General features: G+C 70.9%; 106 protein-coding genes, 1 tRNA gene and 1 other RNA gene (2 of these 108 running past the window's edge). 50 read left to right on the top strand and 58 right to left on the bottom strand.

Going from position 1 to position 111,397, the window contains the following annotated elements:
- Both ABD999_RS00785 and ABD999_RS00780 read right to left on the bottom strand, forming a co-directional pair.
- A protein-coding gene (locus tag ABD999_RS00785) for an SNIPE associated domain-containing protein (protein ID WP_271275927.1) crosses the window boundary here: on the bottom strand, positions 1 to 1,178 show its 5' portion. Its footprint begins 61 nt before the window's first position; 1,178 of the gene's 1,239 nt are visible here — the first part of the coding sequence; the start codon lies at positions 1,176 to 1,178; its stop codon lies off the left edge, out of view.
- Positions 1,179 to 1,839: 661 nt separating this feature from the next.
- Complete coding sequence (locus ABD999_RS00780; protein ID WP_271275928.1) at positions 1,840 to 2,292, bottom strand: ATP-binding protein; 453 nt, start codon at positions 2,290 to 2,292, stop codon at positions 1,840 to 1,842.
- A gap of 159 nt (positions 2,293 to 2,451) precedes the next feature.
- Here ABD999_RS00780 and ABD999_RS00775 point away from each other — a divergent pair, with 159 nt between their 5' ends.
- From ABD999_RS00775 to ABD999_RS00765, 3 genes are all read left to right on the top strand, one after another.
- A complete protein-coding gene (locus tag ABD999_RS00775; RefSeq protein ID WP_271275929.1) occupies positions 2,452 to 2,994 on the top strand; it encodes a GntR family transcriptional regulator in 543 nt (180 codons plus the stop codon).
- Positions 2,995 to 3,011: 17 nt separating this feature from the next.
- Positions 3,012 to 3,731, top strand: a complete 720-nt coding sequence (locus ABD999_RS00770) for a GntR family transcriptional regulator (RefSeq protein ID WP_271275930.1) — start codon at positions 3,012 to 3,014, stop codon at positions 3,729 to 3,731.
- Positions 3,732 to 4,251: 520 nt separating this feature from the next.
- Positions 4,252 to 4,491 carry a hypothetical protein gene (locus tag ABD999_RS00765; protein WP_271275931.1) on the top strand — a complete coding sequence of 80 codons (240 nt, stop codon included), beginning with the start codon at positions 4,252 to 4,254 and terminating at the stop codon, positions 4,489 to 4,491.
- Between the two features lie 21 nt (positions 4,492 to 4,512).
- On the opposite strand, the gene rnpB is transcribed toward ABD999_RS00765, so the two are convergent.
- From rnpB to ABD999_RS00745, 4 genes are all read right to left on the bottom strand, one after another.
- An RNA gene (gene rnpB / locus ABD999_RS00760) (RNase P RNA component class A) lies at positions 4,513 to 4,914 on the bottom strand.
- A gap of 172 nt (positions 4,915 to 5,086) precedes the next feature.
- Entirely contained in the window at positions 5,087 to 6,301 is a 1,215-nt protein-coding gene (locus ABD999_RS00755; protein WP_271275932.1) for a bifunctional RNase H/acid phosphatase, read from the bottom strand.
- Between the two features lie 28 nt (positions 6,302 to 6,329).
- Entirely contained in the window at positions 6,330 to 7,070 is a 741-nt protein-coding gene (locus ABD999_RS00750; RefSeq protein WP_271275933.1) for a zinc ribbon domain-containing protein, read from the bottom strand.
- A 2-nt stretch (positions 7,071 to 7,072) separates the two neighbouring features.
- Positions 7,073 to 7,882: a Nif3-like dinuclear metal center hexameric protein gene (locus ABD999_RS00745; RefSeq protein WP_271275934.1), complete on the bottom strand. Its 810-nt coding sequence runs from the start codon at positions 7,880 to 7,882 to the stop codon at positions 7,073 to 7,075.
- Between the two features lie 120 nt (positions 7,883 to 8,002).
- Here ABD999_RS00745 and ABD999_RS00740 point away from each other — a divergent pair, with 120 nt between their 5' ends.
- The 6 genes from ABD999_RS00740 (at position 8,003) to ABD999_RS00715 (ending at position 14,926) form a co-directional block, all read left to right on the top strand.
- The gene (locus ABD999_RS00740; protein ID WP_345482508.1) at positions 8,003 to 9,433 is read left to right on the top strand and encodes a flavin-containing monooxygenase; all 1,431 of its coding nucleotides are present in this window, start codon (positions 8,003 to 8,005) and stop codon (positions 9,431 to 9,433) included.
- A gap of 80 nt (positions 9,434 to 9,513) precedes the next feature.
- Positions 9,514 to 10,536, top strand: coding sequence for a dipeptidase (locus tag ABD999_RS00735; protein WP_345482507.1), 1,023 nt, complete (start codon positions 9,514 to 9,516; stop codon positions 10,534 to 10,536).
- A gap of 9 nt (positions 10,537 to 10,545) precedes the next feature.
- Entirely contained in the window at positions 10,546 to 11,277 is a 732-nt protein-coding gene (locus ABD999_RS00730; protein ID WP_345482506.1) for a GNAT family N-acetyltransferase, read from the top strand.
- Between the two features lie 48 nt (positions 11,278 to 11,325).
- A complete protein-coding gene (locus ABD999_RS00725; RefSeq protein WP_345482505.1) occupies positions 11,326 to 12,759 on the top strand; it encodes an Nramp family divalent metal transporter in 1,434 nt (477 codons plus the stop codon).
- 50 nt (positions 12,760 to 12,809) lie between these two features.
- On the top strand, positions 12,810 to 13,772 hold the full coding sequence (locus ABD999_RS00720) for a helix-turn-helix transcriptional regulator (protein ID WP_345482504.1): 963 nt from the start codon (positions 12,810 to 12,812) through the stop codon (positions 13,770 to 13,772).
- A 35-nt stretch (positions 13,773 to 13,807) separates the two neighbouring features.
- Positions 13,808 to 14,926 carry a C45 family autoproteolytic acyltransferase/hydrolase gene (locus ABD999_RS00715; protein ID WP_148030273.1) on the top strand — a complete coding sequence of 373 codons (1,119 nt, stop codon included), beginning with the start codon at positions 13,808 to 13,810 and terminating at the stop codon, positions 14,924 to 14,926.
- On the opposite strand, the gene ABD999_RS00710 is transcribed toward ABD999_RS00715, so the two are convergent.
- The 3 genes from ABD999_RS00710 to ABD999_RS00700 are packed head-to-tail and all read right to left on the bottom strand — an operon-like array spanning position 14,898 to position 18,459.
- Positions 14,898 to 16,385, bottom strand: a complete 1,488-nt coding sequence (locus ABD999_RS00710) for an AMP-binding protein (RefSeq protein WP_345482503.1) — start codon at positions 16,383 to 16,385, stop codon at positions 14,898 to 14,900. The two genes, ABD999_RS00715 and ABD999_RS00710, sit on opposite strands and share 29 nt — an antisense overlap.
- On the bottom strand, positions 16,385 to 17,401 hold the full coding sequence (locus tag ABD999_RS00705; protein WP_345482502.1) for an acyl-CoA dehydrogenase family protein: 1,017 nt from the start codon (positions 17,399 to 17,401) through the stop codon (positions 16,385 to 16,387). The genes ABD999_RS00710 and ABD999_RS00705 overlap by 1 nt, the downstream gene beginning before the upstream one ends.
- Complete coding sequence (locus ABD999_RS00700) at positions 17,398 to 18,459, bottom strand: acyl-CoA dehydrogenase family protein (RefSeq protein WP_345482501.1); 1,062 nt, start codon at positions 18,457 to 18,459, stop codon at positions 17,398 to 17,400. Before ABD999_RS00700 ends, ABD999_RS00705 begins: the two co-directional genes overlap by 4 nt.
- A 119-nt stretch (positions 18,460 to 18,578) precedes the next feature.
- Here ABD999_RS00700 and ABD999_RS00695 point away from each other — a divergent pair, with 119 nt between their 5' ends.
- Positions 18,579 to 19,844, top strand: coding sequence for an ATP-binding protein (locus ABD999_RS00695; RefSeq protein WP_345482500.1), 1,266 nt, complete (start codon positions 18,579 to 18,581; stop codon positions 19,842 to 19,844).
- Between the two features lie 47 nt (positions 19,845 to 19,891).
- Here the strand turns inward: ABD999_RS00695 and ABD999_RS00690 are convergent, their stop codons facing one another.
- Positions 19,892 to 20,893, bottom strand: coding sequence for a terpene synthase family protein (locus ABD999_RS00690; RefSeq protein WP_148030264.1), 1,002 nt, complete (start codon positions 20,891 to 20,893; stop codon positions 19,892 to 19,894).
- A 273-nt stretch (positions 20,894 to 21,166) separates the two neighbouring features.
- Between ABD999_RS00690 and ABD999_RS00685 the strand changes: the two genes are divergently transcribed.
- Together ABD999_RS00685 and ABD999_RS00680 are read left to right on the top strand one after the other, a co-directional pair.
- Positions 21,167 to 22,066, top strand: a complete 900-nt coding sequence (locus tag ABD999_RS00685) for a proteasome assembly chaperone family protein (protein WP_148030263.1) — start codon at positions 21,167 to 21,169, stop codon at positions 22,064 to 22,066.
- A 22-nt stretch (positions 22,067 to 22,088) separates the two neighbouring features.
- Positions 22,089 to 23,129, top strand: a complete 1,041-nt coding sequence (locus ABD999_RS00680; RefSeq protein WP_219543095.1) for a Gfo/Idh/MocA family protein — start codon at positions 22,089 to 22,091, stop codon at positions 23,127 to 23,129.
- On the opposite strand, the gene ABD999_RS00675 is transcribed toward ABD999_RS00680, so the two are convergent.
- A complete protein-coding gene (locus ABD999_RS00675; RefSeq protein ID WP_271275935.1) occupies positions 23,126 to 23,908 on the bottom strand; it encodes a tyrosine-protein phosphatase in 783 nt (260 codons plus the stop codon). The two genes, ABD999_RS00680 and ABD999_RS00675, sit on opposite strands and share 4 nt — an antisense overlap.
- A 73-nt stretch (positions 23,909 to 23,981) precedes the next feature.
- On the opposite strand from ABD999_RS00675, the gene ABD999_RS00670 reads away from it, so the two are divergent.
- Positions 23,982 to 24,851 (top strand): hypothetical protein, encoded by an 870-nt coding sequence (locus tag ABD999_RS00670; protein ID WP_148030260.1) that lies wholly within the window; start codon positions 23,982 to 23,984, stop codon positions 24,849 to 24,851.
- Here ABD999_RS00670 and ABD999_RS00665 read toward each other — a convergent pair.
- The 3 genes from ABD999_RS00665 to ABD999_RS00655 are packed head-to-tail and all read right to left on the bottom strand — an operon-like array spanning position 24,832 to position 29,403.
- Positions 24,832 to 26,673, bottom strand: coding sequence for a tetratricopeptide repeat protein (locus tag ABD999_RS00665; protein ID WP_271275936.1), 1,842 nt, complete (start codon positions 26,671 to 26,673; stop codon positions 24,832 to 24,834). The two genes, ABD999_RS00670 and ABD999_RS00665, sit on opposite strands and share 20 nt — an antisense overlap.
- A 23-nt stretch (positions 26,674 to 26,696) precedes the next feature.
- Positions 26,697 to 27,236 (bottom strand): hypothetical protein, encoded by a 540-nt coding sequence (locus ABD999_RS00660; protein WP_271275937.1) that lies wholly within the window; start codon positions 27,234 to 27,236, stop codon positions 26,697 to 26,699.
- 55 nt (positions 27,237 to 27,291) lie between these two features.
- Entirely contained in the window at positions 27,292 to 29,403 is a 2,112-nt protein-coding gene (locus ABD999_RS00655) for a M6 family metalloprotease domain-containing protein (RefSeq protein ID WP_271275938.1), read from the bottom strand.
- A 106-nt stretch (positions 29,404 to 29,509) separates the two neighbouring features.
- Between ABD999_RS00655 and ABD999_RS00650 the strand changes: the two genes are divergently transcribed.
- From ABD999_RS00650 to ABD999_RS00630, 5 genes are all read left to right on the top strand, one after another.
- The gene (locus ABD999_RS00650; RefSeq protein ID WP_271275939.1) at positions 29,510 to 30,661 is read left to right on the top strand and encodes a PucR family transcriptional regulator; all 1,152 of its coding nucleotides are present in this window, start codon (positions 29,510 to 29,512) and stop codon (positions 30,659 to 30,661) included.
- A 104-nt stretch (positions 30,662 to 30,765) separates the two neighbouring features.
- Entirely contained in the window at positions 30,766 to 31,728 is a 963-nt protein-coding gene (locus ABD999_RS00645; protein ID WP_271275940.1) for an imidazolonepropionase-like domain-containing protein, read from the top strand.
- Between the two features lie 149 nt (positions 31,729 to 31,877).
- Complete coding sequence (locus ABD999_RS00640; protein ID WP_271275941.1) at positions 31,878 to 33,215, top strand: MFS transporter; 1,338 nt, start codon at positions 31,878 to 31,880, stop codon at positions 33,213 to 33,215.
- A gap of 9 nt (positions 33,216 to 33,224) precedes the next feature.
- The gene (locus tag ABD999_RS00635; RefSeq protein WP_271275942.1) at positions 33,225 to 35,024 is read left to right on the top strand and encodes a gamma-glutamyltransferase; all 1,800 of its coding nucleotides are present in this window, start codon (positions 33,225 to 33,227) and stop codon (positions 35,022 to 35,024) included.
- 23 nt (positions 35,025 to 35,047) lie between these two features.
- Complete coding sequence (locus ABD999_RS00630; RefSeq protein ID WP_148030255.1) at positions 35,048 to 35,578, top strand: hemerythrin domain-containing protein; 531 nt, start codon at positions 35,048 to 35,050, stop codon at positions 35,576 to 35,578.
- Between the two features lie 104 nt (positions 35,579 to 35,682).
- Here ABD999_RS00630 and ABD999_RS00625 read toward each other — a convergent pair whose 3' ends face one another.
- The gene (locus ABD999_RS00625) at positions 35,683 to 36,339 is read right to left on the bottom strand and encodes an HAD family hydrolase (protein WP_271275943.1); all 657 of its coding nucleotides are present in this window, start codon (positions 36,337 to 36,339) and stop codon (positions 35,683 to 35,685) included.
- A 108-nt stretch (positions 36,340 to 36,447) separates the two neighbouring features.
- Here ABD999_RS00625 and ABD999_RS00620 point away from each other — a divergent pair, with 108 nt between their 5' ends.
- On the top strand, positions 36,448 to 37,059 hold the full coding sequence (locus tag ABD999_RS00620) for a Uma2 family endonuclease (protein WP_345482499.1): 612 nt from the start codon (positions 36,448 to 36,450) through the stop codon (positions 37,057 to 37,059).
- Here ABD999_RS00620 and hrpA read toward each other — a convergent pair.
- Positions 37,049 to 40,942, bottom strand: a complete 3,894-nt coding sequence (gene hrpA, locus ABD999_RS00615) for an ATP-dependent RNA helicase HrpA (protein ID WP_271275945.1) — start codon at positions 40,940 to 40,942, stop codon at positions 37,049 to 37,051. The genes ABD999_RS00620 and hrpA overlap by 11 nt on opposite strands.
- A gap of 227 nt (positions 40,943 to 41,169) precedes the next feature.
- Positions 41,170 to 41,904 carry a polyphosphate--glucose phosphotransferase gene (gene ppgK, locus ABD999_RS00610; protein ID WP_271275946.1) on the bottom strand — a complete coding sequence of 245 codons (735 nt, stop codon included), beginning with the start codon at positions 41,902 to 41,904 and terminating at the stop codon, positions 41,170 to 41,172.
- Between the two features lie 109 nt (positions 41,905 to 42,013).
- On the opposite strand from ppgK, the gene ABD999_RS00605 reads away from it, so the two are divergent.
- Positions 42,014 to 43,120 (top strand): TIGR03118 family protein, encoded by a 1,107-nt coding sequence (locus tag ABD999_RS00605; RefSeq protein WP_187281035.1) that lies wholly within the window; start codon positions 42,014 to 42,016, stop codon positions 43,118 to 43,120.
- 47 nt (positions 43,121 to 43,167) lie between these two features.
- On the opposite strand, the gene ABD999_RS00600 is transcribed toward ABD999_RS00605, so the two are convergent.
- Positions 43,168 to 43,752, bottom strand: a complete 585-nt coding sequence (locus ABD999_RS00600; protein WP_222708871.1) for an HAD-IA family hydrolase — start codon at positions 43,750 to 43,752, stop codon at positions 43,168 to 43,170.
- Positions 43,753 to 43,897: 145 nt separating this feature from the next.
- On the opposite strand from ABD999_RS00600, the gene ABD999_RS00595 reads away from it, so the two are divergent.
- Positions 43,898 to 44,716 (top strand): DUF4253 domain-containing protein, encoded by an 819-nt coding sequence (locus ABD999_RS00595; RefSeq protein ID WP_148030248.1) that lies wholly within the window; start codon positions 43,898 to 43,900, stop codon positions 44,714 to 44,716.
- 64 nt (positions 44,717 to 44,780) lie between these two features.
- Here ABD999_RS00595 and ABD999_RS00590 read toward each other — a convergent pair whose 3' ends face one another.
- Together ABD999_RS00590 and ABD999_RS00585 are read right to left on the bottom strand one after the other, a co-directional pair.
- Positions 44,781 to 45,614: an SAM-dependent methyltransferase gene (locus tag ABD999_RS00590; protein ID WP_148030247.1), complete on the bottom strand. Its 834-nt coding sequence runs from the start codon at positions 45,612 to 45,614 to the stop codon at positions 44,781 to 44,783.
- A 168-nt stretch (positions 45,615 to 45,782) separates the two neighbouring features.
- Positions 45,783 to 47,039 carry a helix-turn-helix domain-containing protein gene (locus tag ABD999_RS00585; protein ID WP_148030246.1) on the bottom strand — a complete coding sequence of 419 codons (1,257 nt, stop codon included), beginning with the start codon at positions 47,037 to 47,039 and terminating at the stop codon, positions 45,783 to 45,785.
- A 225-nt stretch (positions 47,040 to 47,264) separates the two neighbouring features.
- On the opposite strand from ABD999_RS00585, the gene ABD999_RS00580 reads away from it, so the two are divergent.
- The 5 genes from ABD999_RS00580 to ABD999_RS00560 all read left to right on the top strand — a co-directional run bounded on the left by ABD999_RS00580 (position 47,265) and on the right by ABD999_RS00560 (position 54,189).
- Entirely contained in the window at positions 47,265 to 48,008 is a 744-nt protein-coding gene (locus ABD999_RS00580; RefSeq protein ID WP_148030245.1) for a hypothetical protein, read from the top strand.
- A gap of 314 nt (positions 48,009 to 48,322) precedes the next feature.
- Entirely contained in the window at positions 48,323 to 50,158 is a 1,836-nt protein-coding gene (locus ABD999_RS00575; RefSeq protein ID WP_271275947.1) for an MFS transporter, read from the top strand.
- A gap of 2 nt (positions 50,159 to 50,160) precedes the next feature.
- Positions 50,161 to 50,364 (top strand): hypothetical protein, encoded by a 204-nt coding sequence (locus tag ABD999_RS00570; RefSeq protein WP_148030243.1) that lies wholly within the window; start codon positions 50,161 to 50,163, stop codon positions 50,362 to 50,364.
- The gene (locus ABD999_RS00565; RefSeq protein ID WP_148030242.1) at positions 50,361 to 51,089 is read left to right on the top strand and encodes a maleate cis-trans isomerase family protein; all 729 of its coding nucleotides are present in this window, start codon (positions 50,361 to 50,363) and stop codon (positions 51,087 to 51,089) included. The genes ABD999_RS00570 and ABD999_RS00565 overlap by 4 nt, the downstream gene beginning before the upstream one ends.
- A gap of 178 nt (positions 51,090 to 51,267) precedes the next feature.
- The gene (locus ABD999_RS00560; RefSeq protein ID WP_345482498.1) at positions 51,268 to 54,189 is read left to right on the top strand and encodes a hypothetical protein; all 2,922 of its coding nucleotides are present in this window, start codon (positions 51,268 to 51,270) and stop codon (positions 54,187 to 54,189) included.
- Positions 54,190 to 54,268: 79 nt separating this feature from the next.
- Here the strand turns inward: ABD999_RS00560 and ABD999_RS00555 are convergent, their stop codons facing one another.
- Together ABD999_RS00555 and ABD999_RS00550 are read right to left on the bottom strand one after the other, a co-directional pair.
- Positions 54,269 to 56,188, bottom strand: a complete 1,920-nt coding sequence (locus tag ABD999_RS00555; RefSeq protein WP_271277880.1) for a Xaa-Pro dipeptidyl-peptidase — start codon at positions 56,186 to 56,188, stop codon at positions 54,269 to 54,271.
- 337 nt (positions 56,189 to 56,525) lie between these two features.
- Positions 56,526 to 57,245 (bottom strand): hypothetical protein, encoded by a 720-nt coding sequence (locus ABD999_RS00550; protein ID WP_271277879.1) that lies wholly within the window; start codon positions 57,243 to 57,245, stop codon positions 56,526 to 56,528.
- A 129-nt stretch (positions 57,246 to 57,374) separates the two neighbouring features.
- Between ABD999_RS00550 and ABD999_RS00545 the strand changes: the two genes are divergently transcribed.
- A complete protein-coding gene (locus ABD999_RS00545) occupies positions 57,375 to 57,611 on the top strand; it encodes a hypothetical protein (RefSeq protein WP_148030238.1) in 237 nt (78 codons plus the stop codon).
- On the opposite strand, the gene ABD999_RS00540 is transcribed toward ABD999_RS00545, so the two are convergent.
- The 8 genes from ABD999_RS00540 to ABD999_RS00505 form a co-directional block, all read right to left on the bottom strand.
- Positions 57,612 to 58,244 (bottom strand): class I SAM-dependent methyltransferase, encoded by a 633-nt coding sequence (locus ABD999_RS00540; protein WP_271277878.1) that lies wholly within the window; start codon positions 58,242 to 58,244, stop codon positions 57,612 to 57,614.
- Positions 58,245 to 58,308: 64 nt separating this feature from the next.
- Positions 58,309 to 58,842 (bottom strand): Cif family virulence factor, encoded by a 534-nt coding sequence (locus ABD999_RS00535; RefSeq protein ID WP_271277877.1) that lies wholly within the window; start codon positions 58,840 to 58,842, stop codon positions 58,309 to 58,311.
- A gap of 313 nt (positions 58,843 to 59,155) precedes the next feature.
- Positions 59,156 to 59,533 (bottom strand): nitrite reductase small subunit NirD, encoded by a 378-nt coding sequence (gene nirD, locus ABD999_RS00530; RefSeq protein WP_148030235.1) that lies wholly within the window; start codon positions 59,531 to 59,533, stop codon positions 59,156 to 59,158.
- Positions 59,530 to 61,959, bottom strand: a complete 2,430-nt coding sequence (gene nirB / locus ABD999_RS00525) for a nitrite reductase large subunit NirB (RefSeq protein ID WP_271277876.1) — start codon at positions 61,957 to 61,959, stop codon at positions 59,530 to 59,532. Before nirB ends, nirD begins: the two co-directional genes overlap by 4 nt.
- Positions 61,956 to 63,350, bottom strand: a complete 1,395-nt coding sequence (locus ABD999_RS00520) for an FAD-dependent oxidoreductase (RefSeq protein ID WP_271277875.1) — start codon at positions 63,348 to 63,350, stop codon at positions 61,956 to 61,958. The genes nirB and ABD999_RS00520 overlap by 4 nt, the downstream gene beginning before the upstream one ends.
- Positions 63,347 to 65,593: a molybdopterin oxidoreductase family protein gene (locus ABD999_RS00515; protein WP_345482497.1), complete on the bottom strand. Its 2,247-nt coding sequence runs from the start codon at positions 65,591 to 65,593 to the stop codon at positions 63,347 to 63,349. Before ABD999_RS00515 ends, ABD999_RS00520 begins: the two co-directional genes overlap by 4 nt.
- Positions 65,594 to 65,597: 4 nt before the next feature.
- Entirely contained in the window at positions 65,598 to 66,911 is a 1,314-nt protein-coding gene (locus ABD999_RS00510) for an MFS transporter (RefSeq protein ID WP_271277873.1), read from the bottom strand.
- Between the two features lie 135 nt (positions 66,912 to 67,046).
- Positions 67,047 to 68,159, bottom strand: a complete 1,113-nt coding sequence (locus ABD999_RS00505) for an epoxide hydrolase family protein (protein WP_271277872.1) — start codon at positions 68,157 to 68,159, stop codon at positions 67,047 to 67,049.
- Between the two features lie 61 nt (positions 68,160 to 68,220).
- On the opposite strand from ABD999_RS00505, the gene ABD999_RS00500 reads away from it, so the two are divergent.
- A complete protein-coding gene (locus tag ABD999_RS00500) occupies positions 68,221 to 69,195 on the top strand; it encodes a helix-turn-helix transcriptional regulator (RefSeq protein ID WP_271277871.1) in 975 nt (324 codons plus the stop codon).
- Between the two features lie 38 nt (positions 69,196 to 69,233).
- Complete coding sequence (locus ABD999_RS00495) at positions 69,234 to 69,485, top strand: hypothetical protein (RefSeq protein WP_345482496.1); 252 nt, start codon at positions 69,234 to 69,236, stop codon at positions 69,483 to 69,485.
- Positions 69,486 to 69,558: 73 nt separating this feature from the next.
- Here the strand turns inward: ABD999_RS00495 and ABD999_RS00490 are convergent, their stop codons facing one another.
- The gene (locus ABD999_RS00490) at positions 69,559 to 70,536 is read right to left on the bottom strand and encodes an NAD(P)-dependent alcohol dehydrogenase (RefSeq protein ID WP_271277881.1); all 978 of its coding nucleotides are present in this window, start codon (positions 70,534 to 70,536) and stop codon (positions 69,559 to 69,561) included.
- Positions 70,537 to 70,622: 86 nt separating this feature from the next.
- Here ABD999_RS00490 and ABD999_RS00485 point away from each other — a divergent pair, with 86 nt between their 5' ends.
- Positions 70,623 to 71,270 (top strand): TetR/AcrR family transcriptional regulator, encoded by a 648-nt coding sequence (locus ABD999_RS00485; RefSeq protein WP_271277869.1) that lies wholly within the window; start codon positions 70,623 to 70,625, stop codon positions 71,268 to 71,270.
- Here the strand turns inward: ABD999_RS00485 and ABD999_RS00480 are convergent, their stop codons facing one another.
- Positions 71,271 to 71,744, bottom strand: coding sequence for a GNAT family N-acetyltransferase (locus ABD999_RS00480; RefSeq protein WP_271277868.1), 474 nt, complete (start codon positions 71,742 to 71,744; stop codon positions 71,271 to 71,273). It lies immediately after the preceding gene.
- Positions 71,745 to 71,767: 23 nt separating this feature from the next.
- Positions 71,768 to 71,911: a hypothetical protein gene (locus tag ABD999_RS00475; RefSeq protein WP_271277867.1), complete on the bottom strand. Its 144-nt coding sequence runs from the start codon at positions 71,909 to 71,911 to the stop codon at positions 71,768 to 71,770.
- A 64-nt stretch (positions 71,912 to 71,975) separates the two neighbouring features.
- Here ABD999_RS00475 and ABD999_RS00470 point away from each other — a divergent pair, with 64 nt between their 5' ends.
- On the top strand, positions 71,976 to 73,124 hold the full coding sequence (locus ABD999_RS00470) for a DUF418 domain-containing protein (RefSeq protein WP_148030227.1): 1,149 nt from the start codon (positions 71,976 to 71,978) through the stop codon (positions 73,122 to 73,124).
- On the opposite strand, the gene ABD999_RS00465 is transcribed toward ABD999_RS00470, so the two are convergent.
- Together ABD999_RS00465 and ABD999_RS00460 are read right to left on the bottom strand one after the other, a co-directional pair.
- Positions 73,121 to 75,238, bottom strand: coding sequence for an elongation factor G (locus ABD999_RS00465; protein WP_271277866.1), 2,118 nt, complete (start codon positions 75,236 to 75,238; stop codon positions 73,121 to 73,123). The two genes, ABD999_RS00470 and ABD999_RS00465, sit on opposite strands and share 4 nt — an antisense overlap.
- Positions 75,239 to 75,520: 282 nt before the next feature.
- A complete protein-coding gene (locus ABD999_RS00460) occupies positions 75,521 to 76,096 on the bottom strand; it encodes an HD domain-containing protein (RefSeq protein ID WP_148030226.1) in 576 nt (191 codons plus the stop codon).
- A 191-nt stretch (positions 76,097 to 76,287) separates the two neighbouring features.
- Between ABD999_RS00460 and ABD999_RS00455 the strand changes: the two genes are divergently transcribed.
- Together ABD999_RS00455 and ABD999_RS00450 are read left to right on the top strand one after the other, a co-directional pair.
- Positions 76,288 to 76,884, top strand: coding sequence for a hypothetical protein (locus ABD999_RS00455; protein ID WP_345482495.1), 597 nt, complete (start codon positions 76,288 to 76,290; stop codon positions 76,882 to 76,884).
- A 57-nt stretch (positions 76,885 to 76,941) separates the two neighbouring features.
- Positions 76,942 to 77,265: a putative quinol monooxygenase gene (locus ABD999_RS00450; protein WP_148030224.1), complete on the top strand. Its 324-nt coding sequence runs from the start codon at positions 76,942 to 76,944 to the stop codon at positions 77,263 to 77,265.
- Between the two features lie 42 nt (positions 77,266 to 77,307).
- Here ABD999_RS00450 and ABD999_RS00445 read toward each other — a convergent pair whose 3' ends face one another.
- The 3 genes from ABD999_RS00445 to ABD999_RS00435 form a co-directional block, all read right to left on the bottom strand.
- Entirely contained in the window at positions 77,308 to 77,760 is a 453-nt protein-coding gene (locus tag ABD999_RS00445) for a VOC family protein (RefSeq protein WP_148030223.1), read from the bottom strand.
- A gap of 101 nt (positions 77,761 to 77,861) precedes the next feature.
- A complete protein-coding gene (locus tag ABD999_RS00440) occupies positions 77,862 to 78,986 on the bottom strand; it encodes a sensor histidine kinase (protein ID WP_271277864.1) in 1,125 nt (374 codons plus the stop codon).
- A gap of 220 nt (positions 78,987 to 79,206) precedes the next feature.
- Entirely contained in the window at positions 79,207 to 81,285 is a 2,079-nt protein-coding gene (locus ABD999_RS00435; RefSeq protein WP_345482494.1) for a putative sodium/potassium/calcium exchanger, read from the bottom strand.
- Positions 81,286 to 81,806: 521 nt separating this feature from the next.
- Between ABD999_RS00435 and ABD999_RS00430 the strand changes: the two genes are divergently transcribed.
- A complete protein-coding gene (locus tag ABD999_RS00430) occupies positions 81,807 to 82,358 on the top strand; it encodes a hypothetical protein (protein WP_222708869.1) in 552 nt (183 codons plus the stop codon).
- 82 nt (positions 82,359 to 82,440) lie between these two features.
- Here the strand turns inward: ABD999_RS00430 and ABD999_RS00425 are convergent, their stop codons facing one another.
- A complete protein-coding gene (locus tag ABD999_RS00425; protein WP_271277862.1) occupies positions 82,441 to 83,631 on the bottom strand; it encodes a macrolide family glycosyltransferase in 1,191 nt (396 codons plus the stop codon).
- 43 nt (positions 83,632 to 83,674) lie between these two features.
- Here ABD999_RS00425 and ABD999_RS00420 point away from each other — a divergent pair, with 43 nt between their 5' ends.
- A complete protein-coding gene (locus tag ABD999_RS00420) occupies positions 83,675 to 84,265 on the top strand; it encodes a TetR/AcrR family transcriptional regulator (RefSeq protein WP_271277861.1) in 591 nt (196 codons plus the stop codon).
- A 3-nt stretch (positions 84,266 to 84,268) separates the two neighbouring features.
- On the opposite strand, the gene ABD999_RS00415 is transcribed toward ABD999_RS00420, so the two are convergent.
- From ABD999_RS00415 to ABD999_RS00400, 4 genes are all read right to left on the bottom strand, one after another.
- Positions 84,269 to 84,733: a GbsR/MarR family transcriptional regulator gene (locus ABD999_RS00415; RefSeq protein WP_148030219.1), complete on the bottom strand. Its 465-nt coding sequence runs from the start codon at positions 84,731 to 84,733 to the stop codon at positions 84,269 to 84,271.
- Positions 84,730 to 85,626 (bottom strand): alpha/beta fold hydrolase, encoded by an 897-nt coding sequence (locus ABD999_RS00410; protein WP_271277860.1) that lies wholly within the window; start codon positions 85,624 to 85,626, stop codon positions 84,730 to 84,732. The genes ABD999_RS00415 and ABD999_RS00410 overlap by 4 nt, the downstream gene beginning before the upstream one ends.
- Before the next feature lie 80 nt (positions 85,627 to 85,706).
- A complete protein-coding gene (locus tag ABD999_RS00405; RefSeq protein WP_271277859.1) occupies positions 85,707 to 86,252 on the bottom strand; it encodes a GNAT family N-acetyltransferase in 546 nt (181 codons plus the stop codon).
- Positions 86,253 to 86,330: 78 nt separating this feature from the next.
- Complete coding sequence (locus ABD999_RS00400; RefSeq protein ID WP_271277858.1) at positions 86,331 to 87,002, bottom strand: winged helix-turn-helix transcriptional regulator; 672 nt, start codon at positions 87,000 to 87,002, stop codon at positions 86,331 to 86,333.
- An 82-nt stretch (positions 87,003 to 87,084) separates the two neighbouring features.
- On the opposite strand from ABD999_RS00400, the gene ABD999_RS00395 reads away from it, so the two are divergent.
- Complete coding sequence (locus ABD999_RS00395; protein WP_271277857.1) at positions 87,085 to 87,651, top strand: dihydrofolate reductase family protein; 567 nt, start codon at positions 87,085 to 87,087, stop codon at positions 87,649 to 87,651.
- 3 nt (positions 87,652 to 87,654) lie between these two features.
- Here the strand turns inward: ABD999_RS00395 and ABD999_RS00390 are convergent, their stop codons facing one another.
- Positions 87,655 to 88,113 (bottom strand): MarR family winged helix-turn-helix transcriptional regulator, encoded by a 459-nt coding sequence (locus ABD999_RS00390; protein WP_271277856.1) that lies wholly within the window; start codon positions 88,111 to 88,113, stop codon positions 87,655 to 87,657.
- Positions 88,114 to 88,180: 67 nt separating this feature from the next.
- On the opposite strand from ABD999_RS00390, the gene ABD999_RS00385 reads away from it, so the two are divergent.
- Entirely contained in the window at positions 88,181 to 88,672 is a 492-nt protein-coding gene (locus ABD999_RS00385; protein WP_271277855.1) for an SgcJ/EcaC family oxidoreductase, read from the top strand.
- Between the two features lie 3 nt (positions 88,673 to 88,675).
- On the opposite strand, the gene ABD999_RS00380 is transcribed toward ABD999_RS00385, so the two are convergent.
- The 5 genes from ABD999_RS00380 to ABD999_RS00360 all read right to left on the bottom strand — a co-directional run bounded on the left by ABD999_RS00380 (position 88,676) and on the right by ABD999_RS00360 (position 92,740).
- Positions 88,676 to 89,308, bottom strand: a complete 633-nt coding sequence (locus tag ABD999_RS00380) for a TetR/AcrR family transcriptional regulator (RefSeq protein WP_271277854.1) — start codon at positions 89,306 to 89,308, stop codon at positions 88,676 to 88,678.
- Between the two features lie 87 nt (positions 89,309 to 89,395).
- Entirely contained in the window at positions 89,396 to 90,079 is a 684-nt protein-coding gene (locus ABD999_RS00375) for an alpha/beta fold hydrolase (protein ID WP_271277853.1), read from the bottom strand.
- Positions 90,076 to 90,552, bottom strand: a complete 477-nt coding sequence (locus tag ABD999_RS00370) for an ester cyclase (protein WP_271277852.1) — start codon at positions 90,550 to 90,552, stop codon at positions 90,076 to 90,078. The genes ABD999_RS00375 and ABD999_RS00370 overlap by 4 nt, the downstream gene beginning before the upstream one ends.
- A 9-nt stretch (positions 90,553 to 90,561) precedes the next feature.
- On the bottom strand, positions 90,562 to 91,494 hold the full coding sequence (locus ABD999_RS00365) for an NADP-dependent oxidoreductase (protein WP_271277851.1): 933 nt from the start codon (positions 91,492 to 91,494) through the stop codon (positions 90,562 to 90,564).
- Positions 91,495 to 92,359: 865 nt separating this feature from the next.
- A complete protein-coding gene (locus tag ABD999_RS00360) occupies positions 92,360 to 92,740 on the bottom strand; it encodes a hypothetical protein (RefSeq protein WP_345482493.1) in 381 nt (126 codons plus the stop codon).
- 436 nt (positions 92,741 to 93,176) lie between these two features.
- Here ABD999_RS00360 and ABD999_RS00355 point away from each other — a divergent pair, with 436 nt between their 5' ends.
- Positions 93,177 to 94,298, top strand: coding sequence for an AlbA family DNA-binding domain-containing protein (locus tag ABD999_RS00355; RefSeq protein ID WP_345482492.1), 1,122 nt, complete (start codon positions 93,177 to 93,179; stop codon positions 94,296 to 94,298).
- 28 nt (positions 94,299 to 94,326) lie between these two features.
- Here ABD999_RS00355 and ABD999_RS00350 read toward each other — a convergent pair whose 3' ends face one another.
- Positions 94,327 to 95,292, bottom strand: a complete 966-nt coding sequence (locus tag ABD999_RS00350; protein ID WP_271278409.1) for an NsdA family TPR-like regulatory protein — start codon at positions 95,290 to 95,292, stop codon at positions 94,327 to 94,329.
- A gap of 672 nt (positions 95,293 to 95,964) precedes the next feature.
- On the opposite strand from ABD999_RS00350, the gene ABD999_RS00345 reads away from it, so the two are divergent.
- Positions 95,965 to 96,246 carry a hypothetical protein gene (locus ABD999_RS00345; RefSeq protein WP_271278410.1) on the top strand — a complete coding sequence of 94 codons (282 nt, stop codon included), beginning with the start codon at positions 95,965 to 95,967 and terminating at the stop codon, positions 96,244 to 96,246.
- 292 nt (positions 96,247 to 96,538) lie between these two features.
- Entirely contained in the window at positions 96,539 to 97,231 is a 693-nt protein-coding gene (locus ABD999_RS00340) for a GntR family transcriptional regulator (protein ID WP_271278411.1), read from the top strand.
- Here ABD999_RS00340 and ABD999_RS00335 read toward each other — a convergent pair.
- Complete coding sequence (locus tag ABD999_RS00335) at positions 97,228 to 97,623, bottom strand: hypothetical protein (protein ID WP_271278412.1); 396 nt, start codon at positions 97,621 to 97,623, stop codon at positions 97,228 to 97,230. The genes ABD999_RS00340 and ABD999_RS00335 overlap by 4 nt on opposite strands.
- 150 nt (positions 97,624 to 97,773) lie before the next feature.
- On the opposite strand from ABD999_RS00335, the gene ABD999_RS00330 reads away from it, so the two are divergent.
- The 7 genes from ABD999_RS00330 to ABD999_RS00300 all read left to right on the top strand — a co-directional run bounded on the left by ABD999_RS00330 (position 97,774) and on the right by ABD999_RS00300 (position 103,177).
- Positions 97,774 to 98,193 (top strand): plasmid replication, integration and excision activator, encoded by a 420-nt coding sequence (locus ABD999_RS00330; protein WP_271278413.1) that lies wholly within the window; start codon positions 97,774 to 97,776, stop codon positions 98,191 to 98,193.
- A complete protein-coding gene (locus ABD999_RS00325; protein WP_271278414.1) occupies positions 98,193 to 98,459 on the top strand; it encodes a hypothetical protein in 267 nt (88 codons plus the stop codon). Before ABD999_RS00330 ends, ABD999_RS00325 begins: the two co-directional genes overlap by 1 nt.
- Positions 98,456 to 98,770 carry a hypothetical protein gene (locus ABD999_RS00320; RefSeq protein ID WP_271278415.1) on the top strand — a complete coding sequence of 105 codons (315 nt, stop codon included), beginning with the start codon at positions 98,456 to 98,458 and terminating at the stop codon, positions 98,768 to 98,770. The genes ABD999_RS00325 and ABD999_RS00320 overlap by 4 nt, the downstream gene beginning before the upstream one ends.
- Positions 98,771 to 98,857: 87 nt before the next feature.
- Complete coding sequence (locus ABD999_RS00315) at positions 98,858 to 100,285, top strand: FtsK/SpoIIIE domain-containing protein (protein WP_271278416.1); 1,428 nt, start codon at positions 98,858 to 98,860, stop codon at positions 100,283 to 100,285.
- Positions 100,282 to 100,437: a hypothetical protein gene (locus ABD999_RS00310; RefSeq protein WP_271278417.1), complete on the top strand. Its 156-nt coding sequence runs from the start codon at positions 100,282 to 100,284 to the stop codon at positions 100,435 to 100,437. Before ABD999_RS00315 ends, ABD999_RS00310 begins: the two co-directional genes overlap by 4 nt.
- Positions 100,434 to 102,041 carry a replication initiator gene (locus ABD999_RS00305; RefSeq protein ID WP_271278418.1) on the top strand — a complete coding sequence of 536 codons (1,608 nt, stop codon included), beginning with the start codon at positions 100,434 to 100,436 and terminating at the stop codon, positions 102,039 to 102,041. Before ABD999_RS00310 ends, ABD999_RS00305 begins: the two co-directional genes overlap by 4 nt.
- Complete coding sequence (locus tag ABD999_RS00300) at positions 102,041 to 103,177, top strand: tyrosine-type recombinase/integrase (RefSeq protein ID WP_271278419.1); 1,137 nt, start codon at positions 102,041 to 102,043, stop codon at positions 103,175 to 103,177. The genes ABD999_RS00305 and ABD999_RS00300 overlap by 1 nt, the downstream gene beginning before the upstream one ends.
- An 83-nt stretch (positions 103,178 to 103,260) precedes the next feature.
- On the opposite strand, the gene ABD999_RS00295 is transcribed toward ABD999_RS00300, so the two are convergent.
- The 7 genes from ABD999_RS00295 to ABD999_RS00265 all read right to left on the bottom strand — a co-directional run bounded on the left by ABD999_RS00295 (position 103,261) and on the right by ABD999_RS00265 (position 106,329).
- Positions 103,261 to 103,332 (bottom strand) — tRNA-Val (locus ABD999_RS00295).
- Positions 103,333 to 103,349: 17 nt separating this feature from the next.
- Positions 103,350 to 104,300, bottom strand: a complete 951-nt coding sequence (locus ABD999_RS00290) for an ROK family protein (protein WP_271278420.1) — start codon at positions 104,298 to 104,300, stop codon at positions 103,350 to 103,352.
- A gap of 52 nt (positions 104,301 to 104,352) precedes the next feature.
- On the bottom strand, positions 104,353 to 104,679 hold the full coding sequence (locus tag ABD999_RS00285) for a hypothetical protein (RefSeq protein WP_148030201.1): 327 nt from the start codon (positions 104,677 to 104,679) through the stop codon (positions 104,353 to 104,355).
- Positions 104,680 to 104,691: 12 nt separating this feature from the next.
- Positions 104,692 to 105,144, bottom strand: a complete 453-nt coding sequence (locus ABD999_RS00280; RefSeq protein ID WP_261808390.1) for a peroxiredoxin — start codon at positions 105,142 to 105,144, stop codon at positions 104,692 to 104,694.
- Positions 105,145 to 105,183: 39 nt separating this feature from the next.
- On the bottom strand, positions 105,184 to 105,612 hold the full coding sequence (locus tag ABD999_RS00275) for a DUF3052 domain-containing protein (protein WP_148030199.1): 429 nt from the start codon (positions 105,610 to 105,612) through the stop codon (positions 105,184 to 105,186).
- 117 nt (positions 105,613 to 105,729) lie between these two features.
- On the bottom strand, positions 105,730 to 106,137 hold the full coding sequence (locus ABD999_RS00270; RefSeq protein WP_271278421.1) for a secondary thiamine-phosphate synthase enzyme YjbQ: 408 nt from the start codon (positions 106,135 to 106,137) through the stop codon (positions 105,730 to 105,732).
- Between the two features lie 9 nt (positions 106,138 to 106,146).
- Positions 106,147 to 106,329, bottom strand: coding sequence for a DUF1918 domain-containing protein (locus ABD999_RS00265; protein ID WP_148030197.1), 183 nt, complete (start codon positions 106,327 to 106,329; stop codon positions 106,147 to 106,149).
- A gap of 497 nt (positions 106,330 to 106,826) precedes the next feature.
- Between ABD999_RS00265 and aceE the strand changes: the two genes are divergently transcribed.
- The 3 genes from aceE to ABD999_RS00250 form a co-directional block, all read left to right on the top strand.
- The gene (aceE, locus tag ABD999_RS00260) at positions 106,827 to 109,574 is read left to right on the top strand and encodes a pyruvate dehydrogenase (acetyl-transferring), homodimeric type (RefSeq protein WP_148030196.1); all 2,748 of its coding nucleotides are present in this window, start codon (positions 106,827 to 106,829) and stop codon (positions 109,572 to 109,574) included.
- Between the two features lie 178 nt (positions 109,575 to 109,752).
- Positions 109,753 to 111,267, top strand: a complete 1,515-nt coding sequence (locus tag ABD999_RS00255) for an alpha/beta hydrolase (RefSeq protein WP_219550386.1) — start codon at positions 109,753 to 109,755, stop codon at positions 111,265 to 111,267.
- A 10-nt stretch (positions 111,268 to 111,277) separates the two neighbouring features.
- Positions 111,278 to 111,397 carry the 5' end (the start) of a maleylpyruvate isomerase family mycothiol-dependent enzyme gene (locus tag ABD999_RS00250; protein ID WP_271278422.1) on the top strand. The gene runs 621 nt beyond the window's last position, so the window shows 120 of its 741 coding nt (coding positions 1-120); the start codon lies at positions 111,278 to 111,280; its stop codon lies off the right edge, out of view.

Here is a 111,397-nt window from a genome sequence, read left to right as displayed (position 1 = left end):
TACTCAAGAAGATGCTGGCCCGCGATTTTCTGCAACAGGTCCCTGACATCGGCGGGAGTGGCGTAGAAGAACTCACGGCGCAGGTTGACCTTGTTGACGCGCCGGTCGTTCAACGCGGCATGCAGCCGTCCCTCAAGCCCGACCGCGTCGTCGCTGAAGATCAGCGCGTGCGTGTCGAACTTGAACGGCACCGAGGCATCGCCCAGTTCCCGGACGCGATCCTCTGGCTGCAGGCGGCGGGTCATACCAATCTTGACGACGTCCTGGCCGAACGCGCCGACGTTGGAAATCACGTACACGTAGCCGGCCCGGACGTTGGCTTCGCGTGCCTCGACGTCGCTGACCGCCGCGCCAATCTCCTCCAGCTTCGCCTTGAGTTCCTCCGCACCGGCCTCATCCCCCTTGGCCAGCAGCTTCGACAGCGCGGAGCGGTAGTGGAGCTCCTCCTTACGGAGCCTGGCCTTCTCCCGCTCGAACTCCCGTCGCGCGGCCTCCTCCTCGCGCTGCTGCTCCCGCTGGGCACGGGTGCGCTCCTTCTCCTCCTCCTGCTTGGCCAGGTAGTCGGCGGTCAGCTCCAGCTCGTAGACCCGCAGCCGGTGGTAGTCACCGCTGACATGGATGCTCATCGTCTTGCCAAGCTTGACGATCATCTCCACCGCCTTCTCCAGGCGGTCGACAGCCGACTGCAGCTTGTACGGGCGCATCGTACGCACGCAGTTGTCGGCCTCGGCGTTGTAGGCACGCAGCATCAACTTGGAGAAGTCCCGCACCATCCGGCGCCCCTCCGCCACCGACCCGTTGACCTGCCAGTTGGTGGAGCCCAGCACCGCCTTGCCATCCTTGGACAACGTCTTGATGCGAGCCTTGACCTGTGTCAGCCGCTCCTTGTAGGCCACCGCGTCGGTCAGTGGGTGCCGGTACTCATAGACACCGGCCTCCTGCAACAGCACCGTCTCCTCTGTCTGCACGATCAGCCGCTCGACCTCACGCAGCCGCCGCGTGGAATCCGCGATGGCCGTCTGCAGTCCTTGATGCTCGACATGCAACGCCTCGGTCATGGCGGAGACGCGCATGGCGTCCATGCCGCCCAGCCTCTCGACCCACGCGCGCAACTCGGCGTTCTCCGCCTCCAGCCTCTTCTTTCCGCCGAACAACCCTCCGCCGCTGCGCTCCGGCATCGCGGGAGTGGCCTGCGGCAGAACGGGAGATGCAGGAGGCTGAGGCGATGGCTCTACAGGAACCCAGAATTCCCAACCGGGCGGCGCTGGAGGCCACGACGGATCCGGCTGCCATCCCTGCGGAGGCCGCCAGCCCACAGGAGGAACCGGCCATCCGGGAGGCGAGTTGAACCGGTGCTCCATCGTCGCGTCCTCCTCGATCATGAGCCCATCGCGACACATGCCACAAGAGGACAGCCGTCCAAGCTCTCAGGTTTACAGCAGCCTCAGGATTCGATGAGATGCTCACGGTGGGGATCTGGGTGATCTCGGGTCCCGGCTGCGCGAAGCGGGTGTGAGCGAGTGGGGCTGAGGAGCCCTTGCCGTGCAGCATCAACTCAACGGGCGGCACCCATGAGCAGCGCCCACCAGACCCGCTCTGCCTCAGCCGCCAACGTCCAAGCTGTCTCATGCATCCCGCTATGAGTGGAACGTCGGATGAACGCGAGCCCGGCCGCGACACAGAACTCATAGCAGGGCAGGCAACGGCTACAGGTGTGCCGACGCACCCGCACACGCCCGCACCGAACAGCCGGGCTCACCCATGCGAGCCGCTCGTGATCCTTCCAGGCGGAGGCTACGTGGAGGCCGTGATACTCCTCCAACAGATCCCGCGTCATGTTCATGTCCGACCCCCCGCGAGGGGTAGCGCGAACCAGGTCGCCTTTCCCTCCATCCCAGGGCAGGTGGCGAACGTCTGCGGGATGCAGCCGAAGAGCCCGGCCGACAGTTCCGCCACGATCAGCAGCCCACGGCCGTTCTCGGTTTGAGCATCCGTACCCCGGCGCACCGGGAGAACGGCTCCCGCGTCGACCACCATGCAGACCACTTCGGCCGGCTCGACCCGTACCACCAGTTCGTACGGCGCGTCACCGTGCAGAACCACGTTGGTCACCAGCTCACTGACCATCAGAACCGCGTCGTCCACGAGATCCCTTCGCAGGCCGACCAGCAGGAGCGCGCGCCGGATGAGGTTGCGGGCATCACCCACCGCCCGCGCGTCATCGCGAAGCCGCCAGACCAAGCTCCGTCCAAGAGAGTGTGGGTGATCCGCCAGCACCGTCGTCTCCGTCATATCCATTCCTCGCTTCGCCCTCGGCCCGGACGGGTCAACTATGAGGACTGTACTAGATTTTCGATAAGGCAGCAAGGATGCGTGTGATGTGATCTCCTTGCTGCCTGCCCGGTAGGGTGGAGAGGTGGAAGCCCTTGTGCAGGCCATGAGAGGGAAGCCATGACGGAACTGAACCCGTGGATGAGCGTTTCGACGCCCTACGTGAAGCCCCGTGGGCGGAATTCGGAAGATCCCTGGTCATTGGAAGCAGCACAGCGCGGCGCGCTCGGCACTCATGTGCTCCGGGAGGTGGCCGAAGTGCCGGCCCCACCCGACGTGACTGCGGCCCTGGCACTTCCACCAGACGCCACAGTGATCGTCCGAAAGAGGATCGTCCTGCTCGATGACACTCCGGTAGAACTGGCCGACTCGTACTATCCAATGCCTATTGCAGCAGGCACTCGCCTGGCTGAGCATCGCAAGATTCGCGGAGGTGCCGTGACCCTCCTCGCGGAGCTAGGACGCCGCCTCGTGGATATCGAGGAAGACGTAACCGCCAGACAGGCCACCGAGGACGAGCGCCTCCACCTCCAGCTCCCCGATGACGATTGGGTGTTGGTCCTCTCCCGGCTATCGAGAGCCGCGGATGGCGCTCCAATCGAGTTCATGCGTATGGTCATGGTTGCGCGCGGACGGCACCTTCGATACCAGCTGAAAGCCTGATAAGAAAGTAGTCATCCTTGCCGAAATATGTGGACCGCCGCCCGAGGCATCAGCAGATCGCTGCTGACCTGCGGGACCAGATCATGAGGGGCGAACTCAAGCCGAGTGAGCAGCTTCCCTCAACTCAGCAGCTGATCGAGCAGTACAAGACTGCCAATGCCACGGTGCAAAGGGCACTTACGATTTTGAAGCACGAGGGCTTTGTTCGGGGTGTACCGGGCAAGGGCGTGTACGTACGCGACAAGCAACCCTTCGTGGTCGATGTAGCCGCCTACTTCGAGCCGTCTCCACCAGGCTTCGACTACAAGCTCATCGAGGTGGAGCAGGTACGCCCTCCCCTTGAGGTCGTCGACGCGCTGGAGCTGGGCAGGGACGAGACCGCCATCCTCAGACGTCGACTGACAACGCATGCCGGCGAACCAGTCGAACTGTCATGGTCGTACTACCCGGCGCGCATTGCCCAGGGGACTCCGCTGGACAAGAAACGAAGGATCATCGGTGGAGCACCGCAGGCCCTCTCTGACCTCGGCTACCCTCAGCGTGATTTCGTTGACAGGCTCTCTACCCGACCGCCCACTTCCGAGGAGATCGAAGGCTTGGAATTGCCCGAGGAAGTTCCGGTGATTCGGCAGTTCAGGGTGATCTACTCGGATAACGCTGTGCCCGTTGAAGTCTCGATAATTGTGAAGGGCGGGCATCTGTACGAGCTCAAGTACAAGCAGGTTATCTCCTCCTGATCTGCGCCGTTTCCTCTCTGAGGGCGGGCTCGCGAAACTATGTGCATTAGGGAAGTCCCGTGATGCCACGCGTACGGTCGCCAAAGCTCTCACTGAGCTGCGGACAGAGGGGTACGTCCGGTCATCCACAGTCTCTCTCGCCCCCTCTGGTCACCGAGAGCGAACGGACCATCCGGCGCCAAGCCGAAGCCCTCTCGGCCATCATGAACGGTCAAGCCTGGTGATCGTATGAAACGGTCAACGAAGCGGCGAAGCGGGGTTTGAGTGGGGGTCTGGGGGGCCGCGCCCCCCAGGAAGCACAATCTGAGCTGTTGGGCGCGGAGCGCCTGATGGGCGAAGACCTCGGCTTTGGGCAGCCGGTGCGATGGGGCCACTGCCGCTTGATGTGTATCGGTACGGTTCGGCAAGATGATCCGGAGAGGATTCATCCCGTGTAATCGTGAGGTGGCTCAGCGTGTGGGCATTGACACTATTAGTATTTGGACTCGGATGTATCTTCTCAGCCGCATGCGGAATATATATGATCGCGACCAATCGACCCCATCGCCTCATGGGCCAGATGCGCTGGGTACACAAGCCTCGCCACTACGGCGTAGGGCAACTGATCATGAGCTTTTTCTTCTTTTTGGTAGCACTGCTGCTCATGACAAGCGGCTGGTCACTTGTGTTGTCTCGCACGCTGAGCATTCTGATGTTCGGATGCGTCGTGGCCGGTCCGGTATTCATGTTCTCGGCGGGCATCCCCCGCCGCACGCCTTAAAGACGTCACCGAAACTCCAAGTGGACGAGCCGGCCTGTAGGCCGGGTTCTGTCCTTCGCCGAGGCGAAGGGGCGACCATCCATCTAGGGCCGTCGTTGCCGGCGGCCTCGAGCGGTCTACCCGTGCGCCTCGGGCGGGCAGCCCTCAAGCGGCGCACGCGGGACGGTCCCCGAGGGGAACGTCCCTTCTTGACCTTGCTCCGGGTGGGGTTTACCGAGCCGCCCACGTCACCGTGGGCGCTGGTGGTCTCTTACACCACCCTTTCACCCTTACCTCCCGGAAATCCGGAAGGCGGTTTGCTTTCTGTGGCACTTTCCCGCGGGTCGCCCCGGGTCGGCGTTACCGACCACCCTGCCCTGTGGAGCCCGGACCTTCCTCGGCGGGCCTCGTGAAGAGGCCCGACGCGGTCGCCCGGCCGGCTCGTCCGGTGTCGAGGTTAGCGCATGCAAGCGGTCCGCAACCAAATGACAAGATCCGCACGATGAGATGACGGGGTGTCATCGCCTGAGGGGGGCGGTGGCGCCAGGGGTCGTGCCGGGTGTTCTGGCGGCGCCCGGCACGACCGGCTCCTGGACTTGTACGAGAGCGCGAACCGTCAGCGGAGGTGGGCGGTGTCGTTGAAGGACTTCACCACCGGGTTGCCGTCGGCGTAGTGCTCGATGAGCGACAGGCAGGCCAGGTCCAGGTGCATGCGGTAGAGGGCGGCCGGGGGCGCGTCCAGGGCCAGGCGCAGCAGGGTCTTGATGGGCGTCACGTGGGAGACCAGCAGGACGGTGCGGCCCTCGTACCTGTCGATGAGGCGGCGCTGGGCGCGGGTGACGCGGTCGGCGACGGCGGTGAAGCTCTCGCCGCCCGGCGGGGCGACGTCGGGGTCGGCGAGCCAGGCGGCCAGCTCGGCGGGCCATCGGCGCTGGATCTCGGTGAACGTGTGGCCTTCCCACGCGCCGAAGTCCGTCTCCCTGAGGTCCTCGTCGGTCTCCACGTCCAGGCCGGCGCGCTCGGCGACGGTCTCGGCCGTCTGCCTGGCGCGGGTGAGCGGGGAGGTGACGACGGCGTCGAGCTTGTACGGGTCGCGCGTGAGCCTGTCGGCGGCCGCGGCGGCCTGGGCGAGGCCATTGGCGGTGAGCTCGGGGTCGCCGAGGCCGGAGAAGCGGCGTTCGACGGAGAGCGGGGTCTCGCCGTGGCGCAGGAGGACGAGCGAGGTGGCGACCCGGGTGGGCGGGGCCCAGCCGGTGCCCTTGGCGGTGCGCTGCTGGGCGGTGGCGACGGAGGCGGTGGGGCCCGACAGGTCGAGGAGGTCGGTCTGCTCCACCAGTCGGGCCTTCGGGGGTGAGGGCGCTTCTTCGGCGGGGCTTTCCGCGGCTGATCTCGCGCCGCCGGACTTCCAGGAGAGGCCCTGGGCGGCGGCGTCCATCGCTTCGTTGGCCAGGCGGTCGGCGTGCTCGTTGCGGGCGCGCGGGATCCAGGTCCACTCCGTCACCCGCAGCCGCCTGGCCAGCTTGCCCGCTTCGAGGGCGAGCGGGCGCAGGCCCTCGTGCTTGACCTTCCAGCGGCCCGCCATCTGCTCGACGACGAGCTTGGAGTCCATCCGCACGGCCACCCGCGCGCCCTCGCCGCCGACGTCGAGCGCCAGGCGGAGGCCGGCGATGAGGCCGCGGTACTCGGCGACGTTGTTGGTGGCGACGCCGATGGCCTCGGCCGACTCGGCGAGGGCCCGGCCGTCGGCCGCGTCGCGGAGGACGGCGCCGTAGCCGGCCGGGCCGGGGTTGCCGCGGGAGCCACCGTCGGCCTCGACGATGTAGGCGGTCACTCTTTCCTCTCAGCGCGGGGGGACGGGGTCACAGGCCCGACTCCGCCGTGCGGACGAGGATGCGGCGGCACTCGTCGCAGCGCACCACCTCGTCGGCGGCGGCGGCCTTGATCTGGTTCATCTCGGCGATGGACAGCGCCACCTTGCAGCCCTGGCAGCGGCCGCCCTGCAGCATGGCGGCGCCGACCCCGTACTGCTCGCGCAGCTTGTCGTACAGCTTGAGCAGGTCGGCGGGGATGTCGCCGACGGCGGCGGCGCGGCGGGACCGGACCTCGCCCGTCTCCTTGTCGATCTCGGCGAGGGCGGCGTCGCGGCGGGACTCGGCGTCGGCCAGGGTCGCCCTGGCCTCGTCGCGCCGGGTCTTGAGGTCGGCGGCGCGGGCGTCGGCGGCCTCGCGGCGCTCCATGATCTCCAGCACCACCTCTTCGAGGTCGCTCTGCCGCTTGTTCAGGGAGACGATCTCGGACTGGAGGCCGGCCAGGTCGCGCGCGGAGGACACGGCGCCGGAGTCGAGACGCTGCTGGTCGCGCTCGATGCGGGTGCGGACGGTGTCGACGTCGCTCTCGGCCTTGGTCTGCTCCCGCGCCAGGTCACCGGCCTCGGTCTCGGCCTCGATGACCTCGGTGGCGTGCTTGGCGTAGCGTTTGGACTGGTCGTCGATCTCCGCCAGCTCGGGCAGGCTGCGGCGGCGGTGGGCCAGCCGGTCGAGCGCGGAGTCGAGCTCGGCGAGGTCGAGGAGCCTCTTCTGGACCTCGGGGGCTGCTTTCATGATCAATATCCTCTTGTCCAAGCATCGGTGACCGTGGCGGAGACACGTGTCTCAACGTTAACGCCCCTGGCGGTGAGGATGGACGCGGCGGTGTCGAGCCAGGGCCATTCGGTGGCCCAGTGGGCGGCGTCGATCAGCGCGGGCCCGCCCGCCTCGACGAACTCGCTGGCCGGGTGGTGGCGCAGGTCGGCGGTGAGGAACACGTCCACGCCCGCCGCGCGCGCGGTGGCCAGGAGCGAGTCGCCGGCGCCGCCGCTGACCGCGACGCGCGAGACGCGGCGGGACAGCGAGCCGGCGACGCGGATGCCCCAGGCGGTGGCGGGCAGCCCGGCGGCGGCCTGGGCGGCGAACTCGCCGAGCGTCAGCTCCTCCGGCAGGTCGCCGACGCGGCCCAGGCCGCGCCACGGGTCGTCGGCGAACGGCTGCAGCGGCACCAGGTCGCCGGTCAGCCCGACGGCGCGGGCCAAGGCGTCGGAAACGCCTGGGTTGGCCACGTCGGCGTTGGTGTGGGCGGTGAACAGGGCGATGTCGTTCTTGATGAGCCGGTGGACGAGCCTGCCCTTGGGCGTGGTGGCGGCGACGGTGGTCGTGCCGCGCAGGTAGAGGGGGTGGTGGGTGACGATCAGGTCGGCGCCCCACTCCACGGCCTCGTCGGCGACGGCGGCGACCGGGTCGACCGCGAACAGCACCTTCTCCACTCCCTGGGCGGGGTCGCCGCAGACCAGGCCCACGGCGTCCCAGGATTCGGCCCGGCCGGGCGGGTAAGCCGCCTCCAGCACGTCGATCACGTCGGTCAGGTTCCATGCAGCCACCAGGGCAGACTATCGGCCGGCGCGATCTCCGTCGGTCATGGCGGCGAGTGTGGGCGAGGGGTGGGCACCGAACCTGGTTCGGCGTAATGTAAGTGGATCCTGACTCGGTGGAGGGGTGGCATGACACCTAGGGTCGCGATCATCGGCGCGGGCTTCGGCGGATTATGCATGGCGATCCGGCTCGAACGCGCCGGGATCGGCTCGTACACGATCTTCGAGAAGGCGGGCGGGCTGGGCGGCACGTGGCGGGACAACAGCTACCCCGGCGCGGGCTGCGACATCCCGTCGCATCTGTATTCGTACTCGTTCGAGAAGTACGCGAGCTGGACCCGGAGATATCCGGAACAGCCGGAAATCTTGGGCTATTTAGAACACTGCGCCGACAAATACGACGTCAGGCGAAAAATCAGGTTCAGCACCGAGGTCACCGACGCCACCTTCGACGGCTCACGGTGGCAGCTGACCGCCTCGGGCACCACCGAGGCCTTCGACGTCCTGGTCATGGCGGTCGGCCAGCTCAACCGCCCCCGCCTGCCCGACATCCCCGGCATGGACGACTTCGCCGGCACGTCCTTCCACTCCTCCCGCTGGGACCACTCGCAGGATCTCACCGGCCGCAGGGTCGCGGTGATCGGCAGCGGCTCGTCGGCGGCCCAGCTCATCCCGCCCGTCGCCCGGCAGGCGGAGCGCCTGGAGGTGTTCCAGCGCACCCCGAACTGGGTGATCCCCAAGCCCGACGCCACCTTCAACGCCGCGGTCAGGCTGGCGTTCCGGTTCGTGCCCGGCCTGCAGCGCGCCTACCGCGAGTACATCTACCGGTACGCGGAAGCCACGCTCTACCCGGCGCTGGCCCGCGGCTGGAGCGAGGACCTGCTGCGCAGGCGCGCCCTGAACCACCTGCGCGACCAGGTGAAGGACCCCGAACTGCGGGCCAGGCTCACCCCCGACTACCCGCCGGGCTGCAAGCGGGTGGTCATCGACAGCCGCTTCTACCCGGCCCTGACCAGGCCCAACGTGGACGTGGTGACCGACAAGATCGTGCGCATCACGGAGAAGGGCGTGCAGACGACCGAGTCGGTGCACGAGGCCGACACGATCGTGTACGCGACCGGATTCCGCAGCACCGAGTTCCTCGCCCCGATGCGGGTCACGGGCCGCGACGGCGTGGACCTCGCCACCCGGTGGGCCGGCGGCGCGGAGGCCTACCTGGGCATCGCGGCGCCGGGCTTCCCGAACATGTTCCTGCTGTACGGTCCCAACACCAACCTCGGGCACAACTCGATCATCTACATGATCGAATGCCAGGTGAACCACATCATGAACTGCCTGCCGCACCTGTCGGACGGCCGCCGGCTGGAGGTGCGGCCGGAGGTCATGGACGCCTGGCGCCGGCGGCTGGACGAGGCGATGGGGCGCATGGTGTGGGGCGACGGCTGCCGGAGCTGGTACAAGACCGCCGACGGCCGGGTCACCAACAACTGGCCGGGCACCACGATGCTCTACCGCAGGCTGACTGCCAAGCCCCCGCGCGCCGCCTACAGGGAGGTTTGAATCCGCCGACCAAGAAGGGGGCCGGAGCTCGTGCGGACCGACATGGCGGCGGCGCGGGCCCGCGCGGTAGCGTCCGCCTCATGACGTCTTCCCTGCACCGTCGCTCCGTCGTCGCCGACACCCACAACGACCTGCTGATGGCGGTCTCGGCCAGGCCGCCCGAGCGCTGGGCGGCGTTCTTCCGCGAGCGCTGGCTGCCCCAGCTCAAGGAGGGCGGGGTGCGGCTGCAGGTGCTGCCGGTCTTCATCGACGACCCGTACCGTCCCGAGGGCGCGCTGCGGCGGACGCTGCGCATGATCGAGTGCGCGCACGTGATCGCCGAGGGGAACGCGGGCGACGTGCGGCTCTGCACGGACGCGGCGGGCGTCGACGCGGCGCTGGACGACGGGCTGATCGCCCTGGTGCTGGCCATGGAGAGCATGCCGGGGCTGGACGCCAGCGTCGAGCTGATCCCCACCCTGCACCGGCTGGGCGTGCGGATCGCCTCGATCGCCCACTGGGGCCGCACCCCGCTGGCCGACGGCAGCGGCGAGGACGCCACCGGCAGCGGGCTGACCTCGCACGGCGTGGCCGCGCTGCGCGAGATGGAACGGCTCGGCATGATCTTCGACGTGTCCCACCTGGGCGCGTCGGGCGTGGCGCACGTGCTGGAGCTGGCCACCCGGCCGGTCATGGCGACCCACTCCTCCGCGCGGGCGCTGCGCGACCACCACCGCAACCTCACCGACGAGCAGCTGCGCGGGGTGGCCGCCACCGGCGGGGTGATCTGCGTGAACTTCTTCGCCGGGTTCCTCACCGAGCACGAGCACGAGGCGACGCTCGACCACCTGCTCGACCACATCGAGCACGTCGCGGGCGTGGCCGGGATCGACCACGTCGGCCTGGGCCCGGACTTCATCCGCGAGGTGATGGCCGACGTGATGCCGCCGTGCGAGGAGGTGAGCTACGGCGTCGACGTGCTGGCCGCCATCCCCGGCCTGGAGGGCCCGTCGGGGCTGCCCATGGTGACCGAGGGCCTGCTCGGGCGCGGCCTGCCGGAGAAGGACGTGCAGAAGATCATCGGCGGCAACGTGCACCGCTTCCTCACCGGCACGCTCGGGTAGACCCACCAGGTGGAGATACACGAGCTGCGCCGGTTGGAGGAGTTCCACGCGGCGTACCGGCTCTTCGACGACATCTGGCACCCCGACCCGCGCAACCCGCCCGTCCCGGTCGAGCTGATGATCGCCTTCGCGCACGCGGGCGGCTACGTCGCGGGCGCCTTCGAGAGTGGCCGGCTCGTGGGCGCGTCCGTCGGGTTCCTGGCGGCGGACCGGGCCCTGCACTCGCACGTGACCGGCGCGCTGCCGGGGCGGGGCGCCGGGTCCGCGCTCAAGCTGCACCAGCGGGAGTGGTGCCTGCGGCGCGGGCTGGAGCGGATCACCTGGACGTTCGACCCGCTGGTCCGCAGGAACGCCTGGTTCAACCTGGTCAAGCTGGGGGCCAGGCCGGAGGCGTACCTGGAGCGGTTCTACGGGGTGATGGCCGACGAGATCAACGAGGGCGACGAGTCCGACCGGCTGCTGGCCGTGTGGCGGCTGGACCGGCCGCCGGGCACGGCGGTGGAGGCCCGCTACCCCGCCGTGCTCGCCGACGCGGGCGGGCGGCCGCTGGTCAAGCCGGCCGAGGGGCGCACAGTGCTGGTGGCGACGCCGCCCGACATCGAGACGCTGCGGGGGCAGGACCCCGGCGCGGCCCGGGAGTGGCGGCTGGCGACCCGCGAGACGCTGGGCGGGCTCATGGCGGCGGGCGCGCGCGTAACCGGTTTCACCCGTCACGGGGAATATGTCGTGGAGCGGAATTAACCGGGTAGTTCCACTTCCGTTACGGATGCCTGTCATAAGGAGATCCGCATGACGGAGTTCACCCCCACGGTCCCCTCCCGCGTCCTGCCGCCCGTCACCGTCCGCGACCTTCCCCCGCCGCCCCGGTCGGCGTGGCCCATCATCGGCCCCGGCCTGGTCGGCGCCGGCGTCGGGCTCGCCTCGGGCGAGTTCATCCTGTGGCCGTACATCGCCTCCCAGGTCGGTCTCATCTTCGTCTGGGGCGCGCTGATCGGCATCATCACGCAGTGGTTCATCAACATGGAGATCGAGCGCTACACGCTGGCCACCGGCGAGACCGCGCTCACCGGGTTCAGCCGGTTATGGCGCCACTGGGGCCTGGTCTTCGTCCTCATGACGCTCTGCTCGAACCTCTGGCCCGGCTGGGTCACCACCTCGGCCACCATGGTCACCTACCTGACCGGCACCGGTGAGGGCAGCGTGCGGTGGATCGCCATCGGCATGCTCGTCGTCATCGCGCTCGGGCTGACGCTGGCGCCGGTGATCTACACGGTGCTGGAGCGGGTGATCTTCATCAAGATCGCCCTGGTGCTCACGCTGATCGTCGTGGCGATCGTGTTCGCGATCAACGCCGACGCCTGGGCCGGCCTCGGCCGCGGTCTCACGGTCGACGCGAGCCTCCCCGTACCGCCGCTGGAGTTCGCGCTGCTCATGGGCGCCATCGCGTACGCGGGCGCAGGCGGCGGGCAGAACCTGTGCCAGAGCAACTGGATCCGCGACAAGGGCTTCGGGATGGGTCTGAACGTGCCGCGCCTGGTCAGCCCGGTGACCGGGCAGGAGGAGGCGGCGCCGTCGACCGGTTTCCAGTTCGCGCCCACCAAGGAGAACCTCGCCCGCTGGCGGCAGTGGTGGCGGGTGGCCAACATCGAGCAGGCGTCCACGTTCGCGCTGGTGTCGTTCGTGACGATCGCGCTGATGTCGATGCTGGCGTACTCCACCGTGTTCGGGCGGCCGGGGCTGGAGAACAGCATCGACTTCCTCGGCGTCGAGGGGCAGGTGCTGCAGCAGACGGTCGCGCCGTGGTTCGGCGTCCTGTTCTGGGTGATCGGCGCGCTGGCGCTGTTCGCCTCGGCGATGGGGATCGTGGACTACACCTCGCGGCTGGTCGCCGACACGATCAAGACCGTGTATCTCCGGGGGAAGCAGGTCACGGAGAACCGGGTCTACTTCGCCGTGGTGTGGGCGCTGGCGCTGACCGGCATCGTGATCCTGCTGCTTGGCTTCGACCAGCCGCTGGTGCTGCTGGTGCTGTCGGCGAGCTTCGCCGCGGTGATGATGTTCGTGTACTCGATCCTGCTCATCTGGCTCAACCGGAAGGCGCTGCCCGCGCCGATCAGGATCCGCTCGTACCGGCTGGGGGCGATGGTGTGGTCGATCGCGTTCTTCGGGACGCTGACCGTGCTCACGCTGATCCAGCAGGCGCAGCGGATATTCGGCGGCTGACCGCTGAACGAGGAACCGCGCTTTCCGCGATAGGGGGCAGACTGGCGGGCATGCTGGAGACCTCCGCCCGCCTGCTCAAGCTGCTCTCTCTGCTCCAGGCGCACCGGGAGTGGACCGGCCCCGAGCTGTCGGCGCGGCTCGGGGTCACCACCAGGACGATACGCAACGACGTCGAGCGGCTGCGCAGCCTCGGTTATCCGGTGCACGCCACGCCGGGCGTGGCCGGCGGCTACCGCCTGGGCGCGGGGGCGGCGCTGCCGCCGCTGCTGCTGGACGACGAGGAGGCGGTGGCCGTCGCCGTCGGGCTCGGCCGGGCCGCCGGGGGCGGCGTGGAGGGCATCGAGGAGTCGTCGGTGCGCGCGCTGGCCAAGCTGGAGCAGGTGCTGCCGTCCCGGCTGCGGGCGCGGGTGGGCGCGCTGAACGCGTACACGGTGCAGATCCCCGGCGAGGCCCCGTCGGTGCCGCCCGCGCTGCTGACCACGATCGCCAACGCCGCCCGCGACCGGGAGCGGCTGCGCTTCGACTACACCGGGCACGACGGGTCGGCGACCGTCCGCGACGTGGAACCGTACCGGCTGGTGCACCGGCGCGGCCGCTGGTATCTGGTGGGCTACGACGTGACCCGGCAGGACTGGCGGACGTTCCGGGTCGACCGTCTCAGGCCGCGCGTCCCGTCGGGCCCCCGGTTCACCGCGCGGGAGCTGCCGGAGGACGGCGACGTGGCCGCGTACGTGGAGCGCGGCGTGAACACGGCCAGGTGGCGTCACCGCGGCACCGTGCTGCTGCACGCCCCGGCCGAGCGGGTGCGGGAGCTGGGGCTGGGCGACCGGATGGAGATCGAGCCGGACGGGCCGGACACCTGCGTGCTCAAGCTGGGCAGCGACGACCTCGACGGCATGGCCGTCTGGATCGGCTTCCTGGGCCTGGACTTCGAGGTGCTGGACCCGCCCGAGCTGGCGGAGGCGGTGCGGCGGCTGGCGGAGCGTTACGGGCGGGCGGTCAGCGAGCGGTAAGGGCGCGGTCAGCGGCGGGCGGCAGCCTCGGCGGCATGAACATCACCCAAGTCGCGGGCGGCAGGGACGACTTCCAGCTCGTCCGCCACATGACCGTGGAGGGCGGCCAGACCGAGATCGGCCGCCGCCTCACCGAGGAGGCGCTGCGGCTCGGCTGGCGGCCGCAGCCGTCGCACCCCACCGTGAACCGGGCCAGGAGGGCCTGGTTCGAGCGGCACTGGCCGCAGCAGCACGCCCGGATGGACGGCGCGGCCGAGGCGCTCGGCCTGGACCCGGACCAGGACGAGCTGGCCCTCGACGGGCTCGGGTACGTCCCTGCGGGCTCCGCCTGCTCGGCCCTGTGGGTGCCGCCGTCGGCGTCGGCGGACGGGCACGGCAGGATCGGCCGCAACTACGACTTCTTCACGCTGACCACCAGTGAGGTCATGGGCGGCGATCCGGCGCCGGGCGAGCCGCCGATGGCGTCGCGCCCGTACGTGATCACCACGGTCCCGGACGACGGCCTGGCCTCCACCGTGATCACGATGTCCGACCTGGACGGGTGCATGGACGGGATCAACGAGGCGGGGCTGGCGGTGACGCTGCTCATCGCCGACATCGACCAGGCGTCCCCGCCGGAGAACGTCTCCCCCCAGGTGGGGCTGAGCAGCGTGCAGCTGCCCCGGTTCCTGGTGGAGACCTGCGAGACCGCCGAGCAGGCCAAGCAGGCGCTGCTCTGCGCCAAGCAGTACGACCACGGCACGCCGCTGCACTACCTGGTGGCCGACGCGCACGGCGGGGCGTTCGTGTGGGAGCGTGGCAGGGACGGCTCGGAGCACGTCGTGGAGTTCGGCGGCGGGCCGCTGTGCGTCACCAACCACCTGCTGCACCGCAACCCGGACCCGATGGCGCTGCCCGCCGACACCGAGAACACGCTCGGCACGTACGGGCGGCTGCGCGCGCTGTACGAGCGCAGCAAGGGCGTCACGCTGTCGGGCCGCGACCTGCGTGACAGCCTGGAGGCGGTGCGGCAGCCCGAGTTCGGGCCGTTCCGCACGCTCTGGAGCACCGTCTTCGACACCGCCGAGCGGACCCTGTCGACCTCCTTCTACCTGGGTGCGGAGCGCTACACCGAGGAGCTGGTGTTCAGCCCGCGTCGAGGTACTCCTGCCTGACCTTGGACCGCGACAGCTTGCCCGTCGGGGTGCGGGGCAGCCGCTCCCGGTACTCGATCACCCTCGGGTGCTTGAACCTGGCGATGCGCGGGCCGCAGTGGGCGAGCAGCTCCGCGGTCAGCTCCGGGCCGGCGGCGACGCCCTCGGCCGGCTCGACGAGGGCGACCACCTTGTGGCCCCACTCCTCGTCGGGCACCCCGATGACGGCGACGTCGGCGACCGAGGGGTGTTCCAGCAGCGCGGCCTCGATCTCGGCGGGGTAGATGTTGACCCCGCCGGAGATGATGAGGTCGGTGCGCCGGTCGCACAGGAACAGGAAGCCGTCCTCGTCCAGGTAGCCGATGTCGCCGGGGGCGTACCACTCGCCGCGCATGCTGGCCGCGGTCTTGGCCGGGTCCTTGCGGTACTCGAACTTGCCGAGGCTGGACTTGACGTAGACGAGGCCGGGCTCTCCCGGGGGCAGCTCGGTCCCGTCCTCGGCGAGGATCCTGGCTTCGAAGGTGGGCGCGGGCCGCCCGACGGTGCCGGGCCTGGCCAGCCAGTCGTGCGGCTTGACGGAGAAGGCGATGGTGGACTCGGTGGAGCCGTAGTACTCGTAGAGCACCGGCCCCCACCAGTCCATGATCCCTTGCTTGACGGCGACCGGGCAGGCGGCGGCGGTGTGGATGACCTGCTGGAGGCTGGAGAGGTCGTGGCGCCGCCTGACCTCGGCCGGCAGTTGCAGCATCCGGTGGAACATGGTCGGCACCATCATCGCGTTCGTCACCCGGTGGCGCTCGATCAGCTCCAGCACGGTCTCCGGCTCGAACCGGGGCGCGATCACCACGGTGTGGCCGAAGTGCAGCGCGAACTGGGTGTGGGCGCACGGCGATGAGTGGTACATGGGCGAGGTCACCAGGTGGATCCCGTCGCCCGGCTTCAGGTCGACGACCTCGCCCAGGAACCAGGTGTACATCGGCACGATCGCCTCGGGCTCGGCGCCGGGCAGCGGCCGCTGCACCCCCTTGGGACGGCCGGTGGTGCCGGAGGTGTACCACATGACGGCCCCGGCGGTGCGGTCGCCGGGCGCGGTGGCGGGCTGCCCGTCCGCGAGCCCCGCGGTGCCGATCTCGGCGCCGGGGACCGCGTACTCCTGGCTGGTGACGACGAGCTTGGCCTCGGAGTCCTTGACGATGTAGTCGATCTCGGGCGCGGCGAGGTGCCAGTTGATCGGCACGTAGTACAGGCCGATCTGGCCGGTGGCCATGAGCATGATGACCTGGTCGAGCCCGTTGGGCAGCACGCCGGCCACCACGTCCCCGGTGCCGAGGCCGCGCCCGCGCAGCCCGTGGGACACCTGGTTGACCAGCGCGTGCAGCTCGCCGTACGTGGTGCGCGAGCCGTCGGTGTCGATGACGGCGACCCGGTCGGGGTCGGCCTGGGCGATGGCGTAGAAGCCGGGCGACTGGCTGATGTCCATCACAGCTCCAGCAGGTCGGCGATCCTGGCACGGTGGATGCGGGGCGGGCCGAGCAGCACCTCGTCGGTCTTGGCCCGCTTGAAGTAGAGGTGGGCGTCGTGTTCCCAGGTGTAGCCGATGCCGCCGTGCAGCAACAGGCTGTCGCGGGCCACCTCGAAGCAGGCGCGGCCCACGTACGCCTGGGCGAGAGCGGCGGCGCCCGGCAGCTCGTCCGGGGCCTCGTCGGCGGCCCAGGCGGCGTAGCGGACGATCGACTCGGCCTGCTCCAGCTTGCCGTGCATGTCGGCGAGCTTGTGCTTGACGCCCTGGTACGAGCCGATGTAGCGGCCGAACGCGACCCGGATCTTGGCGTAGCCGACGATGGCGTCGAGCGCGGCCCGCAGCACGCCCAGCTGCTCGGCGGCGAGCGCCACGGCGAGCCGGTCGGCGATCCCGTCGGCGGGCTCGCCGAGCGTCCGGGCGGGCGCGCCGTCCAGGACGACCCGGGCCTGGCCGCGGGTGATGTCGAGGGTTTCCAGCGGGGTCCTGGTGACGCCCTCGGCGGTGAGGTCGACGGCGTGCAGCGCGGATCCGGCGGTCACGAGCAGCACGTCCGCCTCCATGCCGGACAGCACCTGCGGGAGCGTGCCGCTGAGGCGGCCCGTGTCGTCGGCCGTGACGTCCGCTCCCGGCAGGGCGAGGGTGGCGGCGACACGGCCCTCGGCGATGCCGGACAGCAGCTCCTTGTCGGGCGCCCGGGTCAGCGCGACCGCGGCGAACACGGTGGCCAGGAAGGGCCCGGGGAGCAGCACCGCCCCGGTCTCCTCCAGCGCGACCGCCAGCTCGGCGAAGCCCGCGCCCGCTCCCCCGTACTCCTCGGGGACGATCAGCCCCGACAGGCCGAGCTCGCCGTTGAGCCGCGCGTACACCTCGGGGTCGTGGCCCTGGCGGGCCTTGGTCGGCGGCGAGGCGGCGGCGAGGAAGTCGCGGACGGCGGCGCGCAGCTCCCGCTGCTCCTGGCTGGGTACGAGTTTCACGCCTGCGTCCCCACCTTCAGGTCCTTGAACGGCACGGTCTTGTCCACCCGGGGTTCGGGCGGCAGGTTGAGCACCCGGTCGCCGACGATGTTGCGCATGATCTCGTTGGTGCCGCCGCCGAGCGCCAGCCCCGGCGCGGTGGAGAGCACGGTGCCGAGCGGGTGGCCGCCGACGACCGACTCGGGCCCGGCCAGCCGGGTGGCGAGGTCGGCCTGGTACAGGGTCAGCTCGGCCAGCAGCAGCTTGGCGGCGCTGCCGCGGGCGCCGGGGAACACCCCCGCCTCGGTCTCCTGGGCCAGCCGCTGGTTGAACAGGGCCAGGGCGCGCGAGCGGATGTGCAGCTCGACGAGCTCGTCGCGGACCAGCGGGTCGCTCGTGTCGACGGTGCGGCGCAGCGCCTCCAGCGAGGCGGGGTTGTCCTTCTGGCCGCCCATGCCGACCCCGGCGGAGATCGACAGCCGCTCGTGCAGCAGTGTCGTGACGGCGACGCTCCAGCCGTCGTCGACGTCGCCGACCCGGTGCTCGTCGGGGATGTGCACGTCGTCGAAGAAGATCTCGTTGAAGTTGGACCGGCCGCTCATGTCCTTCAGCGGCCTGACGGTGACGCCGGGATGGTGCATGTCGACCACGAACATGGTCAGGCCCTTGTGCTTGGGCACGTCCACGTTCGTCCGGGCGAGCAGCAGCCCCCAGTCGGCGTGCTGGGCGACCGACGTCCACACCTTCTGGCCGTTGACGATCCAGTCGTCGCCGTCGCGCTCGGCCCTGGTCTGCAGGCTGGCCACGTCACTGCCGGCCCCGGGCTCGGAGAAGAGCTGGCACCAGATCTCCTCGCCGCGCAGCAGCGGCCGGACGAACCGCTCGCGCTGGGCGTCGGTCCCCCGGTCGACCAGCGTCGGGCCGGTCATGCCCAGGCCGATGGAGAACACGTAGATGGGCAGGGTGAAGTCGCGGGCCGCGGCGGCGAACGCGCGCTCCTCCTCCTGGGTCAGGCCCTGGCCTCCCCACCGCTCCGGCCAGGTGATGCCGGAGTATCCGGCGTCGTAGAACCGGGCCATGAAGTCTGGCCGGGGCCAGCCGCACGGCCCTGCCGCGTCACCAGACGCTGCGGGCGGCCATCGGGTGGAGCCACGAGCTGTGCGAGCCCGCCGAGCGGCTGCTGTGGGCGCGGCTGTCGGTGTTCGCCGGCGACTTCGAGCTCGACGCGGCCCGGTTCGTGTGCTCCGACGAGCGGCTGCCGTCGGAGGACATCACCGACCTGGTGACCGGGCTGGTGGAGAAGTCGATCCTGCTCATCCGCAGCAACCACGCCGGGGTCCGCTACAAGCTGATCGACACGCTGGCGGAGTACGGCGAGGAGTGGCTGGACAAGCTCGGCCAGACCCAGGTCATGCGCCACAAGCATCTGCAGTACTACCTGTCGCTGGCCACCCGCAGCGAGGACGCCTGGTCGGGGCCGCGGCAGATCTACTGGTTCATCCGGATGCGGCAGGAGCACGACAACGTACGGCTCGCGCTGGAGCACGCGCTGCGCACCCCCGGCGAGACGCTCATGGCGCTGACCCTGCTGTCGTCGCTCTGGTTCATGTGGGTGTGCTGCGGCTTCGTCCGTGAGGGCCGGCTCTACCTGGAGCGGGCGCTGGAGGCCAACCCCGGCGTGAGCAAGGAGCGCTGCAAGGCGCTGTGGGTGCTGTCGTACGTGCGCAGCGCCCAGGGCGACAGCGTGGGCGCGCTGGAGGCGGCCGAGGCGTGCAGCACCGAGGCGGTCCGGGTGGGCGACTCGCGGGCGGTCATCCTGGCCTCCAAGATGCAGGGCACGGCCGCGCTGCTCCAGGGCGACCTGCAGAAGGCGAGCGCGCTGCTGGGCGTGGCGATCGAGTTCAACACCGACAACAAGGAGCTGAACCCGGGCCTGCTGCCCGCCATCGTCGAGCTGTCGCTGGTGCTGTCGGCCCAGGGCGAGGTCTACGAGGCCGAGTCGCTGCTGCAGGACTGCCTGCAGGTGTGCCGTGAGCGGGGCGAGCTGTGGGTCGGCTCGTACGCGCAGTGGGCGATGTCGCTGACCAAGCTGGCCACCGGCCGTCCCGACGAGGCGCTGCACAGCGCCCGGGAAGGGCTGCGGGTCAAGCGCCACTTCCACGACACGCTCGGCACCCTCCTGGCGCTGGAGACCACGGCGCGCATCTGCGTGGCGCGCGACCAGGACCGGGTGGCCGCGGTGCTGCTCGGCGCGCTCCATCAGAACTGGAAGACGGCCGGGCTGCCCATGCTGGGCGCCCCGTTCCTCACCACCGACCACGACCAGTGCGTCAAGGAGTGCCAGAAGTCGCTGGGCGAGAAGGCCTACTGGGCGGCGTTCGAGGAGGGCGGCAGGCTGGACCTCGACGAGGCGTCCGCGCTCGCGCTCGGCGACCTGGACGCCCCGGAGGACTCCACCGGCTGAGACGGTGAACGCCGTGCCCGGGACCGGCACGGCGTGGGGGGACCGGATCAGACGGCCTGCGGCCAGCGGGTGCCGGTCGGCCAGGCGTGCACGTAGCGCGCGCTGCCCAGCGAGAACTCGATGTGGCCGCGTACCCAGTGTTCGAGGCCCAGCACGTACTTGCGGACCGGCAGCGGCGCCCAGGTGTCGAGGCGGGCGCGCCGCTCGACGAAGGCGTCGATGGCGGCGTTGTGCATCCTGGAGACCTCGTGCAGCGCCTCCTGGAGGGTCAGCGCCCGGTGGGTGGCCAGCACGGTGACCAGGTTGTGCCGGGCCTTGTCGTTGCCGCGTTCCTTGGCGTACGAGAGCAGGTCGTTGTCCCAGCCGATGAGGTCGCAGGCGAGGTCGGACAGGGCGCGCACGTCGGGGTGGTGCCACTCCTCGGCTTCGAGGCGGTAGCCGCCGCCGACGTCGATGAGGGCGAAGCAGGTGAACGTGGCGCCGGTGATGCGCCGCATGAGGACGTAGTCCTCGGGGGTGGGGATGAGGTCGGCCTCGCGGTTGGCGGCCTCCCAGATCTGGGCGAAGAGATACTCCTTCACGGTCGTCCGCCACCGGTCGACCTGGGCGGGGGTGCCCAGCTCGGCGATGCGGTCGAGCAGCTCGCGCAGGGTGACGCCGAAGGGGTCGCCGGGGGCCGGTTCCCTGCGTCTGTCGAGGACGTCGAACAGGGGCGGCAGGGCGCGGGCCAAGGCGGAGGGCCGGTGGCCCATCAGCTCCCCTTCGCAGAACGCGTCGTCGAAGGCGAACAGCCAGTTGTACCAATCGTTGATCAGTCTGAGGCTCTCGCGGGGCACGGGCGGGTTCGTCCGCGCCGCGAGCATGCCGATTTTGGAGCGGCGGAAGTGCTCGATCGCGCCGGTTCCGTCGAGCATGGACGAGGCGGCCAGCCACAGATGGCTCTCGGCGTCGACCTCGGCCGCGTGCTCGTTGATCTCGTTGGGGAAGGGGCACGGGAGCGGAGGGATGCGGAGTGGTCGCCTACCAAAGGAGTGCGCAGAAGTAGCCACCCACCCAGCATGACGAGAGAGTGTCCGAAAGGCCACACTCGGCTACCATCATGCATTTGCAGGTTATTTCATACTGTGAACCATTCGCCCCCTCCGTTGCTCAGGCCCTCCATGCCACCGGAACTGGCGGGGTCGAACAGCCTGGTGACGGACTCTTCGGGCTCCGGGTCCCCGTCCCTGTATCCCGTTGTGTCTCGATAGGGTGCCCTGCACGGAATCGTTCCGGCTCGCCGTGGGTTCTGGATGTGAGTACCTAGGGAAAGGCTGTCCAACGTGTTCGACCCGACGGATCTATACAGGCTCGCCGAGGACCTCCCCGAGCTGACCGATCCGGTGTTGCTGTATCACTTCGACGGCTTCGTCGACGCCGGGGCCGCCGGACGGCTCGCGCTGCGCCACGTGCTGGACGAACTGGAGCACCGGGTCGTCGCGACGTTCGACGTTGACCGGCTGCTCGACTACCGGTCCAGGCGGCCGATCATGGTGTTCGACACCGACAGGTGGGTGGAGGTCGAGACGCCGGAGCTGGTCGTCTACAGCGTGAAGGACGCGACGGGCACCCCCTTCCTGCTGATGACCGGCCCCGAGCCGGACCGCGCGTGGGAGCTGTTCATCCGGGCCGTCGGCACGCTCGCCGGCCGGTTCGGCGTGAGCAAGATGGTGACCATGCACGGCATCCCGATGGCCGTGCCGCACACCCGCCCGCTGGGCCTCACCATGCACGCCAGCCGGCCGGAGCTGATGAGCGGCAAGCCGAGCACGTTCGGCCGGGTGCAGGTGCCGGGCAGCGTGGCGGCCCTGATGGAGTTCCGGCTCGGCGCGGAGGGGCGGGACGCGATCGGCTTCGCCGTGCACGTGCCCCACTACCTGTCGCAGGCCGAGTACCCGACGGCCGCGGTCGCCGCGCTGGAGGCGGTCACCAGGAACACGGGGCTGATGTTCCCGCTCGACGCGCTGCGCGAGGCCGCGGAGCGCACGACCGTGGAGATCGAGGAGCAGATCAGCTCCTCGGCGGAGCTGTCCAGCGCGATCAGCGGGCTGGAGCAGCAGTACGACGCGTTCGCGGCCGGCGAGGAGCGCGAGAACCTGATCGCCGAGTCCATCCCGATGCCGACCGGCGACGAGCTGGCGGCGCAGTTCGAGCGGTTCCTGGCGGAGCGCGACGACGATTGATCACCCCGGGTAGCCTGGGGCGATGGACGAGATCCGGGTCGGGCTGATCGGTTACGGCACGGCGGGGGCGGTCTTCCACGCGCCGCTGATCGAGGCCACGCCCGGGCTGCGGCTGACGGCCGTGGTGACGCGCGATCCGGCCCGTCGCGACGAGGTGTCCGCCCGCTACGGCGCCGAGCCCGTCTCCGAGGCCGCGGCGCTGTGGGGCCGGTGCGACCTGGTGGTGGTCGCCTCGCCCAACCGGACGCACGCGAGCCTGGCGGCCGAGGCCCTCGACCATGGCAGGGCGGTGGTGGTCGACAAGCCGTTCGCGCGCACCGCGGAGGAGGCCCGCGCCGTCACCCGGCTGGCCGCCGCGAAGGGCCTGATGCTGACCGTCTTCCAGAACCGGCGCTGGGACGGCGACTTCCGCACCGTACGCCGGCTGGTCGCGGAGGGCGCGCTGGGCGAGGTGCGGCGGCTGGAGTCGCGCTTCGAGCGCTGGCGGCCGGCGCCCAAGGGCGGCTGGCGCGAGACCGGCGGCCCCGGCGACGCCGCCGGGCTCCTCTACGACCTGGGCAGCCACCTGGTCGACCAGGCGCTCCAGCTGCTCGGCCCGGTCACCCACGTCTACTGCGAGAGCGACGTGCGGCGCGCGGGGGTGGCGGCCGACGACGACACGTTCGTCGCGCTGACGCACGCGGGCGGGGCGCGCTCCCACCTGTGGGTCAGCGCGGTGACCCCGAGCCTGGGGCCGCGCTTCCGCGTGCTCGGCTCGTCGGGCGCCTATCTGAAGTACGGGCTCGACGTGCAGGAGGAACGGCTGCGCGAGGGACGGTCGCCGGCCGCGGCGGGGTTCGGCGAGGAGGACGCGGACCGCTGGGGCGTGGCGGGAGCCGGCGACGACCTGCGCGAGGTGCCCACCGAACCGGGCGCCTACCTCGACTTCTACCGCGAGGTGGAGTCCGCGCTGCGCACCGGCGGGCCGCCTCCGGTGACTCCCGAGAGCGCCGTGGAGGCGCTGGCCGTGATCGAGGCGGCCCGCCGGTCGGCCGGCGAGCGGACCGTGGTGCGGGTGGGCTAGCCGCGCAGGCGGTCGTACATCGCCTGGCTGTCGTCGTCGGTCCAGCCCTGCCGCGCCAGCCAGCCGAGCGGGCCGCCGAACCTCTCGTCCAGCACGCCCAGGAACTGCTCGATGTAGCGCGGGCGCGGCATGTGGTCGTCGGCCGGGCGCGAGTCGAGGTCGTCGCGGTAGGTGGAGCTGCCGCGCAGGCGGCGCAGGATCAGCTCCAGCCGCTCCCCCGTGGCCGCGTAGTCGGCCACGATGGCCTCGCGGGTGGCGCCGGCCACCTCCAGCGCGAGCGCGCACAGCACGCCGGTGCGGTCCTTGCCCGCGGCGCAGTGCACCACGGCCGCGCCGTCGTCGCGCGCCATCGTGCGCAGCGCCCGCACCACCGCGTCGGGCCGGTCGCGCAGGTAGCCGTAGTAGAAGCCGGTGACGCGCAGCTCCACGTCGCCCTGGCGCTCGTGCCAGGGCAGCACCCGGTCGGCCTCGATGGTGTCGGCCTCGACGTCGGTGCGCCGCCCGCCCTCGGGGAAGAGCGTCAGGTGGTGATGGGTCACCTCGGGCACCTCGGCCAGCGGCCCCGGGCCCTCCAGCGTCACTTCGGGGGTCGAGCGCAGGTCGACCACGTGCCGCAGCTTGAGTTCACCGACCAGCCGGGAGACGTCGGCGGGGGTCAGTCCCTGGAGGTTGTCCGACCGCAGGATGCGGCCGAACTGTGTGACGCCGCCGTCACGCGTCGGAATCCCGCCCAGGTCACGGACGTTGACGGCGCCGTCGAGATCGATCCATCTGCTCATCACGTTCACCCCGCCGACCCTATATGTCCCGCAAACATGAGCGGATTCGCGGTTCATAACGCAGCATGAACGTATGGATCCACGTGCTCTGCCCCCTCGGCTGGTGATCGATCCATCGCTGCCCCCGGACGTCTCCGTCGAGCTCCGGTCGAGCCCGCACGTGCTCAGACTGGCCAGGTCCGGCTGGCGGATGGCACCTCGCAACCTCACCTGGTTGTTCGTCCTGCCCGGTTTCCTGTTGCTGCTGTGGATGGTGACGGGGACCGGCGCGGTCATCACGGCGGCCGTCGGCGCCGGCCTCTTCGGACTGATCCGCTGGCTCTCCGTCGGGTCGTACAACAGGGCGACCCGACGCAGGCTCGCCCTGGCCTACGAGTACGCCAACTACTACATCCTCCCCGAGGACCTCGACTACCCCTGCCAGGTGCTGCTGCGGCGCGCCCAGCGGGCGGCCGAGGCGATCCTCGGGTCGCAGGTGCACAGGGAAGGGCTGATCGACACCATCGACAACCGGGTGACGCTGCCGGAGGAGGTCTGGCAGATCGCGCAACGGCTGCGCAAGCTGTCGGCCATGCACGCCGAGCACGGCAAGCTGGTCCCCCGCGAGCTGCCCACGGGGCTGAAGGACGCGTTCAAGCCGTACAGCACCGCGCTGGACGCGGCCTGGACGTCGTTGTCGAAGCGGGTGCGCAACCTGGAGCAGTACGCCAAGCAGGTGGTGAAGGCCGACCGGGTGTTCCACGCGCACCGGCGGCTGGAGGCGCTGGCCGCGCGCACGCCCGACTACCAGGAGCTGATCGCCGACACGGTGCGCGACGACATGGCGCGCGCGCACCTGCGGGAGCTGACCGACCAGGCCGCGCACGCGCGCAAGCTGTTCGAGGAGAGCATCCACCAGGCCAGGCAGGCGGCTGGCGAGCTGCTCAGGCCTCCGCGGCCTTGAGCAGCTCCAGCGTGCGGCGCACGCCGGCCTCGTTGCCCAGGCTGCGGTAGATGTCCCTGGCCTGGCGCAGCGGCGGCCCGGCGGCGCTCCCGGCGCCCGCGTCCAGGTGCGCCTCGCCGATGTACTGCAGGCCGCGCGCCATCCACCAGCGGTCGCCCAGCCCTTCGAAGGCGTCGACGGCGCGGCGCAGCTCGCGCTCGGCCTCCGCCACGCGGCGCAGCCTGCCGAGCACCCGGCCGACCGACAGGGCCGAGCGGGCGACGCCCCAGGAGTCGCCGAGCGCCTCCAGGATCTCCCCCGCCCGGCGGGCCACCTCCAGCTCGCGCAGGCCGCTGGACGGGTCGCCGACCTCGCCGGCGGCGCGCAGGCAGCGGGCCTCCTCCCACAGCTCGCCGCGCCGCCGGAACATCTCGGCCGCCCGGTCCAGGCTGTAGCCGGCCTTGGTGAAGGTCTCGACGGCCGCCCGCTGGTCCCCCGCCCGGTGCAGGCCGCGGGCCTGGGCGGCGAGCACCTCGCCGTACACGCGCAGCGTCTGCGCCTCGGAGTAGCGGTTGCCCTCGCGCTCGAACACCTCCAGCGCGTCCTCCAGCAGCTCCCTGGCCTCCTCGGGGCGCCGTTCCGCCAGCCGCATCTCGGCGAGGTTGCGTTGCGTACGCGCCATCCACCAGAAGTCCTCGACGCCCTTGAACGCGGTGATGGCGGCGACCAGGAACTCCTGGGCCCGGTCGAGGTGGCCGTCGCTGAACAGCGTCATGCCGATGGTGCGCAGCGCCCTGGCCGCCCACCACGTCTCGCCGAGTTCGGTGAACGCCTCCAGCGCCTGCTCGGCGTCCGCCCGGCCGCGCTCCTGGCCGCCCTGCCCGCCCCAGACGGCGGCGCGGTCCAGCGCGGCGATGGCCCGCGCGCGCCGGTCGCCGGCCCGTTCGGCGGCCTCGCAGCCGATGTCGGCGGCCTCCGCCCAGTCGGCCCAGTAGGCGCGCAGCGAGTGGCACAGCGAGCAGAACGCCCGCGACAGCCCCCACGTCAGCTCCCACAGCTCCAGCCGCCTGGCGATGCCGATCATCGCCATGAACGTGAGCCGCTCGGCGTTCAGCCAGTCGCCCGCGTGGATCTGGCCTTCGGCGGTGGAGCGGCGGCCGCCCTTGCTCCAGTCCTGCGGCCAGCGGTTCTGCGCCGCCTCCTCGGCGCGGCGGCGGTAGCCGTGCAGGACGCGCTCGACGGCGTCGCCGCGCCTGGCCGGGTCGTCGTCGCCCGCCAGCTCGGCGGCGAACAGGGCGACCAGGTCGTGCAGCCGGTAACGCATCGTGCCGGTCAGGTCGGTGCCCGAGCACTCGGCGAGCTGGGCGTCGATCAGCGCCTCCAGCTGGTCGGCGCCGTCCAGGGTGGAGATGTCGAGCAGCTCGCCCGCCACCCAGCCGGGCACGTCGGGCGCCGAGCTGAGGGCGCTGAGCAGCCGCAGCAGCCGCCGCTGCATGCCGGTGCAGTCGTCGTAGCTGAGCTGCACCGAGGCCCGCACGCTCTTGTCCACGGTGGGCGCCAGCTCCAGCTGGTCCAGGCGGCGGCGCTCGTCGGCCAGCCGGTCGGCCATCTGCCGCAGCGTCCACTGCTCGCGGGTGGCCAGGCGGCCGCCGCAGATGCCGATGGCCAGCGGCAGGTAGTCGCAGAGCCGCACGATCTCCTTGGCGGACTCCAGGTCCTCGAAGACCCGCTCGCCGCCGGCCAGCCTGGCCAGCAGTTCGACGCCGTGCGCCTCGCTGAACGGGCCGAGCCGGGTGTCGTGGGTGCCGCCGAGGAACAGCGGCTGGCGGGAGGTGACCAGCACGGCGCAGCCGCGTTCGGCCGGGATCAGCGCCTTGACCGCAGGAATCCGATCAGCACCTCCTCGGGTCGTACCGGGGAGTCGACGCCGCCGCGCAGGTCGGCGTAGAGGCGGCCGTCGGGGAACGATCCGGCGACCTCCTGGCCGAACCGGGTGATCAGGGATGACTTGCCGACGCCGCCCCTGCCGTACACGGAGACCACCAGCGCCGGTGCGGGGGCCGCGGCCTTCCTGCGGGCGGCGAACACCTCGCGCAGCTCGGCCAGCGCGTCGGCGCGGCCGGTGAAGTGCTCCGGCACGGGCGGCCACTGCTCGGGTGCCCTGGAGGCGGGCTCGGCCGGTGTCACGCGGCGGGGCCGCACCTCGGTGGTGGCCCAGGTGGCCACGCCCACCAGGAGGGCGGCCGCCGCCGTGACGCCCACCTTGGCCACCGGCGGGATCTCCCACTCCAGGGCGGCCGCGAAGATGCTGGCCGCGGCGGCGGCGAAGCCCGCGGCGACCGGCGCGGCCACCCCGATCTTCCTCAGCCGCCGCGGTCGCGGTTTGTCAGGCAGGTCACCTGTCATGATCGGATTCAAACCGATGGGGCACGGCTCGCGCCAGCCGTACCCCATCGTTCATTCAGACGCCCACCACGAGACACGTGGCGGTCGCGGACTTGGCCGGGTCGCTCTCCGAGGTGGCGGTGAGCTTGACCCGGGCCAGCCGGTCGCCGCCGGAGCCGCGGACGGCGTTGACGGTCACGGTGTCGTGCCCGCCGAACTCGACGGTGGCCAGCGCGTTGGGCGTCTGAGCGGTCCAGCCCTTGCCCGAGACCTCCGCGGTGAGGCGGTAGACGTCGGACTTCAGGTAGGCACTGACGTCCTCGGGGTGCTGCCCCTGGGCGGGGGCCGACCTGCCGGTGTTGAACAGCGGGAATCTGCAGGTGGACAGGTTCTTGCCGGACGGGACGCCGGCGCCGGGCAGCAGCCGCACGCCGCGCCGCTGCGGGCCCGCGCCGTCGAGGGAGCGGATCGCCACGGTGTAGGACAGGATGCCCTTGCGGTCGCGGTGCACGTCGGTGATGTAGAAGTGCAGCCGGTTGGCCTCGTCGACGTACTCGTACTCGCTGCCGGAGTCCGTGCCGGCGTGGAAGAGCGCGTCGGACAGCTGCCGGTAGTCGCCGATCGTGATCGGCACCTCGGTGCCGTCGGGCATCACGTAGTCGGTCATGCCGATGTCCTGCGGGTTGGCGTCGATCACCCACTCGAACGGGGCCCGGTCGGCGTTCTTGGTCTTGGCCAGGAGCACGCCGGAGTCGGGGGTGAACGAGTCGCTGCCCATCCGGTCGACGACCTCGACCGTGTAGTTGTCGTAGCCGCCGCCGTCGCACATCGGGTCGGTGCCGGGGTCGCAGGCGGGGCTCTTGTCACCGGTGTCGAAGGCGATGTTGATCCCGGACAGGCCCTTGTCGCCCGGCTGCACGGCGCGGGCGGTCACCTTGGCCGTGACGAGGCCGGACTCGTCCAGCGCCTCACGGGACAGGCGCAGCACGTTCCGCTCGTCCACCATCTCCAGCTTGATCTTGTTGCGGAGCATGTGCTGGGCGCCCATGGACGCGCCCGCGGTGGGCGGGATCAGCCAGCGGGAGTGCGGGCCGCCGGGCCCGTTGAAGCTGCCCCGGCTGAGCATCTCCCAGATGCCGGTGTACGCGCGCCGCGGCGGCACCCCGTACGGGTTGTTGTAGTTGTCGGCGATGCCCATGATGTGGCTCAGCTCGTGGGCGTAGACCGCCATGCCGGAGCTCTCGGCCTGCACCGAGTCGATGCCGAAGCGGGCGTTGGGCCAGAACGTGGAGCCGGCCTGCCAGGAGGTCCACTCGACGTAGCGGGTCCTGGACCAGTTGGGCAGGGCGGGGTCGTTCTCGGGGCCCCACGCGTCGGGCACGTCCTCCTTCGTGGGGAACTTCATCATGCCGAACTCCTGCCAGGTGGACGACTCGTCCTGGCCGGCGCTCACGTAGAAGACGAAGTCGAACTGGTCGGCCACCTCCTGGCCGACGTCGGCGAGCCAGGCGGCGTTGCCGTCGGCGCGCAGGTTGCGGTTGCAGGTGTCGCCGGCGGGGCAGGCGTCCCGCTGGTACTCCAGCGCGTACTCGTGGTCCTTGCCGGGCATCGTGTACGGGCCGAACCCGGTCAGATCGACGCCGTAACGCCCGCCGGAGTCCTCCATCCAGTACTCGTGGATGGTGTGGCCCTTGTTGAGGTCGTTCGGGGTGTTGAGGAAGTCCTGGTAGAACTTGGCGACCTGGTCGCGGGGCACGTCGTGGGCCTGGGCGCTGGGGTTGCCGAAGATGGTCGAGCCCTGGGGCTGGGTGACCACGAACGGCTGGTTGGGGTAGTCCAGCAGCACCAGCGCGCCCTTGAAGGTGCGCACGGAACCCTCGGCGGAGGGGTCGTTCCAGGTGGTGCCGGGGATCTTCTTGTAGTCGGCCCACGTCATGTGGTCCGGGTTCTCCCAGTTCTGCGGGTCGATCGGCTCGAAGCCTGCCGAAGGCCGGCCGCGCAGGGCGCTGGGGTTCTCCGCGGGCGCGTCACGCTGCCAGGGCTGGGTCTGGGGCCAGTGGTCGAGCCGCCAGGGATGCTCGGGGTCGTCTGCGGGGGGTGCTGCGGAAGCGGGAGTCGCCATCAGGCTCACCGGGATCAGCACGATGGCCGACAGCACGGCTCCCAGCAGTTTCTTCGGGACAATCACGGCTCGACGGTATAGAGCATATTGACCGAGATCACCGTTCAGTTGTAGGGAAGACCTGTAGCAGCGCTTCCAACAAATGATGAAAAGTCCTGATCAAGGGGCGCCCGTGGCGGATCTTCAGCGGATCGTCGACGACCTCGCGGCCCGGCTCGGCCGCCCGCTCCTGCTGGAGGACCGGTTGCAGCGGGTCATCGCCTACAGCGAGCAGAACGGCGCCATGGACGACATCCGCCGCGACTCCATCCTGCGCCGCCGCACCACGCCGGAGGTCCGGCAGTTCCTGCGCGCCGCGGGGGTGCACGACGCGCAGGACCCGCTGCGCACGCCGGGCGCGCCGCAGCTCGGGCTGCTGCCGCGGTGGTGCGTCCCGGTACGGCACGAGGCGGCGCTGCTGGGATTCCTGTGGTTCATCGACACGGCGCCGGCCATGTCGGGCCCCCAGGTGGCCGAGGCCGCCGCGGCCGCTCCGGCGCTGGCCCTGGCGCTGTTCCACGAGAGCCTGGCCACCGGCCTGGCCTCGCACCGGGAACTGGAGGCGGTCAGCGGGCTGCTCATGGGCGAGCGGGAGGCGGCGCTCCAGCTCATCGAGGCGGGCGCCTTCCCGCAGGCGCAGCCGGTGACCGTGCTGGTGGCCAGGCCGCCGGCGGGCGAGCCGGACGACGCGCTGCGCCTGGCGCTGGAGCAGGGGCTGCTGGCGCTGCGGCGGCGGCTGAGCGGGCACCACCCGCTGCATCTGGTCCGCTACGACCACGCGGCGCTGCTCGTGGCCGGCCCGCCGATCGCCGCCGACGAGGTGCACGCCGCCATGTCGGTGCCGGTCGTGGTCGGCATCGGCCGCCCGAGGCCGGCGCTGGCCGAGGCGGCCGGGTCCTACGCCGAGGCGCGGCACGCGGCGGACGTGGCCGCGCGGGTGCCGGGCCTCGGCCGTTCAGCGGTGTGGGAGCGGCTGGGCGTCTACCGGATGCTCACCCGGCTGCCCGACTCCGAGCTGCATCCCGGGCTGGAGCCCCTGCTGGGCGACACGCAGCACCTGCCGCTGCTGGAGACGCTGGAGACCTATCTGGACCTGGCGGGCAGCGCCGTCGCCACCTCGCGTGCGCTGCGGCTGCACCGGACCTCGCTGTACTACCGGCTGCGGCGCGTCGAGGAGCTGGCCCGTACCGACCTGAAGGACGGCGGGGAGCGGCTGGCGCTGCACCTGAGCCTCAAGCTGGCCCGCCTGTCAGGCCGCTACCGGCCGCGTGACGGGATCGGATGATTGCGGTGTGCACGCGCGCTCACGTTTAATGCATAAAAGGGATATTTGCCACGGGAGTATCGATGGGGGTCGTGAAGCGCGCGCGTCCGGCTCTGAACCCCCGTGTGTCCAGACCCGTGGTCCTCCATTCCGCGACGCTGGTGCTGCCCATCGCCACCGAGCCGATCAGGAACGGCGCCGTCGCCGTGCGTGGCGAGCGGGTGCTGCGCGTCGGGCCGCGCGACGAGCTGCTGGGCCGCTACCGCGTCACCGAGGAGCACCACTGGCGCGGGACGATCGTCGCCGGGCTGGTGGACGCGTACGCGTCGGGCGGCGCCCCCGGGCCGGGGGTGGTGGCCCGCGCGGCCGAGCTGGGCGACCCCGCCGCCGCGCCGGGGCCGGCCGCGGGCGTCGCGTACGTGCCCGTGACCTGCGAGTCGGAGCGGGAGTGGGAGGAGAGCCGGCGGGACGCGCTCATCACGGCCATCCACGAGATGGACCGGCCCGTCGGTATCGCCCCGCACACGCGCGACCCGCACGTGCTGGAGGACGTGGCCCTGCTGGCCAGGACGTTCGGCCTGCGGCTGCTGGTGGACCTGGACCGCCATTCCCTCGCCGGGCTGGACGAGGCGGGCGTGCTCGGGCCGCACTGCCACGCGGCGTGCGCCCGGCCGCTGGACCCGGGCGAGCGCAAGCTGCTCAAGCTGCGGGGCACGACGGTGGCACTGCGCCCCGGGCCCGGCGTCGACGAGTGGCCGGCGCTGGTCGAGGAGGGCATCCCGCTCGCCATCGGCACCGCGCCGGCGCACGGGGACGTGCTGGCGTGCGCGGCGGCCGTCCGGGCGCGGGTGCGGGAGCTGGGGCTGCGCCCGCGCGGGCTGGACCGCGCGCTGGTGGAGGCCGCCACGCTCGGCGGCGCCAGGGCCCTCGGCATGGCGGGCGGGCCCGGCGGCCTCGGCACCCTGCATCACGGCGGCCGGGCCAGCTTCGCGGTGTTCGAGGCCCGCGGGCGCTATCCGTACTCCGCCCTGATGCACGGCCCCGCCTGCCTGGCCACGATCATCAGCGGCCGCGTGCACCCCGCCTGACCAGCCAGGCCACGGACTCGGGTGGTCGCACTTTCCTCCACTACCTGCCGTACCCGGAGCGCAGGCGGCTGCTCGGGCTCGGCGCCGAGAAGCGGTTCCCCGCCGGGCAGGTCCTGATGCGGCAGGGCTAAACCTTCCCACGGGGTGAAATGGCGCACATTTCGGTCATTCCGGAATCCAGCTTTCGGAGCGGCGTGTTCCCCCCCTCGGCCGCACCGTCAAATCCGGGACAAGTCTTGTCGCTCACCGCCTCTACTTTCCGTGCCCTGCGTCATCACAACTACAGGTTGTGGGCAGGGGCGGACCTCGTCTCCATCACCGGCACCTGGATGCAGGTGCTGGGCGTGAACTGGCTCGTCCTCACGATCACCGGCTCGGCCACCAGCGTGGGGCTCAGCCTGGTCATGCAGGCGCTGCCCACGCTGCTGCTCGGCATGTGGGGAGGGGCGCTGGCGGACCGGCTGCCGACCCGCCCCGTCGTGGTGGCCGCCCAGCTCGCGCAGGCCGCGCTCGCCGCTGTGCTGGCCGTGATCGCGCTGACCGGGGTGCGGTCGCCGCTGCCGATCTACGCGGTGGCGCTGGCCGGCGGGGTGGTGTCGGCCCTGGGCGGACCGGCGCTCGGCCGGTTCGGGGCGGAGGTGGTGCCCCGGGAGGACCTGCCGAACGCGATGGCGCTCGGCTCGATCATCAACTCGGCCGGGCGCATCCTCGGCATGTCGGTGGCCGGGATGATGCTGCCCCTCACCGGGAACGCCGTGCTGTTCGCGGCGAACGCGCTCACCTTCTTCGCGGTGATCGTCGCGGTGATGCGCATGCGGTCGTCGGAGTTCCACGAACTGGCCGCCGAGAAGCACCGGCCAGGGGCGGTGCTCGCGGGGCTGCGGTACGTGGCGCGTACCCCGTGGCTGCTCGTCCTGCTCGCGCTGTCGATCGTGCTGGGCAGCCTTGGCCGCAACTACCAGGTGACCATGGCGGCGATGAGCGCGGGCCCGCTGGCGGCGGGCGCGGGCGGGTACGGGCTGCTGTCCACGGTGTTCGCCGCCGGGACCGTCGTGGGCGGGTTCCTCGCCGCCTCGCGGCCGCGGCTGACGATCCGGCTGCTGCTGATCTCCGCGTTCGCCATCAGCGTGCTGCAGGCGCTGAGCGGCCTGATGCCGTCGCTGGCCGCCTTCGCCGCCTTCATGCTGCCCATCGCGGCCGGCGCCATCCTGGTCGACACCACGGTCTCGGCGCGGGCGCAGCTCGACAGCCCGGACGCCATGCGCGGGCGGGTGCTGGCCGCGCTGGGCATGGCCGGCGCCGCGTCGGGCGCGCTGGGCGGGCCGGTACTGGGCTGGCTGAGCGACTCCTTCGGCCCCCGGCTCGCACTGCAGGTGGGCGGCGTCTCCTGCGTCGTCGCGACGCTGCTGGCGGCGGCCGCGCTGGCGCGGTTCAGGAAGACCGCCACCGGCCCGGCCCCGGCGCGTGTGGCGATGGAGAACGCCTAGTCTCGACGGGTGCGAAACACCCGATACGCCCCCTCTGGGATGGTATGCAGCATCGACCATCTCGCGTCCGCCGCCGGGGTGACGGCGCTCGACCGCGGCGGTTCCGCCGCCGACGCCGCCATCGCCGCCAACGCCGTGCTCGCCGTCACCTCCCCGCACATGTGCGGGCTCGGCGGCGACCTCTTCGCCCTCGTCCACGACGGCCCCGCGCAGTCCGGTTCCCACGGTCCCGTACGAGACGGCCACCCGACGGACGGCGGGCCGGGCCACGCGCCCAACGCGTCCGGCAGATCCGGGGGCGGTGCGGACGGCGGGCCGGGCCACGCGCCCAACCTGTCCGGCAGGGCCGGGACCGGTGCGGGCGGCGGGCCGGTTCACGCGCTCAACGCGTCCGGCAGGGCCGGGACCGGTGCGGGCGGCGGGCCGGTTCACGCGCTCAACGCGTCCGGCAGGGCCGGGACCGGTGCGGACGGCGGGCCGGTTCACGCGCTCAACGCGTCCGGCAGGGCCGGGAGCGGTGCGGACGCCGGGCGGTTGCGTGCCGAGGGGCACCGGCGGATGCCGCACCGGCTGGACGTCAGGTCCGTGCCGGTGCCCGGCTGCGTGGACGGCTGGCTCGCGCTGCACGCCCGGTACGGCCGGCTCCCGCTGGCCGACGTGTTCGCGCCCGCCGTACGGCTGGCCCGCGACGGTTTCCCGGCCTCGCCGCTGCTGGCGCCGATGGCGCGGGAGATCGCGGACCGGCCGGGCGCCGGCGACCTCGCCGGGATCCGGACCGCCGGGGACCGGGTCCGCAGGCCGGGCGTGGCCCGCGCGCTGGAGGCGGTGGCCGAAGGCGGGCGCGCCGGGTTCTATCTGGGCGAGTTCGGCGAGGGCCTGCTGGAGCTGGGGTCCGGCGAGTACACGCGGGCCGACCTGGAGCGGGACAACGCCGACTGGGTGGAACCCCTGCGGGTGCGCGCGTTCGGCCACGACGTGTGGTCCGCACCGCCCAACTCCCAGGGTTACCTGCTGCTGCTCTCGCTGGGCATCCTGGACGGGCTGGAGCTGCCGCCCTCGACCGCGCACCCCGCCTGGGCGCACGCGCTGGCCCGGTCCGCCCGCGCCGCCGCGCACGACCGCGACGCGCTGCTGCACGAGCACGCCACCGGCCTGCTCTCCCCCGCCGAGATCGAGCGCCGCCGGGCGCTGACCGGTCGCGGCGACCTCACGGTGCCCGCCGCCGACGGCGACACCACGTACCTCTGCGCGGTGGACGGCGACGGGCTCGCCGTCTCCCTCATCCAGTCGAACGCCTCCGGTTTCGGCAGCTTCCTGTTCGAACCCCGTACCGGCATCAACCTGCACAACCGCGGCATCGGCTTCTCGCTGGAGCCGGGCCACCCCGCCGAGTACGGCCCCGGGCGGCGGCCGCCGCACACGCTCACGCCCGCGCTCATCACCCGCCCCGACGGCTCGCTCCGCTCGGTCGCGGGCACGATGGGCGGCGACGCGCAGCCGCAGATCCTGCTCCAGATCATCACCAGGCTGCTGCGGTACGGGCAGAGCCCGGGAGAGGCGATAGCAGCGCCGCGCTGGCGGTTCGGCAGCGGCACCGGCTTCGACACCTGGCGCCGCGCCGAGGGGGCGGTGGTGGAGCTGGAGGACGGCACCGGCTGGCGCGACGGGCTGGCCGCGCTCGGCCATCGGGTGTCCGCGGTGCCCGGCGGCGCGTTCGGCCACGCGCACCTCATCGACGTCCTGCCGGACGGGATGCTGGCCGGTGCGACGGACCCGCGCGCGCTGACCGGCGCGGCGATTGGGCGGTGAGGGAAGGGGTAGCCACGGACGTCATGGCAACCGACGTCATCACCCTGATCACGAATGACCACCGCAAGGTCGAGGCGCTCTTCGAGCGGCTCAAGAAGGAGGAGGGCGACCCCAAGGCGGCCGTGACCGAGTTGCACGCCCTGCTCATCGCGCACGCCCGCGCCGAGGAGGACCGGGTCTACCCGGACCTCGACGCGCACCACGGCCTGGAGGAGCACAAGGAGGCCGAGGTGCTCCTCGACGAGCTGGTGCGGTCCCGGCCCGGCACCCCCGAGTTCCGCCGGACGCTGGACAAGCTCGTCGAGTCCGTCAACCACCACGTCGAGGAGGAAGAGGGCGAACTGCTCCCGCAGCTGGCCGAGCAGGCCGGCGAGAAGCGGCTGCGGGAGCTCGGCAAGGCCTTCGAGGAGCGCCGGGACGAGGAGCTGCGGGCCCTGACGGCCGGCGGCGCCACCAAGGCCGAACTGTACGAGCAGGCCCAGAAGGCGGACATTCCCGGCCGCTCCCAGATGGACAAGGAAGAACTGCAGGAAGCCGTACGCAAGACCACCTAGCCCGCCCGGCGGGGGGGCAGGCCGGGCGGACCACGTCCTGAGCTTGGCCGGCGGAGCGGGTCAGGTCAGGCGGACCACGTCCTGAGCCCGACCGGCGGGGCGGGTCAGGCCAGGCGGCGCAGCGCCGGGAGCAGCGCGTGCAGGTCGTCGGCGATCACGTCGGCGGCCTCGCGCGCCTCCGGCCGCGCCGCGTGCAGGTAGCCCCACGGGCCACGGCGCAGCAGGGCGGTCCGCATCCCGGCCGCGGCGGCGGGGCGCACGTCGTTGTCGAGCCGGTCCCCCACGTAGAGGATCTCCCCCGGCTCGCGCCCGGCGACCGCGGCCACCTTGGCGAAGAACCCGGGCGCCGGCTTGGACACCCCCCACCCGTCGGAAGTGTGCACCGAGTCGACGGGCAGCTCCATCGCGACCAGCGCGTCATAGGCCCGCACCGGCTGGTTGCCCGCCAGGATCACCTGGTAGCCCGCCTCCCTCAGCCCGCCGAGCGCCTCGCGCACGTCGGGGTAGAGGTCGTCGGCGTCGAAGTGGTTGCGCAGGCTGTCAGGCTCGTCGCGCTCCCAGGCCGCGATCTCGGCCTCGACGTCGAACCCGGGCCGCACCAGCTCGAACCCCTCGCTGAAGGACTGGTCCAGCGCGGCCATCCCGCCGAGGACGCCCATCAGCACGAACCTCGGCACCCCGAGCCGGTCGGCCCACCGCGACCAGATCCGCGTCTCGTCGATCACGGTCTCGCCGACGTCCAGCACCACAGCCTTGATCATCAAACCCATCCGTCGTCTGGAATTTTTCCTCCACTGTACGAGTCGCGCCCAGAGCTCGGATTCGTGGAATACTGAGCGTGCCCGTTCGAGTACGGAGGGACAGATCTGATGGTTGCCATGGCGATCCGGCACGACGAGTACGCGAAGCTCGCCCCCACCAGCAAGAAGCGGATGCCGGAGACCGCGCGAGAGCTGTTCGACGCACTCCCCGAACTCCCCGGTTTCCGGGCCGACGTCATCGAAGGAAACCTCATAGTGAGCCCTGTAGGGACCCCCGAGCATGCTGACTGCGCCATGGAGCTCTACCGCGCCCTCTGGCCGGTGATGGACGAACATGGCTGGAAAGGGCGCGCCGGCAATGTCGACGTGTGCATCGAAGGGCCACGCGAGCCTGTGGAGCCCGATTTCGTACTCGCACCGCACGACTGTCCACGTTGGGGCGAGCGCGAGCTGCGGTCGTCCGGGCTGATCATGGTTGCCGAGGTCGTCTCGACCGGTAGCGCGATCAGGGACCGTGAGGAGAAGCCGCCCCTCTACGCCACCGGCGGCATCCCGATCTACCTGCTGATCGACCTCGTCGCCAAGACTCCCTCCGTCACCGTCTACAGCGAGATCGGCGACAGCGGGTATCTCGCCCGCGCCACCGTCCCCATCGGCACGCCCTTGCGACTGCCCGCGCCGATCGACTTGGAGCTCGACACGTCGATCTTCAAGGCCTGAGGCGGTCCATCGCCTTGGCGATGCGCTTCTCCGACACCGGGGTCGGGGTGCCGAGTGTCTGGGCGAAGAAGCTGACCCGCAGTTCCTCGATCATCCAGCGGATCTCCGCCACGTCCGGGTCCGCGCGCCGGCCAGGGGGCAGGCGTTCCAGCAGGTCGTGGTAGTCGTCCTCGACCTTGTGGACGCGGTCCATCCACTCCTCGTCACGCCACGGGTCCTCCGGCAGCTTGGTGAGCCGGCGGTCGACGGCGCGCAGGTAGCGCAGCACGTCGGGCAGGCGGGCGTGGCCGGTGGCGGTGACGAAGCCCGGGTAGACGAGCCTGCCGAGCTGGTCGCGGACGTCGTCGGCGGAGGCGCTGGAGCGCATGGCGTCGAGCTGGATCCCGGCGGCGTGCCACACCGTCAGGATCTGCTCCACCCGGCCCAGGATGCCGGCCGCCGTGTCGTACAACTCGGCGCGGACGTGCTGGTAGAGGCGGTCGTAGGCGGCGGGGTCCCAGACGGGGCCGCCGAGGTCGCGCATGAGCTTGTCGGCCGCGGCGTCGACCACGTCCTCGAAGAGGGCCACGGCGCCGCCGTGCGGGCTGCGTGACAGGGCCAGCTTGGCTTGGTTCGACAGCCCCGACAGCAGCGGCTTGGCGGGGTTGGCGACGTTCAGCAGGAGCAGACGGCGGGTGCCGGCCCAGTGGGAGCGGCGCTGCTCCGCCTCCGTCTCGAAGATCTTGATCGAGACCGAGTCGCCGGCGTCGGCCAGCGCCGGGTAGCCCTTCATCCGGCCCTGCTCGAACACCTTGGGCAGGGTGCCGAAGCTCCACGTGCGCAGCCCGGTGCGTTCGAGGCCGTCGCCGGCCTCCGAGAGGGTCTTGCGCAGGCGCGGGGCGAGGCGGCGCTTGAGCGCCGCGAGGTCCTTGTCCTCGGCGATGGCGCGCCGGCGCTCGTCGATCACCCGGTACGTGATGCGCAGGTGGTCGGGAACCTGGTCGAGCTGCCAGGCGTCGCGCGGCACCCGCACGCCGGTCAGCCTCATCAGCTCGCGCTCGACGGCCTCCAGCATCGGCTCGGCGCCCGGCTCGGCGTTGGCCAGCACCTGCCTGGCGTAGTCGGGGGCGGGCACGAAGTTGCGGCGCAGCTGCTTGGGCAGCGACCTGATCAGCGCGGTGACGAGCTCCTCGCGCAGGCCGGGGATCTGCCAGTCGAAGCCGTCGGAGGTCACCTGGTTGAGCAGGTGCAGCGGCACGTGGACGGTGACGCCGTCGGCGCCCTGCTGATCGTCCGGGTCGGGCGCGAACCGGTAGGTCAGCTTCATCCGCTGGCCGAGCTGCCGCCAGGTGTCGGGATAGTCGCGGGCGCTGACGTCGGCGCCCTCGTTGACCAGCATCTCCGGCGAGAAGGTGAGCAGGTCGGGCTGGTCGGCGCGGGCCTTCTTCCACCAGGAGTCGAAGTGGCGGGCGGAGACCACGTCGGCGGGCAGGCGCTGGTCGTAGAAGTCGAACAGGGCCTCGTCGCCGACGAGGATGTCGCGGCGGCGGGCGCGGTTCTCCAGCTCCTCGACCTCGCCGAGCAGCCGCCGGTTGTCCTTGAGGAACTTGTGGTGGCTGTCCCAGTCGCCCTCGACGAGCGCGTGGCGGATGAACAGCTCGCGTGACAGCTCGGGATCGATGCGCCCGTAGTTGACCTTGCGCCCGACGACGAGCGGCACCCCGTACAGCGTGACCTTCTCGTACGCGATCACCGCCCCCTGGTTCTTCTCCCAGTGGGGCTCCGAGTAAGTGCGCTTGACGAGGTGCTGCGCGAGCGGCTCCACCCAGTCGGGCTCGATCTTGGCGTTGACCCTGGCCCACAGCCGGGAGGTCTCCACGAGCTCGGCGGACATCACCCACTGGGGCTGCTTCTTGGCCAGCGCGGAGCCGGGGAAGACGGCGAAGCGGGCGTTGCGGGCGCCGAGGTACTCCTGGATGGGGCGGCGGCCGTCGGAGGCGCGCTGGCGGTCCATCACGTCCTTGACGCCGACGTGCGACAGCAGGCCGACCAGGAGCGACTTGTGGACCAGCTCGGGGTCGGCCGGGTTGCTGTTGGGGTGCGCGCCGAGCGACTGGCGGATCTGGCTGTAGATGTCCTGCCACTCGCGTACGCGCAGGTAGTTGAGGAACTCGGACTTGCACAGGCGGCGGAAGGCGCTGGAGGAGAGCTCCTGCTGCTTGTCGCGCAGGTGGTTCCACAGGTTGAGGTAGGTGAGGAAGTCGGACTCGGGGTCGGCGAAGCGGCGGTGCTTCTCGTCGGCCTGCTGCTGCTTGTCGGCGGGGCGCTCGCGCGGGTCCTGGATGGACAGCGCGGCGGCGATCACCATGACCTCGCGCACGCAGCCGTTCTTCTCCGCCTCCAGCACCATGCGGCCGAGCCGGGGGTCGACGGGCAGGGTGGCGAGCTTGCGGCCGATCGGGGTGAGCTTGCCGTGGGCGTCGAACGCGCCGAGCTCGTGGAGCAGGTTGACGCCGTCCTTGACCTGGCGGCGGTCGGGCGGCTCGACGAACGGGAACGCCTCGATGTCGCCCAGCCCGATCGAGGTCATCTGGAGGATGACCGAGGCCAGGTTGGTGCGCAGGATCTCCGGGTCGGTGAACTCCGGCCTGGCGAGGAAGTCGTCCTCCTCGTAGAGGCGGACGCAGACGCCGTCGGAGGTCCGGCCGCAGCGGCCCTTGCGCTGGTTGGCGCTGGCCTGCGAGATCGCCTCGATGGGCAGGCGCTGCACCTTGGTGCGGTGGCTGTAGCGGGAGAGGCGGGCGTAGCCGGGGTCGACGACGTACTTGATGCCGGGCACGGTCAGCGACGTCTCGGCCACGTTGGTGGCCAGGACGACGCGGCGGCCGGTGTGGCGCTGGAAGACGCGGTGCTGCTCGGCGGCGCTGAGCCGGGAGTAGAGCGGCAGGATCTCGGTGTTGCGGAAGTCGGCCTTGGCCAGGGCGTCGGCGGCGTCGCGGATCTCGCGCTCGCCGCTGAGGAAGACGAGGATGTCGCCGGGCCCCTCGCCGGTCAGCTCGCGGCAGGCCTCGACGATGCCCTGGGTCTGGTCGTCGTCCTCGCCCAGCGGGCGGTAGCGGACCTCTACGGGGTAGGTGCGGCCGGACACCTCGATGATCGGCGCGTCGCCGAAGTGGCGCGAGAACCGCTCGGGGTCGATGGTCGCGCTGGTGATGATGACCTTGAGGTCGGGGCGTTTGGGCAGCAGCTGCTTCAGGTAGCCGAGGATGAAGTCGATGTTGAGGCTGCGCTCGTGGGCCTCGTCGATGATGAGCGTGTCGTACTGCTCCAGCATGCGGTCGTGCTGGAGCTCGGCGAGGAGGATGCCGTCGGTCATCAGCTTGACGAGGGTGCGGTCGCTCGCCTGGTCGGTGAAGCGGACCTTGTAGCCGACGACCTCGCCCAGCTCGGTGTGGAGCTCCTCGGCGACGCGCTCGGCGACGGTGCGGGCGGCGATGCGGCGCGGCTGGGTGTGGCCGATGAGGCCGCGCACGCCCCGGCCCAGCTCCAGGCAGATCTTGGGGATCTGGGTGGTCTTGCCGGACCCGGTCTCACCGGCGATGATGACGACCTGGTTGTCGCGGATGGCTTCGAGGATGTCGTCCCTGCGCTGGGAGACGGGCAGCGCCTCCGGATAGCCGATCTCCGGCACGCTCTCGCGGCGGCGCTGAAGGCGCCGCTCGGCACGTTCCACGTCGGCGAGGATCTCCGCGGCGATCTTCTCCCGCGCTTCGCGGGAGCGCACCCGGCGCACGCCGTCGAGCCTGCGCCGCAGCCGCCGCTGGTCGCGCGGCATCAGGTCGGGCAGGCGGGCCTGAAGCTCTGTGAGAGAGGAGGACGGAGAGGACAACGCAGGAGTTCCCATACTGCTTTCAGGATATTCGGGCCCCGCGTGCCGGGAGCCAACGGCCCATCGTGCCCGACGGGCGCGTCGCGCGCATCTCGAATTCCGTTGACCGTGATCGCCCGCGACCGGCCCACTCTCCCCAGAGTTGCATCGTGGGCGACCACGGTCATAGATGAGACTCCCCTAAGCGGAGATCGGTTGCCATGAGTCATGGTCACGTTTTGGCCCGTGGTGTGGGCGGTCCGTCACCCAGCGTGCGCGCCGGCCTGGGCCGCCGCCCGGGCGGCGCCGATGATGCCCGCCTGGTTCAGCAGGGCGGCCGGGACGACGGGCGTGTCGAGGCTGATGTGCGGCAGGAACTTGCCGGCCTTCTTGCTCACGCCGCCGCCGATGACGATCAGGGAGGGGGTGAACAGCATCTCGACGTGCCTGAGGTACTCCTCCACCCGCTCGGCCCACTTGTGCCAGCCCAGGCCGTGCTCCTCGCGCGCCCGGTCGGAGGCCCGGTGCTCGGCGTCCGTGCCGTGCAACTGCAGGTGACCCAGCTCGGTGTTGGGCACGAGCACGCCGTCCGCGAACAACGCGCTGCCGATCCCGGTGCCGAACGTCAGCATGAGCACGACGCCGGGCTGCCCCTGCCCCTTGCCGTACGTCATCTCGGCCATGCCGGCGGCGTCGGCGTCGTTGAGCACGGTCGCGCCCCCGAACAGGTCGCCCGCGTGCACGCCCGCCCACGAGCCTTTCAGGTTGACCGCGGTCCTCACCACGCCGTCCACGACCACCCCGGGGAACGTCACGCCGACCGGGCCCGTCCAGTCGAAGTGCCGGACGATCCGCGCCACCGCGTCCGCGACGGCACCCGGCTCGGCGGGGTGCGGGGTGGGGATGCGCAGCCGCTCCGCGGTCAGCTCGCCGGCCCGCACGTCGACGGGCGCGCCCTTGATCCCGGAGCCGCCGATGTCGATGCCCAACGCGTCCATTCCCCTTCACTCCCCTTCAGACAGCGCGAAAACCTGCTTCGAGACCGTACTGAACCGGAATCCCGGATCTCGCGTATCTCGCGTCACAAGCGCTAACAAGGAGGCACGGATGCGGTTACGCATCATCACGGCCTGCGCTGTCGCCGTCTCGACGGCAGCCACCCTCACCATTCCCGCGCAGGCCACCACACCGAAGCAGAACCGGTTCGACGTCGTCGGCCTGGTGTCCGATGTCCGCGGGAAGGCGGCCGTCACCGATCCCAAACTGGTCAACCCGTGGGGGCTGGCCATGGGCAAGACCCTGTGGGTCTCCAACGCCGGGACGGGAACCGCCACCGTCTACTCCGGCCAGGGCAAGAAGGAGCGGACCGAGGTCGCCATCCCCGGCGGCGCCCCGACGGGGCAGGTGTTCAACGGCGGTGAGGGCTTCACCGTCAAGGGCAAGCCCGCCACCTTCATCTTCTCCAGCCCCAGCGGCGCGATCACCGGCTGGAACGCCGAGGTGGACCCGAAGAACGCGATCATCGGCGCCTTCACCCGCGGCGCCGACTACAAGGGCCTGGCCATGGCCGAGACCGACGACGGCGCGTTCCTGCTCGCCGCGGACTTCGCGGGCGGCCGTCTGCACGCCTTCGACGAGGACTTCCGGCGCATCAGGCTGTCGCGCTCGCAGTTCAGGGACCGCACGGTCCCGGCCAACTACCACCCGTTCAACGTGGAGGTCGTGAACGGGAACGTCTGGGTCGCCTACGCCCTGCGCGACTCGGAGACCGGCAAGTCCGTGGCCGGCAGCGGCAAGGGCTTCGTCAGCCGCTTCGACCTGAACGGCCGTCTGACCGGCCGCATCGCCCGGGTCGGCCTGAACGCGCCGTGGGCGATCACCAAGGCGCCGCGCGGCATGGGCAGGTACGCGGGCGCGCTGCTGGTCGGCAACTTCGGCGACGGCACCATCCACGCCTACCGCGGCAACCGCCACCTGGGCGCCCTGCGCGCGGCGGACAACCGCCCGATCACGCTGCCGGGACTGTGGGACCTGGAGCCCGGCACGGCCGCCATCGGCGGCGAGAACACGCTCTGGTTCTCGGCCGGCTCGGACGGCGGCAAGCACGGGCTCCTCGGCATGATCAGGCCCGCCGGGACGAAGGCCCCGACGCCGGCGGCGACGCCGACCACCGACAGCGGGAACCAGTCGAAGTCGCCGTACCGCGGCTACTGACCCCGGCCTTTCCGGCACGGCGGACCTGGGCCGTGCCGGGAAGGGGGTCACGACGGCGGCAGCACGGCCGCGAGGTCCGCGACGCTCCGGAAGTGCACGCCGGTCATGCCGAGCGCCCTGGCGGCCACCACGTTCTCCAGCCGGTCGTCCACGAACAGGCAGCGTCCGGGCGCGACCCCGGCCAGGTCGGCGGCGAGCTCGTAGATGCGCCGGTCGGGCTTGGCCAGGCCGACCCGCGCGCTGCTGACCACGGCGTCGGCGAAGGCCGTCAGCTCCAGCCGTTCGAGATGATCCTCCAGGGTGTCCATGGCGTTGGTGACGAGCACCAGGGGCATCCGCGCCCGCGCCGCCGCCAGCAGCGCCCGCACCTCCTCGTCCACCCGGAACGGCACCGCCATGAACTCCTCGACCGCCTTCTCGGCCTGCTCTCCTCCGCCTAGCGCGACGACGATCGACTCGGCCCACTGCGCCTCGGTGATGTGGCCGAGCGTCGCGGGCATGATGAGCGCCGGGTCGAAGGCGGTGGACGCCAGCGGCAGCCCGTAGCGGGCCTCGATGTCGGCTTGGACGGCATGGTCGAACTGGCGCAGCACGCCGTCGAGGTCGCACAGGATGGCGTCGAAGGTCGTCACGACCCCCATTGTGGCCGAACGCCGGAAGCCCGGCCGATGACGGTGCGCGGGATTCGTTGATACGGGATCGCCCAGGACAAAAGTCCTGAAGCGAGTGGCGGCACTACCATCTCGGAGGCAGGATTCCGTCTCGGAATGGTAGGGCATGAACGATCATCGGCTGCCGGGCGAGCTGTGCCGGCTCTTCGCCGACGGCGGCAGGGGGCGCGGCCTGTCGGCCGGGCTGCCCGAGGGCGAGGTGATCTGGCCCGATCCGGGCTACACCGGCCAGGGTGAGCCCGTCAGGCCCGCGTTCTGGATGAGCGACGAGCCCGCGACGGGCGACGACTGGCGGCGCTTCCGCGAGGAGCATCCGCGCAGCGGGCTGTGGCCGGTCCTGCTGGACGAGTCCGCCCAGCCGTGGTCGGTGGGGCAGGTGGTGCCGGACGATCCGGTGCAGATCGACCACTTCACCGCCGAGGGCTTCATGGCGGAGGTCTGGGAGGAATGGGTGGCGCAGATGCCGGCCGACGCGCTGGCCGAGCTGGAGCCGTACGGGGCGATCTGCCCGGGGCTCGCGCCCGCGGGCCGGCCGGTCGCCGATCCCGACGTGGTGGCCGCCTGGTACGCGGACGAGCTGGCGGTCAAGGGCATGCCGCTGGGGCTCGTGGCCGCGGAGAGAGGGGCCGACGCGCTGGCCGCGATGGGGTGGCAGGGCGCGCTGCACCACAACGAGTGGATGGTGCCGCTGGCCGCCGTGGTGCGCAGCTGGGAGGACCGCTTCGGGGCGCGGGTGGTCGGCGTCGGGTTCAACACGCTGGAGATCAGCGTGGCCGCGCCTCCGGCCGATCAGGAGCACGCGCTGCACGTGGCGGCCGAACACTGGACGTTCTGCCCTGACAACGTGCTTCAGGGTCCCGGCGACCTGCACGGGTACGCCGGGCAGCTGATCGGCTCGCACGCCTGGTCCTTCTGGTGGGACTGACGCGCGGGCGCCGCCGCCCCGGGCCGGGGCGGTGCCCTCGGCCCGGACGGCGGTGTTCCGCGGATCATGGCAGCAGCGCCACCGCCCCGTAGTTGCCCGAACTGCCGGGCTGGTCGGCGCAGGCGTCGTCGTCGCCGTCCGGCCGCCACTCCGGGACCCACACCAGCCCCGGTTCCAGCAGTTCCAGCCCTTCCAGCAGGGCTTCGAGCTCCTTGCGGGTACGGACCGCGTGTCCCGGCAGCGTCATCGCCAGCAGATCGTTGATCGCCGGCAGCAACTCCCGCGGGATGCCGTCGAACGTGGTCTGCAGCAGGGCCAGGTAGCTGCCCCGCGGCGCGTTCTCCCGCAGCCGTTTGATGACGTGACGGGCCTGCTCGTCGTCGCTCACGTTGTGGCCCGAGACCACGACCCAGGCCATGGGCCGGTTCCAGTCCACGAACGTGCGCACGACACGGTCGTCCAGGATCTCGTCGATCTGCGGGATGTCACCCTCGACCACCCGCACGAGATCGGTGATCGGCTCGATGGTGGCTTGCGCGTTGGCCAGCACCATCGGGTCGTTCTCGATGTACACGACCCGGGCGGACGCCGTGCGCGGCGTCTCGCGTGCGATGTCGTGCAGCCTGCGGCCCGGTGGCAGGCCGCTCGGCACCCCGCTGCCCACGATCAGGAACTGGTCGACGCCCTCCAGCGCCAGGTGGCGTACGACCCGTGATAAATACCCGAGAATGGCTTGTGCGGCAGCAGTGGTGATCTCGGCGGCCACGTCGTAGCGGTTGACCGCCTCCCTGTCGGCTCTGAAGTTGTTCTTTCCTCCCGTCGCCGCGTCGAGTATGCGGGTAACCCGTGCATGGGTAGTGTCGAGATTGGCCAGGTTTCGGATAGCCCGCTGGCGCATTGGGTGTCGCCCCTTTCCCCTCGCCCACTTTCTGTTGGGAAAGTTCCGGTTACTGACCCCACTCGGTTGCCCAAATTCATAATGGTGGAAAAATCCCTTTATCCAAGCACCCAGCCCTAGATTTTTTGGGATTTATGCTCTTTCGTTCTATCGGGTGTGGTGGAACGATCAATTCCCCACGGCGCGGGCGAGCCTGTCGCGGTGGGCGCACAGCGTCTCAAGGGTCTCGTCGCGGGTGGTCGTGGTCACCGACAGCTTGGTGAAGGCCTGGTGATAGGCCTCCACCTGAACGGCGTCCGTGATCAGTTCGTCCGCCTCCAGCGCGTGCGCGCACGCGATGTCGGGCTCGAACGCCTCGTCGAAACGCCAGAGCGTGAACGGGCCGGTACGCGGGACGTAAGCGGGATCCTCCATCGGCACGATATGCAGAGAGATATTGGGGCGTTTGGCGAACTCGATCAGCCGGTTGAGCTGATCGAGCAGCACGGGGGTCTCGGTGATCGAGCGCAGCAGCACGCCCTCGTCCATGACCGCCCACACGACCGGTCCGTTCGGCCCCAGGATGAGCCGCTGGCGGGCGGCCAGGATGTCCACCGCCGAGTCGGCCGTGGTGTGCCGGAAAGATCCCATGTCGGCCGCCGCGATCGCCGCGAGCGCGTAGTCCTCGGTCTGCAGCAGCGGCGGTACGAAGTGGGTGTGATAGGTGCGGATCACCGACGCCCTGCTGTCGATGGAGCAGGTCGTGGCCAGCCATACGGGGAAGTTGCTCGAGTCGTACCATTCGAGCTCGCGCTCGCCGCGCGCGATCGACAGGACGTACTCGCGGGCGGGCATGGCGGTGACGCCGTACAGGGTGAGCAGGCGCTCGACCGTGGCGGGGGCCGGGGCGATGCGGCCCTGCTCGACCGCCTCGACCGCGATGGCGCCCTTGCCGAGCACGGCCTCCACCTTCTCCGGCGACAGTTGCGCGGCCAGGCGCAGCGAGTGGAGCCGCTCGCCGAGCGCGCGGCGCACGGACTCCTCCAGCGGCGCGGCCGCGTCGGGGATCTCCATGGCGGGCTCCGGGTCCGCGGGCAGGTCCTCCGCCTTGCGGGCCAGCTCGATCACCCCCCGCAGGACGGACAGCGAGCTCTCGGAGAGCCCGGATGCGGACAGGCCGATGCCGGCCGCCCGGAGCTGCAGGTCCTCGACCGTGCCGGCCTCGACGTGATCCTCGCCCACCAGCCAGCCCACGCTCACCTGGAGGCACGCGGCCAGCGCCCGCAGCACCTGGAGGGTGGGGTTGGTCTGCTTTCCCGTGCGCAACTGGCTGACGTAGGCGCGGGTGATGGGGATTCCGGCCTCGGTGAGCGCTGCGGCGACCTGAGCACCCGTGAAACCGCGCTTGGCCAGCGCCAGGTCGAGTCGCTCGGCGAACTTCGCCACGCATGCCTCCTGCTACCCGTAATACGCAATCAAGCGTAGACCTGACCCCTCGGCGGGACGTCCTGACCGGACAGGTCACCCTTCCCGCACCCGGGGCATCTTCTTTCGGCGAAAACTGAGAGTTGACACACTATCCCGCATCTAGCCAGTATCGTACGACACGTGGAAACTGTTACCTGACAGCCGGACGCTCAACGGAGCCGCTCGGCAGGGAGGTGGCCGGACGTGACCATCGATCACCAGGTCAGTCCCTGGTTCACCAGAACCCCGGTCTCGCCAGTGCAGGAGCGGGTGATCCAGCGCATCTGCGCGCGGTCATCCCCCGACGGCGAGCCGGTCAACGTGTCAGACCTGCCCTTCGGCGGCGTCCAGATCTGGATCGACGGCGACGGTGACAGGTGGAGCCTGTACCACCGGATGGCCCGCGAACTGCGGCTCGCGGGCTGGCATGTCGAGCCGGCCGCCGACCGGCTGCTGGTGCTCGGCTGGAGCGCCGACGGCCTGACGCACCGCGTCCAGGTGCTCGCCGCCGCGCTCGCGGGCCGGCTCGCCGACTACGACCTCACCATCTTCACGGCGGTCACCATCGCCACCCGGCTGCGCCAGGAAGGGCGGCGGGCCGGGAGCATCGTCGCCGAGGTGGAGGCGCGGCTGCGCGAGGACCTGCGCTGGCCGGACCGCCTGGAGGACCTCGACGGCCTGCAGCGGACCGCCACCCTGGAGCCGCTGCGGCTCCGGCTGGCCCAGGTCGTGGGCCTGGAGGCGAAGGTGCGGCGGCGCTGCGCCGAGCACCTGTCGCTGGCCGTCCGAGTGGCGACGACGGTCGCCGGTGGCCGGGTGCCGCCGCGCGTCCGCCCGGCCCGGCTGACGACCTGCCTGTCCGAGCGCGTGGTCGCGGCCAGCGTGCCCAACCGGCCGCCCGGCCTCTCCGTCCCTCCACTCCCGGACGCCTGCGCGCCGTCGCGATGACCCGCCCCCCGGCGCACCACTTCCCCGGCCCGGCCCCCGGCCCGGACCGTCGCCCCGCGCCCGCACGGCTGCCAGGCGAACCTCACCGGCCCACGTACGCCCCCATGACCCCGTACGAGCCGGAACCCGCACACCATCACCGGGACGCCGCACAGCCCGGCGGCGTGCCCCGTGTGCCCTCCCCCGTCTCGGCCGGGAGGCGCATCCAGGCGGGAAGCCCCGGCTCCCCCGTCTCCGGGCGGGCCCGCCGGAGCGAACCAGGGAGGAGAGGTGTTCCCCGGCGGACCTCCGCACCCGGGCAGCGGCGTTCTGACGTGCGGGTGGGCGTGCGGCGGGTGTCCGCTCCGCGCCGGCGGGGGTTCGTGGGGTTGCGGGTGGTGGCCGCAGGGGTGGCCGGTGTCGTCATGGGGGATTGGGTGGCCGGGATGCTGGCCGCGCCGATGCTGGACCTCGATCCGCTGGCGGTGGCGCTTCCGGCGGCCGGGGTCGCGTGGGCGGTCACCGTGAACCTGGTCGCGATGGCGGCGCTGCCGGCCGTCGCCGGGCGGATGGCCGACCTGGCGGGACGGCGGGGCGTGCTGGCCGTCGGACTGGCCCTGTACGTGCTGGGAGCCTCGGCGGTGATCGTCGCACCGTCGTGGCCGGTGCTCGTCGGGGCCCGGCTGGGGCAGGGGGCGGGTATCGCGCTCATGGTCCCCGCCGCGCTGGCGATGCTGCTCGCCGCGCTGCCGGAGCGGCGGCGGCCCGGCGGGGTGGCGCTGTGGATCGCGGCCTGCGCGGCCGGGGTGCTGGGGATGCAGGCGGGCGGCGGATGGCTGCTGGCCACGTTCGGATGGCGCGGGCTCTTCCTGCCGGGGGCGGTGCTGGCGGCGGCGCTGTTGCTGTTCGCCCCCGCGCTGCCCCGGTCTCTCGGCGCTCCGGGCCACGCCTCGGCCCCGCGTGCCCTGGCGGGCGCGGTCCTGCTCGTCACGGGGATCGCGGCAGCGGTGCTGACCCTGGCCAGGGGCGGCGTGTGGGGCTGGACATCCGTGCTGACACTCGGCTGCGCGAGCGCGGCGACGCTGCTCCTCCTGACGGCGACACTGACCCTGAGACACACACCCGACCCCGAAGCCACAGACTCCGCGACCACACGAACCGGCCTCGGACGGACCCCAGCAAACCCGCGGTCCGACCTCGGCTGGACCGCAGACTCCTCGGAGGCGCGGGCAGGTCTCGGACGGGCGACAGACTCTCCGGACACCCACGCCATGCTTACGCAGGCGACCGGGCAAGCTGGGCGCGGACGAGCCGCAGCCCCAGCGGACCCGCAGTCTGACTTCAACTGGACCGCAGACTCCGCAGAGGCGCGGGCAGATCTCGGACGAGCGGCTAACTCTCCGGACACACAGGCTGGGCTCGGGTGGGCGGCGGGCGTGTCCGGGGCGTTCGGTGGTGTGTTCTTCGCTCTGCTGGCGACCGGGCCGGCCTACGTGGCGGGAGTTCCCGTGCTGGACGGGAGTTCCGGTGCCGGGCCCGGGTGGCTCTGGCTGGTGCCCGTTCTGGTGGGGATGGCCGCGGCGGCTCCGTTCGCGGCCCGGGTGGGCCGGCGTCACGGGATGAACGGGGTCGCGCTCGGCGGCGCGGTGGCGCTGGCCTCCGGGTGCGGATCGTTGCTGGCTGGTCCGTACCCGCTCCTGGTCCTCGCCGGCGCCCTGCTGGCGGGGGCGGGGCTGGGCGCGCTGGCCACCGGCGCGCTGACGACGGGCACGGCCGCGGCCGGGCGGGGGAACCTCTCGGCCGGGGTGGGCGCGGTCGAAACCGCCCGCGTGGTGGGCGCGTCGGCCGGGCTGGCGGGTGCGGCGGTCCTGACGACGAGCGGCGTCCCCGGGATCACCGGCGCCGGGCCGGACGCCGTCCTGCTCGCCTGCGTGGCGGTGGCGGTCCTGACGGCCGCCGCCGCGTCGTGGCGGATGGTGACGGCACGACGGCACCGCGCCGTACAGGCCTCTCTGCGCGCGGCGCGGCAGGAGGCCGAGTCACTGCGCGGGCTCCTGCTGGAGCTCCGCGCCACCTTCACGGAAGTACGTGGCCAGGCCGATCGAGAGCTGGTCCGCCTCGGCCTCCAGGACGTTCCAGCCCCTTGGGGCAACCCCCATGGACAGGAGTGATCATGCTCACCGACGAGGTCCGCGGCCCGCGGCACCACGGCGTTCCCGTACGCGGGACCCGGCCGGCCGATCAGCGCTCCGCGAGGACGGCACACCGGCTGCACGGCATCCGGCACGTGTCCGGACGGACGGTCGCCCCGGCCGACGGCTTCCCGGACAGAACGCCTGACGTGCCGCCCGAGGAACCCGGCGGGAGGGCGGCATGAACCGCGGCAGGGTGGGCGTGCTGGTGCCGCCCGCCAACCCGTCGGCGGAGCCCGAGCTGACCCGCCTGCTCGGCTCCCGCGCCGACATGCATGTCAGCCGGTTCCCGGTACGCCCGGGGCTGGCGATGGCCGAGCGGCTGGAGAGCTACAACGCGGCGCTGCCCGCGATGGCCTGCTCGTTCGGCGACCTGGCGCTCGACGCGCTCGTCATGGCCTGCGACGGCCCCCGCTACCTGCTCGACCCGGACGAGGACCAGGACGAGTGCGAGCGGATGAGCGAGCGGTTCGGGGTGCCGTTCGCGACCGCGACGGTGGCCATCATGGAGGCGATCGGGCACCTCGGGGTGGAGGAGGTGCACATCGTCTCGCCGTACCAGCCGTGGCTGACGGAGCTGGCCGAGCGGTTCTGGAAGGCCGCGGGCATGCGGATCGCCGGGGTCGTGCCGGTGCGGGCGCAGGGCGGTTTCTCCCCGTACGACATCACCCCTTCGGAACTGGTCGACCAGGTGAAGCAGGCGGACCTGCCCGTCGACGCGGTGCTGCTGTTCGCCTGCAGCGGAATGGCGACGCTGCCGGTGCTGGGCACGCTCGGCGCGGGCAACGACCGGACGCTGCTCACCTCGAACCTGTGCAGCGCGTGGTGGGCGCTGTCGCGGGCGACGGGCCGCCCGGTCACGCTGAACCGGCCGCCCTCGCGGGCGGCCGCGCACGGGAGGGCGTCATGACCGCCTTCCCCGCTCCTTGGACGGGGGTCGCCGGCACCACGCCCGCGGCCGGCGTGGACGGTGCCCGATCCGGCGCCGGCGACCCCGAACCCACCCTGCCGGAGGCCGTCTAGCGGGCCCCCTGACGTAGCCAGGGGCCGGGCGAGGGACGCCGTGCTAGCTGGAGGAGTAGTCGATCATGTGGCGGACGCTGTCCAACGAGGCGCGCGAGGCCATCGGCAGGCTGTGCGAGCAGCATGGAAGGCACCTGTACGACTACTGCCGCACGGGCCTGTCGGCCTCCGACGCGGAGCTGGCCGTCGCCGGGGCGCTGCTGTCGGCGCACGTGCACGGGGAGCGGCTGCGCGACCGGAAGCGGCTGCGTCCGTGGCTGTACGCGCTCGCGCGGTGCCATCGCGCGGCCGTGGCGGCGTCCAGGCCGGCCAGCCCCGGCTCGTGGACCCGGCCGGGCGCGCCGGGCGAGGTGGCCGACGCGCTGCGGGCGCTCGACCCGCCGCACCGGGAACTGCTCGACCTCTCGGTACGGCACGAGCTGGCGAGCGCGGACATCGCCATGATCTTCGACGTCTCCGCGATCGAGGTGAACACCATGATCGCGGAGGCCGCCGACCGGCTGGAGGAGTGGGTCGCGGCGGTGCGCGCGGCGCGGACCCGCGACGGGTGCGCGCGGCTGGCGGTACGGGTGACGGACTGGGCGAGGGCGCCCGGCCGGCGCAACCGCACCCGGATCGCCCGGCACGTCCGCTCCTGCCAGGCCTGCCAGGCCGCGCCCCGCGAGGGGGTGCGGGCCGGTGTGCTGCTGCTCGGCCTGCCGCTGGCCGCGATCCCTGACACGTTACGCGACCAGCCCGCCTGGGGTGACCCGCTGCCCGGCGATCCGGCGGCGTGGCGCTCCGACGGGTTCCCGGCGCAGGCGCGCGGTCTGATGGAGCCGCCGCCCGCGCTGATCTCCCTGGTCCCCGGCCCCACGACGGGCACCAGGGAAAACTCCTGGCCGGTGGCGGGCGCGGCCGCCACCGGCCAGGAACCCTCCGGCGGCGGCCCGCCGGAGCCCGACGAGCCCGGCTCCCGGGCGCGCCGGGGGCCGTCCGCTTCGCCGGGCACGGCCGAGGCTCTGCTGCGGGCGGCCCACCAGACGGGCGAGCGCCTGGTGCCCACCGGCACCACGGGGCTTCCCACGCCGCCCGCGGGCCACGACTCCTCCTCGGGCGACACCATCCCGTACCGCAAACGCGGCGACTTCCCCCCGATGCGCGTCCCCACCGAGAAGAAGACCGCGCCGCCGCACTGGGGCACGGCGCAGGAGGAACGTCCCGCCGAGGCGCCCTTCGGGGAAGACCCTTTCGACACCGGCGCGTCACCGGACCGGGGCGACTCCGCCGCCCCGCCGGACGAACCGCGAGACGGTACGGACGAGAACGCGGAAGCCGCCGAGGTGAGCGGTGACACGGACGGGACACGGGACGACGGGAGCGCGCCGAATACGGGTGACGAGAAAGCTCCGCCGAACGCCCCCGCGCCTCCCCGAGGCGAACGCGGAATCGACCCCACGGCCCTCCGACGCGGGACCGAGACACCACCTCGGTGGGACGCGACCGAACCCGGCACGCGGGCCCGCTCGGGCGATGGCGAGCACGGAGGCGACACAGTCCCCCGCCGGAGCCTCCCCGGACTCGGTGACAAGACACCACCGCGCTTGGCCCCTGACGGGGCCGGGGACAAAAGGCATTTGAGCTCTGGCGGGCTCGGCCCCAAGAAGCCGCACTCCTGGAGTTCTGGCGGGTTCGGGGACGAGACACCACTCCGCTTGAGCCCCGACGGGCTCGGAACCAACAAGCCACCTCCCTGGAGTTCCGGCCGACTCGGGGATGAGACGCCACCTCGCTTGAGCCCTGACGGACTCGGGACCAAGAACTGGGGTTCAGGCGAGCCCGGGGACGAGACACCAACTCCCGACGGGCTCGGCCCCGAGAAGCCGCACTCCCGGAGTTCTGGCGGGTTCGGGGATGAGACGCCGCCTCGGTTGGGTGAGGGCGGGGTGGACGGGTGGATCAGTGTGCCGTTGCCGAGGCGGAGTGACGACCCGCCGCGGCAGCACGCGCCGATGCGGACGCTGGATCCCGGGTGGCGGAGCGGCAGGACGCCGGTGACCCAGTACGGGGACAAACTGGTGTTCGCGAACCCGCCCGTGGAGAGTCCTGCCGGGGGCCACGGGGAGACGTGGGACGAGTTCTGGCGGGAGCGGCCGGACGAGGACGACCCGGAGGCCAGGATCTCGCTGCAGTGGCTCGTACGGGCCGCGCTGATCGTCGGTGTGGTGATGCTGGTGGCGGGCCTGGTCTGGGCCGGGATCCAGAGCCGCCAGCGCCAGGCCCCGGCCACACCGGACCCGGCGACCGGCCAGTCCCCGGCGGATCCAGGAGCCACGGCGGGAACGGAACAGGCACCGGCCGACCCCCAGGCCACGACAGACCAGGATCAAGTACCCGCCGACCCCAGAAGTACCCAGGTACCGGCGGACACCAGCGCGCCAGCGGACTCGGAAGACACCCAGGCGCCCGCGGACACCGGCCCATCCGGCAACGCGCTAGCCGACGCCCGTACGTCCGATGACCCCGGAGGCGCCCAGACGCCCGCGGACACCGGCTCACCCGCCGACCCCGCGGACACCGCAGCCCCGGTGGACGCGGCAGCGCGGGGAAAGGCGTCTCCCCCGGCGCCCGTGGCGGCGATCTCGCCCACGTCCGTGAAGCTGGGCGAGAAGCGGTCCGGGACGTTCAAGCTGACGTGCACCGGGGACTGCCGCGTCACCTCGTTCTCCGGCACGAACGGCATCGCCGTCTCCGGCAACGCCTTCACCGTCGCCGCCCCGGCCGCCCGCCCCGGCTGCCTGGGCCCGCCTGTCACCGAGTCCGGCGTCGTCACCGTCCACTGGACCGGCACCGCCAAGGGCGACGGCGAGACCACCGAAGGCACGACCACGGCGGACGGAACCCTCACGCTCATGGTGTCGTGGACCGTCACCCATGACAGAGGCGCCCTCATCCCCGACGCGAACGGAGGCGGCTATTGGAGCAACTGCCCACGAACACGTGAATGACCAAGGCGAAGATGCACACACGAGCAAGAGGGCCTCGGGCGGCGATCCGCCCGAGGCCCGGTCAGTGCGGCAGGTCAGGTCAGAAGAACGAGAACTCCCGCTCCGGCTCCGGCAGGGTCACCTCCCGCGGTCCGATGAACCTCGCCCTGTCCTGCGGCACGCTCTCCAGCGGCGTCCCGAGCACCACCGGGAACGCGATCGAGCTCTTGGACAGGTCGACGGTGACGTTCGCCCCGGTGCCCGTCTCGTTGCTGTAGTTCGAGTCGGTGCCGGCGATCACCAGGCCGATCCGGTGTCCCTTCTTGAAGATGTAGTCCTGCGGCAGGGTCTCCCACTTGACGCTCCCGTACGTGCCCACGGGCAGCGGTGCGGAGCGGCTGAGCGAGAGGCGGTTCTGCACGTCGATCCAGCCGCGCGCGACGATCTCGACCGGCCGGTTGACCGTATTGGTGACGACCTTGCGGTAGCAGGCGTCGTCCCCGGCGGTGCTGTCGCCCCAGCAGTCCTCCTCGGTCAGGGTGGTGATGCCCCCGCCGCGCCGCCAGTCGACGCGGGTGTCGTCGCCGAAGTCGACGAGCAGCGCGGTCAGGTTGGCGGTCGGCTTGTCGAGCTTGACCCGCAGGTCGGCGACCGGGGTGCCGGACAGGCGCAGGTCGAGGGGCAGCTCACCGGTGGTGTACGCGATCCGGCCCGGCTTGGCGGTGCCGACGTCGGACACCATGTCGGACTCGGTCATGCGTACGTCGGTGAAGCTCGCGGTCGCCTTCTTGCCGGGCAGGAGGCGGAGCGAGCCGTCGGCGGCCGGGCGCAGGGTCAGCTTGTGGCCGCGGGGCGCCGGCCAGTCGCGCTCGGTGATCCACTGGGCGGGAGCGACCTCGACGTCGGCGCGGGGCTCGCGCATGATGTCGTTGCGCACGCCGTGCAGCCAGTGGTCGAACCACCGGTGCAGCGTGTCCACCCAGAGCCCCCTGCGGCCCTCGAAGTCGAACGGGTCCACGTGCGCGGTCTGGCCGAGCCAGATCTTGCGGGGCACGCCGCGCTTGGCCAGCGCCTCCCACCACTCGGAGAAGTTGTCGGGCTTGACGTTGAGGTCGTTGACGGTGTGCGCGACGAACACGCTCGCCCGTACCTTGGAGACGTCGCCGAGCAGGCCGTTGATGTAGTCGCGCTCGGCCCAGAAGGCGTTGTGGTCGCCGGTGTCGTCGCCGTCCTCGGCGTCCATCCGGTCGCGCACGGCCTGACACTTGGGCTCGGGGTCGGTGTCGATGTAGTTGGCCAGCCAGGAGGCGTAGTCGTAGTTGTAGATGACGCCGTTGGAGCGCTGGTACTTGTACCAGGAGCTGATCGCGGAGATGGGCACGATCGTCTCCAGGCCGCGCACGCCGGTGGCGGCGACGGCGTTGGCGAGCGTGCCGTCGTACGACTTGCCGATCATGGCCGACTTGCCGGTGGTCCAGTCGGCGACGGCGGGGCTGCCGTCGGCGCGGTAGGCCTTGGCGCGGCCGTTGAGCCAGTCGATGACGGCCTTGCCGCCCAGCACGTCGGCCTTGCCCCCGACGTCGGGGCAACCGTCGGACTTGGTGGTGCCGAGCATGTCGACGTTGAGCACGCCGTAGCCGCGCGGCACGAAGTAGTTGTCGTAGAAGAGCGGGAACTTCACGACGTTGCCGGCGTCGTCGTAGACCTTCCGCTCGCCTTCGTTGCCTCGACCGGAGTTGTCGTAGTACGGGCTCTCGTCGATGATGACGGGCACCCTGAGGCCGGGGCCGGACTCCTTGGGCCTGATGATGTCGACACGCACCCGGTCGAGCCTGCCGTCGGCATCGCTGTCGACGGTCGACTCGACGTACACGTGTTCGCGGATGGCGTCGGCGTAGGAGAAGACCGGCTGCGTGCGGCCGTTCTCGACGGTGATCTCTGGAGCGGTTGCCGCCTGGACGGGGGTGGCCGTCCCCACGATGAGGGCGGCGGCGATGAGGGCCGGGCGTAAGGGTGGCACGCGTGACCTCCGGGGGGCTGACAAAGTACGAGCAATCTCTCAGACCCCCGACGCCCTGACAAGATCTACCCACCGCCGTCCAGCCCCCTGTCCGAGCCCTTTTGCCACACCCGTTACGCACCCCGCGAGCCGAAACACCGCCCGCACCGCGCCACCACGCGAGGCGGACTGTGCCCACCACCGCAGGTCACAAGGCCGCACAAGGCGCAGCCCGCACCACGCCGCAGACCCGCACGTCCGCGCGCGTCGCCGCGGCGCGGGCCGACACGAGCAGCCCACCTCCGCAGTGGCGAGCAGCGACGTCCACGAACGATCACCCCCAGAGCGCGGCGTGCGCCTACCCCGAGATGACGATCGTGTCCGCCTTGTCGTCGACTGGCGGGTCCGGTTCGCGTCCTCGGCGCGGCAACCGCAGTGCCGCCACCGCCAGCAGCGCGCCGCCTGCTGCGGCGAGCAGGAGTGTGTACGGGGGGACGCCGACGGTGGATGTTACTGGGGCGGGCGCGGCAGAGGCGGCGGGTGCAGCGGAGGCGGTGGGGGCGGATGCCGCGGTGGGAGGGGCTGGGGAGGCGTCCGGTACGCCTTCGAGGTCGGGGATGCCCGGGGGACGGATCACGCCCCAGTAGTCCACGGTCGGCTCACGAAGGGCCTTGACCAGGTCCGGGTCGAGGGGGTTGATCTCGATCCTGCCCGGCACGGTGAGGGTCCCGATCTCGTACGGCTGGAACATCCCCTGCACGCCGGTGAGCTTGTGGACGCCTTCGGGCACGTTGACGGCGGCCGCGTAGTGGCCGGGCTCGGGCAAGGGGCTGCCGGGGAACTCGCGGACGAGGCCGTCGGCGCCGGTCAGCCGCAGCGCGGTCGGGCCCAGCTCGCCCTCGAACGGGTGGGTGCCGTGCTGCAGGACCCAGAACCCGATCGTGTACGACGTGCCGGGAGCCAGCGAGGACGGCACCGGATCGAGATACGTGAGCGCCCACCCGCCGGACGCCGAGGCCGGGGGCGCGCCCGCGATCAGCGCGGCAGCGGCGGCCAGGATGACCATCAACCTTCTCATGTCACACCTCCGGCCGTGATACACCGCCCGGCGGTCCCAGGTTCCCGAGGGCGGTGCGTTTCCCGCCCGCGCGACGCAGAATTGAGGGGCCATGCGGGGGATCCGGCGAGATGCGAGGAGGCCCGCGCCGTGTTCGCCACCGGACGCGAATACCTGACGGGGATGCTCGACGTCCTCGTGCACGAGGGGATGCTGGCCGAGTGGCGGCGCGAGTCGCCCGACGGCTACGTGCTCCGCACGCATGAGGGCGAGGAGGTCACGCTGACGTCGTCGCAGGCCGCGATGTGGACGCACGGCGCGTTCGCCGCCTATCTGGCCCTGGTCGACCAGGGCCGCATCAGCCCGCGGCTGCCGGGCGGCACGTGATCAGGGGTTGCGTGCCCGGCCGAGGATGTGGGCGAGCGGGGGCGCGCCGGGGATCCGGTGGGTGAACCGGTCGTGCTCCTCGATGACCAGGCCCGCGGCGCCGATGGCCGCCGCCGTGTCGCGGTTGGGGTGGCAGCCGCCGGCCACCCGCGACCACACCGGGGTGACCAGGTCCTGCAGCAGCCCGCGGACGGGCCGGTCGGAGCGCACGTGCTCGAAGAAGCGCAGCTCGCCGCCGGGCTTGAGCACCCTGCGCAGCTCGGCGAGCGCGCCCGCCGGGTCGGGGACCGAGCAGAGCACGAGCGAGACCACCACCGCGTCGAACTCGGCCGGCCCGGACGGCAGCGCCCCGGCGTGGCCGGGCACGACGCGTACCGGCACGGGGGCGGTGGCCGCGGCCCGCTCGGCGGCGGCGCGGAGCACGTCGTCGGGCTCGACCGCGACGACCTCGCGCACGCCCCGCGGGTAGTGGGGGAAGCTGAGCCCGTTGCCGGCGCCGACCTCCAGGACGCGGCCGCTCAGCCCGTCCAGCAGGCGGGTGCGCAGCTCGCCCGTGACGGGCTCGGCCCGCCGGCTCATCCGGTCGTACGCGCGGGCGAACCGGGGATGCTGGAACCGCGAGAGATCCTGCATGGCTCCCACCGTATGCCGACAAGCCGGGCGACGACGCCCGGCGTGCCGGGCGCCGACGCCTCGTTCAGGACGCGCTGTTGCTCATGTAGCGGTCGATCTTCCAGGAGTCGTTGTCCTTCATCAGCAGGAAGAACCCGCGGGTCGCCTCGGCGCCCTGGCCGGAGGACGCGAAGACGAAGGCGCTCTTGCCCATGGTCTCCGACTCCTCGATGCTCGGCGTGCCGCCGCCGCCCTGCTGGCCCTTGAAGAGCTCGGTCAGCGCCTGCGTGCCCTCCGCCGTCTCCTGTCCCTGCACCGCCGCCACGCCGTCCGAGGTGAACATCTTGGCGGCCTGCTCGCCGTTGCCCGAGGCGAGCGCCTGGTAGAACTTCTCCACCACCGACCGGGGCGAGCCCTTGCCGGTCTCGGTCGGTGTCGCCGTGCCCGTTTCGCCGGGCATCGGGCTTTCGGTCATGCCGGTCTCGGTGCCCGTCGGCGAGGCGGGGCTCGCCGCGCCCTTCATCGCTTGTCCGGTGCCGCCCGCGGCGCAGCCGGCGGTGAGGAGGGCAGGAACGACCATGGCCAGCAGGACGCCCCTGCGCAGGAATTTCATGCTCATGGCCGCAGTGATGCCCGCCCCGGTCGTCCGGGAATGCGCGCTTGATCCAGTCCGGACGAGTCCTTTACCGGCTGCGGATTACTCACACGAATGGTTCACCCGATTTGTCGAGATCGTTCAGAGGTGCGATCGTTGCCACCTCGATACCAATTTGGCGAGGCGTCGCCTATAGCGTCCCTTCAGTGCCGCAAATTAAGGCGAACCTAAGCACGGAGCCCGAGCCCCTGCCCCTGCGTGAGGAGGCCGAGCGCTGTGCCGCGGTCGACGCCGGCCGACGCTGCGTGCTCCCGGCGACTCACCCGGGCGCCCACGTCTACCCGCCCACCGACACGAGCCCGCGATCCTGAGCGCGGGCGCCGGACGGCGGAACACTGACGGACACCTGCACCGCGCCGTCGCGGACGCGCGCCCGGTAGACGGGGACCGCGACCGCGGGCTCGTCCAGGCAGCGCCCCGTGACCAGCGAGAACACCTGCTTGTGCAGCGGCGAGGCGACGGTCGCCTCGCCCTTCCTGGTGCCGACGATCCCGCGTGAGAGCACGTACGCCCCGCTGAACGGGTCGCGGTTGCCCAGCGCGTGCACCGTGCCGTCGTAGGTGCGGAAGAGCGCCACCTGCTCGCCGTCCACCAGCGCGCACACGCCGCGCTCGGGCAGCAGGAGGTCGTAGCCGCAGATGCCGATCCAGTTCATGACATCACCACCGGTTTGATCTGGTCTCGCTCTGTCGCGAAGACGATGGACGGGTCGGGGACCCCTGGTGCGTTGACGAAGCTGACGAACCGGCCGAGCTTGTCCGGGTCCTCCAGCGTGGCCCGCCACTCGTCGGCGTAGGTGGCGACGTGCCGCTCCATGTGCGCGTCGAGGTCGGCGCAGATGCCGAGCGAGTCGTCCATGATCACCGAGCGGAGGTAGCCGAGCCCGCCGTCGAGCGACTCCAGCCACGCGGAGGTGCGCTGCAGCCGGTCGGCGGTGCGGATGTAGAACATCAGGAACCGGTCGATGGTCCTGATCAGCTCCTCGCCGGTCAGGTCGGCGGCGAGCAGGTCGGCGTGGCGGGGCTTGAAGCCGCCGTTGCCGCCCACGTACAGGTTCCAGCCCTGCTCGGTGGCGATGACGCCGAAGTCCTTGGACCTGGCCTCGGCGCACTCGCGGGCGCAGCCGGAGACGGCCGACTTGAGCTTGTGCGGCGAGCGCAGCCCCCGGTAGCGCAGCTCCAGCGCGATGGCCATGCCGACCGAGTCCTGCACCCCGTACCGGCACCAGGCCGAGCCGACGCACGACTTGACCGTGCGCAGCGCCTTGCCGTAGGCGTGGCCGGACTCGAACCCGGCGTCGACGAGCCTGCGCCAGATCTCCGGGAGCTGGTCGACGCGGGCGCCGAACAGGTCGATCCGCTGCCCGCCGGTGATCTTCGTGTAGAGGCCGAAGTCGCGGGCCACCTCGCCGATGACGATGAGCTTGCCGGGGGTGATCTCACCGCCGGGGATGCGCGGCACGACCGAGTACGTCCCGTTCTTCTGGATGTTGGCGAGGAAGTGGTCGTTGGTGTCCTGCAGGGCGGCGTTCTCGCCCTCCAGCACGTGCCCGTTGTGCAGCGAGGCGAGGATGGAGGCCACGACGGGCTTGCACACGTCGCAGCCGCGGCCTTCCCCGTGCTCGGCGATGAGCTGGGAGAACGTGCGGATGCCGCGCACCCGTACGATGTCGAACAGCTCCGCCCTGGAGTGGGCGAAGTGCTCGCACAGCCCCTTGCCGGTGTCCACGCCGGCCTTCTCCAGCAGCTGCTTGAGCATCGGCACGCAGCTGCCGCAGGTGGTGCCGGCGCGGGTGCACGCCTTGACGCCGGGCACGTCGGCGCAGCCCTGGTCGTGGATGGCGGCGCGGACGGCGCCGGCGCTGACGTTGTTGCAGGAGCACACCTGCGCGTCGTCGGGCAGGTCGAGCTGGACCCCGCCGCCGGCGAACAGCAGGTCGGCGGGAGGTGCGGGCAGCGGCTTGCCGACGTAGGAGCGCAGCGTGCCGTACGGGGACGCGTCGCCGACGCAGATGCCGCCGAGCAGGGTGGTGGCGTCGTCGCTGATGAACAGCTTCTTGTAGACGCCGCCCACCGGGTCCATGTAGGTGACGTCGAGCGCCCCTTCCATGGCTCCGAACTGGGCCACCTCGACGCCGAGCAGCTTGAGCTTGGTGGACAGGTCGGCGCCGCCGAACGCCGCTGCGCCGCCCGTGATCCGCTCGGCGGCGACCTCGGCCATGGTGAAGCACGGCCCGGCGAGCCCGTACACCATGCCGTCGTGCAGGGCGCACTCGCCGACGGCGTAGATGTGCGGGTCGGAGGTCCGCATGGCGGAGTCGACGACGACGCCGCCGCGCTCCCCCACCGCCAGGCCGCACTCCCTGGCCAGCTCGTCGCGCGGCCTGACCCCGGCGGAGAAGACCACGATCTGGGCCTCGACGAGGGTGCCGTCCGGCGTGCGGAGGCCGGTGACCTTCCCCCGGCCGTCGGTGACGATCTCCTGTACGCCGGAGCCCGCGTGCACGCTCAGCCCGAGCGCCTCGATGTGGCCCTTGAGCACCGCGCCGCCGCCCTCGTCCACCTGGCGGGGCATCAGCCACGGGCTCATCTCCACGATGTGGGTGCGCAGCCCGAGCCCGCGCAGCGCGTCGGCGGCCTCCAGGCCGAGCAGCCCGCCGCCGACCACGACGCCGTCGGTGGCCCCCTCGGCCGCCGCCCTGATCGCGTCCAGGTCGTCGATGGTGCGGTAGACGTGCGCGTGCCCGGCCCCCGGCACCGGCGGCACGAACGGCCTGGACCCGGTGGCGAGCACCAGCACGTCGTACGGCTCCGGCTCGCCGCCCTCGACGGTCACCCGGCGGGCCCGCCGGTCGATGCCGGTGACGCGGCTGTTCAGCCTGGTCACCACGCCGGGCGGCACCGGGTAGGACAGCTCCTCGGCCGAGACGCCGTCCAGGTACGAGGTGAGCGCCACCCGGTCGTAGGCGGGCCTGGGCTCCTCGCCGATGACCGTGATCGTCCCGTCGAAGCCCCGCTCCAGCAGGGCCTCCACGAACCGGTGGGCGGCCGGCCCGTACCCGGCCACGACGATCTTCCTCATGCGGGAACCCCTTCCTGTTCGCACAGCCAGCCGACGATGCCCGCCACGGCGTCACGGCAGGTGCCGCAGCCGGTCGTGGCCCTGGTGGCGGCGGCCACGCCGGCCACGTCCCTGGCGCCCGCCTCCCAGCACGCCCTGATCTGTCCCTTGGTCACGTCGTTGCAGTGGCACACCTTGGCCGCGTCGGGCATCAGCGTCGGGCTGTCGGCCCTCGCCGCCGGCGCCGGCCCGGGGAACAGCAGCCCGGCCCGGTCCCCCGGCAGCGGCCCGCCGCGGTCGTAGAGCTGGGTGAGGGTGCCGACGGCGTCGGTGTCGCCCAGCAGGATCGCGCCGACGAGCCGGTCGTCGCGGATGACGAGCTTGCGGTAGGTGCCCCGGGCCCGGTGGCTGAAGCGCACCACCTCGGCCTGCTCGTCGGTGAGGTGCGTCTCGCCCATCGCGGCCAGCTCGACGCTGCTCGCCTTGAGCCGGGTGACCAGCCGGGAGCCGCGGTAGCGCGACGCGCCGCCGGTGATCACGTCGGCGGCCACGGCGGCCTGTTCCCAGGCGGGCGCGACCAGCCCGTACACGGTGCCGTCGTGCTCGGCGCACTCGCCGATGGCCAGGATGGACGGGTCGTCGGTGCGCAGCTCGTCGTCGACCACGATGCCGCGCCGCACTTCCAGCCCGGCCTCGGCGGCCAGCGCGGTGAGCGGGCGGACGCCGCAGGCGAGCACCACCAGGTCGCCCTCGACCAGCTCGCCGCCGGCCAGCCGGACGCCGCCGTCCTCGACGGCGACGGCGCTGGCGCCGGTCCTGATCGCGACGCCGAGCCCGGCCAGCGTCTCGCCCAGCACCAGGCCCGCCTCGGGGTCGAGCTGCCGTTCCATCAGGTGGCCGGCCAGGTGCAGCAGCGTCACGGGCAGCCCGCGCCCGGCCAGCCCGCGGGCGGCCTCGACGCCGAGCAGCCCGCCGCCGATCACCACCGCGCGGCGGCTGTCGGCGGCGGCCTTGACGATGCGGTCGCAGTCGTCGAGCGTCCGGAACGGGATGGCGCGCCCCACGCCGGGGATGGGCGGCACGATCGCCTCGCTGCCGGTGGCCAGCACGAGCAGGTCGTACGGCGCGCGCCGGCCGTCGGCGGTGTGCACGGCGCGCGACTCGCGGTCGATCCAGGCCACGGCGCTCCCGAGCACCGCCTCCACCCGGTGCGTGTCGTACCAGGACAGGTCGTGCAGGCCGAGCTGCTCGGGCCTGGCCTGCCCGGCGAGCACGTTCGACAGCAGCACCCGGTTGTAGGGGCTGCCCTGCTCGGCCCCGAACACGGTGACCGGCATCCGCGGGTCGCGCGCCCGTACCTCGCTGACCAGGCGCGCGCCCGCCATCCCGTTGCCGACGACGACGAGCCTCATGTGACCCGCTCCACCCGTACGGCGCAGACCTTGAACTCCGGCATCCGGGACGTGGGGTCGAGCGCCGGATTGGTCAGCCGGTTCGCCCCCTCCCAGTGAAACGGCATGAACACGGTGTCGCTCCTGATCGCGTCGCTGATCCTGGCCACGCCCTGTCCCTGGCCGCGCCTGCTGGTGACCCGCACCAGGTCCCCCGCCCCGATGTCCAGCCGCCCGGCCAGATCGGGGTGGAGCTCCACGTACGGTTCGGGCACGGCGGCGGCGAGGGCGGCGATCCTGCGGGTCTGCGCGCCGCTCTGGTAGTGCGCGAGCACGCGGCCCGTGGTGAGGTAGACGGGGTAGTCGTCGTCGATCTCCTCGGCCGGGCCCCGGTGCTCGACCGGCACGAACCTGGCCCGCCCGCCGGGGGTGGCGAACGAGCCGAGGAACGGCCGCGGCGTCCCGGGGTGCCCCGGCGCGGGACACGGCCAGAAAACCCCGACTTCCCGCCCCTGCCCGGTCTCCCCGCCACCTCGAACCCCCGCGCGGTCCCGGACCTCTCCTTCGTCCGGCACGTCCGCGCCACTCCGAACATCCGCGCGGTCCCGGACCTCCCCGCCGCCCGGGACGTCCGCGCCACTCCGAACATCCGCGCGGTCCCCGACCTCTCCTTCGTCCGGCACGTCCGCCTCATCGCGGGTTTCCCGGGGCTCTTCCGTTTCTCCCGTGATGCGGTCGTACGTGATGCCCGAGTAGTCGGCGGGGCCGCCCGCGCTGGCGCGGCGCAGTTCCTCGAACACCTTGCCCGGCTCGTCGGCGAAGTCGTGGCCGAGCCTGCGGGCCAGCCCGGCGATGACCTCCAGGTCGCTCCGCACCCCGGGCGGCGGCCGGACCGCCTGCCGGCGCAGCAGCACGCGGCCCTCCAGGTTGGTCATGGTGCCCGTCTCCTCGGCCCACTGGGTGACGGGGAACACCACGTCGGCCAGCGCCGCCGTCTCCGACATGACCACGTCGCAGACGACGAGCAGGTCCAGCGACCGGATCCGCTCGGCGACCCGGGCGGAGTCGGGCGCGGACACGACCGGGTTGGAGCCGAACAGCAGCATCGCCTTCGGCCCCGCCGGTGTGCCGAGCGCCTCCAGCAGCTCGAACGCCGACCGGCCAGGACCCGGCAGGTCGCCGGGATCGACGCCCCACACGCCGGCGACGTGCTCGCGGGCCGCCGGGTCGTCGATCCTGCGGTAGCCGGGGAGCTGGTCGGCCTTCTGCCCGTGCTCCCTGCCGCCCTGGCCGTTGCCCTGCCCGGTGAGGCACCCGTACCCGGAGCCGAGCCGTCCGGGCAGGCCCAGCGCGAGCGCCAGGTTGACGAACGCGGTGACGGTGTCGGTGCCCTGGGCGTGCTGCTCGGCGCCGCGCCCGGTGAGCACGTACGCGTTCTTCGCAAACGCGAGCGCGCGCAAGGCCTCGCGCATCCGCGGCACCGGCACGCCGGTGATCCGCTCGACGCGCTCCGGCCACCAGGCGGCGAGCGAGGTCCGTACGGCGTCGAACCCGCTGGTGCGCTCCTCGACGTACGCGGCGTCGACCAGGTCCTCGGCGACGGCCAGGTGCAGCAGGCCGAGCGCGAGCGCCAGGTCGGTGCCGGGCGCGGGCCGCAGGTGCAGCCAGGCGAGCCTGGCCGTGGCGGTGCGGCGCGGGTCGACGACGATGAGCCGCGGCCCGTCCAGGTGGCGGACGAACGGCGGCATGGTCTCGGCCGGGTTGGCGCCCGCCAGCAGCACCACGTCGGCCCCGGCCAGGTCGGTGACGGGGAAGGGCATGCCGCGGTCCATGCCGAACGCCCTGATCGAGGCGGCGGCGGCCGACGACATGCAGAAGCGGCCGTTGTAGTCGATCTGGCTGGTGCCGAGTGCGACCCTGGCGAGCTTGCCCAGCAGGTACGCCTTCTCGTTGGTGAGCCCGCCCCCGCCGAACACGGCCACGCCGTCGGGGCCGTGTTCGAGCCTGATGGCGGACAGCCGGTCGGCGACGTGGCCGAGCGCCACGTCCCACTCCACCGGCCGCCCGTGCAGGAGCGGGCTGGTCAGGCGGGCGCCGTTGGTGAGCAGGTCGGCGGCGGTCCAGCCCTTCTGGCACAGGGCTCCGGCCGCGTTGGCCGGGACGTCGGTCCGCGGCGTGATCGTGATCCCGGACGCGGTGGCGCTGATCGCCATCCCGCACTGCAGCGCGCAGTACGGGCAGTGGGTCTTCACCGGCTCGGCCATCCGGTCAGACCCTCGCGTGGGCGAGGCTGGCCACCCGCGAGACGCCGACGGTGCGCAGGTAGCACCACCAGGTCAGGGCGGCGCAGCTCGCGTAGAAGAGGCCGAAGGCGAGGAACGCGCCCGCCGGGCTGCCGGTGGCGGCGAACGACATGCCGAACGCCCGGTTGATGAGGAAGCCGCCGAGCGCGCCGACGGCGGAGATGATGCCGATGGCCGCGGACGCCTGCCGCTTGCCGTGCAGCAGCGCCGCCTCGTCGTCGCCCTTCTCGGCCACCGCCTTGGCCTGGAAGATCGCGGGGATCATCCGGTAGGTGGAGCCGTTGCCGATGCCGGCGGTCAGGAACAGCGTCTGGAAGGCGAGGAAGAACAGCCAGAAGCTGCCCGATCCGGACGCCGCCCAGACGAGCAGGACGCCGCCGCCCATGGCCGCGAAATTCCACAGCGTGACCGGGGCCCCGCCGAGCCGGTCGGCCAGCCACCCGCCCACCGGCCGGATCAGCGACCCGATCAGCGGCCCGGCGAACGCCACCGCGGCCCACGGCGCGTCCGGGAACAGGCTCGTGCTGAGCAGCGGGAAGGCGGTCGAATAGCCGATGAACGAGCCGAACGTGCCCACGTACAGGAACGACATCACCCACGTCTGGGCCTTGCCGGCCACCGCGAGCTGCTCGCGCGGGCTGGCCTTGGCGCTGGTGAGGTTGTCCATGAAGAACCAGGCGCAGACGGCGGCGACCACGACGAACGGCAGCCAGAACCACCCGGCGGCGGCCAGCCCGAACGCGCCGATCACCAGCGGCATGACGAGCTGCACCGAGCTGACGCCGATGTTGCCGCCGGCGGCGTTCAGCCCGAGCGCGACGCCCTGCTTGCTCCGCGGGTAGAAGTAGGTGATGTTGGCCATGCTGGAGGCGAAGTTGCCGCCGCCCACCCCGGCCGTGGCCGCGATCAGCAGGAACATCCAGTACGGGGTGTCCGGGCTGCTCACCGCGACCCCGAGCAGCACGGCGGGCACGACCAGCAGCAGCGCGCTGACGACGGTGAAGTTGCGTCCGCCGAACCTGGCCGGCCCGAACGTGTACGGCACCCGCAGCACGGAGCCGATCAGGTTCGGCAGCGCGACCAGCCAGAACAGCTGGTCGGTGGTGAACTCGTAGCCGCCCATCCGGGCGGCCACGATGCTCCACAGCGTCCAGACGGTGAAACCGAGATGCTCGGCCAGGATCGAGAAGACCAGGTTGCGCCGGGCGACCTTCCGGCCGGTGGTCCGCCAGAAGGCCGCGTCGTCGGGATGCCACTCGGCGATCCAGCGCGCCATCATTCCTCCTACGTTCTGAGCTGACTCGAACGTAGGAATCCGGGGTTACGCACAGAGGCGGATCGGCGCTGTGCGTTCGTTACGGGTGACTCACCCGGGCAACAGGCGATACACAAGCGTCACGCCGGAAACACGCCGTTAACGAACGCCCCTGAAGAAGGCCCGGATGTCGCGGACCAGCAGCTCCGGCTCCTCCATCGCGGCGAAGTGGCCGCCGGTCTCGAACTCGGTCCAGTGGACCACCTTGTCCGTCCGCTCGGCCAGCCTCCTGATCGGCAGCACGATGTCGTGCGGGAACACCGCGACGCCGAGCGGGGTGGGCGACGACTGCGGCATGGACCAGGCGTGGGAGAACTCCCAGTAGATCTGCGCCGCCGAGTCGGCCGTGTTCGTCAGCCAGTAGAGGCTGACGTTGGTGAGCAGCCGGTCCCGGTCCACCGGCCGGTCGGTCCACTCGCGGAACTTCTCCGCGATCCAGGCGAGCTGTCCCGCCGGCGAGTCGGCCAGCCCGAACCCGAGCGTGTGCGGCCGGCTCGACTGGATCGCCATGTAGCCGCCCATGTCCCCGGTGAACTCCTCCAGCTTGGCGAGCCGCGCCTTGTCGGACTCGCTCACCTCGCCCAGGTCGCCCGACGGGAACGTCATGAGGTAGTTCACGTGGACGCCGATCACATGCTCGGCGTCGGTCAGCCCCAGCTCGCGGGAGATCCCGGATCCCCAGTCGCCGCCCTGCGCCCCGTACCGCTCGTACCCGAGCCTGGCCATCAGCGTGGCCCAGGCGCGGGCGATCCGGCCGAGCGTCCAGCCGGTGCCGCGCAGCGGGGCGGAGGGTCCGAAGCCCGGGACGGACGGGATGACCAGGTGGAAGGCGTCGGCCGGGTCGCCGCCGTGCGCCTCCGGGTCGGTCAGCGGCCCGATCACGTCGAGGAACTCGACGACCGAGCCCGGCCAGCCGTGGGTGAGGATCAGCGGGGTGGCGTCCGGCTCGGGCGAGCGCACGTGCAGGAAGTGGATGTCCTGGCCGTCGATCTCGGTGACGTACTGCGGGTGGGCGTTGAGCTCGGCCTCGTGCGCCCGCCAGTCGTAGCCGGTGGCCCAGTAGTCGGCCAGCTCGCGCAGCTCCGCCACGGTGACGCCGCGCTCGCTGCCGGCGCCCGGGGTCTGTACGGGGTAACGGGTCCGGCTCAGCCGCTCGCGCAGGTCGTCGAGGTCGGCCTGGGGGATGTCGAGGTGGAACTCCCTGATGGTCATAGATGTACCGTCCCAGGGATTGTGGCAAGCTTTTTGCCGCTTTTTCCGGGAAAATCGGCAAATGCTGGAAACCTCCGCGCGGCTGCTGCGTCTGCTGTCGCTCCTGCAGACCCGGCCCGCCTGGACCGGCGCCGAGCTGGCCGAACGCCTCCAGGTCAGCCCTCGGACCGTCCGCTACGACATCGGCAAGCTGCGCGGCCTCGGCTATCCGGTCCACGCCACGCCCGGGGTGGCCGGGGGTTACCGGCTGGGCGCCGGGGCCGAGTTGCCGCCGCTGCTGCTGGACGACGAGGAGGCGGTGGCGGTCGCGGTGGGGCTGCGCACCGCCGGTGCGGTGGAGGGCATCGAGGAGACGTCCCTGCGCGCCCTCGCCAAGCTGGAGCAGGTGCTGCCCGACCGGCTGCGCCGCCGGGTCCGGGCGCTGCACGCGGCCACCGTGTCCCTCGCTCCGGGCGGGCCGGCCGTCCCCGCCGAGACGCTGACCGCCGTCGCCACCGCCTGCCGCGACCGGCACCGGCTGCGGTTCGACTACCGGACGCACGACGGGTCCGTACGGACGCGGGACGTGGAACCGTACCGGCTGGTGCACACCGGGCGGCGGTGGTACCTGATCGGCTGGGACGTGGAGCGGGACGACTGGCGCACCTTCAGGGTCGACCGGCTCGCGCTCCGGACACCCGGCGGCCCGCGCTTCACCCCCCGGGAGGCGCCGCCCGCGTCGATGGTGCCGAAGGGGGTCGACACGGCGCTGATGCGGCACCGGGCGCGGGTCACGGTGCACGCCCCCGCCTCCGCCATCGCCCCGCACCTGCCGGAATCGGTGCTCGTCGAGAGCGCCGGCGACCGTACGTGCGTCGTGCACGCGGGCGGCGAGACCCCGATGCGGCTGGCGCTGCACATCCTCGCCCTCGACGCCGATTTCACCGTCGACGGCCCCCCTGAGCTGCTGGAAGCCCTGCGCACCCTCTCGGCGCGGGCCGAGGTTACGGCGCTCGGGACAGGGGAACAGCATTCACAGCAAGGGGGGACATCATGATCAAAATGCTCCACAAGATGGGCATCAAGTCAAATCACATGTATCTGGCAGGAATCGGCTCCGTCGGCCTGGCCCTGGCCAGCTGGATGATGTCGAAGAACTACGAAGGCGCGGATCTGGCTCGCGCCGACCGCTGGGGGATCTTCATCGGCGAGTGGGCGCCCACGTTCTTCGCCATGGGCGTGGCGCTCCGCATCGAGGAGACGCACCGCGAGCTGGGTGAGGGGCCGGAGGAGATGTACCAGACCGGCCGCCAGCCGGAACGGGTGCACGCGGGCACCGGCATGTGACTTCCGAGAAGGCCCGCAGCCCGCCAGGTCTGCGGGCCTTCTCGCGTCCCGCCCTGGATCCCCGGCTCGTGGTTCAGGTCTGGGAGCTGGCCGCGCCCACGGTCCGGACGACCACTTTCCCGCGGACGCCGCCGGCTTCCAGCGCGCGGTGCGCCCCGGCGATGTCCGCCAGCGGATGGACGGTGTCCACCACCGGCCGGATCGCCCCGCTCTCCACGAGCCGCGTCAGGTCGGCGAAGAGCTCGTGGGTGGGGTTCCCGCTGAAGAACCGTACGCGTCGCGAGCCGTACACGGTGGAGACCAGGATGGAGGCCAGGGACGGGACGAGGCGGCCGAGGTCGAAGCTGATCGTCACCATGCGTCCGCCGGGTGTGAGGAGCCGGCGGTAGGCGCTCAGGGCGGTGCCTGCGGTGTCGAGGATCACGTCGAACCGGCCGAGGTCGCCGGGGCTCGTGGTCGCGTAGTCGACGGCTTCGTCGGCGCCGAGGTCCCGTACGAAGTCGAGGTTGCCCTTCCTGGCCAGCCCCGTGACGTGCGCGCCGTACGCCCGGCCGAGCTGGACGGCGACGCTGCCGACGCCGCCGCTCGCGCCGCGCACCAGCAGCCGCTCCCCCGCCCTGAGCCCGGCCCGGTCGCGCAGCGCGGTGATCGCGGTCGTGCCCACGCCGGGCAGGGAGGCGGCCTCGACCAGGTCCGTCCCGGCGGGCGCGAGGGCCAGGTGGCGCGGGCGGACGACGACGTACTCGGCCGCCGCGGAGCTGATCGCCCGGCCTCCGCCCCACACCCGGTCGCCCACCGCGAGGCCGCGCATGGGCGAGCCCAGGGCGGCGACCTCTCCGGCGAAGTCCATGCCGAGGGTCTTCGGGAAGCCCCGGCTCATCAGGCCGGTCAGCGGGCGGAGCCGCCCGGCGCGGGCCGCAAGTTCGCCCCCGTTGACGCTGCTGGCGTGCACCCGCACCAGCACCTCGCCCGGCCCGGCGACCGGTTTCGGCACCATGGCCTCGTACAGCACTTCCGGGGGCCCGTACCTGTCGTAACGGGCGGCGCGCATCTCGCTCACTGGTCCTCCTCGTGTGTCAGGCCCGACCCTAGGCCGCAACCGGAGGGGGTGCTCCACTTGGCGCTAATGTGAGAAGAGTGCCTGCCCGTTCCTCTCGGATAACGCTGCGCGCCGACGCGCGGCACAACCGCGACCGCATCCTCCAGGCGGCCCGCGAGGCGTTCGCCGCCCGCGGGCTCGACGTGCCGACGGCGGCGATCGCGCGCCGCGCAGGGGTCGGCGTCGCGACCCTCTACCGGCGCTTCCCCACCCGCGAGTCGCTGGTCGCGGAGGTGTTCGCCGACCAGCTCTCCGCCTGCGCCTCGACCGTCGACGACGCCCTGGAGGACCCCGACCCGTGGCGCGCCTTCCGCACGGTCATCGAGACGCTCTGCGCCATGCAGGCCGCCGACCGGGGGTTCACCGCCGCCTTCCTGACCGCGTTCCCCGAGGCCCTGGACTACGAGGACAAACGCGCCCGCGCCGAGCGGGGCTTCGCCGAGCTCACCCGTCGCGCCAAGGCCGCCGGACGGCTGCGTCCCGACTTCGACCTGGCCGACCTCGTGCTGCTGCTCCTGGCCAACAACGGCATCGTCACCGAGTCGTCCGGGGCCGCGGCGGCCGCCTCCCGCCGCTTCGTCGCCTACCAGCTCCAGGCCTTCCAGGCCGACCACGCCGGGCCGCTGCCGCCCCCGCCCCCGCTCGGCCTCGACAGCCTGTACGCCTCGCCGTCCACGGGCCGGTAGCTACGACTTGCCGAACCGCTCCAGGGCGTCGCCGCTGAGCCGGTAGCGGATCCACTCGTCGCAGGGGATGGCTCCGATGGACTTGTAGAAGTTGATCGTTGGTTCGTTCCAGTCGAGCACGGACCATTCGAAGCGCCCGTACCCGCGCTCGATGCAGATCCGGGCCAGCTCGGTCATGAGAGCCTTGCCGTGGCCGCCGCCCCGATGCTGGGGGCGCACGAAGATGTCCTCCAGGTAGAGGCCGTGGGTGCCGGTCCAGGTGGAGAAGCTGAGGAACCACATGGCGAAGCCGACCACCTCGCCGTCGTCGTTCTCGGCCATGTGGGCGAACACCTTGGGCTCGGGGCCGAACAGCGCCTGGCGCAGCTGCTCCTCGGTGGCCTCGACCTCGTCGAGCGACTTCTCGTATGCGGCCAGCTCACGGATCAGCTGGTGGATGGCGGGCACGTCGGCAGGGGTGGCAGAGCGAATCACGCACACAGATTAGGACATATCCACTAGAGCAGCAGATTCAGGATCAGCGTCAGCAGCACCGACAGGACGACCGACACGATGATCATGATCAGGCAGCCCAGCCCGCCGCCGGCCGGATGTCCCAGTTCCCGAGTCTCATGCCTGACGGCTGCCCCGGATACATCCATCGATGTATCCGAGATCAGCCCATGTGAGGACCTTCTCCCCGCTGGGCGACGGCATCGTGGAAAGGTGACAGGCAACAGGATCGAAGCACTGGACGTGCTCAGGGGCGCGGCGATCGCGGGCACGCTGGGCACGAACATCTGGATCTTCACCAGCCCGGGCGGGCCCGCCGATCTGGCGGGGGCGCTGGGGCAGGCGGGGGCGCTGGAGTCGTTCCTGCGCTTCCTCGCCAACGGCAAGTTCCTGGCGCTGCTGACCCTGCTGTTCGGCGTCGGGCTGGAGCTGCAGTACCGCTCGGCCCGGCGGCGCGGGCTGCGCTGGCCGGGGCGCTACCTGTGGCGGGCGGCGCTGCTGTTCGCCGAGGGGCTGCTGCACTACGTGCTGGTCTTCGAGTACGACGTGCTCATGGGGTACGGGGTGACCGCGATCGTGGTCGCGTACCTGATCGGGCGGAGCGACCGGGTGGTGACCGCCTGGATGGCGGCCGTCGGGTCGCTGTTCGTGCTGTTCGTGGGGCTGGCCACGGCCGCGCTCCTCTACAGCGGAGCCTCCCTGGCCGGATCCTCGCCGGGTTCGCTGTTCACCGAGGGGTCCTACCTGGACCAGGTGGCGTCCCGGATCGAGCTGGCCGGGGTGTACCGGGCGGAGGCGGTGTTCATCGTGCCGCTGGGCGTCGTGCTGTTCCTGCTGGGGGCCCGGCTGCTGCGGGCGGGCGTGTTCGACGGCACCGAGCGCGGCGCGGCGCTGCGGCGCAGGCTCATGGCGATCGGCCTGGGCGCAGGGCTGCCGCTCAACCTGGTCACCACGTTCGCCGGCCCCGGCTGGTTCCTGGTGGACCGGTACCTGCTGCCGCCCCTGGTGGCGCTGGGCCTGCTCGCCCTGATCACCTCGCTGGTGCGCCGGGACGCCGCGCCGGGGCCGCTGCGCCGCGGCCTGTCCAACGTGGGCAGGACCGCGCTGAGCTGCTACGTCTTCCAGAACGTGGTCGCCTCGGCCCTCTGTTACGGCTGGGGGCTCGGGCTGGCCGCCCGGCTCGACTGGCTGCGGCCCTGGTGGGTGCCGGTGGCGTGGCTGGCCATCTGCGCGCTGTTCATGGCCCTGTCCACGCTCTGGCTGCGGCGGTTCAGCCGGGGGCCGATCGAGGCCGCGTGGCAGTGGGCGTACCAGCTGCCGTGGCGGTCGGCGCCGGCCCCCGCGCGCTCCGGGTCCGCCTAGACCATGCGCACCACGTGCAGCAGGTACTCCTTCCGGTTGCGCGGGTCGTGGCCGATGCGGCGGCGGGCCGGGGGCGGCCCCGGCACCCGCTGGTAGCGGTCGAAGGCGGTCTCCAGGACGCCTTCTCCGCGGGTCAGCGACGGCAGCGCCCGCTCCAGCCCGTGCACCAGCGCCGCCGGCACCGTCCCCTCGATCCGGTACGTGTCGCCGTGCGGCCGCGAGCCCGTCGGGACCGCGCGCAGCCGCGACAGCACCGGCAGCACCCCGCCCAGCAGGTCGGCGGGGATCTCCAGGTGGAAGCGGTGCAACGGCTCGTGCACGCGGGTGCCCGCCTGCTTCAGCGCGTCCATCAGCACCAGCGGCGTCAGGTTGCGGAAGTCGCCGGCGGTGCTGGACATGCTCTTGTCGAACACGCCGTGGGAGTGGCTCTGCCGCGCCCAGTAGCCGGTGTGGGTGAGGGTGACAGCGCAGTCGATCACCTCCCAGCCGTGCAGGCCATGCTGGAGCGTCTGCCGCGCCGTCTCCTCGACGGCGCGCATGAACGTGTACGGCATCGACCCCAGCTCGACCGCCAGCCGGAACGTCACCCCCGACCCGATCGGCCCGGGTTCGACGCGCAGCCCGACCGTGCCGAGGAACGGGTTGCCGCCCTGGGCGATGAACTCGGCCGCCGCGCCGGTGCCTGCCGGGCGTTCGACGCAGATCGTGGTGGTCTCCTCGAACGTCACCTCCAGCCCGAACTCCTCGGCCAGCGTCTGCTGGATGACCTCCTTCTGCACCTCCCCGTACAGGGAGACGTAGGTCTCCTGCCGGACGTCGTCCTGCCGCAGGCCGATCAGCGGGTCCTGCTCGGCGAGCTGGGTGAGCGCGGCGTGCAGGGCACCCCGGTCGGCGGCCCGGACGGGCGTGACGACGGTCTCCAGCGACGGCGGCGCGAAGTGTCGGCGCGCACGGCCGCGAGCCGGTCCGACGCGAATGCCGACGCGATCGGCGGCTCGATCGGCAGCGCGATCGGCAGCGCGATCGGCGTGGTGATCGACGTGGTGATCGGCGTGGTGATCGACGTGGTGATCGACGTGGTGATCGACGACGTGGTCGGCGGCGTGGTCAGCGTGCTGGTCAGCGAACTGGTCGCCTATGTAGTCGCCGACGCGGATGCCGCCGAGCCCCGACAGCAGGCCGATCCGCCCGGCGCCGACCGCGTCCACGCGGACGGCGGTGCCGCGGTCGAACACCCCGATCGCCGTCACCTTGCCGTGGCCGGGGACGGTGTCGCGGACCCGGAGCGTGCCCGAGAACATGCGGACGTAGGCGAGCCGCTCCCCCGCGGGCCCGCGCTCGACCTTGAACACGGCGCCGGACGGCGGCCCCGACGCGTCGCCTTCGGCGGCGGGCAGCAGGTCGCGGATGCCGTCCATGAGCGCGGGCACGCCCGCCCCGGTGATGGCCGAGCCGAAGAACACCGGATGCGCCAGACCGGCGCGCGCCTGCCGGGTGAGCGCCTGGCGCAGCCGCCGGTCCGTGATGGGCCGGTCGTCCACGTACGCGGCGAGCAGGGTCTCGTCGTGGTCGGCGAGCAGTTCGGCCAGGCGCGGGTCGGCGGCGGGGGTGGCGGCGGCGGCGCGGGTGCCGAGGCCGGTGACGGCCGACATGGCGACGCCCGACGGGGCCAACCGGGCCCTGACGGCGTCCAGCACCTCACCGTACGCGGCGCCGCGCCGGTCGATCTTGTTGACGAAGATCAGCGCGGGGATGCCGAGCCGCCGCAGCGTACGCATGAGCACGCGCGTCTGGGCCTGCACCCCCTCGACGGCGGAGACCACCAGAACGGCGCCGTCGAGCACGTCCAGCACGCGCTCGACCTCGGCGATGAAGTCGGGGTGGCCCGGCGTGTCGATGAGGTTGACCGTCACGTCGCCGATGGGGAAGGAGACGACGGCGGATCTGATCGTGATGCCGCGCCGGCGTTCGAGCGCGAGGGTGTCGGTGCGGGTGCTGCCCTGGTCGACGCTGCCGAGCTCGTCGATGACCCCGGCGGCGTGCAGCAGCCGCTCGGTCAGGCTCGTCTTACCGGCGTCGACATGCGCGAGGATCCCGAGGTTGAGTGTTCTCACGGAGCGTCATGTCCTGTGCGTAGAAGGAAGTCTTCAGCTGGGTGGACATGAAAGTCGCTCGCATTTCTGCTCCTCGCTCACGGGATGCCGTTCCGCCGCTCAGCTCAGCAGACCGGCGCGCGCGATCACAACCGATTTAATTTCGGGAGTTTCACCTCATATCCCGCATTCTGACTCGTACGGAGAAATTTCGTGATATGAAGTGTCATGGAGATCCTGGGAGATCAAGCGCGACAGGGCCCCGGTCAGTGAGCAAGGACCGGGGCCTTTCGCGTGCCGTGATCAGTCGCCGTTGAGCACCGGCGTGATCCACTTCAGCGTGCCGGTGCGCAGCGCCTCTTCCGCCAGGCGCTTGCCGGTGACGGTCCTGAGCGCGGCCAGCGAGCTGTCGATCCACGGCTGCACGTTCTGGTTGCCCTGCTCGCGGTACTCGACCGCCTGGATCAGGCACTCCAGCTTGTCGGCGTCACGCGCGCACACCGCCTCCAGGCTGTCCTTCTCCTCGTACTCACGGACCGCGCCGCTCACCATCTCCGCCACCTCGCCGGGCAGGCCGCGCGTCTGGTCGGCCGTGACCTCCTCGTTGGAGGCGGGCTTGAGGTAGCGCTTGCCGATGTACGGGATGTCGGTGATGCGCGTCTCCTGCGTGTCATGGAAGAGACTCATGAACGCGGCCCGTTCCGGGTTGCCGCCCTCCAGCTTGGCGATCATCCCGGCGATGACGGCGGTGCGGAAGGAGTGGTCGGCGATGCTCTCCGGATCGCGCACCCCGGCCACCAGCCAGCCGGTGCGTTTGTAGCGTTTGAGCAGCCCGAACTCGTACAGCAGCCCCGCCACTCCCGCGAGTTCGCCAGTCACGGAGATTCCCCCTCAACCTCGGTCCGGCTCGTGAGCCGAGCGTAGACGACGCGTGCCCGTCCCGGCGTGACGCGAAACCTCGCGGCGGGGCGGCGACGGCGCGGTAGGCGGCGGCTCCCGGTTGTCCCCGGTTTCCGTCATGATCGTGCCGGGGCGCGGTTCACCGAGGAGGGCCCGGGTAGCGGCCAATCATGTCCACTGGCATGTCAGCGCGGCTGCTCGCCTGCGCCGCCGCACTGGTCCTGGCGGCGACCGGCTGTTCCAGCTCGGTCGACCCGAACGACCCCGCCCGGCTGAACCGCCCGGGGAACGACGGGGCGAACGGCGACGTGCAGGGGGTGCACGTACGCGACGCGTTCCTGCTCGGCGAGATGTCCACCGCGTCACCCGCCGCGTCACCCGCGGGCCGGCAGGCCCTGTACGCGGTGCTGATCAGCAACCGCGACCGGCCCGACCTGCTGGAGCGGGTCACCGTGGAGGGCGGCGGGACCGTCCGGCTGGTGGGGCCGGTCGAACTGCGCCCCTTCGAGGCCGCCACCCGGCCCGACCAGCCCATCGGCATGGCCAGCGGCATCCTCGGCAACTACGTGCCGATGACGTTCACGTTCCGCGACGCGGGCGCGGTGCGGATGGCGGTGCCCGTGATGGCGCGGCAGGGCAGGTTCTCCGGCCTGCCGTCGTCGCCGGTCGGCTCGCCGACGCCCACGTCGACCCCGTCGCCCAAGCGGTCCGGCCCGACACCGAAGCCGACCGTCCCGCCGGAGCACGCCACCCGCGAGCCGGGCTGATCAGGCTCGCCCGCCCTACCATCGGTGAGGACCCCGTACCGTAACGAGAGAGACCAAATGATCTTCATCACCGCGAAGTTCCGCGTCCGGCCCGAGTCCGCCGACCGGTTCGCCGAGGTCACCGCCGAGTTCACCCGGGCCACCCGCGCCGAACCCGGCTGCCTGTGGTTCGACTGGTCGCGCAGCCTGGACGACCCGAACGAGTACGTGCTGGTGGAGGCGTTCAAGGACGCCGACGCGGGCGCCGCGCACGTCCAGTCGGACCATTTCAGGAAGGCCCAGCAGGACCTGCCGCCGCACCTGGCCGAGACGCCGCGGATCGTCAACACCACGATCCCGCAGGACGACTGGTCGCTGCTGGGCGAGATGGCGGTCGACTGACCCGGCGCGGGGCCGGCGGCTCGCCCGCCGGCCCCCCGAGGGTCAGGACTTGGCCGCGTCGCGCAGCGCCCGCACGTCGATCTTGCTCATGCCCATCATCGCCTGCGCCACCTTCCCCGCGACCTCGGGGTCGGGGTGGCTCAGCAGCTCGGGCAGCTCCCTGGGGATGATCTGCCAGGACAGGCCGTAGCGGTCCTTCAGCCACCCGCACCGACCTTCCTCGCCGCCCTCGGTGAGCCTGCCCCACAGCTCGTCGACCTCCTCCTGCGACTCGCAGTCGACGAGCAGCGAGATCGCCTCGTTGAAGGTGTGGGCCGGGCCGCCGTTGAGCGCCAGGTAGCGCTGCCCCGCCAGCTCGAACGTGACCATCATCGCCCCGCCGTCCGGCCCCGGCTGGATCCCCACCACCCGGGAGCCGGCGAAGAGCGAGGTGTAGAAGGTGGCGGCCTCCTCGGCCTGGTGGTCGAACCAGAGGTAGGTGGTGATCTTCTGCATGACAGCGTCCTTTCAGGGTGCCGTTCGTCGTCTCACCGACGCGTCGAACGCCTCCGCGCCGGATCGACACGGCCGCCAGAAGTTTTTCCGGCCCGGGACGCTCACACCGGCAGCACCGCCCGGACGCGGAACCCGCCCTCCGGGACCGGCCCCGCGGCGAGCGTCCCGCCGAACATCGCCACCCGCTCGCGCATCCCGACCAGCCCGTAGCCGCTCTCGCCCGGCCGGGGCGGCGGGCCGGACGGCCCCCGGTCCACCACCTCCAGCGTGAGCTCGCGCGGCCGGTAACCGACCGTCACCGTCACGTCGGCCGGCCCGGCGTGCTTGAGCGTGTTCGTCAGCGCCTCCTGCAGGATCCGGTAGGCCGACAGGTCCAGCGCGGGCGGCAGCGGCACCGGTTCGCCGTGGATCTCCGTCTTCACCGTCGGGCCGGCGGCGCGTACCTGGTCCACCAGTTCGTCCAGCCGGTCGAGCCCCGCGATCGGCACGGTCCCGTCGCTCTCGGGCCCGCGCAGCAGGTTGAGCATGAGCCGCAGCTCCTCCGCCGCCTCCCGGCAGGTCGCCTCGACGGTGGCCAGGATCTCCCGCTCGGGCGCCCGCTCCTGCCCCAGCATGAGCCGGACCCCGCCGGTGCGCATGGTCATCACGCTCACGCTGTGGACCACGATGTCGTGCAGCTCGCGGGCGATGCGGGCGCGCTCGGCGGAGACCGCCTCGCGGGCGAGCAGCTCGCCCCGCTCCGCCGCCCGCACGGCCAGCGCCCGGTAGCGCCGCACCGCGATGCCCGCGCCGGCCGCGACGGTGGTCATGACCACGGCCACCGCGACGTCGCCCCACCCGGGCGCGGTCGAGGACGCGGCCAGCATCGCCGCCACGAAGACGCCGGTCATCGCCAGCCCCGTCACCGCCCGCCGGTCACGCGGGCGCACCTCGCTCAGCAGCGTGAACAGCAGGAGCAGCTGCGTGTAGTACTGCCACGCCGCCGCCACGTCCGCGACCAGCAGGAACCCGGCGACGTTCGCGATCGTGTACGCGGACAGCACCCCGAACGGCGCCCGCCTGCGGAACAGCACGAGCACCGCCGCGGCGACCCCGGCGGCGATCCACCACGCCGCCTCCTGCCGGTCGGGGGCGGCGGTGCGCTCGCCGATCTCTTCGGCCACCGCGAACAGCCCGACGACGCCCGCCACGAGCCGGTCGACCGGGGAGGGGATACGCGGCGCCATGCCGGAAGTATGACCTGTGACCGGACCGGATCACGTGCCGGGTGGGCAACGGTCGTCCGGTTTCCGGTCCGTGCGGTTCCCCGTATGTGGGACAACCCGAACACCTGCCGTCGCGGGCGCCTGCCTCGTCCTGGCGGCCCGGAACGCCTGCGGGCGGGCGCCGCGCTGAACGCGGCGCCCGCCCGGGCTGGAGGGTTGGTGCTCCGTCAGCGATGATCCGCTACGCGCTGTGGACGAGGGACGGGCAGCTGGCCGGCAGGGAGTTGCCGCCCGCGACCGCGCACGCCGTCTGCTGCATGTTCCTGTACGGCAGGAAGAACTGCTGGGCCGGCGAGAAACCGAGGAGCGACGCCAGCGAGAGCCGGCCGTCCTCGCTCAGCTGGTGGGCACTCCGGCCGTCCAGCTTCTGGCCATCCACGTCCTGACCTTCGACGTCCTGAGCCTCGACGTCCTGGGCCTCGGCGTCCTGACCTTCGACGTCCTGAGCCTCGGCGTCCTGGCCCTCGACGTCCTGACCCTCAGCGTCCTGGCCCTCGACGTCCTGACCCTCAGCGTCCTGACCCTCAGCGTCCTGACCCTCAGCGTCCTGACCCTCAGCGTCCTGACCCTCGACGTCCTGACCCTCAGCGTCCTGACCCTCAGCGTCCTGACCCTCGACGTCCTGACCCTCAGCGTCCTGACCCTCAGCGTCCTGACCCTCGACGTCCTGACCCTCAGCGTCCTGACCCTCAGCGTCCTGACCCTCAGCGTCCTGACCCTCGACGTCCTGACCCTCAGCGTCAGGACCCTCCACGTCCTGACCCTCAGCGTCCTGACCCTCGACGTCCTGACCCTCAGCGTCAGGACCCTCCACGTCCTGACCCTCAGCGTCCTGACCCTCGACGTCCTGACCCTCAGCGTCAGGACCCTCGACGTTCAGGTCCTCAGCGTCCTGACCCTCCACATCCTGAGCCTCGACGTCCTGACCCTCAGCGTCAGGACCCTCAGCGTCAGGGCCCTCGGCGTACAGGCCCTCCATGGTCTGGCCGAACGCGTTCTGGCCGAAGGCGTTCTGGCTGTCCGCGTTCAACTGGTCCACGGTGGCCAGCCATGGGGTGAAGAGCGCACCGTAGCTGGGGAGGATCACCGACACGTAGTTGTTGGTGGCCTGCGCGTTGTTGGCGCTCCGGTCCTCGGGCCGGGCGGCCCTCTCGGCCTCGTTCTCGGCCTGGGTCCCCACCGGCTCGGCGTCGCTGGGCTCCGGCTGGTCCTGCGGGTCAGCGACCTCGGCGATCATCGGCTCGCGGTCCGCGGGTCCCTGACGGTCCCAGGAGTCCTCGTGGTCCGGCCCGTCCTCGCGGCTCCAGGCGTCCTCGTACTCCGGCTCGTCCTCACGGCCCCACGAGTCGTCGTACTCAGGCTCGTCCTCACGGCCCCACGACTCGTCGTACTCGGGCTCGTCCTCGCGGTTCGCGGCTTCCTCGTAGTTCGGCTCGTCGTCGCGGCTCCAGGCGTCCTCGTACTCGGGCTCGTCCTCACGGTTCCAGGAGATCTCGTGCTCCGGCCCGTCCTCGCGGCTCCAGGCGTCCCTGTACTCCGGCCCGTCCTCACGGTTCCAGGAGATCTCGTGCTCCGGCCCGTCCTCACGGCTCCAGGCGTCCCTGTACTCCGGCCCGTCCTCACGGTTCCAGGAGATCTCGCGCTCCGGCCCGTCCTCACGGCTCCAGGCGTCCCTGTACTCCGGCCCGTCCTCACGGTTCCAGGAGATCTCGCGCTCCGGCCCGTCCTCACGGCTCCAGGCGTCCCTGTACTCCGGCCCGTCCTCGCGGTTCCGCGACTCGTGGTCGGCCGGCCCGTCCTCACGGTACGAGGCTTCCTCGTACTCCGGCCCGTCCTCACGGCCCCAGGCGTCCTCGTACTCCGGCGCGTCCTCGTGGCCCCAGGATTCGTGGTGGGCCGGCTCGTCCTCGCGGTATTCCGCTTCCTCGTAGCCGGGCTCGTCCTCGCGGTATTCCGCTTCCTCGTAGCCAGGCTCGTCCTCGCGGTATTCCGCTTCCTCGTAGCCAGGCTCGTCCTCGCGGTATTCCGCTTCCTCGTAGCCAGGCTCGTCCTCGCGGTATTCCGCCTCTTCGTAGCCGGGCTCGTCCTCTTGGTTCCAGGAATGCGGGTGGTGCGCCGACTCGTGGGCTTCCTCGCGGTGCCGGGTGTCCTCGTAGTTCGGGGAGTCCTCGCGGTGCCCGGCGTCCTCGTGGTCGCGGGATTCCCAGGCCTCCTCGGCCGAGTCGTCCTCGTGCCACTGGTCGTTGTGCTGGTCGGACATGGTGCTGTTGGGGCCCGGCCAGTCGGCCGTGCCTGCGTACGCGGGTCCCGTCGAAGCCAGGGGAGCCGCGAGAGCGACCGTGGCCGCGGCTACCCACAGCAGGCCGTTCCGGCGATTTGTCTTTTGCGTGTTTGGTCTGGTCATTTTTCTTTCCGTATACGTCTAGGGCTCTGCTATTACTTTCTTGGCGCTTCGCCTCTGCACGACTTGTACGGAAATACCCGTGGCCCTCTGGCCGAACCCGCCGATATTGCCAGCTACCAGCAAAGTACTACCATGTAAGATAATCAGGCCAGCCCGTGCCGAACTACAAAAATCCCCATTTAGACCGATTTACCACGCCGCCCATTTGTCCATATTTGCGCCGATTCTGGAGAGCAGTCGAACCGTCTCCCGACCGGCGCCGCCAGACCTCCCAGGAGCGACGCCGAGGGCGGCACCACGGGCACAGAACGGGTCATCGTTCCTCAATCCAGTCGCATGGTCTCAAGAGGGCATGTATCTGGATACGATCAACGACCGTGCAGAGACTGAGCGGAGTGTTGATCGGGGCCGTGTTCGGCATGGTCTTCGTGGCGATCAACGCGAACGCACCCCTCCCCCCGTCAGCTGGTACGGCGCTCCGCGTCATCGCGGGGCTCGCGCTCGCGAGCGTGGTCGTCCTGTGGTTCCTCGCCGGCCGCCGCACCCGGGGCGGCGCCGCGGAACCCGGCGGCGCGCCCGGCGGCATGTTCAACCGCAGGTACGTGGTGATCGTCGTACTCGAAGCGCTGGCCCTGTTCGGCGGCCTCCGCGTGCTGGACGCCCTCGGCTGGCCGGAGCAGTCGGGCGTGGCCTGGATCGCCCTCGTGGTCGGCATCCACTTCGTCGCCCTGTGGCCGGTGTGGCGGGAGGTCAGCATCCTCGTCCCCGGCGCCGGTCTCACCGTCCTCGGCCTCGCGGGCCTGGCCATGGTGTGGACGGAGGCGGTCGCCTGGGTCCCGATCGTCAGCGGGGTCCTCTCCGGCCTGCTCCTGCTCGCCGGCTCCGCCTACTACGCGCAGCGGGTCTTCCGCGCCCTGCCACGCGGCTAGCCGCCCCGGCACCGGGGCCCGGTAGCCCGCGGAGGAACGCCCAGCGCGAGCCGCGGGTGCGGGACGAGGCGGGCTCTCGTCCTCACCCAGCGCCGTCTCCCGGCGGGCGCATCAGCTTCTCGATCTCGTCGGCGGCGGCGGTGGCGCCGCCCGCCGCCTCGATCTCGCCGCGCATCCAGTCGAGCCTCTCCCGTACGCGGGGGTCCGAGGAAACGTCCTCGACCGCCTGCCACAGCGTCCCGGCCGTGACCTGGCCGGGCGGGAGGGTCTTGCCCAGCCCGAGTTCGGCGATGCGGTCGGCGTTGGCGCGCTGCTCGGCCATCTGCGGCACCGCCACCAGGGGCACGCCGTGGTGGAGGCCCTCCATGGTGCCGCCCATCCCGGCGTGGGTGACGAAGGCGCGGGCGTGCCGCAGCACCGCCAGTTGCGGCACCTGCCGGTGCACCTCGACGTTGGGCGGGACCGGGCCCAGGCCGGCGGGGTCCGCCGCGCCCGTCGCGAGCACGACGCGCCACGGGCGACCGGCCGCCGCTTCCAGGACCGTACGGTAGAAATCCGGCCGGTCGTTGTACCCCGTGCCGAGAGAGACCAGGACCACGGGCAGGTCGTCCGGCGGCTGCCAGTCACCCTGGAAGGCGCGGCCGGTCAGGGCGGGGCCGACGAAGCGGTAACCGGGGCCGAAGGTCTCGCCCGCGTACTGGAAGGCACGCGGCAGCATGACCAGCCGGAGCTCCGCCCGCGAGCCCTGCATGAATCCCTGGACGTCGGCGCCGAGACCCTCCCTGCGCAGGAAGGTGGCCAGGCGCGCGAGCAGGAGCAGGAAGCCGGGGCTGAGCGGGTTGAAGGTCGTGTACTTGAGGTGCATGGACCAGTGCTCGTTGCCGACCAGGTTCGGCCAGGTCTCCACGGACGGGACGTCCCACCGGTGGGCCAGGACACGGCCCCACCAGGCCATCGGGCCGTCGTGGACGACCAGGTCGGGGCGCTCGCCGTCGCCGAGCTGGGCGAGCACGGCCTTGGTCTCGCCGAGAAGCATGCGGGTGGCGCGGATGAACTCCCGGCCGTGCATCTGCGGCGCCGGCCGGCCCTTGAGCGCTTCCCAGGACGAGGTGAACGGGACGACCTCGGCGCCGGTCTCGGCGACCCGGGGCGCGTACTCCTCCGTGGTGGCGTACGTGACGCGGTGGCCCCGCCGCACCAGCTCGGCGGCCAGGCCGAGAGTGGGGTTGACGTGGCCGGCGGCGGCCGGGGCGAAGAATGCCAACGTTCCCATACTGCTGTATGTTAATACACGGGTATGGAATAAGGGAGGGCCCGTGCCGAAGAAGGTCGACCACGACGAGCGCCGCCGGCACATCGCCGAGGCCGTGCTGCGCATCGCGGGCCGTGACGGTCTCGACGCCGCCACGCTGCGGGACGTGGCGGTGGAGGCGGGCATGTCACTCGGCGCGGTGCAGTACTACATGCGCACCAAGGACGAGATGCTCCGGTACGTGGTCGCCTACCTGGGCGAGCAGGTCACGGCACGGATCACGGCCGGGGTCGACTTCGCGTCCGTGGACGTGCGGGGCTTCCTGGTGTCGATGGCGACGGAGATGCTGCCACTGGACGACCGCCGCAGGGCCGAGCGGCGGACCGGGCAGGCGTTCGGGGCCCGCGCCGGAGCCGTGCCCGAGCTGGCCGAGGCGCTACGGGAGGGTCAGGCCTGGCTGCACGACCGGGTGGCGGATCTGATCAGCGAGGCGCAGCGGACCGGCCGGGCGCCGGGCGACCTCGATCCCGGGCACGAGTCGGTGGTGTTCCTGGCACTGGTCGAGGGCCTCACGGCGGAGATTATGCTCGGCCTCCGGGACCCGGACGCGGCCCTGGCCGCCGTCCGCTACCACGTGGGCCGCCTCCTGCCCTGACTGTCAGGACCGGCGCCGCTCCCAGCGGTCCCAGAGGGCGGGGAGCTCGCTCTCCAGGAAGCGGTACAGCTCGGCGACGTTCGCCAGCCGCTCGCGGCGTCCGGGCGCGGCGCCGGACAGGACAGTGAGGCCGCGTTCGGTCACCTGGCGGAAGGCCGTGGTCTTGGCGTAGCGGTTGGCGAGCATCCGGCTCCAGCCGTCGGCGGCGATGCGGAAGTACTCCTGCCGGTCGCCGCGCCTGCGCACGCCCTCGACCAGGCCGCTCGGCGTGAGCAGGCGGGTCGTGGAGCTGATGGAGCTCCGGCTGACCTGCAGCGCCTGCGCGAGCTGGGCGGCGCTCTGCTCCGGCGGGTCGCAGATGAGCAGCCACCCGATGACCCGCCCGGCGATGTGCGGCAGGCCCTCGGCGGCGAAGAAGGCCGCGACGTCGTCGACGAAGTCGAGCTCGGCGTCCGTTGGCTCGGTCATGATCTCATTGTCGTGTTCCCGCCGGGGTCCCCGCGCCCATCGGCCGGTGATTCGCGCAGGAAGCCGGTGATGAGGGCGTTGACCCGCTCGGGCTCCTGCCGGTTGGACCAGTGGCCGGCGCCCTCGATGAGCTCGAACCTCGCCCCGGGCACGAGCCCGGCCGCGGCGCGGGTGTGCCGGGGCCGCACGCCCGCGTCGTGGCTGCCCTGGATGAACAGCGTGGGGCAGCTGATCGTGGGCAGCTCGGGCCGGAGGTCGACGCGCATCCGGCGGAACCCGATCGAGTCGTTCTGCCAGTCGGAGGAGCCGGCCCCGTTGGCGAGGACGTCGGCGTGGTACTCGTCGACGATCTCCTCGAAGTCGGCGACCGGCCCGGCGAACAGGGCTCGCCTGGCGAACCACGCGCAGGCGGCCCGGCTCCGGAAGACGAGCGACGGGATGGTCCGGTTGAGCAGGCGCGACTTGGCGGTGAGCCAGAGCATCTGGTGGACGACGGGCGGGAACGAGATCACGCCCGCGGGCGCGAGCGCGACGAGCCGCGACACCCGCTCCGGATGCCTGATCGTGTACGCCAGCGCGATGGCGCCGCCCTGGGACAGGCCGACGAGCGCCGCCTGCCGCAGGCCGAAGTGGTCGAGCACGGCGGTGACGCACTCGATCATCCGGTCGTGGCCCGCGAAGCCCTGCCACGGCTTGCTTTCGCCCTGCTTGGGCCAGTCGAGGGCGAGGACCCGGTGCTCCGCGGCGAGAGCCGGGATCGCGTGCCGCCAGCTCAGCAGCGCGTTGTCGTTGCCGGCGCCGCTGAGCAGGAGCACGGGAGGACCGGTGTCGCCGCGCACGATGACGCGCAGGCTGCCTTCGGGCTGAGGGATGTGGACGCTCTCACCAACCATGCCTCCACCGTACAGTCATTGCAGTAATGACTGCAATGACTGGCACCATCAGGCCCGGCATCGCGGTGCGCCGGCCTCCGTCAGGACGGGCGGAGATCCTTGTGGTAGATGCGGAAGTCACAGGAACCGGCCAGATGCGGCGCGAGGTCGGGGTGACTCTCCTCCAGGGAGCCGACGCGCACGACCCGGTAGCCGATCCGGGTGTACCACTCGTTCAGGTACTCCTTGAAGGGATGCGTCCACTCCCGTGGCGCCAGCAGCTCCAGCTGCATGACCTCCGCGCCCCGCTCACAGCCCAGCTGCTCGGCGAACCCCACCAGCCGCGACCCGATGCCGGCGCCCCGGTAAGCGGGATCGGTGGCCAGCATCCCGAACTCGGCCTCCCCGCCCTCCAGCCGCCGCACCCGGACGCCGCCCACGACCCGGCCGTCCAGCCAGGCCACCGCGATCTCCCCGGCGCGGATCAGCTCCGCCATCTCCTCCGCGCTCGTACGGGAGACCTCGCGGGCCCACAATCCCTCTTCCGAGGCGGTGTAGACGCGGTTGACCAGCTCGGTCAGCTCACCGACGAGCGCCGCGTCGCCACCGGCGGCAGCGGGCAGCAACCGGACCTCGACCTGCGACATCGATCCTCCGTACCGGTTCTCCTGGCGCCAATCTACCGTCGCGCCCGGTCGATGTCGCCGGGCCGGACGGGCCCCGCGTCAGGTGGCGACGGCGTCGGTGTAGGGGACGCGGAACGTCGCCGAGAACTCGGCGAGCAGCGCGGCGTCCCCGTCGAGCGTCACCGCCCCGGACGCGACGGCCGCGCCGGCGTCGAGCACGCCCGCGAGCAGGTCGCGGAAGCCCGGCCCGGCGACGACGACCAGGTCGGGATCGGGATGCCCGCCGGCCTCGACCGTGACCGCGCCGTCGCGGACCGTTGCGCACGCGACCGCCTCGCCCGACCTCACGACGTACACCCGGCTCCGCCCCTCCGGCGGAGCCTCTCCCCCGCCCGCGGCGACCCTGAGCCCGGCCACCAGGGCGGCCTCGGTGACCACCTCGCCCTCGTGCGGATCGCGCATCGCGGCGGCGCCCCAGCGGCCGAGCGCGTCCAGGGCCGGCGCGAGCTCCCCGGCCCGCGGAGTCGCCCGGTAGACGACCGATCGGCCCTGCCCGCCCTGCAGCTCCCTGGTCACCAGCCCGTCGCCTTCGAGCTCCTTCAGTCGCGTGGCGAGGATGTTGGTCGGTATGCCGGGAAGGCCCGCCGCGAGGTCGGAGTATCGCCGCGGCCCCACCAGCAGGTCGCGGAGGATCAGCAGCGTCCAGCGCTGCCCGAGGACTTCCGCGGCGCGGGCCAGGCCGCAGTACTGGCCGTATTCGCGAGTACGCACGAGCACATCCTAGGTCGTTGACTTCACTTCTACAAGCATGCTTCACTTTTGCAAGTAGCTACCCCGGACAGAGGAGCGGACCATGACCAGTGACCTGATCGTCGACATCTTCCTGTCGGTCGACGGATGGGCGGGAAGTGATGGGCTGCCCGGATACTTCGGCTACTTCGGGCCCGAGCTCGAGGAGTGGATCACCGCGGAGAGCGACGCGCCACAGCTGGTCGTGATGGGCCGCCGCACCTACGAGGCGCTGGCGGGGCTTCCCGAGGAGGCCAAGGACGCGTCGTGGCAGCGGCTGACCGAGCTGGACAAGGTCGTGTTCTCCACGACCTTGACCCGGGTCGCCTGGCCGAACACCAGGATCCTCCGCGGCGACCTGGCGCACGAGATCCGGCGGCTGAAGGCCGGGAGCGCGGTGCCGCTCCGCACGATGGGGAGCCTGTCGCTGGCCCGTCAGCTCGTCAGCGCGGGCCTGGTCGACCGGCTCCGGTTGATGACCTTCCCGCTGTTCGCGGGCGGCGCGGGCCGCGACCCGGCGTTCGCCGGCATCACGTCCGCCGACCTCGAACTGGCCGGCCACCGCGTCCTGGACGGCCGGATCCTGCTGAGCGAGTATCGGCCCACGGGCAAGGACATCCCCCGGGCCTGAGGCTCAGGACGAGGTTCTGACCCGGGCGGCCTGCTCCTCCTGGACCTCGCGGGCGGTACGCAGGAAATCGAGGACGACGGCCAACTCGTCAGGCCCGTACTTCTGCAGCGCCTGGGCGCCCGCCCGGCCGACCGGGACGAAGATCTCCGTCTCGGCCGAGCGGGCGGCGTCGGTCGCGGCGACCAGGACGCGGCGGCGGTTGCCCGGATCGGGCGCACGCGACACCATGCCCGCACGCTCCAGCCGATCGATGACCGTGGTGGTGGCGGCCGGGCTGAGCTTCAGCGCGACGCTGAGCCGACCCGCGGGGAGCGGGCCGCCGGCCAGCACCACGTCGAGGCAGCGCAGGTCGGTGCGGTTGAGCCCGAGCCGGGCGGCGGCCGCCTCGTCGAAGGCGTCGAAGCTCCGCTGCAACCGCCGGAGCTCCATGGCGATCTCTCCGATGACGCTATTCTTCGACATTCGAAACCTTCTGGTATCGTACATTTCGCTGATCGAACCAACAATATCATCCTGCGGAGGCACCGCCATGCGCCCGACCACCCTCACCGACACCGCCCAGATCGAAAGGCTCTTCGCCGACTTCCTGGCGGCCTGGACGGCGGGTGACGCCGCGGCGTTCGGCGCGCTGTTCACCGACGACTCCGACTACGTCTCCTATGACGGCACCATCGCCCGCGGCCGCCTGGAGCACGAGCGCAACCACGACAAGCTCTTCCGCGGCGTCCTGGCCGGCTCGGCGCTGGTCGGCGAGCTGGAGTCGGTCCGCCACCTCACGCCGGACGTGGCGGTCGCGCACGGCACCGCCTCCGTCCTGATGCCGTGGCGCGCCACGCTCCCGGCGCGGCGGCTGTCGCGGCAGACCATCGTCCTGGCGCGGACGGCCGCCGGCTGGAAGATCAGCGCCATTCACAACGGCCGCGTCCGCCCCGTCACCGTCCCCGAGCCCGACGCGTTCCCGTCCAAGATGTCCCAGCTGATGGCGCGCGTCGCCCGCCGGCTCGGCCTCGGCCGCCGCTGACCCCTACCTTGTGTGCGCGCAGCCCGGAGCCGGACGGCGGGCGACGCCGGCGAGCACCAGGTCGAGTTCGGCCAGCGACTCCTCCAGCGCGGCACGCTGGTCCGGGGCGCGTGCGATGTCCAGGGCGCTCTCGCAGATCCCGCCGTACAGCAGCGAGGTGGCGGGGTCCAGCGGCCGGTCCGGGATGCACCCGGCCTCGATCGCGATGGCGAGCCCGCGCCGCATCTGCTCCTTGCACCCGGCCTGGATGTCGCGCATCGCGGACCAGCCGAGCGCGCCCGGCGCCTCGACCAGCGTGATCTTGCGCACGGCGGGTTCGAGTGACGCCTCCAGCAGCCGCCGGCAGCCCGCCGCCACCCCGTCCCACGGATCCGGCTGGGCCTGGAACGCCTGCCTGACGATCGCCGCGAGCGCCTTCTGGTCGGCGGCGTAGACCTCACGGAAGATGTGTTCCTTGTTGCTGAAGTGATGGTAGAACGCGCCGCGGGTCACGCCGGCCCTGGCGCAGATCTCGTCCACCGCGGTGGCGGAGAAGCCGTCGCCGATGAAGAGCTCGCGCGCAGCCGCGACCAAGGCGCCCGTGGTCGCCCTGGTGCGTTCGTGCTGGCTCCGCCGCACACTCGTGTTCCCTGCCACCCGCGCATCTCCTCCTGCTCCGAACCCGAGGTTAGAAGAACATACGCGGCGAACGTGTCGCCCCGACCGTGCAGCGGCATCACGTCGTCATGCGGTCGCCTGAAGGATGTCCGCCAGTGCCCGCGGCGCGGTGACCATGGCGTCGTGGCCGGCGTCCAGGACGGTGGCCGCCCAGCCGTGCTCGCCGGCCAGCCGCGGGAACGGCATGGGGCCGCCGGGCGTGCAGAGCACCGCCCGGCACGCGATCGCGTCGACGGCCCCGGACAGCCTGGTCGGCTCGGCGAACGTCCGCCGGGGATGGGCCGTCAGCAAGGGCTCCAGCCATGCCACCTGATCAGGTTCCGTCACCCCGACGGCGGCCGCCGGGGAGGGCGGGATCATGCCGTCCACGGTGACCGACTCGATCCAGTCGAGAAAGAACGCGGGAGCCAGGTCGTCCAGCGACTCCCCGTCCCGGCCCGCCCAGGCGTCGACCATGACGATCCGGGAGACGCGTTCCGGCACCCGGTCGGCGGCCTCGCGCACGACCAGACCGGCGTAGCTGTGCCCGACGAGCACGACGTCCCGCAGATCCTCGTACCTCAGCAGGCCCAGCAGGTCGTCCACGTGCGTCCGCAGCCCGATCTCCGGGCCGGCCAGGTGGGCCCGCTCGCCGAGACCGGTCAGCGTCGGAGTGTGGACCTCATGACCCGCCTCCCGCAGCCGCGCGGACACGTGCCGCCAGCACCAGCCGCCGTGCCAGGCCCCGTGGACCAGCACGTACGCCGTCATCGCGCCACAGCCTTCGCCCGCTCCCGCCAGGCGGCGAACCGCGCCGCGGCGTCGGCGGTGGACAGCCCGAGTTGCTCGCACATCTGATGGAAGTCGAAGAAGAACCGCTCGTGGCGGATCAGCCCGTCCCGCACTCTCCAGTGGCAGGCGAACGGCAGCTCGAAGGCCCTGCCCGTGGGCTCGATCCCCACCAGGCTCTCCATCATGGTGGCCCGGATCGTCCCGGCGCCGACGACCAGGTCATCCGCCTCGGCGAGATAGTCGAGCTCCACCCCGTAATCGGGAAAGGCGCGCAGGAACGCGGTGGTCTGCCGGGCGACCTCGTCGAGGCCGGTCGCGACGGCCTGGAACGCGATCGTCTCGAAGACGGTGTCCTGGCCGCAGTACCGCAGGGCCTCCTGGACATCGGCGCGGCTCTTGGCCCGCGCGTAAGCCCGGACGACGTCAGCCGGTGTGGTGTGCTGTTCCGACACTGCTCCTCCTCAGTTCGTCTCGCCGACGGCGAGCACGATCTTGCCCCTGGTACGCCCCGAACCGAGGAGGTCGTGCGCCTCGGCCGCCTCCGCCAGCGGGAACACCGCGTCGACGTGCACCTTCAACCGCCCCTCGGCCACGAGGCCGGCCAGCGCGTCGAGCCCGGCGCCGTCGGGATCGACGAGGTAGCCCGCGGCACGCACGCCGAGCTCGCCGGCGCGCTCGTGCAACCCGGGGGTCCAGGCCGCCTGCCCGCTGACCAGGATGCCGCCCGGCCGCACGCACTCCAGCGCCCTGAGCCCGGCCTCGCCGCCGAACATCTGGACGACGACATCCATGTCACGCGCCACGGTCGTGTGGTCGATCACTTCGTCCGCCCCCAGCCCGCGGACGAAGGCATGCTTGGCCGGGCTCGCGGTGCCGGTCACATGGGCGCCGCGGGCTTTGGCGATCTGGACCGCCAGGTGCCCCACGCCCCCGGCCGCGCCCGACACGAGGACTCGTTGTCCCGGGGCGACGTCGGCGACCTCGGTGAGCATCTGCCACGCCGTCAACCCGGCCAGCGGCAGCGCCGCCGCCTCGGTGAAGCCCAGGCCCTCCGGCATCCGGGCGAAGTGGCGGGCCGGAGCGGTGACGTACTCGGCATAACAACCCGCGGCCCGGGGGAACCACGGCATCCCGAACACCCGGTCGCCGGGCCGGAACCGGGTCGTCCCGTAACCGGTCCTCACCACCGTCCCCGCGACGTCCCAGCCGTTGACGAACGGCAGGTCGAGCACCCGGTTGTACGCCTGCCCCCGGCGCGTGAAGACGTCCACCGGATTGACCCCGGCCGCCATGACCCTCACCAGCACCTCGCCGAACACCGGCGCAGGCTCCTCCACCTCGACCAACGCCATGGCCTCGGCCTCTCCCCACGCCGCCTGCCGCATCGCCCGCATGACCGCCCCTCCTGGATTGATGACGTCAAGGACGATACATACATGCACCATGTATGTAAATGTGGAGGGGTCCGCGAGGAGGGGTAACCGGGCCAAGAGGTCGTCGCGACCGCGATGACGGGCTCTCACCGGCTGAGATCACCTCTGAGCTGGAGGCATGGCTGTACGGTGGTCGCCCGCAGACTGCCTGCTTGCACGACAAACAGGCGCAGGTCAGGAGATCGACGGCCTCGGCAAGGATCTCCAGGTTCCGGCCCCGACGTCCGATGCCTGGAACTGCTCGGTTCTGTACGGCTCGTCGGCGATAGCCGCCGGGCGAAGCCCGGCACCGAAGAAACGCCCGAGCGCAGCGAGGCCCTTTGTGGACGGGCGGGCGTGCGGGGCCAAGGGATGCCGGGGGCAACGGGTGGGTGCGGGAGATGTCCAGGGTGGGCGGTACTGGGTTCGAACCAGTGACCCCTCGCTTGTAAGGAGCCATGATCCCCTCAGCCCCGATCCTAAGCTGCGGCGACCCTCACACCGCTGGCCACCCCCAACCGCTTCAGAGGCTGGCTAATGGCACGCTAATGGCACAGTGATCATGCCTATCACCTGCGATTCGATCAAGCTGGAGGGCGCGTAGTGGCAGAGGCTCAGGCACGCAGATGGCACGGAAGCGAACCCGGCGCCCCTACGGGCGGTCCACCCGCATGGAGTCGAACTGCCGGCGGTTTTACAGCTCGTGCCTGTTCCTCTCAACTCAACGCTCTAGACCTGCGGTTCCTCCCTGCTAGAGCGCCACCGCTAGCAAGATCATTGCACGCATATTGCACGGGTCCGCTGGATGCCCTGGAGAGGCTAAGCCCTGTGGAGCAGGCGTTCCTGCCTAGCCTGCGTCGCCTCGGTTCGTTAAGAGCGGTGGTGGTGTGGTGTGAGCGTCGGGGTCAGCGAACTGGAAGGCGCACGCACAGTCGAGAGCTTCCTCAGGTGTGCCGGAAGGTTGGCCACTCGGCAGGAGACTGTCCTGATAGATGCCCTTGTCAGGGACGTAAATCGCGAAACCCAAGGTGTGCGGAAGTCCTTCAAAGCGCAGGCGGCACAATCGCGCGTAGGCACCGCCGTGCAGACGCGCCTCGACATAAGCGAATCCGCCACGGAAACGCACGTCGACCCCGGACAACTGCCAGCGCGAACGAGCATGGTCGTTCAGGCGCTGACGCAAGTGATGCTTCATCGGCTCAGGCGGGTCCTTCGGCATGCCGCTCATCGTGCCCTCCAAGAGATCAACCACGCTGCTCAGTGAGCCAGGGTGAGGAACGAACCCTGGATCGTCGATCGCCCCCGAGCACGTACGGCGTCCAGCCATGCAATGGCGATCGTAGGGCCGCATCTGTGCGGCGGCACGGCAACCCCGGCCCGAGCGTTCGGTCGGTACGGCGGGGCCGGCGTGCGGTGCCCGGCCCGGTGTCCCGCCGCCGTCCGGGACCGGCCCCCAGGCCGCACGCCCGGACGGCGGGCGGGCGGAGGGCCGGGGGTACGGCGGCGCGCCGCGCCGCCGCTTGATCCATATAGGAAAAACTCGGCAACCTAGGCCAACCAATCGAGATGGCCATCAGCATCTTCAAGCACAAAGATCGGAAAACTGGGTGCACCCCTTGCCCGAAAGGCCTACTCTCAAGGAAGAGCACTATCGAAAGAGTATCATGAACATGAATCCGAGCTATTACGGAATTCGACCTGCCTATAGCGATAAGAATCTCTTCGATCTGGAAGTTGCTTTTAATATTGCCAAAGACATTTCCCTAGATGATCTCGCAACGGCCGTAAGACAACTCCTAGCCGATCTCGGTCCGACGACACCAAAGACCGAAACCATCTTTGGCATTCCCATGTGCGCCGAGATCCTTATCAAGGATCCTCCGAGACTTCCCTGGGAAGACTCTGTCTTCACAAATATATATTTTGCTCAATCGGGTGAGATATTTTTCGGCATCTCAACTTCTTCATTTTCTCGCGAGACAGTCCGGCGACAACACCCACGCCTCTCCTCCTTGCTGCGCAAGCACGGATTTCAGCTTATTGATTTAACGGGAGTAGAGGATGAACGATCAATCACAAATCCCGACACACTCGTCAAAGAATGGGAGATCAGTGCGCGCGTTATAGATACTCGCCTAACGGTTCTCGAGTTGACCGAACGGAGGAAGGCACTGGCGCTAGCTTCCCTATTTCCCCGACACAGACTTTCCGATCCATTCATCATTCTTCAGATGATTAAAATGGGTGGAGCAGAGAATCTGATAGGTGAGGCCGAGTCGGCAATCCTCGAAGTAAAGTCGTCGCCGTACGAGATGAAGCAAGACAAGCAATGGCAATGCGAGCTTGCCGAGGATGTCGCGCGATTCGCAAACAGCGAAAATGGCGGGTTGCTTATACTAGGCATACAAACCAAGAAAGTCGACGGACAGGATCGGCTCGAAAAAATTGTCCCGATACCGCGGGACGCGAGTCGTTGCGTTAGGTATCACCAGATTTTGGACTCCAGAATTCACCCCCCGATTAGCGATATAGATATCGGTGCCATCGACCACGATCGCGGAGAAATTGCCTTCATCCTCGTGCCACCGCAACCCGAAACCGCAAAGCCATTTCTAGTCCAAGGTGCATACCTGGATGGCCGGTTCCAAAAAGGCGTTATTTCGATAGTCAGAAGAAGAGAAGAACACTCGATACCCATAACTGCACGCGAAATACATGCAATGCTGGCGGCAGGTAGAGCCCTGCTGCAGAGAGGGGACTCGTCACCGCCTGTTCGTTCGGACTAGCAGGAATCACCCTTTGCGCACCTGGATCTCAGTCAAGTAGGTCCGGGCGACGGCTCGCCAGGGCTCGCCGTGCAGTCACAAAGCGCTCGTGAAACTCGCCCGCGAGCGCCTCACGCCGGTACCGGCTGCGCAGAGCGCGATCGAGGTCTCCAGCACGGTTGACAAGATCAGTGAGAGAACGTCGATCGATATCAAATGCAGCCAGGCCTTCCTCAACCGCCGTGTCGAGGTCGCCACGTCGGGCGTAAACGATACCGAGGTCGATGTGAGCGTCGGCGACGCGCATAGGGGCGTTGGAGGTGCCGTCCGGCCGGGTGTGCAGCTGGATGGTTTCGCGGGCGTGTTCTTCGGCGCGGTCGTCGTCGGCGAGCCAGGTGTAGCAGGTTGCGGCGTAGAAGACCCACTTGGCGTGGTCGAACACGAAGTGGTGGTCCGGGTGGTCGGGTGTGGGCAGGCTGCCGAGCACTTCGGCTCCGCGGGTCAGGGCGCGGTCGGCTTCGCGGCGGTCGCCGATGCGGGCCAGGCCGCGAGCTTCCTGCAAGGTAAGTTGCACCATGGCGCTGCTGGTGCCGGCCACTGCCTGGCCCATCCGGGCGGCGGTCACGACATCCTCGTAACGGCCTTCGACGAGGGCGAACCACGCGGACATCTCGTGTGCCCAGCCCACTAGCTCCCCGTGCCCGACCTGGCGGCCCATCTCGAACGCGGTCCGTCGCGCGGTCTCGGCCTCTTCCCTTTCGCCCAGGTCGTAGTGCACGCATCCCAGCAGGGCGGTAAGCCATCCCGTGATCACCAGCAGTTCGCGGTGCTGGTCAAGAGTGAGGCGTCCGGCGAGTAGGTGGTTGATCTGGGCCAAGCGCTTCTGTGTACGGTCTCGGAGCGTGCTTGCGGGCACTACCGGATAGGCGCGACACAGCAAATCGACAGCTTCGGCCAGGGCTTCCAAGGTTCCGGTTCCGACGTCGGACGCCTGGAGTTGCTGGGCGAGTTCCATGGTCCCGTACAGCTCGGCCTCGGCCCCGCAGGGCATCCACCGGCATCACCTGAGCCTCGATGAGGCGGCTGCCTGTCTGCCTGTTCTGCGAGAACCCGAGTGCCTCCGGTTCCAGGCCGGTCAGTTGGGTGAGCGCCAGCCTGTAGGGCGTGCGGGGCCATCGGACTTCACCGGCCTCCCAGCGCCGGATCCGTTCCTCGTCGCACGCCAGCCGTTCGGCGACGCCGATCGGGGTGGCATTGATCTTCTCGGCCATCTCCCAGCGGGAGAGCCTGTTCTCGTTTCTCCAGGCACGTAGCCGCACGTTTGGGATGTAGTCGGGCATCTGCGGGCCTTCCTCCCGGCTGGGGGCTCGAAGAGGGGAAACAAGGGGGCCGATCAGGGGTCCTGCTCAGACGCGGTTGCCGGTGGACTTGTCATCAATCAACCACGGTACGTCACGCGGCCTCCCGGACACAGGGAACGCCGGATGAACGAGGAGATGGCGACGGTGATCCGGCCTGATGAGAAGAGTGAGACCTTGCCTTGCCCGGCTTGCCGGGGACGCGGGATCAAGCTGCGTGTTTCGCGTCGTGCGCTTCTCGTCAGTGACGGCGACGGAGATGAGTTCTCAAGCAGGGAGCGGACGTGTCTCGACTGCCTCGGAAGCGGCCGGGCCGAAGGGAGCGCGAAATGAATTCGATCATGGCGGCGGTAGCCGGTTTCCCCACCGACAGGGAGGAGGCCGACGCGCTGATTCGGTTGCGGGATCGGCTCGTGGGCCTGGGCGTCAACGCCGAGCTGCGCGACAACAACACCGCCCTGATGGTGCACCGGCCGGATCCGGGTCTGCCGGTGTGGGTGTTCGTCGGGTACGGCGGGGCCTACTACTCCTGGCAGAACGCCGAGAAGCGACACCCGACCAACGATGTCGAGGGCGCGGCGAACGTCCTGGCGGAGCACGTCGCCAGGTGAAGACGGACGCGACGAGGCTGGTGATGGAGTCCCGCCGGGAGGGGACGGGCCGTCTCTCGTGCCTCGTCGCGTCCCCTGTCCCGGCAGGTGGTCTCAGCGGCGCCCCCGCGGCTACCTTCCCAGGCCGGCCGCTACGCCACCTGCCGGGCTTTCTCGCGTACGGCTTGGCTTCCGGCAACGGCGTGGACAGGCAGCGACGAGCCGGTTACGCTCAAACTTGGTAAAACAACTTGTCGGCTGTTGGACGGTCATGATGTCGCTTGAGTCCGTACCCCCGAAGTATGCCCAGCTTGTGCAGGCTCTCCAGAGGCGCATCGAGTCCGGGGACTACCCACCGGGTGCGCTCCTGCCCAGCGAGAACCAGCTCATCCAGGAGTTCGGCGTCTCCCGTCCCACCGTCGTCGCCGCTCTTCGCGTACTGCGCGAACAGGGCTGGATCGAGTCGCAGCAGGGCAAGGGCCGCTTCGTACGGGGCCGCCCGGCGATGGCCTCGATCGAGCAGAAGCGCCCCGGCCAGGCATACCTCACCCGGCCGGAGACCGACTCCATGGGCGAGATCGTCGAAGTGGGCGCGGTGGCTGCGCCGAACCGGGTTGCCGTGCTACTCGATGTGCAGCCCAAGAGCAGGGTGTTCGTACGTCGGCGGCTGATCGCGCGTGACGGCGAGCCGACCGAGCTGGTATCACTCTGGCTGCCGTTGGAACTGTCCGAGGGGACGGATCTGACCAGCGGTGAGCCGTTGCCGCAGGGCTTGCGCGACCATCTCCAGGCGCGCAAGGGCGTGCGTTTCGATCACATCGTGGAGCAGATCACCGCCCGCATGCCCACGGCCACAGAGGCCGGACAGCTCAGCATGCCCAAGAACACTCCGCTTCTGGCCGTGTTCGGCTCGGTGCGTGAGGCGTCAGGACGTCCCCTGGCCGTGGTGGAGGTGCTTCTCCCGGCCGATCGGCACGAGCTGGAGGACGCCTACCCGGTCGCCTAGCATCCGGGCACTCCCAGCGCTTTTTCCGGCGGTGCCGTGCAGATCGGCGGGTCCTGCTTGTACACGTGGTTACTGCGGTCCTTGGACATCATAACAAGGACGAGAGTCGCCAACCCGAGCACAATGAGACCGTAAATCACGGTGCCGGCCTTGTTGCCTAGGTTCATGGCGACGAACAGCCCGACGACGGGCGCGCCGAATCCGAGCGTGAGCGCCGCGTAGATCAGTACCTGTGCCAGCTCGGCATTTCTGGATGTGCCTCCCGCGAAGACGAGTCCGTTGGCCACGCCCAGATAGCCCAGCGTCAGCGTGCCGAAGAACCAGACGATACCGAGCACGCCAAGTCCCGTGCCGCCTCGCCATCCACCAGGCTCCGGCTTCATGATCGTCATTATTCGTCCCGGTTTACCCCTGAGACAGCACGGCATGTTCACGATCTCGCACCGAAATACTGCTTAGGCACTTGACGTAGCAAGCTACGCAGAGTTACGGTCTAGCTACTTGATAGGTCGAGTGCCTGTCAGTCAACAGAAGGAGTAGTTATGGCTCTGCAAGGCCCCATCCCCGTCACCTACGCCATGGTCTTCCCGCACGGCTGCTACGTCGTCGGCACGGTCGAGCCCGTCAAGGACTTCGACGCCTCGACCAACGGCCGCTTCGTGCAGGCTCGCGACAAGCAGACCGGAGAGCTGGTCTGGCAGGTCGCGGTCATGGACGGTGACCCAACCCTCAAGCCCGCCCAGAAGACCGTGGCGGTCAAGATCCTGGCCCCGGTTCAGCCGGTGCCGCCCGCCCCGATCCAGGGGCTTCCGTTCACGCCCGTCGAGTTCGACGGCATCACGGTCACGCCGTACGTCAACGGCAACGGCCGACTCGCCTACTCGATCAAGGTCCGCGAGATGCGGGCTCCCCACCAGACCACCCAGCCCGCCCAGGGCAAGGCCGGAAAGGACGCCGCCTGATGACCCGACGCCGTACCCCGCGCAACAGCGTGATCCGGCTGACCACCGGACACGCCGCCCGCACCCTCAACCACCCGTTCACCCGCCGTGAGCCCGTCCTGGCGCTCGACTTCGGCGCGACCTCCGTCCTGGTCACCACCAGCGGACCCGTGACGAAGGGTGACCTGGAGTTCGCCCGCCAGCTCGCCCGTGAAGCTCACCGCTTCGCCCGCTCGGTGGAGCGCAGCTTCTACGGCCTGCCCGACGGACAGGGAGTGGCGGCGTGAACGAGCACCGGCCCTACACCTACCTCACCTGCTCCCTGCGGCCCGAGTCCACGCCGCATCTCGGCGTCTCCTTCTACACGCCGGACCTGCGCGTCCGCGCCGGAATCCTGCTCAGCAACCCGCGCCCTTACCTGGAGTTCATCTCCCACGAGGCGCACGTCCACATCTCCACCACCGGGGCCGGACCGATCAGCGACGCTGACCTGTCTCTCGCTCGGGACATCTTCAACGCCGCCGCTCGCTACCTGGCCGACTGCGAGTGCCTGCGCGCAGAACAGGCCGACAAGGACGCCACCGACACGGCGGCCTGACACATGAGGCGGGGCCGCTGGAAGCGGCAACTTCCGGCGGCCCCTCGGTTCTCTCACGACTGCGATATCACGAGAGGTTCCCAGCTTATGTTCAAGCGGCTGCCTGGCGACGAGGCGCGCAACCTCGTCTCCACCACGCCCGACACGGCCGTCGTCTTCCGACCGGCCGTGCTCAAGACTCCCGCCCTCGTCACTCTCCTCGTCTACGGCTGGCGCTTCCTGGCCGCGCTGGTCCGTACGATCTGGAAGCATCCGGTCGCCGTCGCCGTCCCGGCTGCTCTCGCCGCCCTGTGGGCCTGGCATGGCTGGCCTCTGGCACTGTCCGTGCTCGGGTTCGTCGTCATGGCGCTGCTCGGCTGGGCCTTCACCGACCGGTCCTCCTTCGCCCGTCTGATCGGCTGGCGGCTGCTGGCCTGGTGGCGGCTCGTCTCCGTCTACCGCCGCCACTGGCAGCCCGTCATGGACGTCTCCGGCCTGGCCCGGCGCGTCCACGGCCGCGACTACCTGCCCCGGCTCGTCCGCGTCCAATGCGACGGCTGGGCCGACCGGATCACCGTCCGCATGCTCAAAGGCCAAGCCGTCAAAGACTGGGCCGACCGCACCGACAACCTCGCCCACGGATTCGGCACCACCTCCTGCCGCGTCGCTCTCGTCAAGGGCGGCCGCTTGCTGCTCACCTTCCCGCGCAGCGACCCCCTCGCCTCCCCGATCCCGGCGCTACCGATCCCGAATGAACCGACCGTGGGACCGGTCGAGATCGGCAAGCAGGAAGACGGGCAACCGCTGCGGCTCAAGGTGCACGGCACCCACGTTCTGATCGCGGGCGCGACCGGGGCCGGCAAAGGCTCGTTCCTGTGGAACACCATCCGCGGCTTGCTCCCCGCCATGCGGGCGGGACTGGCTGAGGTCTGGGCGCTCGACCCCAAGCTGATGGAGCTGTCCTACGGCCGCGAACTCTTCAAAGGCCGGTACGCCGCCGACCCGGCCGCCTGCGCCGACCTGCTGGATGAGGCCGTCACGGTCATGCACAAGCGCGCCGCCCGCTTCGCCGGTCTCCAGCGCTCCCATGTCCCGACCATCGAGGACCCGTTCGTCCTGGTCCTCGTCGACGAGGTGGCGTTCCTGACCGCCTACCAACCCGACAAGCAACTGCGCCACCGCATCTCCGCCGCTCTGGCCACGCTCGCCACCCAAGGCCGCTCGGTCGGTGTCGGCGTCATGGCCGCACTCCAGGACCCACGCAAGGAGGTCATGAACATCCGCAACCTGTTCCCCGACAAGATCGCCCTACGGCTCGACGAGTCCGAGCAGGTGGACATGGTCCTCGGCGACGGCGCCCGCGACCGTGGCGGCCTTGCCGACCACATCTCTCCGGTCCCAGAGCTCGGCGCGGGGGTGGCATACATGCGCCTGGAAACGAGCCCCGATCCGATCCGGGTCCGTGCCGCCTACGTCTCCGACACCGACATCCGGCACATGGTCTCCCTCTTCACCGAGCGAGGTGAGGCCGCATGACGCTGGCCCACGTCCTCGACGGCCTTCGCTGCGCCTCCTGCCACACCCTCAACGTTCTCTGGCTCGACCCAGTCCGCGCCCTGGTCGAGTGCCGAGAGTGCGGCCAGACCGCGCTCACCGTCCACGACATCAACGAAGGGAGGTTCCTATGACCCATGCGCACGACCGCGCACTCCCCCGGGCCGTCCGCCAGGCCATGCCGCTGGCCCGTGAGGTCCTGGAGGAAGTCGCCAAGCAGCACGGCGTCTGCATCCGGCCCATCCCGCTCAAGCGCCTTGACACGCACACCGGTACGACCGAGATCATCGACGTTCCGTGCGGAGCAACCCTCGACAGCAAGTGCCCTCCGTGCGCCAAGCGCAACCGGCAGCTCCGCATCGCCCAATGCCGTGACGGCTGGCACCTCAACGAAGAACCCGCCATCACACCGGACGAGCCGAACGACGAACAACGCTGGCTGGTCGAGTTCCGCGCCGACCTCCAAGCTCAGCGCGACGACGCCGAAAAGGCCGGCCTCGACACCACTGACCTGGACGCGGTCATCGTCGGCCTGGACGAGGAGATCAACGCCGCCGGAGTGCGAGGCAACGTCCTCGGCCGTACGACCACCAAGCGGACTCGTTCGACCAGACGGCGACAGGACGCACCCGACCTGCCCAAGCGGAAGATGGCCAACACGACGCTCGGCCGGACCTTCACCAGCACGGACGGCAAGACCTACCGGCCGTCCCTGTTCGTCACGCTCACCCTGCCCTCCTACGGCAAGGTCCGTGACGGGGTGCCGGTCGATCCGGAGACGTATGACTATCAACGGGCTGCTCGGGACGCGCTGCACTTCTCCAAGCTCGTGGACCGGTTCGTGCAGAACCTACGTCGCGTCGCGGGCTATGACGTGCAGTACTTCGCCTCGGTCGAGCCTCAGAAGCGGCTCGCCCCGCACCTGCACATGGCCATCCGCGGCACCCTCCCGCGCGCGGAGATCAAGCAGATAGCCGCCGCCACATATCACCAGGTGTGGTGGCCCCAGGCCGACGAAGTCGTCTTCGACGGCGAACACCTGCCCGTCTGGCAGGACGGGGTCGGCTACCTCGACCCGGCAACCGGCGAAGTACTTCCCACCTGGGATGAAGCCCTCGACGCGCTGGACGAGGACGCCGAACCGCTCCACGTCATTCGGTTCGGCGAACAGGTCGATGTCCAAGGCGTGCTCGCGGGCACCCCGGACGCCGACCAGTGCATCCGCTACCTGTCCAAGTACCTCACCAAGTCCATCGGCGACACCCTCGACGGCGGCCAGGCCCAGCAGGAGCACGCCACCCGCATGCTGGATGCCCTCCGCTATGAGCCCTGCTCGCCCGCCTGCCCGAACTGGCTGCGCTACGGTATCCAGCCCAAGGGCGCCAAGCCCGGCATGCTCCCCGGCCGCTGCCGCTCCAAGGCCCACAAGCCCGAACACCTCGGCTACGCGGGCCGCCGCGTCCTGGTCTCCCGCAAGTGGTCCAACAAGACCCTCGCCGAGCACAAGCAGGACCGCCGCACCTGGGTCCTGGAAGCTCTCGGCCAGGCCGACGAGCCCACCGACCCACACCGCTATGTCTGGCGACCCGTCCCGGCCGGAGACGCCAACGTGCCGCCGCTCGCCCTCCGGCTCCTCCGCTCCGTCCACGAACGCCAACGCTGGCGAGCCCACCTAAGAGAGCTGGAGGCTAGAGCAACGGGACAAGATCTTTCGGCAATGGAAGGGAGGGCGGCCTGATGGCGAACAAGCCAGGCAAGCGGCGCTTCGGCAGCATCCGGCAACTCCCCTCCGGCCGGTTCCAGATCCGCTACCCCGGCCCGGACGGCAAGATCCGCATGGGTGAGACCACCTACGCCCGCGAGCGTGACGCCGAGAAGGCGCTATCACTGATCGAAGCCAAGCTGATCACCGGCGGTTGGACCGATCCTCAGCGTGCCAGGGTCAAGCTCGGCGACTACGCGGGCAAGTGGATCACCGAACGGACGAACCTCCGACCCCGTACCGTCGAGATCTACAGGGGGCTGCTCAAGCGCTACATCGGCCCTCACCTGGGCGGGGTGCCGATCGGCAAGCTGGACACGGCTACGATCCGCGAATGGCGCGTCCTGCTTCTCGGCAACGGCGTCGGCCAGTCCGAGGTGGCCAAGGCGTACCGATTCCTGCGGGCCGTGCTCATGACGGCGGCGGACGACCAGATCATCCCGCGCAACCCGTGCCGTATCCGGGGCGCAGGCGAGGAGAAGCCGGAGGAGCGGCCGGTCCTCACCGTGGCGAAGGTGTTCGAGCTGGCCGACCTGATGCCGGAACGCCTCCGCGCCCTGGTCCTCCTCGCCACCTTCGCCAGCCTGCGGTGGGGTGAGGTGGCCGCCCTGCGCCGGATGGACCTGGACCTCTCGGCCTGCACCATCAGCGTTCGGCAACAGCACGTCGAACTTGACACGGGCGAACTCCTCGTCGGCCCGCCCAAGTCCCGCGCGGGAGTCCGTACGGTCGCCATCCCGGAAGCGATCATCCCGGCTCTCCGCGACCACCTCGACCAGTTCACCGAGCCCGAGACTGACGCCCTGATCTTCACCGGCAAACGAGGCGGCATCCTCCGACGAAGCAACTTCCGGCGCGCGGCCAAGTGGGACAAGAGCACTGCGAAGATCGGTTTCCCGGGCCTGCACTTCCACGACCTGCGACACACCGGAAACACGATCGCCGCGAGCTCAGGCGCAAGCCTCAAAGATCTTATGCAGCGCATGGGCCATGACTCCGTACGAGCCGCGCTGATCTACCAGCACAGCACAGCAGAGGCGGACTGCAAGATCGCTAACGCCATGAACAGCAAGATCGCAGAGGCGCTGCCGCCCAAGGCGAGAGGCCACTGAGCAAGATCATCAGTGTCGGCTAATGGCACGTTAATGGCACGAGCCCCGTTTCCACTGGTGGGAGACGGGGCTCTTTTCGCAGGTGGGCGGTACTGGGTTCGAACCAGTGACCCCTCGCTTGTAAGGCGAGTGCTCTACCGCTGAGCTAACCGCCCCTGATCGGCACTACACCTTACGACACCAACGGCGCCGCTCGCACATCCACGTCCCAGCTCGCCCCCAGGTCGGGCCGACCGGCCGCGCGCCAGCCCAGGAGGGCCGCGCCCAGCATGCCCGCGTCCACCCCCAGGGCGGCCGGCAGCAGCGGCGGGGCCTCCCTGAAGGAGAGCCGCTTGACGAGGCGGGTCCGTACGGGGTCGAAGAGCGCGGGCCCGGCCTGGGAGAGCCCGCCGCCCAGCACGATCATGGCCGGGTCCAGCAGCAGCGTGTAGGTGGCCAGCGCCAGCGACAGCGCTTCCACGGCCTCGTCCCACACCTCGATGGCGATCGGGTCGTCGGAGACGACGACCTGCTCGGCCTTGGCGCTCTCCAAGCCGGCCCGCTGGGCGTAACGCCTGCCGACGGAGGCGGCGGAGGCGTACGTCTCCAGGCAGCCGTACTGGCCGCAGGCGCACTGTTCGCCGTCGGGGAAGACGGGGATGTGCCCGATCTCGCCGCTCCAGCCCGCCGCTCCCCCGTACGGGGCGCCGTCGACGATCATGGCGCCGGCGATGCCGGTGCCGATGGGCAGGAACAGGAAGTCGGCGGCGCCGCGCCCGGCGCCGAGCACGCTCTCGGCGAGGCCCCCGGTGCGGACGTCGTGGCCGAGGACGACGGGCACGCCGAGGTCGGTGAAGTCCTGGGCGGGGATGTCGCGCCAGCCGAGGTTGGCGGCGTAGAGGGCGGTGTCCTCCGACACCAGCCCGGGAACGGCCAGGCCCACTCCTGCCGGGCTGCCGTCGCCGGTCTCGGCCAGGTGGCCGATGAAGGCGCGGATCGCGGTCACGACCGCCTCCGGGCCGTCGGCGCGCGGGGTGGGGCGCCGCTCGGAGAGCAGGACGACGCCGTTCTCGCTGACCAGGCCGCCCTTCATGGACGTGCCGCCGACGTCGAGCGCGACGACGTACGCAGGGGTGTGGGACACGGAAGGAGACGATAGCGCAGCTCAGCGTTTGTCTGGAAAAGTCCCCTGCGTTTCAGGTACGGCCGAGCACGCGGTCGAGCGCAGCCTCGACCTCGGCCGAGAGGCCCGGCGGCGAGCCCGAGGCGAGCAGCGCGCCCGAGTCGACCGGCGTGGTGGTCCTGGCGACCCGCACGGCGCCGCAGGAGCGGCATTCCACCTCTCCGAGCCGGCAGATCAGCGCCGCCGACCCGCATCCCGCACACGTGTCGAGGTCGAGGTCGTGCGACCGTTGACAGTCCGGGCAGACCAGCACCTGGGTTTCGCGGTGGACCCCGCGTCTCCACGGGCTGACGCCCCGGACCGGGTCGGTCTGCCGGGCCCCGCAGCGGTAGCAGGGCATGGTTTCCTCCGTTTAGGCGATGTCGGCGAGTGCCTTGAGGTAGTCGGCGACGTCACGCGCCTCACCGATCGGCTTGACCACCGACCAGCGGATCACGCCCTCGCCGTCGATGATGAAGGTCCCCCGGCGTGCGAAGCCCTTCCCCTCATCGAACACACCGTACGCCCGCGCGACCTGTCCATGTGGCCAGAAATCGGAGAGAAGCGGGAAAGCGTAACCCTCCTGGTCCGCCCAGGCGCGGTGGGCGAAGACGGAGTCGACGGAGACGGTGAGCAGGTGCGCGTCAGCCGGGAAAGCGCGCAGCGCCGAGAGCTCACCGTGACACACCCCGCTGAAGGCCAGCGGGTAGAAGACCAGCACGACACGCGTGCCCCTGAACTCGGACAGCCGCACCGGGCTGCCGTGCTGGTCCTGGAGCTCGAAATCCGGAGCGGTGGCGCCGACCTCGACAGGATGTCCGTTCACACGCCTCATCCTGCCGTACGGGCTGGCGCTCTCGCTCTCCTACCGCCTGCCTTTGGGCGTGACGAGCCGGGTCCCCGACCAGTCGGGTGCGGCGGAGATGCTGCTGGTCTGCGAGAGACCCGCGGTAACGGCGTCCTCACCTATGTCGCTCGGCTCCACGTGGCCGTCGCGCCCGGCCTTGGGCGTGAGAAGCCAGATCTGACCGCCTTCGGCGAGAGATCGCATGGCGTTGGTCAGGGCGTCGAACAGATCCCCGTCACCGTCGCGCCACCACAGCAGCGCCACGTCGACGACGTCGTCGGTGTCCTCGTCGAGCAGTTCGTTGCCGGTCAGGTCCTCGATGGACTCGCGAAGCTTCTCGTCGACGTCCTCGTCCCAGCCGATCTCCTGCACCACCTGACCCGGCTTGAGGCCGAGTCGTTCGGCCAGGCCGCGCTCGCCCTGCGCCTGACCCGCGGTCGCGCTCACGTTTATCCCTCCTGCTTGAGTGGCCCCGCATATGCGGTTTATCGCTTCGGGACAGTCCACACGCTGTGACCCTCAGTCGTCAACGGTCGCCACGGGTACGGCCGTACTCGGCCAGGTTCAACCGGGCAGAAACGACAGCCGAACCTGACGTTGCGTATTGTCGACATTCAGGTCGACCAGGGCGACGGACTGCCAGGTGCCGAGCGCCATCCTGCCGCCCAGCACGGGGATCGTGGCGTACGGCGGCAAGATCGCGGGCATGACATGTGACCTGCCGTGACCCGGCGAACCGTGCCGATGGCGCCAGCGGTCGTCGGCCGGCAGCAGATCTCCGAGCGCCGCCAGCAGGTCGTCGTCGCTGCCCGAGCCCAGCTCCAGCAGGGCGACGCCCGCCGTCGCGTGCGGGACGAAGACGTGCAGCAGCCCGTCTTCACCCTGCTCGCGGACGAAAACGGCGCATTCGGCGGTGATGTCGTGCACCGTCTCTCGTGATCCCGTGGCCACGGAGATGAGTTCGGATCTCACCCGTGAATCCTACTGAGGCACGATGACGGAATCGGGGCCCGGAAACACCAGCGCCGTGTGGCCGTCATCGAACCGCACGATGTACGGAGGCCCCCCGTTGGGCCCCCGGACCTCGATGATGACGCCGGTTCGGTCCCTTTCGCCGACCGTGCTGCCGTGCACGAGAAGCCGGTCGCCTGCCGTCGCATTCATAGGTCCAGATTCGTACGGGGAAGGCCTGGCGAAAAGAGGGGAATCGTCCACGCTTCCCCAAGTGTGGGTAAGAGAGGCCCGAAACACCCTGCCGCGGGCGGGCGCAACGGGGGCCCGCCGGGGGCATGATCGACGCGAAGCTGAGACTTTCCTGGCAATCTTCGCGGGGACCGCGCGGGGGCGAGCCAGTTCGGGCGGACCGACGGACGGGTAGGGGGCGTTGGGGCGACCCGGGAGGTGACGCCACCCCCCGGCGGGGGGATACTCGACCATGTGAGGCAAAATTTCGTAGGTTTTCCGGTCTTGTTAAATTGAACTGCCGTTGTAACCTTGGCCGGTAATTCGTCCTACCATCGGTGGTCTAGGCCACCGATGGCGGCCCTGCCAGCAGGGATGTCCTGGTTACCCATGGGTAGAGATGCACTTTCGACCGTGAGCGACCAGGATGGAAAGCGACCCCAGACCAGACATCAGTCAACCTCGGAAGGCGAGACCCAGTGGCTTCCGGACGCCAGCGTTTCTCGATCATCAGCGACGGCCTACCCAGCCAGTTGCCTGATGTCGATCCCAGTGAGACCAACGAGTGGCTCGAGTCCCTCGACAACGTCGTCAAGACGGAGGGCCGCACGAGAGCCCGCTATCTGATGCTCCGCATTCTGGAGCGGGCGCGCGAGCACCAGGTCGGCGTGCCGGGCCTGCGCAGCACCGACTACATCAACACCATCCCGCCGGAGCGCGAGCCCTGGTTCCCCGGCGACGAGCACGTCGAGCGGCGGATCCGCGCCTACATCCGCTGGAACGCCGCGGTCATGGTGTCGCGGGCCAACGCCCGCACCAACGTGGGCGGCCACATCGCCACCTACGCCTCCGCCGCGTCGCTCTACGAGGTGGGCTTCAACCACTTCTTCCGCGGCAAGGACCACGGCGAGTCGGGCGACCAGGTGTTCTTCCAGGGCCACGCGGCGCCCGGCATCTACGCCCGCGCCTTCCTGGAGGGGCGGCTCAACGAGAGCCAGCTCGACGCGTTCCGTCAGGAGCTGTCGCACGGCTTCCACGGCCTGCCCTCCTACCCGCACCCGCGGCTCATGCCCGACTTCTGGGAGTTCCCGACCGTCTCCATGGGTCTGGGCCCGATCAACGCGATCTACCAGGCGCGGTTCAACCGCTACCTGCTCAACCGCGAGATCAAGGACACCAGCCGCAGCCACGTCTGGGCGTTCCTGGGCGACGGCGAGATGGACGAGCCCGAGTCGCTGGGCGCGATCGGCGTGGCCGCCCGCGAGGAGCTCGACAACCTCACGTTCGTGATCAACTGCAACCTGCAGCGGCTCGACGGTCCGGTACGCGGCAACGGCAAGATCATCCAGGAGCTGGAGGCCTACTTCCGCGGCGCCGGCTGGAACGTCATCAAGGTCGTCTGGGGCCGCGACTGGGACCCGCTGCTGGCCGCCGACGTCGACGGCGTGCTCGTCAACCAGATGAACACGACTCCCGACGGCCAGTTCCAGACCTACTCGGTCGAGTCGGGCGCCTACATCCGCGACCACTTCTTCGGCACCGACCCCCGGCTGCGCAAGATGGCCGAGCACCTCAGCGACGACGACATCCGCAAGCTGTCGCGCGGCGGCCACGACTACCGCAAGGTCTACGCGGCCTTCAAGGCGGCCCGCGAGCACGTCGGCCAGCCGACGGTCATCCTGGCCCAGACCATCAAGGGCTGGACGCTCGGCAAGGACTTCGAGGCGCGCAACGCCACCCACCAGATGAAGAAGCTCACCAAGGCCGAGCTGAAGGAGTTCCGCGACCGGCTCTACCTGCCGATCCCGGACTCCGCCCTGGAGGGTGAGCTCCCGCCGTACTTCCACCCGGGCGAGAACGACCCGGAGATCGAGTACATGAAGGAGCGCCGCGCGGCGCTCGGCGGCGTGCTGCCCAAGCGGGTCAACCGCGCCAAGCCGGTCAAGCTGCCCGGCGACGAGGTCTACAAGGGCTTCACCAAGGGCTCGGGCAAGCAGCAGGTCGCCACCACGATGGCGTTCGTGCGGCTGCTCAAGGACCTCATGCGCGACAAGGAGATCGGCCACCGGTTCGTGCCGGTCATCCCCGACGAGGCGCGCACGTTCGGCCTGGACGCGATGTTCCCGACGGCGAAGATCTACTCGCCGCACGGCCAGATGTACGAGGCCGTCGACCGCGAGCTGCTGCTGTCGTACAAGGAGGCCGTGCAGGGGCAGATCCTGCACGAGGGCATCAGCGAGTCGGGGTCGATGGCGTCGGCGATCGCGGCCGGCACGTCCTACTCCACGCACGGCGAGCCCATGATCCCGATCTACATCTTCTACTCGATGTTCGGGTTCCAGCGCACCGGCGACCAGATGTGGGCCATGGGCGACCAGATGGGCCGGGGCTTCCTGCTCGGCGCCACGGCCGGCCGCACCACGCTCAACGGCGAGGGCCTGCAGCACGAAGACGGGCACTCGCCGCTCATCGCCTCCACCAACCCGGCGGCGATCGTCTACGACCCGTCGTGGGCGTTCGAGGTGGCCCACATCGTCAAGGACGGCCTGCGCCGCATGTACGGCGACAAGCCCGAGGACGTGTTCTACTACCTGACCGTCTACAACGAGCCCTACCTGCAGCCGGCCCAGCCCGACGGCGTCGACGTCGACGGCCTGCTGAAGGGCCTCTACAAGTACGCCGACGGGCCGGAGACGCAGGGGCCGAAGGCCAACATCCTGTCCTCCGGCGTGGCCGGGCCGTGGGCGATGGAGGCCCAGCGGATGCTGGCCGACGACTGGGGCGTGTCGGCCTCCGTCTGGTCGGCCACCTCCTGGACCGAGCTCCGCCGCGAGGCGCTGACCTGCGACGAGCACAACCTGCTCAACCCCGACGCCGAGCAGCGCGTGCCGTACGTGACCCGCGCGCTGTCGCAGGCGGAGGGCCCGTTCGTGGGCGTCAGCGACTACATGAAGGCCGTGCAGGACCAGATCGCGCAGTGGGTCCCGGGCGACTGGTCCTCGCTGGGCACCGACGGGTTCGGCCTGTCCGACACCCGCTCGGCGCTGCGCCGCCACTTCCACGTCGACGCCGCCTCCATCACGCTGGCGGTGCTCACGTCCCTCGTACGCAGGGGCGAGCTCGACGGCGAGGTGCTGCGCGAGGCGATCGCCCGCTACCACCTGAAGAACGGCGTGACCGAGGCCGGCGGCCCGGAGACCAACGACACCCAGTCGATGGGCGTCTGACACATCCGTGAGGCGCGCCCCCGCGAAGAACATGCGCGGGGGCGCCTTCCGTTCCGGGGGCGCCCGTCCCGGGAAGGCGGCGCGCGTGCGGAGGGGTGGCGCGCCGCCCGATCCCGTGCGTGGTCCCGTATTGTGGGCAGGGCTTCCCCCGGAGTCGACAAGGGGGAGACTGTTCGTGATGCGCCGCGTCCTTGCCGCCGCACTCGTGGCCGCCACAGCCGCCATGACGGCCGGCTGTGTCGACACCGCCGAGCCCGCCAGCGACGGATCGCCCGTGGAGCCGACCGGGGGGCAGATCGCGTGGGGCCCGTGCACCGACATCAAGCGTGCCGACGGGGAGCCACCCGCCCGCCAGGACAAGAACGTACGCTGCGGGAAGCTGGCGGTGCCGCTCGACTACTCCGACCCTGAGGGCGAGAAGATCGAGCTGGCCATGATCAAGATCCCGGCGGTCGACCGGGGCAACCGGATCGGCTCGCTGCTGTTCAACTTCGGCGGTCCCGGCGCGTCCGGCGTCGACACGCTCGACCAGGCGGCCAAGGCCCTGTCGTCGCTGCGCGCCCGCTACGACCTGATCAGCTTCGACCCGCGGGGCGTCGAGCGCAGCTCGGGGGTGCGCTGCGGCACGGGGGCCGACCTGGACGAGTTCACCGCGCTGAACACCCTGCCGCCCGGCGAGGAGACCCGCCGCAGGATCAACGAGGCCAACCGGAAGTTCGCCGACTTGTGCGGCCAGGACTCGGGCAAGATCCTGCCGTACGTCGGCACGGTCAACGCCGCCCGCGACATGGACCGGATGCGGACCGCGCTGGGCGACGAGAAGCTCCACTACGTCGGCATGTCGTACGGCACCCAGCTCGGCGCCGTCTACGCGACCCTGTTCCCCGGCAACGTCGGCCGCATGGTGCTGGACGCGCCGCTGGACCCGACGGTCAGCTTCGAGGAGCGCACGCTGGCCCAGACCCGCGGCTTCCAGCACGTCTACCGGAACTTCCTGAAGGCGTGCGTCAAGGAGCGGTGCGAGGTCGGCGCGAGCGTGGAGGCCGCCAACGCGAACGTGGAGAAGCTGCTCAACGACCTGGCGGCGCGGCCGCTCAAGGTCGGCACCCGCGAGCTGACCCAGGGGCTGGCGGCCACCGGGGTGGCGTCGGCGCTCTACTCGGAGCTGAGCTGGCCGTTCCTGGAGACCGCGCTCGGGCAGGCGCTCAAGGGCCAGGGCGGCGCGCTGCTGTATCTGGCCGACACCTACACCGGCCGCAACGAGGACGGCACCTACTCCACCCAGATGACCAGCTTCCCGGCCATCACCTGCGTCGACACGGCCGAGCGGCCCGACGCGCGGACGCTGCGCCGCACGGAAGAGGCCGCGCTGAGGATCTCGCCGCTGTTCGGCAGCGAGGGCTCGGGCGGGATCTGCAGCGTCTGGCCGGCGGCGGGCGGCGACGAGGCCAAGCGGGTGGACGCCACCGGCTCGGCCCCCATCGTGGTGATCGGGGGCAAGAACGACCCGGCGACCCCGTACGAGTGGGCGCCCAAGCTGACCGCCCAGCTCAAGACCGCCACGCTGGTCACGTACGAGGGCGAGGGGCACGGCGCCTACCTGTCGGGCAGCCAGTGCGTCGCCAAGCTGGTCGACTCCTATCTGCTCGACGGCAAGCTGCCCCGGCGCGGCGCGACCTGCCCGGCGGCCTAGGCTCTGACATGTGACGGACTACTGCTCCCTGGTGGAGGACGAGACGGCGCGGGTGGCCCGGCTGGCCGCCGCGCCGGCTGACACGCCGGTGCCCGCGTGCCCGAGCTGGGCTCTCGGCGACCTCATCACG

The organism is Nonomuraea ferruginea, from assembly GCF_039540635.1.
GTDB classification, from domain to species: domain Bacteria; phylum Actinomycetota; class Actinomycetes; order Streptosporangiales; family Streptosporangiaceae; genus Nonomuraea; species Nonomuraea ferruginea.
This window is presented reverse-complemented; position numbering and strand designations above follow the sequence as displayed.

What these genes read in the sequence shown, in the direction of transcription:
- ABD999_RS00780 (WP_271275928.1), bottom strand. Translation starts at nt 2,292, where the DNA reads ATGACGGAGACGACGGTGCTGGCGGATCACCCACACTCTCTTGGACGG.
- ABD999_RS00775 (WP_271275929.1), top strand. Translation starts at nt 2,452, where the DNA reads ATGACGGAACTGAACCCGTGGATGAGCGTTTCGACGCCCTACGTGAAG.
- ABD999_RS00765 (WP_271275931.1), top strand. Translation starts at nt 4,252, where the DNA reads ATGATCGCGACCAATCGACCCCATCGCCTCATGGGCCAGATGCGCTGG.
- ABD999_RS00750 (WP_271275933.1), bottom strand. Translation starts at nt 7,070, where the DNA reads ATGAAAGCAGCCCCCGAGGTCCAGAAGAGGCTCCTCGACCTCGCCGAG.
- ABD999_RS00740 (WP_345482508.1), top strand. Translation starts at nt 8,003, where the DNA reads ATGACACCTAGGGTCGCGATCATCGGCGCGGGCTTCGGCGGATTATGC.
- ABD999_RS00735 (WP_345482507.1), top strand. Translation starts at nt 9,514, where the DNA reads ATGACGTCTTCCCTGCACCGTCGCTCCGTCGTCGCCGACACCCACAAC.
- ABD999_RS00725 (WP_345482505.1), top strand. Translation starts at nt 11,326, where the DNA reads ATGACGGAGTTCACCCCCACGGTCCCCTCCCGCGTCCTGCCGCCCGTC.
- ABD999_RS00720 (WP_345482504.1), top strand. Translation starts at nt 12,810, where the DNA reads ATGCTGGAGACCTCCGCCCGCCTGCTCAAGCTGCTCTCTCTGCTCCAG.
- ABD999_RS00715 (WP_148030273.1), top strand. Translation starts at nt 13,808, where the DNA reads ATGAACATCACCCAAGTCGCGGGCGGCAGGGACGACTTCCAGCTCGTC.
- ABD999_RS00710 (WP_345482503.1), bottom strand. Translation starts at nt 16,385, where the DNA reads ATGGACATCAGCCAGTCGCCCGGCTTCTACGCCATCGCCCAGGCCGAC.
- ABD999_RS00700 (WP_345482501.1), bottom strand. Translation starts at nt 18,459, where the DNA reads ATGGCCCGGTTCTACGACGCCGGATACTCCGGCATCACCTGGCCGGAG.
- ABD999_RS00680 (WP_219543095.1), top strand. Translation starts at nt 22,089, where the DNA reads ATGGACGAGATCCGGGTCGGGCTGATCGGTTACGGCACGGCGGGGGCG.
- ABD999_RS00675 (WP_271275935.1), bottom strand. Translation starts at nt 23,908, where the DNA reads ATGAGCAGATGGATCGATCTCGACGGCGCCGTCAACGTCCGTGACCTG.
- ABD999_RS00670 (WP_148030260.1), top strand. Translation starts at nt 23,982, where the DNA reads ATGGATCCACGTGCTCTGCCCCCTCGGCTGGTGATCGATCCATCGCTG.
- ABD999_RS00660 (WP_271275937.1), bottom strand. Translation starts at nt 27,236, where the DNA reads ATGACAGGTGACCTGCCTGACAAACCGCGACCGCGGCGGCTGAGGAAG.
- ABD999_RS00640 (WP_271275941.1), top strand. Translation starts at nt 31,878, where the DNA reads ATGGCGCACATTTCGGTCATTCCGGAATCCAGCTTTCGGAGCGGCGTG.
- ABD999_RS00630 (WP_148030255.1), top strand. Translation starts at nt 35,048, where the DNA reads ATGGCAACCGACGTCATCACCCTGATCACGAATGACCACCGCAAGGTC.
- ABD999_RS00625 (WP_271275943.1), bottom strand. Translation starts at nt 36,339, where the DNA reads ATGATCAAGGCTGTGGTGCTGGACGTCGGCGAGACCGTGATCGACGAG.
- ABD999_RS00620 (WP_345482499.1), top strand. Translation starts at nt 36,448, where the DNA reads ATGGTTGCCATGGCGATCCGGCACGACGAGTACGCGAAGCTCGCCCCC.
- hrpA (WP_271275945.1), bottom strand. Translation starts at nt 40,942, where the DNA reads ATGGGAACTCCTGCGTTGTCCTCTCCGTCCTCCTCTCTCACAGAGCTT.
- ppgK (WP_271275946.1), bottom strand. Translation starts at nt 41,904, where the DNA reads ATGGACGCGTTGGGCATCGACATCGGCGGCTCCGGGATCAAGGGCGCG.
- ABD999_RS00605 (WP_187281035.1), top strand. Translation starts at nt 42,014, where the DNA reads ATGCGGTTACGCATCATCACGGCCTGCGCTGTCGCCGTCTCGACGGCA.
- ABD999_RS00595 (WP_148030248.1), top strand. Translation starts at nt 43,898, where the DNA reads ATGAACGATCATCGGCTGCCGGGCGAGCTGTGCCGGCTCTTCGCCGAC.
- ABD999_RS00590 (WP_148030247.1), bottom strand. Translation starts at nt 45,614, where the DNA reads ATGCGCCAGCGGGCTATCCGAAACCTGGCCAATCTCGACACTACCCAT.
- ABD999_RS00570 (WP_148030243.1), top strand. Translation starts at nt 50,161, where the DNA reads ATGCTCACCGACGAGGTCCGCGGCCCGCGGCACCACGGCGTTCCCGTA.
- ABD999_RS00565 (WP_148030242.1), top strand. Translation starts at nt 50,361, where the DNA reads ATGAACCGCGGCAGGGTGGGCGTGCTGGTGCCGCCCGCCAACCCGTCG.
- ABD999_RS00560 (WP_345482498.1), top strand. Translation starts at nt 51,268, where the DNA reads ATGTGGCGGACGCTGTCCAACGAGGCGCGCGAGGCCATCGGCAGGCTG.
- ABD999_RS00550 (WP_271277879.1), bottom strand. Translation starts at nt 57,245, where the DNA reads ATGAGAAGGTTGATGGTCATCCTGGCCGCCGCTGCCGCGCTGATCGCG.
- ABD999_RS00540 (WP_271277878.1), bottom strand. Translation starts at nt 58,244, where the DNA reads ATGCAGGATCTCTCGCGGTTCCAGCATCCCCGGTTCGCCCGCGCGTAC.
- ABD999_RS00535 (WP_271277877.1), bottom strand. Translation starts at nt 58,842, where the DNA reads ATGAGCATGAAATTCCTGCGCAGGGGCGTCCTGCTGGCCATGGTCGTT.
- nirD (WP_148030235.1), bottom strand. Translation starts at nt 59,533, where the DNA reads ATGAACTGGATCGGCATCTGCGGCTACGACCTCCTGCTGCCCGAGCGC.
- nirB (WP_271277876.1), bottom strand. Translation starts at nt 61,959, where the DNA reads ATGAGGAAGATCGTCGTGGCCGGGTACGGGCCGGCCGCCCACCGGTTC.
- ABD999_RS00520 (WP_271277875.1), bottom strand. Translation starts at nt 63,350, where the DNA reads ATGAGGCTCGTCGTCGTCGGCAACGGGATGGCGGGCGCGCGCCTGGTC.
- ABD999_RS00515 (WP_345482497.1), bottom strand. Translation starts at nt 65,593, where the DNA reads ATGGCCGAGCCGGTGAAGACCCACTGCCCGTACTGCGCGCTGCAGTGC.
- ABD999_RS00510 (WP_271277873.1), bottom strand. Translation starts at nt 66,911, where the DNA reads ATGATGGCGCGCTGGATCGCCGAGTGGCATCCCGACGACGCGGCCTTC.
- ABD999_RS00505 (WP_271277872.1), bottom strand. Translation starts at nt 68,159, where the DNA reads ATGACCATCAGGGAGTTCCACCTCGACATCCCCCAGGCCGACCTCGAC.
- ABD999_RS00500 (WP_271277871.1), top strand. Translation starts at nt 68,221, where the DNA reads ATGCTGGAAACCTCCGCGCGGCTGCTGCGTCTGCTGTCGCTCCTGCAG.
- ABD999_RS00495 (WP_345482496.1), top strand. Translation starts at nt 69,234, where the DNA reads ATGTATCTGGCAGGAATCGGCTCCGTCGGCCTGGCCCTGGCCAGCTGG.
- ABD999_RS00490 (WP_271277881.1), bottom strand. Translation starts at nt 70,536, where the DNA reads ATGCGCGCCGCCCGTTACGACAGGTACGGGCCCCCGGAAGTGCTGTAC.
- ABD999_RS00475 (WP_271277867.1), bottom strand. Translation starts at nt 71,911, where the DNA reads ATGGATGTATCCGGGGCAGCCGTCAGGCATGAGACTCGGGAACTGGGA.
- ABD999_RS00455 (WP_345482495.1), top strand. Translation starts at nt 76,288, where the DNA reads ATGTCCACTGGCATGTCAGCGCGGCTGCTCGCCTGCGCCGCCGCACTG.
- ABD999_RS00450 (WP_148030224.1), top strand. Translation starts at nt 76,942, where the DNA reads ATGATCTTCATCACCGCGAAGTTCCGCGTCCGGCCCGAGTCCGCCGAC.
- ABD999_RS00445 (WP_148030223.1), bottom strand. Translation starts at nt 77,760, where the DNA reads ATGCAGAAGATCACCACCTACCTCTGGTTCGACCACCAGGCCGAGGAG.
- ABD999_RS00440 (WP_271277864.1), bottom strand. Translation starts at nt 78,986, where the DNA reads ATGGCGCCGCGTATCCCCTCCCCGGTCGACCGGCTCGTGGCGGGCGTC.
- ABD999_RS00435 (WP_345482494.1), bottom strand. Translation starts at nt 81,285, where the DNA reads ATGTCCGACCAGCACAACGACCAGTGGCACGAGGACGACTCGGCCGAG.
- ABD999_RS00425 (WP_271277862.1), bottom strand. Translation starts at nt 83,631, where the DNA reads ATGGGAACGTTGGCATTCTTCGCCCCGGCCGCCGCCGGCCACGTCAAC.
- ABD999_RS00415 (WP_148030219.1), bottom strand. Translation starts at nt 84,733, where the DNA reads ATGACCGAGCCAACGGACGCCGAGCTCGACTTCGTCGACGACGTCGCG.
- ABD999_RS00410 (WP_271277860.1), bottom strand. Translation starts at nt 85,626, where the DNA reads ATGGTTGGTGAGAGCGTCCACATCCCTCAGCCCGAAGGCAGCCTGCGC.
- ABD999_RS00405 (WP_271277859.1), bottom strand. Translation starts at nt 86,252, where the DNA reads ATGTCGCAGGTCGAGGTCCGGTTGCTGCCCGCTGCCGCCGGTGGCGAC.
- ABD999_RS00395 (WP_271277857.1), top strand. Translation starts at nt 87,085, where the DNA reads ATGACCAGTGACCTGATCGTCGACATCTTCCTGTCGGTCGACGGATGG.
- ABD999_RS00390 (WP_271277856.1), bottom strand. Translation starts at nt 88,113, where the DNA reads ATGTCGAAGAATAGCGTCATCGGAGAGATCGCCATGGAGCTCCGGCGG.
- ABD999_RS00385 (WP_271277855.1), top strand. Translation starts at nt 88,181, where the DNA reads ATGCGCCCGACCACCCTCACCGACACCGCCCAGATCGAAAGGCTCTTC.
- ABD999_RS00375 (WP_271277853.1), bottom strand. Translation starts at nt 90,079, where the DNA reads ATGACGGCGTACGTGCTGGTCCACGGGGCCTGGCACGGCGGCTGGTGC.
- ABD999_RS00365 (WP_271277851.1), bottom strand. Translation starts at nt 91,494, where the DNA reads ATGCGGGCGATGCGGCAGGCGGCGTGGGGAGAGGCCGAGGCCATGGCG.
- ABD999_RS00360 (WP_345482493.1), bottom strand. Translation starts at nt 92,740, where the DNA reads ATGAGCGGCATGCCGAAGGACCCGCCTGAGCCGATGAAGCATCACTTG.
- ABD999_RS00355 (WP_345482492.1), top strand. Translation starts at nt 93,177, where the DNA reads ATGAACATGAATCCGAGCTATTACGGAATTCGACCTGCCTATAGCGAT.
- ABD999_RS00350 (WP_271278409.1), bottom strand. Translation starts at nt 95,292, where the DNA reads ATGGAACTCGCCCAGCAACTCCAGGCGTCCGACGTCGGAACCGGAACC.
- ABD999_RS00345 (WP_271278410.1), top strand. Translation starts at nt 95,965, where the DNA reads ATGAATTCGATCATGGCGGCGGTAGCCGGTTTCCCCACCGACAGGGAG.
- ABD999_RS00335 (WP_271278412.1), bottom strand. Translation starts at nt 97,623, where the DNA reads ATGACGATCATGAAGCCGGAGCCTGGTGGATGGCGAGGCGGCACGGGA.
- ABD999_RS00330 (WP_271278413.1), top strand. Translation starts at nt 97,774, where the DNA reads ATGGCTCTGCAAGGCCCCATCCCCGTCACCTACGCCATGGTCTTCCCG.
- ABD999_RS00325 (WP_271278414.1), top strand. Translation starts at nt 98,193, where the DNA reads ATGACCCGACGCCGTACCCCGCGCAACAGCGTGATCCGGCTGACCACC.
- ABD999_RS00315 (WP_271278416.1), top strand. Translation starts at nt 98,858, where the DNA reads ATGTTCAAGCGGCTGCCTGGCGACGAGGCGCGCAACCTCGTCTCCACC.
- ABD999_RS00310 (WP_271278417.1), top strand. Translation starts at nt 100,282, where the DNA reads ATGACGCTGGCCCACGTCCTCGACGGCCTTCGCTGCGCCTCCTGCCAC.
- ABD999_RS00305 (WP_271278418.1), top strand. Translation starts at nt 100,434, where the DNA reads ATGACCCATGCGCACGACCGCGCACTCCCCCGGGCCGTCCGCCAGGCC.
- ABD999_RS00300 (WP_271278419.1), top strand. Translation starts at nt 102,041, where the DNA reads ATGGCGAACAAGCCAGGCAAGCGGCGCTTCGGCAGCATCCGGCAACTC.
- ABD999_RS00285 (WP_148030201.1), bottom strand. Translation starts at nt 104,679, where the DNA reads ATGCCCTGCTACCGCTGCGGGGCCCGGCAGACCGACCCGGTCCGGGGC.
- ABD999_RS00265 (WP_148030197.1), bottom strand. Translation starts at nt 106,329, where the DNA reads ATGAATGCGACGGCAGGCGACCGGCTTCTCGTGCACGGCAGCACGGTC.
- ABD999_RS00255 (WP_219550386.1), top strand. Translation starts at nt 109,753, where the DNA reads ATGCGCCGCGTCCTTGCCGCCGCACTCGTGGCCGCCACAGCCGCCATG.